Below are 114,411 nucleotides of genomic sequence, written 5' to 3'. Positions count from 1 at the left end.
CGTGTCGCTGCAAAAAGTGGGCTTGCTTGACCACCGCGCCAAGGTCTGCCTGTGCCTGGATATTTCCGGTTCCATGGGCCGGCTGTATATAGAGGGGCTGGTGCAGCGCTTTGCCGAACGCATCCTGGCCCTGGGCTGCAAGTTCGACGACGATGGCGAGATCGATGTTTTCCTGTTCGGCAAGAACGTCCATCATCCGGCACCCATGGACTTGAGCAACTGCAACACCTATGTGGGGCGGGCGATCATCCGCCACCCGCTGGAAGGCGACACGCGCTATGGCGCCGCCATGCAGGCGATCCGTGCGTTTTACTTCCCAGACGCGGCCGGCGGCGAGCGCACGCGCCCCGTCGCGGCGGAATTGCCCGTGTACGTCATGTTCGTCACCGATGGCGGCACCAGCGACCAGGCGACGACGGAGAAACAATTGCGCTGGGCCAGCAATGAACCGATCTTCTGGCAATTCATGGGCATCGGCAAAGGGCGCAAATCGAAAAGCAAGTTCCTCGCCGCCTTTGCCGATTCCGACTTTCCCTTTTTGGAAAAGCTCGACGAATTGCAGGGACGCCTGGTCGACAATGCCAATTACTTTTCCGTCAGCTCGCCCGACGAGCACAGCGATGAGGAACTGTATGACTTGCTGATGACGGAGTATCCGGGCTGGCTGAAACTGGCACGTAGCAATGGCCTGCTGACCTAGCTGCTCTCCAAGGTGTGAGGCTGTAATGCCACAAGCGCAAGAGATTTGTAAATTGAAGTAAATTGCAATTGTTTGGCTATGCGTTGGCCCCTAGAATCATGGCATTCGATTCCCGGTTGCCACGCGTTTGCGTTGCGCCTCACAGTTTCTGGGCTATTTATTTCATGCATAAAATTGTTCTCTGTTGCCTGGCTGGCGGCAGCCTGCTGTCTGCCAATGTTTCCGCTCAGGCACAGGCCGCGGCCACCGGCGACGCCGTCGTCAAGCCGGCGCCGGCCAAGGCGCCCGCCATTGATGCACCGCCTTCCGTCAGCGTGACGGCCGAGCGTCCCACGGGCCGCATCGACCGGCAAGTCTACGACGTCAAGTCCGACGTGGGCAGCAGCAACGGCACGGCGGCCGATGCCCTGAACAATGTGCCGTCGGTGGCCGTCGACCCCGATGGCAGCGTTTCCCTGCGCGGCAGCAGCAATGTGCAGATATTGATTGATGGCAAGCCGTCAGCCATGTTGCAGGGTGATTCGCGCGGCGCCACCCTGAACGCCATGGCGGCCGACGATATCGAGTCCGTGGAAGTGATCAACAATCCCGGCGCCCAGTTCGGCAACGAAGCCGGTGGCGGCCCGATCCTGAACCTGGTGATGCGGCGTAACCGCAAGCCGGGCGGCTTTGCCACCGTCAACGCAAATGCGGGCATCGCGGGGCGCTACAACAGTGCCGTGTCCGGCACCTACAACGAAGGGCCGTGGGGCTACCAGGGCGGCATCAATGTGCGCCACGACGGCCGCAATTCCGTGGGCGAGGTCAGCCGCGAGCGCCTGGAGCGCGACACGGGGGCATTCGCCCCCAGCAGCCAGCAGTCCAGCAACAATGGCTTGAATGATTCGCTGGGCTTGCACGGCACCGTGAATTACAACCTGAACGCCAACGACACCCTGGCCGCCAGCGTGTCGTATAACGGGCGCAGCAACGACCAGCGCTCGCTCGACCGCTACATCAATGGCGACAGCACGGGCAGCACCATCGGCGACTATGTGCGCAGCACCGTGCGCAACGGCGACAGCCGCAACTACAGCTGGGGCGCGCGCTACGACCACAAGGGAGAGTTGCCGGGAGAATCGCTGAAGATCGACTTGCGCGTTTCGTCGTCGACCAACGAGAGCGACAGCGATTACGCCAATACCTACGCGGTGACGCCCGTGAATGCCTTCGACAGCCGCGCGCGCCAGCACAGCGAGACGGGCAACCGCATCGTCGACTTCAGCGGCGACTACGAGCGGCCGCTGGCGGGCGGCACGGCCAAGCTGGGCTACAAGGTGGCCGACAACAAGAGCAGTTTCGATACCTTGTATACGGACATCAACCCGGGCAGCCTGCTGGAGACTGTCAACCCCATGCGCAGCAACCGTTTCGAGCTCGACGAGCGCACCATCGCGCTGTACGGCTCCTACCAGATGCGCCTGACCGAGCGCTGGGGCGCGCTGGCCGGCTTGCGCGCCGAATACACGGACTTGAACGTGCGCCAGATCACCAGCGGCATCGAGGCCAGCAACAACTACGTCAACTATATTCCCAGCCTGTTCGCTACCTATAAGGTCAGCGACGAGAGCAACCTGCGCTTCAGCTATGCGCACCGCATCCGCCGTCCGAATGCGGGCGACCTGAATCCTTACGTGGTCTACCGCGACGAGTTCAATGTGTCGGCCGGCAATCCCAAGCTGAAACCCACGCAGACGGACTCGTTCGAGATCGGTTATGAAACGAAGATCGCGGGCCTGGAAAGCAGCTTGCGCGCCTACCACCGGCGCGACACGGACGCCATCGTCGATTACCGTTACTTTATCAGCGACAATGTGCTCTTGACGACGCGCGAAAACGGCGAAGGCAGCCATTCGAGCGGCCTGGAATTCAGCGTCAGCGGCAAGCTGACGCCATCGCTGACCCTGAACACGAGCGGCAACCTGGCGCGCAGCCAGCAGACGAGTTCGGACGACCTGGGCAACCGCAGCACGCGCACGGCGAATGCCCTGAGCGGCCGCGCGCGCCTCAATTACCAGGTCAATCCCGCCAACCAGCTGCAGCTGGCCCTGCAAATGCAAGGCAAGATGCTGTCGGGGCAGGGCTACCGCTCGCCGAACAACACCTTGAATGTGAGCTGGCGCCATACGGTGACGCCGCAGCTGAGCCTGGTCATGAATGTGACCGATGTGTTTAGCAGCAACAAGATGGAAACCGTCATCAACAGCGCTTCCCTGCGCGAGACGAGCACGCGGCGCTTCGATGGACGCATGATTTATGTGGGGCTGTCGTACCGCCTGGGCGGCGCCACGTCGGCGGCGAAAGAGGGCGAGCGCGAACCGCGTTTCGGCCCGCCGGGCGGACGCGGCCCAGGCGGCCCCGGCCCGGGCCCGGGCCCGGGCGGTCCGGGAGGCGAAGCAGGCTAGGCCGCTGTCGCGATCTCGTTCAGGAAGTCGATGAAACTGTCCGCATGGCGCTCGAAGCGCCATGTGCCCAAGCCATGTTCGGCGCGATACACGGGGGCATCGCCATCGGCGACGGCGCCCAGGTCCAGGCAATACGGATCGGCGCCCGCATCGGCGATCACCAGGTACTGCTCCGGCCAGCCGGTGATGGCTTCACTGCTGACGGGATTCCAGGCGTAACCGTGCTGGGCCTTGATGAGCCCGGCCGCGCCATACAGGCTCAAACCCTGGAAATACTGCCGGCTGTCGATAAACACCCGCAGCGGCGAATGGCAAGCCAGGAAGCGCCGGTAGTGCTCCGGCAAGGCCCAGCGCTGCGCGATGCCGGCCATGTCGGCGGCACTGGCGATGGTCAGCCAGTTCGATGGCTGCGCCAGGTCCTGCTCCTTCTTGCGACTGGCGGCCAGCTTTTTCTCCAGCCTGGATGCGGCTTTTTCCAGCGGTGTGCGCGGCTCCTCGAGCGACGCGTGGGTGGCGGGCACGGCATGGCCTGCGCCATCCGGATAAGCGTCGCGCTGCCAGGCCAGCACGTCGGCCAGCCGTAGCTGTTCTGCCTTCCAGTGGCCGGGATCGTAAGCCAACCCCGCATCGAAAGGCTGGCGGCTGAACACGGCCAGGCTTTTGACGGCCTTGGCGCGCACGCTCAGCTTGGCATTTTCCGCAGTGGCCAGGGCCACGAGCGGAGCATACGCCGCCTTGCCCATGCTTTTGAGCATGCCATCCACGCCCCAGTAGGCGAGGCCGTCCATATCGAGGCTCCAGCTGAAAAAATCGCCGTATTCGCCCGGCTCGGCCAGGGCGACGATATCCGTCATCAGGAAGGCGCGCCAGTGCAGCAGCTGGCCGTCCCTGGCGTAGGCGATCAGGATGGCGAGCACGGCTTGCCGCTCGTCGGCAGCATGCTTTTTCAGCAGCCTGTCCTTCAGGCGGGCGAACTTGTTTCCGTCGGTTTCATCAAACAGCTTGCGGTGCAGAGCTGCCAGCGGTGCGACCGCCATCAGACGGCCATCGCGGCCTTGATGGGCGCGTGGTGTTCATAGCCTTCCAGCGAGAAATCCGATGGCTCGATTTTTTCCAGCCATTCCGGCTCGTATTTTCCCGTCCTGGCGTAGTCGGGCACGCGGTCGGAAATGACGAAACGCGGCGCCGGGAACGGTGTGCGCTTGAGCTGTTCTTCCACCATGTCGAGGTGGTTTTCATAGATGTGCGCGTCGCCGATGAAATACGTGAACCAGCGCGGCGTGTAACCCGTCAGGCGCGCCACCAGGTGCAGCAGGGCCGCGCCTTCGGCGATGTTGAACGGCGTGCCCAGGCCGATGTCGTTGCTGCGCACATATAAACACAGCGAGATTTCGCGCGTGCTGGCGTTCGGGATGAACTGGTACAGCAAATGGCAGGCGGGCAGGGCGACGGCGTCCAGCACGGCCGGGTTCCAGCCGTGGAACAGGATGCGGCGGCTGCCGGGGTTGTGCATGATGGTGTCCAGGCATTCGCGCAACTGGTCGACGGCCTTGTACAGCAGCACTTTCTGCACGCCGTTTTCGGCGATGGGGGCGATCAGGGTGAAACCGTTCGCTTGCGCATCGGCGATCTGTGCCGGCTGGTCAGCGTCCAGCAGTTTATACGCGGGCCATTGGCGCCATTGCACGCCGTACACGGGACCCAGGTCATCCTCGCCTTCGCGGTAGGGGTTGGCCAGCCATTGCGCATTTTCATTGGCGTTCTGGTCCCAGACTTTACAGCCCAGTGCGCGGAACTCGGCCGCGTTGCGCGAGGCGCGCAGGAAGGCGCACAATTCGCCGATCACGGATTTGAAAGCCAGTTTCTTGGTCGTCACGGCAGGGAAATTGCCGTTGGCCAAGTCGAAACGCATCATGGCGCCCGGCACGCTCAGGGTGCGGATGCCTGTGCGGTTGTCTTGCCAGCTGCCCGTTTCGAGCACGGTCTTGATCAAATCTTGATATTGCTGCATGTATTTCTCCAACGGTAAGGATGGTGATTGTAACGCAGGCGCGACAGGCGGGCTGCGGCCCGCACACATAATTACGCTGCTGTCTTACCTGCAAACATGACTCTGTGGTAATTTGTGTGTCCTTGAAGAAATACACAGAAACGGCAGATGCTGCACCATGTTCTTGCGACAATTTGTAAATAATAATAACGCCGCCGTGGTGGAGATGAGCAGGGCCGATTTTCTCAAGGCCAACCTGCGCCTGATCCTGGCCTGGCCCTTGCTGGGGCTGATCCTGTGCGCCGTGCTGTGGACGGCCACCTTGCTGCAGCTGGAGGCGGAAAAGAAGGTGGCGCAGCAGCAGGCGCTCGACAGCGTGTCTTCCTTGTCGAAAGCGTATGGCCAGTATCTGCTGCGCACCCTGGAACAGATGGACCAGCTGACCTTGCAGCTCAAATACGAGTGGGAAAATTCGCGCGGCCAGCTGCGTCTCGACCAATTGAAGACGCAGGGCATGTATGCCTTGCCGCAATTTGCCATCGTCGCCATCCTCGACCGCAAGGGCCACGCCGTGACGGCAACGGCGCCGTTGCAGCGCCTGCGGGTCAACGAGCGCAGCGATTTCCTGTTGCGCCACTGGCGCAGCAATTCCAGTGCGCTGCGCATCGCGCTCGGGAGGGCCAATGCGGCCAGCGAGGCGGCCGTGCCGGGCGCCGATGAAAGCCTCGTGCATTTCACGCGCCGGCTGGAAGACGAGGATGGCAATTTTGACGGCGTGCTGCTGATCTCCATCCATTCCAGCTATTTTTCCGAATTCTACAACAGCGTCAGTTTTGGCAAGTTCGGCATGTCGGCCATGGTGGGCGAGGAGGGTGAGCTGTTCAGCACGCGCCTTGGCTCGCGCGTGTTGCCGCCCCCGAGCGGCGAGGACACGCCGTTTCTCGACACCAGCTTCCTGGAAACGGAGAGCGGTGCCCTGCATTCGGGCGGCAGGATCGCTTTTTCCGACCAGCAAAGCCGCTACGTGGGCTGGCAGGCGCTGAAAGCCTATCCGTTTACGGCCGTGGTCGGACTGTCGGACGGCGAAATGCTGCATCCCTACGAGGAAACGCGCACGATATATATCGGCATCGCCTTTGCCGTCACCTTGCTGCTGCTGGCCTTTGCCGCCGTCGCCACCGTGCTGTCGCTGCGCCTGGCGTGGCGCCACCACCAGTCCGAAGGCGTGCGCAATGCCTACCGCATGGCCACCGAAGGCACGAGCGACGGCTTCTATATCATTGCCGCCCTGCGCGGCACGGATGGCAGCATCCTCGACTTCGAGATCGTCGACTGCAACGAGCCGGGCGCCGGCTACTTTGGCGTGCGCCGCGAACAGTTGCTGGGCATGCGCCTGCAATCGCGCGCCCACGAGCCGTATTTCCGCGACCTGATCCATAATTACCGGGCCGCCATGGTCTCCGGCTTTTCCGAGGAAGAGATCGAGCTGCCGGAAGGCAACCCCTTCAAGCTGCGCTGGATACGCCGGCGCCTGGTGCGCAGCGGCGACCGCCTGGCCGTCACGCTGCAAGACATCAGCACGGCCAAGGAGCACGAGCGCGACCTGCGCCGCCTGGCCAATGAAGATGGCTTGACGGGCTTGCCCAACCGCTACTGGCTGCAGCAATTCCTGCCCGGGGCCTTGGGCCGCGCCGCCATCGCGCGGCACATGCTGGCGCTGCTGTTCATCGACCTGGACGGCTTCAAGGATATCAACGACACGCAGGGCCACGCCGAGGGCGACAAGGTGCTGCGCGCCGCCTCGCTGCGCCTGAAGGCCGTGCTGCGGCCCGGCGATCACGTGGTGCGCCTGGGCGGCGACGAATTCGTCGTCGTGCTCGACCCGGTGGAGGACGACAGCCGCGCCGAGCAGGTGGCGCAGCGCATCGCCATCGCCTTCGATGAACCGTTTTACCTGGGCAGCGAGCGCCACAAGATGGGTGCGTCGATCGGCATCAGCCTGTATCCGCGCGATGGCGCCGAGACGGAAGTACTGCTGAAGAACGCCGATATCGCCATGTATGCCGTCAAGGTGGCGGGCAAGGGCCATCACCGTTTCTTCCAGCCGGAACTGTTTGAAACCATCCGCAACCGCCGCGAGCTGGAGCAAAGCCTGGTGGCGGCGCTGGAGCAGGATCAGTTCCTCGTCGTCTACCAGCCGCGGGTCGACGCCATGAGCGGGCAGCTGTGCAGCATGGAGGCGCTGGTCCGCTGGCACCATCCGCAGCATGGCATGGTGCCGCCGCTGGAATTCATCCCCGTGGCCGAGAGCAGCGGCCTGATTTCGCAGCTGGGCGAAGTCGTCATCGAAAAGGTGTGCCTGCAGATGGCACGCTGGCAAGCCAGCGGACTGGAACTGGTGCCCGTGTCCATCAACGTATCGGCGCGCCAGTTCGGCCGCGGCGACGTGCACCAGGTCCTGGCCTCGGCCCTGACGCGCCACCGCATCGATGCGCGGCTGATCGAGGTGGAAATCACGGAATCGGCCATGATGGATGAACAGAACCGCGCCGTGGAGCAGCTGTCCGCCATCCGCGCGCTGGGCGTGCGCCTGCTGGTCGACGATTTCGGCACGGGCTATTCCTCGCTGTCGCAGCTGCAGAAGTTCGCCATGGATGGCTTGAAGATCGACCGCGCCTTCACCATGGAGCTGGGCCGCTCGGAGCAGGGCGAAGTGTTCGTGCGCGCCATCCTGTCGATGGCGCATGCGCTGGGCATGAGCGTGGTGGCTGAAGGGGTGGAGACGCGCGAGCAGCTCGACATCCTGCGCACCCTGCAATGCAACGAGGTACAGGGCTATTTCATCTCGCGCCCCGTGCCGGCGGAACAGATGCTGTCGCTGATGCATCAGCGCTTTCTGATACCGCTTCCAGCCCCTGCGCTGGCACTGTAGAAGGTCGTATGCGCAGGAAAAACAACGCCGTTTCATAAAAAGAGCGAACGTTCGCTTTTTTCTAAAAAATATTATATGCTTCGCTCATGCCGTCAGTGAATTGGAGTTCACGGCGGCAAGAAAAGTGCAAGACGGGGCAGCTGGATATGCCCGCGATAGTGTGCCGAAGACAATTTCATATAATAAAGAGAGACTAACTTGAAACATAAATATCTGCCCCTCCTGATCGTTGCCGCATTCGCCGGCATTTCCTCCACCGCACAAGCATCGGGCTACCGTTTCGGTTCGCAAAGTGTTTCCGCCCAGGGCACGGCCGATGCCAGCGGCGCCGAAGCGGCCGATGCATCGACCATTTTCTACAACCCGGCCGGTTTGTCGCGCCTGGAAGGCACGCAGTTCATGGGCGGCGGCACCCTGGTGGTACCGCATTCGACCTATGAAGACACGGGTTCGAGGACGTTTACCGGCCGCACGCCGGGCGGCACGACCAAGGACTATGCGCCGGACGCCGTCTTTGCGCCAGCCCTGTATGCCAGCAAGAAGGTCAATGATCAATGGACTGTCGGCATGGGCCTGTTCGTGCCATACGGCGCCAAGCTCGATTACGGCAATGACTGGAGCGGCCGCTATGCGATCACCAACATCAAGCTCGAAGCCATCGCCCTGAATCCTTCCGTTTCCTTCAAGGTCAATGAACACCACTCCTTCGGTTTCGGCGTCACCGCTGAACACATGAAGGCGGAACTGGGCCAGGCAGTCGACGTGCCGGGTTCCGTGGCCTTCCTGGCCCAGCACGCGCCAGCCGCGTCGCAAGCCTTCCTGGCCAATATCGCCAAGACGCAGGGCCTGGCCGCCGCGCAGGCTGCCGGCGCCGCACTGAAGGGCGCCAAGGATGGCCATGCCTCGATGGATGGCGATGACTGGGGCTTCGGCTTCAACCTGGGCTACCTGTACCAGATGAATGAAGGCACGCGTTTCGGCATTTCCTACCGTTCGTCGATTTCGCACAAGCTGAAAGGCGACACGATCTGGGACTTCTCGCAAGTGTCGGACAACGCCGCCGTGAATGCCTTCATCGCCAAGGCATCGAACAAGGTCAATTCCAAGGCGCTGGTCGAAGTGCGCACGCCGGAAACCCTGTCGGTCAACGCCTTCCATCAGATGGATGATCGTTGGGCCCTGATGGGCGACGTTACCTGGACGCGCACTTCGCGCCTGCAGAACCTGGACATCCAGTTCCCGCCGACGGCCGAAGGCCCGGAGCGCATCCGCCAGCAGTGGAAGAACACCTACCGCGTGTCGCTGGGCACCAACTACAAGTACAGCGAAAACCTGTTGCTGCGCGCCGGTATCGCGCATGACCAGGCGCCAGTGCGCAGCGCCGAGCTGCGTCATCCAGCGCTGCCGGACAGCGACCGCATGCAGTACTCGATCGGCGCGAACTGGAAGCTGAACGCCAATTCCTCGCTCGACCTGGCTTACAGCTTCATCGACTTCAAGGATGCCACTGTCAACTACAAGAATGACTGCTCGCCGGTGACCCCTGGCTGCACCGGCAACGGTGAAACCACCAAGGGCCTGTTCAAGACCCGCATGCAGTTGATCGGTCTCGCTTACAACTACAAGTTCTAAGCAGGTAGTGGCGGCCAACCCGGCCGCCATGAAATGAAAAAAGCGCCTTCGGGCGCTTTTTTTTTGGGGTGTCGCGACTGTGGCGCTGCCGGCTTGCGCCGATTATGCCGTGCCGCGCATCGCCTGATCCAGCAAGGTCAATGCCAGCCGCACGGTGTCGTCCGGCAGTTCCAGCAACTGATCTCCCACATACCATTCTACCACGCTGTGCCCGGGAAGCGCTGCATGGCTGGCGCGGCCGAATAGCCAGATGCCGTGGTCTTCGGCCAGCTGATTGCGGATGGCGATGGCCCGTTCGCGCGAGACGGGCAGGTGCAGGTGCAGCATGTTGGCTTGCGGCTGGGCGGGATTGACGGCAATCGACGGGAAGTCGCGCAGCAGCGCGTACAGCCACTGTGTACGTGCAAAATACTGCGGCATGGCGGCCAGGCGCGCGTCGAACTGCATGGCGGCGGCTACCACGTACGGCGTGCGGTGCACGATATTGCCGCCCTGGCGGCGGAACCACTCGCGCGCCCGCTCGACGAACGGGCGGCTGCCGGCCAGCACGGCGCCACCGAGGCCGCCGATGCCCTTGTACAGCGACACGTACACGGAATCAAAGCCATCGCAGATGGCGGGCAGGGATCGGCCGAAACCGGCTTGTGCTTCCCACAGGCGCGCGCCATCCATGTGCAAATGGATGTTGTGCTCGCGGCAGTGCCGCTTGATGTCATTCAACTCATCCCACGATGGGCACTGGCCGCCGATTTCCCGCATCGGCAGCTCGACCTGCGCGGCGCCCAGCGCATCGGGCACGGCGCGCAAGTCGTCCACCGTCCACGGGCGGTGCGGGTCGCCGAGCATCAAGCCCTTGAAGTGCTCGAGCAATTCATGGTTGCCCCGCTCGTGGCGCAGGATGTGTGAGGTTGGGTGCAGCGCCACCAGGGGCGAACCCCGGTCCTGGCAGGCCAGGCGCAGGGCCGTCACTTGCGTCATGGTGCCCGTGATGCAGAACACGGCCGCCTCGAAACCGAGCAGGCTGGCGATCTTGTTCTCGAACTGTTCGATCAGCGCGCCTTCGCCATAGGTGTCGTGCGCAACATGGTTGGCGTCGCACCAGGCGGCCATGGCGGCGAAGGTGGCCGCTGGCGTGGGCTGGCGGTGGCCTGGCAGGACGGTATGGCAGCGCTGGCGCAGCGCAAGTTCGTTCACGGGAATTCCTTACAGTGTGGCCGTGGCGAGCTTCGCGCCAAAGCCGATGAACATGGCGCCCACGCCGCCACCCATGCCGGCCGAGAGGCGGCGACGGCGGCGGAAGGTCTCGGCCAGGCGCGCGCCGACAAAGATGATGGCCGTCAAGTAGGTAAAGCTGATCACCTGGCAGATCAGGCCCAGGCCGATGAAGGACAGTACCGGGTTCGGGAAGGCAGGATCGACGAACTGGATGAAGAACGAGATGAAGAACAGGATCGCCTTCGGGTTCATCAGGCTGATGATCAGCGCCTTGCGGAATGGATCGCTTTCCTTGACGGGGCTTGGCGCCGCTGCCGCTTCACCGTCGACGGAGCTTGGCGCGCGCAGCTTGCGCCAGCATTGGACCAGCATCTGCAGGCCGATCCAGCCCAGGTAAGCCGCGCCGATGTATTTCACCACGTAGAACAGGGCCGGGCTGGCTTTCAGCAGCGAGGCCACGCCGCAGGCCGACAGCACCATCAATATCAGATCGCCGGCGAAGATGCCGAAGGCGCCCTGGTAGGCCGGTCGCACGCCGCGCTGGGCGGCGACCGACAGCACATACATGGAATTGGGACCGGGCAGGATGACGATGAAGATCGTCCCCAATAAAAAGGTCCAGAAATCGGTGATGCCCAGGTTGGCGTGGAAAAGTGCGTTCATGATGGTTCTGTTTAATTGATTTGTGCGTGATGAAATTGCAGTGCCGCGAGATTCGCATAGATGCCTTTCATGGCCACCAGCGACGCGTGCGTGCCCGTCTCGACGATCTTGCCGTCTTCCATGACGATGATGCGGTCGGCCCGCTGCACGGTCGCCAGTCGGTGCGCGATGATGACCGTGGTGCGGCCTACCATGGCCGCTTCCAGCGCCTTTTGCACCAGGCGTTCCGATTCCGCGTCCAGCGCGCTGGTCGCTTCATCGAGCAGCAGCAGCGGCGGGTTTTTCAGCAGGGCGCGGGCGATGGCGATGCGCTGGCGCTGGCCGCCGGACAGGCGCACGCCCCGTTCGCCGAGGAAGGATTTGTAGCCGTTCGGCAGGCGCTCGATGAATTCGTGGGCAGCCGCCATCTTCGCGGCGGCGATGACTTCCTCGTCGCTGGCGCCGGCGCGGCCGTAGCGGATATTCTCCATGGCGTCAGCCGAGAAGATCACCGTATCTTGCGGCACGATGCCGATGGCGTCGCGCAAGGTATGCAGGTCCAGCTGTTTGATGTCCACGCCATCGAGGCGGATGCTGCCGCTTTGCGGGTCATAAAAACGTAAGAAAAGCTGGAACAGGGTGGTCTTGCCGGCGCCCGACGGACCCACGACGGCCACGGTTTCACCGGCGCGGATGTCGAGGCTGACGTGGTCCAGCGCGTGGGTGTCCGGACGCGACGGGTACGAGAACATGACATCGTCAAGCGACAGGGCGGCGCCAGTCGCGGCGCGCGCGGGCAGCGGCAGCGGCGTGGCCGGCGATGCGATTTCCGATTTCACGGCCATCAGTTCCAGCAGGCGCTCCGTGGCGCCGGCGGCGCGCTGCGCTTCGCCCATCACCTCGGACAGGGCGCCGATGGCGCCGGCCACGATGGACGCGTACAGGATGAACTGGCCCAGGTCGCCGCCCGTCATCGAGCCTTCCAGCACGGCGCGCGCGCCCAGCCACAAGACAAACACGATGGTGCCGAAGACCAGCAGGATGGCGATCATGGTCAGCAAGGCACGGGCGCGGATGCGGCGCATGGCTGTCATGAAGGCGCCTTCGACGGAGTCGCCGAAGCGTTTCGATTCGATCTTCTCGTGCGTAAATGCTTGTACGGTAGGCATGGCGTTGAGGATTTCGCCGGCCATGGCCGACGCGTCGGCGATGCGGTCCTGCGAATCACGCGACAGCTTGCGCACCTTGCGGCCAAACACGATGATGGGCACGACGACAAGGATCAGGAGGCCGATGATGATGCCCGCCAGCTTGGCGCTGGTGACGAACAGCATTACCAGGCCGCCCAGGAACAGCAGCACATTGCGCAGCGCCATGGAAATGCTGGTGCCGACCACGGCCTGGATCAGGGTCGTGTCGGTGGTGATGCGCGACAGGACTTCGCCCGTCTGCGTGGTTTCAAAGAATGCGGGGCTTTGCGTGACGACGTGGCGGTACACGGCGCTGCGGATGTCGGCCGTGACGCGCTCGCCCAGCCATGAGACCGTATAGAAGCGCGCCGCCGTGGCCAGCGCCAGGATGGACGCCACGCCAAACAGGGCGAGGAACACCAGGTCGACGTGCTGGATGCTCTTCGAGCCGGCCGCGCCGCCGAAGCCGAGGTCGATCATCTGCTTGAACGCGGCGGGAATGGCGAGGGTCGAGGCGGCGGCTACCACCAGCGCGATACCGGCCAGGAAGAACTGCTTGCGGTACGGCGTCAGAAAGGGCATCAAGCCCTTGAAGGCGGCCAGGCTGCCTTTTTTCAGTTCGCGGCTGGTGCCGGTGTCGGGAGTCGGTGCGGTGCTTGCGGCGGTTGCTGTACTCGTACTGCCTGTTTCTGTGCTGGTTGTCATTGTTTTTCGCTTAGTATTTACTGTATTTTGTACTGCTTATAACTTCATCGGCTGCACGTAGCCCGTCATTTCCAGGTAGGCGCGGCCCACCGGCTGGCCGCCGCGCTCCACCGTCACGGCGCCTTCCCAGTACACGGCCCCCGTCGAGCGGCGCGAATCGAGTTCCTGGTCTGCCTGCAGCGGCTTGATCTGCCAGCGCGTGGCACCCGTGCGGATCTCGGTGGCGACCGGGTATTCGGCTTGCGTGCGGGGCGACCGCCACAGCTGCGTGGGCGTGAAATCGACGTCGCCAGGCGCGAACTGCGTCATCTTACCGGACGCGTCGCGCCATGTCGCGTGTGCCCATAGTTTAGCACCTGTCTTGCTGCGGATCTGGAAGGCCATCAGGGCGCCGCCATCATCGAGGTTGGCGCCTATCCAGTTCCAGCCGCTGGCATCCGCATCGAGCACCTGGCTGGACCACTCGTGATCGAGCCAGGTGGTGCCCGTCACGGCTTCCGGCTTGCCGCCCGCGCGCGCAATCGTGCCACGGGTAGCCAGCTGCGGTTCGCTGTAGTAGTAGCTCGATTGCGCGGGCCGGGCGCCCTTGCGCGAGTAGCCGCCTTCTCCCTGCAGCAGCACGGGCTGGGTGGGGGCCAGGGTCAGCTGCAAGTTGAATTCGCGCGCCGCCAGGCTGACCCGGTAGCTGCCGTCCGCTTGCCGCTGCATGCGCCAGTCGTCGAGTTTGACGTCCGTGTCGCCCACCTTGGCGTAGGCCAGGCCGAAACCTTCGCGCGCACTTTTCTCGTCGTGCAGCAGCTTGCCTACTTTCGGGTCGGACAGGGCCGCGTGGCCGATGATCAGCTGTTTCGGCGCAAATGCGCTGGGGTTGTCCGCATCGGTGGCCGTGGCGCTGCGAAAGAAGGTCACCTGGTAGCCCAGTTGTTCGCCGCCGCTGGTTTTTACCCAGCCCGTGGCGTACCACCATTCCGTCTTGTACGCGGGATGGGCGCCGAAGTCGTGCGGCAGGCGCAGGGTCTGGCCGGCCGGCAGCGGCGTGACGGGGGCGAAGGCGGGCGGCGCGGCGGTGGCGGCGGCGCTGCAGAACGCGAGTAAAAGAGTCAAACGGCGCATTACCAGTCCTCCCTGACGGCGCGTATGGGTCCTGCGGACAGCGCCTGACGACCCGCGATCAGCGCCGTCGCAGCGGCTGCCGTCAACAGGGCGCCGGCCACGGTGGCGATCAAGGGCCACGGCAGGTGCAGCTGCATGGTCCAGTGGAACGATTGCGGATTGACGATGAAGACCAGCACAAAGCTGATCAACAGGCCGAGGATGAAACCGGTGGCGATGCCCAGTGCCGTCAGCGCGCCGCCTTCCAGCGCCAGGATGGACAAGATTTGCCCGCGCGTCACGCCCACGTGGCGCAGCATGCCGAATTCGCGCGCGCGCGCCAGGGTCTGGGCCGAGAACGTGGCGGCCACGCCAAACAGGCCGATGACGATGGCGATGGCTTCCAGCAGATAGGTGACGGCGAAGCTGCGGTCGAAGATCTGCAGGCTCAGGGCGCGGATGGCCGACGGATTCGACACTTCCAGGTTGGCGCCGAACGGCAGCGCTTTCAGGCGCTGTTGCAGCGCGTCGCCCGTGGCGTCCTTGGCCAGCCACAGGGCCGCATCGCTGACATCGAGGTCGCCCGTCAGCGCGCGGTAGTCGTCCAGCGGCATCTGGATGGCGCCGGAAGAGCGCGCATAGTCGCGCCAGATGCCGGCAACAAAGAAGGTGTGCAAGCCGCCCGCCAGCGGCAGGGCTATGGACTGGCCAGGTTTGACGTTATACAGGTCGGCCGCCGCTTCGGACAGCCACACGGGCCGGCTGCCTGCCGGCACGGGCAGTGTATCGCCCACCAGCACCATGCTCTTGCCCGGATCGGCCAGATTGACGGGACGCGCCAGCAGCGCTACATTCGGGCGGTCGGCTGCCAGCGACAGCGAGCGCACGCGCTGGAAGTCCACCCTGGCCACCTCGGGCAGGGCGGTGATGCTCGCTTGTTCGCGTGGATTCAGGCCCGCCGTGCCGCCGCTGGCGGCCGTGCGCGCATACACGTCGGCCGGCAAGATCTGCAGCAGCCAGTCGTCGACGGAAACGCGGAAACTCGACACCATGATGGCCATCGCCACCATCAGGCTAAAACTCGACAGTACGCCACCGAGGGCGATGCCAGCCTGGCCCGAGGCGTTCGCCAGTCGGGACAGGGTCAGGCTGCGCACGGGCGCATGCTTGCTCGTTTCCGTGCGCAGCCAGGCGCGCTGCAGGAAGCGGAAGACGACGGCCGCCAGCTGCGGCATCAGGGCGATGGCGCCGATCAGCAGCAGCGCGATGGACAGATAGCCGAACAGGGGCAGCTCGAACACGGGCGGCAAGAACGTCAAGGCGCCGGCCAGCAGCAGGCAAGCCAGCGCGGGCCAGGTTTTCGCCAGGCGCGTCGTCACGACTTCCTCGCTGCCCGATTTCAGGGCGATGGCGGGGGCGGCGCGCGCCGCTTCCAGCGCGGGCGCGGCGCAGCCCAGCAAGGCGACACCGAGACCCAGGGCGAAGTAGACGAAGGCGGCGACGGGCGTGAACTGCACCTGCGGCTGCACGCCCGCGAAATAGCCGGCGCCCAGGTCGCCGCCGAAAAAGCGCAGGGCGACGGCCGCCATGGCATAGCCGCCGGCGATGCCCAGCGCCGCGCCGACGATACCGAGGCTGGCGCCCTCCAGCAGCACCTGGCGCAGCAGCTGGCCCCGTTCCATGCCCAGCACGCGCAGCAGCGCGAACTGGCCGCGGCGGCGGATGACGGACAGGGCCTGCGTGGAAAACACGAGGAACGCGCCCGTAAACAGGGCGACGAGGGCGAGCACCGTCAGGTTGACCCGGTAGGCGCGGCTGAGGTTATTGTTGCGGCTATTCTGGTTTTCGTCATTCGGCTGGCCTACCTGGAAACGCCCCGGGTATTGCGCTTCCAGCGCGCGGGAGAGAGCCGCCTGGAAGGCGCTGCGGTTCACGCCCTGGCGCAGTTTCAAATCGATGCGCGACAGCTTGCCAGTTTTTTCGAAGCGCCACTGCGCCGCGCCGATATCCATCACGGCGATGCGCTGGCCGGTACGCGCCCGCTGCAGCGAACCGGCCACGCGCAGGGATACCGTGCCCGTGCCCGATTGCAGGGCGACCTGTCCGCCTTCGGTCACTTTGAGCCAGCGCAGGGCGGCTGGCGACAAAAAGAGGGCGTCGTCGGCCAGGGTGTCGAAAGGCTGGCCTTCGGCCGGCGCGCCGATCAGGTCGGGCGAGATGAAGCCGGCGCGGAAGACGTCGAGCGCCAGGATGTGCAGCGGGCCGCCTTCCTTCTTGCCGGCCACAGTAGCCTGCAGCTCCAGCACGGGCGAGGCCACTGCCACGCCGTCGCGCTGCGCCAGCCACGGGTAGATGGATTCGTCGAACAGCGCTTCGCGCCCCGCCACCTGCACATCGGCCTGGCCGGACAGGCTTTTGACGGCCGTGGAAAATTCATTGAAGGCGGCCGCGTTGATCAGGTGGATGGCAAAGCCCAGCGACACGCCGATGGCGATGGCGAGGATGGCGACGAGGGCGCGCACGGGATGCGCGCGCCATTCGCCCAGCAGCAGCCAGCGCGACAGCAGGCGCGTCGTCGCCGGGCTGGCCAGCGGCGCAATCAATTCAGGCATTCGACGGCCAGGCGTTCGCCGGCGCGCCGCGCTTTCAGTTGCGCCGCATCGCGGTTCTTGTCGCCGGCGCCGACGGCATCCTGCGCCGCCCATTTCTGCTCCAGCCGCAGCTGAGCGCAATGCTTCTCGTGCATATCCTTCTGTTTGGCGGCCCGTTCGCGGGCCTGGTCTTCGAGCTTCTCGCGCTGCTTGCGCGCCGCTTCCATCTGGCTGGCCACCCGTTCCTGGCGCGTGGCCGCGCCCTTGTCGATGGCGGGCGGCGGCGCGGGGATCTCCAGGATTTGCAACTGGCCGGCCGTGCACGGCGTGGCGCTGTAGCTGGTCTGGCCATCCTGCACGCATTTGTAGACGTCCTGCGCACTGGCGGAACCGGCCAGCAAGGCTATCAGCAGGATGCGCGACGGCTTCACAATATCTTCCCGGGGTTCATGATGTTCTGCGGGTCCAGCGCCTGTTTGACAGCGCGCATCAGCTGCAATTCCAGCGGCGACTTGTAACGGGCCAGGTCGTCCTTTTTCAGGGCGCCGATGCCGTGTTCGGCCGAAATCGAGCCGCCAAAGCCGTGGACCTGGTCGTGCACGATGCGGTTGATGGCATCCTGGTTGGACAGGAAATCCTGGTCCGTCATGCCGGCTGGCGGCGCCACGTTGTAATGCAGGTTGCCGTCTCCCAGGTGGCCGAAGCACACGAGCTGGCAGCCGGGGAAGGCCGATTCAAGGGCCGCATCCGTGACGGCGATGAAATCGGCGATGCGGGAAATGGGCAGCGAGATATCGTGCTTGATGTTCTTGCCCGCCTGCGCCTGCGCTAGCGGGATGTGTTCGCGCAGCTGCCACAGTCCCTCGGACTGCGCCACGGAACTGGCGACGACGGCGTCTTCGATCAACTCGTCTTCCAGGGCTGCGCCGATGCTCGCTTCCAGCAATTCCACGGCGTGCGCCTCGGACTGGCTGCTGGACAATTCGAGCAGCACATACTGGCCGTGCGCGTCGGCGAATGGGCGCGGCAGCTGCGGGAACTGCTCCGCCACCAGCTGCAAACAGTACTGCGACATCAATTCAAAACCCGTCAGGCTGGCGCCGCAATGGTCCTGCATCAGCGAGAGCAGGCGCAGCGCATGGGCGGGCGAGGGCATGGCGGCCAGCGCCGTGATGCAGGCTTTCGGCTGCGGATACAACTTCATGACCGCGCCGGTGATCACGCCCAAAGTACCCTCGGCGCCGATGTACAGGTCGCGCAAATCGTAGCCGGTATTGTCCTTGCGCAGGCCGCGCAAGCCGCTCCAGACTTCGCCCTGCGGCGTGACCACTTCCAGACCCAGGCACAGCTCGCGCGTATTGCCGTAACGCAGCACGGCCGTGCCGCCCGCATTCGTCGCCAGGTTGCCGCCGATGGTGCAGCTGCCCTCGGCCGCCAGCGACAGGGGGAACAGGCAGCCGGCGGCGCTGGCCGCTTCCTGGATGGTTTGCAGAATGCAGCCCGCGTCGACCGTGATGGTGCGGTTGACGGGATCGAGCGCGCGGATGCTGTTCAGGCGCGCCAGCGACAGCACGATGGCCGTGCCGGCCGCATCGGGTATGCTGCCCAGTACCAGGCCCGTGTTGCCGCCTTGCGGCACGACGGGAACCTGCCATTGCGCGCAGGCGCGCAGCACGCCGGCCACTTGCGCCACGGTGGCAGGGCGCAGCACGGCCAGGGCCTTGCCGGTAAACCTGTCGCGCCAGTCGGTGAGGAAGGGCGCCGTGTCGGCGTCCTGGGTGAGGACGTAGGTGCCGCCCAGCAGGTCGCGGCAGGCGGCGAGGAAGTCGGCTTGGTCAGTCATAGGCTTGTCGCTCATTTCTTGATGCTCACTTTATTCACTTTTTCCAGCAGTTCCCTGGCCATGCGCTTGGCCGCCTTTTTATACGGGCGCAGATACAGCACGGCGCAGACAAAATAGATGCAGACGATGGCCGCCTCGCCCCAGGCCATCAGGGCCGAGGTGGCGTTCGTGTCGCTGTAGCCGCGCACCACGCCTTCCGTGAAGTACAGCAGGATCACCATCGACGACCATTGCAGGGTGTAGACGTCGCGCTTGATGACGCCGTACAGGGGAATGAGCAGGGGCGCCGCCTTCAGGACGACCCAGGAACCGCCCGGCTGCAGCGGCGCGATCACGGTTTCCCACAGCACGCACCAGACGATCAGGGTGACGAGGCTGGCGATGGCACCCCAGTGGAGATACTTGTGCAGTACGCCGTGCATCATGCGCCTGCCAGTTTCGCGGCATTTTCCGCCAGGCGCCGGCCCAGGGCGATGGCCAGGCGTTTTTCATCTTCGCTCAAGGCCTTGTCGCCGTCTATGCCCGACCAGTGCGTGGCGCCGTAGGGCGAGCCGCCGGTGGACGTCGTCATCAGTTCAGGATGCGTGTAGGGCAAGCCCATGACCAGCATGCCGTGGTGGAAGAGGGGGATCATCATCGACAGCAGGGTCGATTCCTGGCCGCCGTGCAGGCTGCCCGTGGACGTGAACACGCAGGCGGGCTTGCCGGACAGGCTGCCGGCCAGCCAGTCGCTGGCCGTGCCATCCCAGAAATACTTCATGGCGGCGGCCATGTTGCCGAAGCGCGTGGGCGACCCCAGGGCCAGGCCCGCGCATTCCTGCAAGTCTTCCAGTTCCACGTAGGGCGCGCCGTCCAGCGGCACTTCCGGCGCCGTCGCTTCGGCCACCGTCGAGACGGCGGGCACGGTGCGCAGGCGCGCATCGCAGCCAGGCACGCTTTCCACTCCCTGGGCTATCAACTCGGCCAGCTGGCGCGTGGCGCCATGGCGTGAATAAAACAATACGAGAATAATCAGATTGGTTGGCTTCATCATTGGTATTATAGGGCGCTTTACAGCCTGATACGACTGCTGTCATGGCGCCGTTCTGATTTAGCACATGTTTTCAAAATATATATTCCCCATCTTCCAATACCTGTGGCGCACCTTGAGCATGGGGCTCGCCGTCGTGCGCGGCCTGACGTGGTCCGAAACGCGCGACCTGCTGCAGTTCGCGCGCCGCCGCGTGCGCGAAGAAAGCCTGCCGCAAGTGGCCGGCAGCCTGACGTTTGCCACCGTGTTCGCGCTGGTGCCGCTGCTCACCCTGGCCCTGGCGATCTTCACCACTTTCCCCCTGTTCAATACCTTCCGCCACGCGCTGGAAGATTATTTCGTGCAAAGCGTGATGCCCAAGGGCATATCGAACACCATCCTCGGCTACCTGACGACGTTCGCCTCGAAGGCCACGCGCCTGTCGGCCATCGGCGCCGGTGCCCTGATCGTCACCTCGGTGGGCATGATGGGCTTGATCGAGCGCGTCTTCAACCGCATCTGGCGCGTGCGCCAGGAGCGCCGCTGGACCAAGCGCCTGCTGGTCTACTGGGCCATCGTCACCCTGGGGCCTTTGCTGGTCGGCGTGTCGCTGACGGTGACCTCGCGCGTCTTCATCGCCACCAGCGGCGTGGTGGGCGCCGTGCCGTTCCTCGGCACCGTGTTCTATACCCTGGTGTCGATTGGCCTGACCATGCTGGCGTTTACCCTGCTCTACATCGCCGTGCCGAACCGCGACGTGGATTGGCGCGACGCAGCCTGGGGCGGCCTGCTGGCGGCGCTGGCGTTCGAGGTGGCCAAGCGGGGCTTCGGCGAATTCATCCAGGAATTCCCCACCTATTCGCGCATCTACGGCGCACTGGCCGCCTTGCCGCTGTTCCTCGTGTGGATTTACCTGAGCTGGATGATCACCTTGGTGGGTGCCTTGCTGGTGGCTGCCTTGCCCGTCGTGAAATATGAACGCTGGTGGTACGAAGCGGTGCCGGGCAGCGAATTCGTCGATGCTGTCGCCATTTTGAAAGTGCTGCACCAGGCTTGCCACTGCGCCGATTCGGCCCTGGTGGGCGCGGCCGAGATCCGCCGCAGCACGCGCCTGGGTTTCGAAGAGATGGAAACCCTGCTCGACAAGATGGTGCAGCAGGGCTGGGTAGGAAGAGTCAACGTGGAGGGCGCCGTGCGGGTACAGTGGGGCAAGCGCGTGGCCGACAGTTCCGACCACTGGGTCTTGCTGGGCAACGTCAACCGCATCAGCCTGGCCGATGTCTACCGGCTGTTCGTCTTTGGCGGCATGCGCGTGAACTCCGGCTATCCGGCCGGTTCCACCAATGAACGCGATATCAAGGCGGCGGAAGAGGCAGCCGCCCTGGCGGCGCAGGTGGAAAACGCTGTGGAGCAGGGGCTGGGCCTGACTTTGGCCCAGCATTTCGGCGAAGTGCGCTGCGCGTGATTTTGCTATGGTGCCAGGCTCAGCTTGTTCATGTTTGCATCGCTTTTTTCTTGCGCAGCACAAAGCCTGTGTACATCAATCCCGCCAGGAGCATGGCATAGGTGCTCGGTTCCGGAATAGCGGGAATGTTATCGGGAATAACGAATGAGTTGAAAGCGATACTGCGATCCAATGCGGGCGAAACTCCAAGTATTATGCCGCCAGTTGTGCGGCTTTGCTGAAGCAAGGTGCCGACTGATTGCATTGCTACCATGACGGCTATTGGGTCATAGCCAGGTTGAGCCTGGACTTGAAACATCACAGCGTCGCCGGAATTCACATGAATATCATACTTTTTTAAATCGATAGCGAATTTCCCGTTTTTTGCGGTCGCCATTACGTTTGCTGTCCAACCGCCCGTATACCAGGTCTGGGATTCACCCACTTGCAGTTTGAACGACATGGTGCCATTGAATGATGCTACGTCTGAATTGGCAAATAATTCCATTCCAGATAACAGTCCTGACGTTTGAGTATTGAAAGTTTGCTGATAAGAGCTGTAGCCAATAGGGAATGAACCTCTTCCTTGGGAATTGTCTATGTCAATAATTGGCGTGCCCTGCGCCAAGGTGAGGCCGCTCGACAGCAACAGGCCGATGGCGATACAGGATTTTATTGCTGAAATAATTTTCATATACTCTTCTTTATATTTCCAAAAAGAAAAGTGTATTGCCACATGGATTTTTTTTCAACGCACCTCGTCTTATTTATTTTTTTATTTGTATTAATTGATATGGGTGAAAAATTAAAATGATTCCATATAACATCATATATTTCCATATGGAAATATATGATGTTAGTTTGAATGTTTCAGCCCGCGTACAGCTGGCGTCATTTAGGAAGAATTGGCGGTTCGACCCTGGTGAGCGCGGCCACATCCACCGTAGCGCGCGTCTGGGCCTCGTCAAGGCGGCCGAAGAGGCAGCTGCGCTCGCCGCGAAGGTGGAAAATGCGGTGGAAGAGGGCCTGGGCATGAGTCTGGCGCAGCATTTCGGGAAAGTGGGCTGCGCCTGACGGGGCGATGCCGCGTTGGGGAGTATTTTATAAATATTGAATTTTTGAACGATTTTTACACGAATTAAATAAAATTCCATAAAGTTACAAAGTCATAACGCAGTCATTGAAGGCCGGTAATCTTTTCCTCTCCATTCATCTCGTAGGGGAAAAATATGCGTTGTCATTTGAGCGGCTTGACCTTTTTCCGTGGACTGGCCATCGCCGCCGTCAGCGGCGTGCTGGCTGCCTGTGGTGGCAGTTCCACGGCCGCCCCGGAGGCGGGGCCGAAAGAGGGAGAGGGCTTGCCGCACCAGCTCGCGGGTTGGGCCGCATTGCCGGATACGGCGCGCTGGCCAGGGCCGATTTCCGGGCAGTTTACGACCACGATGCTGGGCGTCACCCCGCCTTTTGTCACTGGCGTGCCGATTCCCGGTTTCTCTGCACTGCTCAAGAATGGCGACGGCAGCTGGACTGCCATGGCCGACAACGGCTATGGCGCCAAGGGTAATTCAGCCGATTTCTTGCTGGGCCTGTATAACGCCAGCATCGACTTTCGCACGGCCGCGGACGCCAGCAAGACGCCTGGCAGCATCAAGATCAACAGTTTCCTCGCCTTCAACGACGCCAAGGGCTTCTTAAACGACGGCAAGGGCGTCGATCTGAAGATCACGGCCGACTATGTCAATTACCCAAGCAACACCACCGGCGGGCTGGTCTTTGCCGACAGTGGCATTCCCGTGGACCCGCGCATTCGCGCCGGGCGTTGGCTGACCGGTTTCGACTTCGACATTGAATCACTTGCGCGCGCTGCCGATGGCACGTATTTCGTGGGCGAAGAATTCGGCCCCTACATCCTGCACTTCGACAGAAACGGCACGCTGATGGGCGATCCGGTTCCCCATCCCTTCCTGCGCAGCCCGGCCAATCCGGAAGTGCTGGGCAAGGGCGCCAGCATAACCTTGTCAGGCAGCCGCGGCTTCGAAAGCCTGGCCTACAACGCTGACCGCAGCCTGCTGTATGCGGTGCCGGAAGCGGCGCCGACGGACCCGTCGCTGCGGCCCGTCGCTGCCGATGAACGCTACCTGAACATCTTCGAGTTCGACCGCGGCGCCATGCGCTACACGGGCAAGAACCTCATGTACCGCAAGGATGGCACGCCCAAGGACAATGGCGTGGTGATCGGCGACATGACCAATGTAGGCGGCAGCAAGTTCGTGCTGATCGAGCGCGATGGCTTCTGGGGCGCCAAGGCCGTGATCAAGCGCCTGTACCTGGTGGACCTGAAGGAAAAGGATGCCGACGGTGCACTGAAGAAAACGCTGCTGGTCGATTTGCTCAATATCTCCGATCCCAAGGGCATCGGCGCGCAGCTGACCAATATGCCGGCTGGTAAGTTCAGCATGCCATTCGATTCGGTGGAAAGCGTGGAAGTGCTCGATGCCAATACGCTGGTGGTGGCCATCGACACGAACTACCCGGGCGAAGATGGCCGCAAGCTTGGCAAGCCGGACGATACGGAAGTCATTACCTTGCGTTTTGACAAGGCGCTATTCGACCGCTCTGCCAAGTAACTACAGTGGCAACACGCACCGCGCAGCAAGCGCGGGCGTCATGGCAAAAGCCGGCCCCAGTCTTCGTTCGTTCCGAAAGTGCCGGGAAAGCGGCCAAATCCGGTGCGGGGTCAGGGCGCACCCCCCCCAGGGCCGGCAAACTGTCACAGCAGCACGGGCCGCAAGGCCGCCTGCAGCGCCACCTTGCTGAACGCGGCCGCATCCTGCTCCCGCAACACGCCCAGGTAATACGTGTCTTCGCCGCCTTGCACGTTCACCAGGCGCAGCTGATGCGGCGCCAGGTGGGCGGCGATGGCGGCCAGGCCTTCGGCCATCGCGTCGTCATCTTCCCGCTCCGTCCAGCGGAAGTCCCGCAGCGCGGGCAGTTCGATATGCTGGCCGATGCGCGGCACTTCATCGACGGCTTTCCAGTCCAGGGTGGTGCCGTGGCCCAGCACATCGGCGGCCGTGGACCAGAGCAGGAAGAAACACGCCGCTTCGGGCGTCTCGCCTTCGTATTCTTCTTCCGGGTCGTCCTCCGCCAGCTCTTCCAAAGTGATGTCCACGCAGCGTGCGGCCAGTTCCGCATCGCCCAGCAAGAGCAGGGCAGCCATGGCGCGCAACTGTTCGCGGTCGGCCCGCGCCAGGATCTGCGGCGGCGTAAAGCTGCGGCGCCTGACGGGCTTTTTCTTGCTCAGGCCCAGGGCCGCGCTCAGCTGGGCCGTGACGGCCGCCTGGAAGTTTTCCACGGTGTCGAACTGTTCCAGCAGCTGGCCCGTGAAATCCATGCTCCAGGCCATGCCATCCTTGACCACATATAAAAAATCGCTTTGCACGGCCACGCCGCGCAGATGGTGGGCCGGTGGGTACAGGGGCGTGAAGACCTGTTTTCCATCCAGTGTCAGCATGCAGGCCAGCCCCTGCGCATCGATGGCGAAGATCAGGTTCTTGCGCAGCTTGGGCGGCGACGAGGTGGTGGCGCAGTCGATGGCTTCGTACTGGCAGGGCGCCAGCAGCTCGCCCTGGCTATTGACCAGGCCAAACAGGAAGCGCCCGGCGATGCGCTGGCTGACGACGGCGATTTTTTTCTTTGTGCCGAAATCCTGCACGGAGCTGTAGGCCGGCGGCACCACGACCTTGCCTGTCTTGTCGAGTACGCCGCAGACATTGTGCTTCTCGTCATCGTCTGTCTGGTCCGTCTGGCGCTCGATGTCGATCAAGCCGTCTTCGCGCAAGCATATGTTGTCCACCCTGTCGATGAGCAGCGCGCCATCTGGCAGGCGCAGCAGGCGGCTGGCGCCGTCCGCATCGATCTGCTGCAACAGATGGGGGGTAATCACATACAGGGCGCCGGGGGCGGGCGGCAGCATCACCGTACCGTTGAGGTCTAGCACGCCGTGCGCATCGGGGGCATCCGCCGTGGCAAAGGTGATCCAGCCATCGTCCGCGTAGTAAACGCCCAGGTCGACATAGCGCTGCGACAGCGGCACGATCCAGCGGCCATAGGGCGTGACCAGGCCGGTGACGTCCGGTTCGCCGGCGGCGCTCACTTCATGGCACAGCACGTCTTCCTCCCATCCCACCACTTCCAGGCCTTGCAGGAAAGGCAGTTCGTCCGCGGCGAGTTCCTCGACATCGGCCAGTTGCGCGACGGCCGTGGCCGACCAGTAGCCGGTGGCGGGCGATGCGGCGCCGGCGGCCAGCAGGGGCGCCAGCGCTTCCCGCTCGCCACGCTGCAGGGCAAGGTGCAGGGCTTGCGCCTCGGCGCGCAGGCCCTCGAGCCCGGCCGCATACTCCGGCGTGTCGATATCGTGCGGGATCAACTGCACGCAATCGAGGATCAGCCACGGCTGGCCGCCCGCCAGCAGGGTGCTGATGGCGCTGCGCGCGACGATGGCGGCCGCGTCGCGCGGCCTGTCCATCAGGGCGGACAAGGCTTGCCAGCTGGCTTGCGCCTGGACCATTGGCGCTGCCAGCACGCAGGGGCAGTCCTCGCCATCGCCGTAGATGGGCCAGGCGGTGGCTTGCGCGCCGGCGCCGACGAGCAGCTTGAACAGCATCGGTATGTCCAGCCGCCATTCGGCCAGGCCCGTGATCGTATCGGTGTCGAAACCGGCTTGGCCGGGCAAAAAGGCGGTGCTGAACAGGGCTGCGGTATTGATCATGTCTCTTCGTTCAAAATGTTGGATGGTCAGGGCGCCGGCGGCATGACCCAGTGCGCCAGCGCGCCGCGATCGAGTCCCAGCTGCTTTGCCGCGGCGGCGGCCTCGAAGGCCCACAGGCCGTAGTAGCCGCCCAGGCCCTGCGCACGCAAATGGCCGTTGAACCAGTCTTCGTGCACCAGCGCGCCATGCCAGGTAGCCAGGTAATGCCGCAGGTGTTCGCGCTGCTGCGCGGGATCGTCCGCGTCCAGGCACTCGTACAGGGCCGAATAGGGCTCGGCGAAATACCATTCGTCGACGGCGGGACGCTGCGGATCGATGGCGGACAACAGCGCTTCGTACACGCCATCTTCGCCATCGAAGGCCGTCTGCAGGGCGGTCAGGCGCGCGGCCAGGTCGTGGCGGCCGAACAGCAGCGTCGCGCCCAGCAGCTGCAGGGTGCGCGCATAGTCCGTCAATTGTTCGAAATCAAAGGCGGGCAAGGCGTCGTCATCGTAGGCCTCGGCCAGGGCCGCGCGCGCCGTTTCGCAGGCGGCAACGGCCGCTTCCAGCGCCGTTTCCACGTCAGGCAAGGGCAAGCCTGCCGTGTAGCGCAGCGAGAAGACCTGGTAAGCCGTGCTGGCGGCCGCGCACGCCCAGTAGGCCGCGTCGCCACCGTCGTTTTCCGCCTGCGCCTGCGCGCGGACATAGGCGGCCAGCAGGGCGTCGAGGTAAGCCAGGTTGCGGCTAAAGTCGAACGGGGAGGGAGGCAGCTGGCGCGGCGTGTGGGGCCAGGGCGTGGACGACACCGGGCAGGTGGCGGCGCAATCGCGCTGGATGGCCCAGTCGGCGAAGATTTGCTGCATATACTGCGCCGTTTCGTCGTCGTGGATGATGGCGCCGACACCCACCATGGTCGTGCCCAGCAGGGTGTAGCCAGGGAAGCGGCTGCTCTCGTAGGCGATGGTCGTCACGCTCTGGATGGTCCTGCCGTCGCTCAGGTCGCGCACGCGGAAGTACACATCGTCCCAGCCGGCCAGCGGTGGCGTTGGCGGTTCATCCGGCAGGGTGTTCCAGCTGCCGTCCGCCTGCTCTTCATAGGCGTCGAGCAGCTCGTCGAGGCCACCGGGGCGGTCGATGCGGTTGTTGGCGTCGTATTGCAGGCCCAGTTCGGCCGCGAAGGCTGCCGCGTGGCGGCCCTCGAAGACCAGGTACTGGGAGCTCGTGGTGCCGACCAGCAGATCCGTGTGCTGGCCCGCCACGACGAGCGCCTGCGGCAGCCGGCACCATTGGTAGTACGGAATGCCGGCCATGGGGCCGCCTTCGTCCGCCAGCGGGTTGGTGAAGCGCAGCTGTTCCAGCCATTTATAGCGTTCGTAGCGTTCATCTTCCGTGCCGCTGCCGCGGCCAGTCAATTCGTCAAACAGGGTATTCAGCAACATCGTCCATCTATCCTAAAAAACATGCGCTCACGCTGCCTGCGCAAACGCAAACAGCGCGTCGAGCACGGCGTCGGGCTGCTCGGCCATCAATTCGTGCCCGCTGTCGACCTGGACCACCGTGCCATGCGCGATTGCCGCTGTCAGCAGCCGGGTCGATTTGGGCGGCGTCATCATGTCGCGCGCGCCGAAAATGAATAAAGTCGGGCAGTGTACCGAAGCGGCGGCGATTTCGCCGTTCGCGTAGGCATTGCAGGCAAAAAAATCCGTGTGAAACACGTGATCGGGATTGAGGGCGGCGATGCGCTGTTTCAAGCGCCGCGCGCCGCCCATGGCATAGAAACCGGGGCCGGGGAAGGACGGCTTTTGCGCGATCGACGAATGCGACCAGATATTGACCATGTCGATGGCCGCCTGTTCATCCTTGAGCGACGTTTCCAGCAGAGCCAGCGACACCTTCATCGGGTAGGTGGAGCCCAGCATGGCCAGGTGGCTGACCCGCTCCGGCGCCAGGTGCGCCGCTTCCAGCGCGATCAATGAACCCATGCTGTGCCCGATCAGCATGGCCTTGGCCGCGCCGGCGGCGTCCAGCACGGCCAGTATCCAGCGCGCCAGGTCTGCGACATTATCCTTTGCCGTACCCAGGCTGCGCCCGTGGCCGGGCAAGTCGACGGCCAGCACGTTCCAGCCGTGGTGGGCAAAATAGCGCGTTTGCAGGGCCCACACGGAATGGTCGTTCTGCGCGCCGTGGATGAAGACGGCCGTCGGCTGGCCCGGGTTGTATGGTTTGCCGCCCGTGTAGCAGTAGGCGACGGTATTGTCGATGGTGAACAGCATCTCAGGCGCCTTTCTGCGACAGTTTCAGGCCACGGGCCAGGTCTTCGATCAAATCATCGGCGTCTTCCAGGCCTACCGATAAACGCATTGTGCCCTGCGTGATGCCGGCCTGTTCCAGCTGATCGTCGGGCACGCGGAAATGCGTGGTGGAGGCGGGGTGGATGACGAGCGACTTGGCGTCGCCCACATTGGCCAGGTGCGAGAAGATCTTCAGGCTGTCGACAAAGCGCTGGCCCGCCGCGCGGTCGCCGCGCAGGCGGAAGGTGAACACGCCGCCCGCGCCTTTCGGCAGCAGGGTTTTCGCCAGTTCGTAGTCGGGATGCGACGGCAGTTCGGGATAGGACACGGATTCCACGGCCGGATTGGCCAGCAGGAAGTCAATCACCTTGCGCGTGTTGGCCACGTGGCGGTCCATGCGCAAGCCCAGGGTTTCGATGCCCTGCAGGATGGCGAAGGCGTTGTGCGGGCTCATGACGGCGCCGAAATCGCGCAAGCCTTCGCGCCGCGCGCGCAGGGCAAACGGCGCCACCGTCGATTCCTCGGCAAAGACCATGCCGTGGAAGCCTTCATACGGTTCGCACAATTCGGCGAAACGGCCCGTCCTGTCGTACGCCGCCTGCCAGTCGAAGGTGCCGCCATCGACGAGCAGGCCGCCGATGGCCGTGCCGTGGCCGCATAAAAACTTGGTGGCCGAGTGGAACACCAGGTCGGCGCCATGCTCGAAGGGGCGTAGCAGATACGGCGTGGTAAACGTCGAATCGAGCATCAGCGGCAACTGGTGTTCGTGCGCCAGGGCGGCGATGCTCGGGATGTCCAGCACGTCGAGGCCGGGATTGCCCAGGGTTTCCGCAAACAGCACTTTTGTATCTGGGCGGATGGCGGCGCGCCAGGCGTCCACGTCGCGCGGATCGACAAAGGTGGTGGCTATGCCGAAGCGTTTCAGGGTGTAGGCCAGCAGGTTGTGCGATCCGCCGTACAGGGCGCGCGAAGCGACGATGTGCGATCCCGCGCCCGCGATGGTGGACAGCCCCAGATGCATGGCGGCCTGGCCGCTGGCCGTGGCGATGCCGGCCACGCCCCCTTCGAGCGCGGCGATGCGCTCTTCCAGTACGGCGTTGGTGGGATTCGATATGCGCGAATACACGTGGCCGGCCCGCTCCATATTGAACAGCGAGGCCGCATGCTCCGAGCTCTTGAAGGCAAACGAGGACGTGAAATGGATGGGCGTGGCGCGCGCGCCCGTGGCCGGGTCGGGCGCGGCGCCCGCGTGCAGGGATAAAGTATCGAAACCGGGGTATTTCGGGCCGCTCATGGTGTCTCCGCCAAGTTTTATAGTGGCAAGATCGTAACCTGATTTGCAGCCGAGCAAAAGGGCTCCTGTGCAGGGCGCATGGCGCCGTGCTGGCGGGTGGCGCGTGTAACCTGAAGTGTAAAAAAAGTGACCGGCGCGGCACGGCGGTGGTAGGATACCGGATCAGCGATATTCGGGCTGTTTTACCTGCGCGCGTGCGCCGCGCCGCAGGAGAGGCTGCTGCGTGCAAGCGAAATCCTGGGCTTCAGGCGAACTCCCATCGCATGTCCACCAGGAAAGATTTTATGCCCGCAATATCGTTCGACGGCTCCCTTGCCGTTCCCGGACCATCTATCGTCGACGGCCTGTGCCAGGCAGGCTGGCTCATGCAAGAGCATTTCATCTCCCCCGAACTGAGCCGCCAGCTGGCCGCCGAATGCGTGCAATCCATGCTCAGCGGCAAGATGAAGGGCGCCGGCGTGGGCAGCGGCCATGCGCCGCTGCTGCAGCCGGACATCCGCGGCGACCATATCGAATGGCTGGAAACGGGCCGCTCAGCCGCTTGCGACCGCTACCTGGAACAGATGGAAGCGCTGCGTTGCATGCTCAACCGTGAGCTGTTCCTGGGACTGGAAGAGTACGAAAGCCATTTTGCCCTGTACGCGCCGGGCGCCTTTTACCGGGCCCATCTGGACCGTTTCCGCGACGACGACAAGCGTACCGTGTCCGTCGTGCTGTACCTGAACGACGACTGGCTGCCCGAGCACGGCGGCGCACTGCGCCTGCACCCGCAGGGCGGGCCCGTGGTGGACGTCTTGCCGCAAGCGGGCCGCATGGCGATGTTCATGTCGGGCGAGATGCTGCACGAAGTGTTGCCGACGGCGCGCGAGCGCCTGTCCATCGCCGGCTGGTTCCGCCGCAGAGCGTGAGAAAAACTACTGCGCGTCGCGGGGCACGGCCGGCGATGCTCACGGTACTCGCGTACCGCTGCGCTTCTCGGCCGCGCCGCGCATCCGCTCGCTACGTTTTTCTTGCCCGACAATCCCCCTCGATTTGATTGCGCGCAAGGCTGGATTTTTCCGCAGGCATAGGCTACAGTCGCAGTAAGGGCTAGAATAACTAAAATACCAATCACGCGGACAGGACGGCCAATATGAAAGTATCTGAAATTCTCCAAGTCAAGGGCAATATCCTCTACACGGTCACGCCTGACCAGCCCCTGCTTGACGCGGCCAATACCATGGCTGAAAAAGACATCGGTTCGCTGGTGGTCATGGAATTTGGCGACCTGGTCGGCATGCTGACCTTCCGCGAAGTGTTGAACGCGCTGCATGAAAACGCGGGCCAGATCGGCGGCGGCACCGTGCGCAAGCACATGGATGACCACCCGATCACCGTGACCCCCGATACGGAAGTCAACGAAGTGCGCCGCATCATGCTGGAAAAACACGCGCGCTACCTGCCCGTCATGAATGCCAAGACCTTGCTGGGCGTCATTTCCTTCTACGACGTGGCGCGCGCCGTGCTGGAAGCGCAAAGCTTTGAGAACCAGATGCTCAAGGCGTATATCCGCGACTGGCCGGCTGAAACCACCGACTAAGCTTCACTCATGCAGTAAAAACAACGCCGGCAACCGCCGGCGTTTTGCATTGGCTAGCCAAGGTGGCGCCTATGCGGCGCCCTGTAGCGCTTCGTTGTTCAGCCAGCTACCCAGCGCCGTGGCCGTCATCGGGCGGGCGAACAAAAAGCCTTGCGCCATCGGGCAGCCCAGCGCCTGCAGGATTTGCGCCTGGCGCTCGTCTTCCACGCCTTCGGCGATGACTGCCAGGCCCAAGTTGCGGCCCAGCTGGATGACCATTTCGGCGATGCTGCTGCCGCGCGCCGATCCCGTGATTTCCGTCACAAACGCGCGGTCGATCTTCAGGCGGTCAACTTGCAGGCGTTGCAGGTAGGACAGGGATGAGAAGCCCGTGCCGAAGTCGTCGATGGCGATGCTCACGCCCGTCTGCTTGATCTGCCACAGCATCTTGATCAGCAGGTCCGGCTCTTCCATGGCCATCGATTCCGTGATTTCCAGCTCGATGAATTCGGGCGGCGCCTGCGTCTCTTCCAGCGCCGCGCGCAGCATTTCCAGGAACAGCGGGTGGCGGAACTGCACTTGCGACACGTTGACGGACATGACGAAATTGCGGTGGCCCTGCTCGCGCAGCAGCACCAGTTCGCGGCAAGCCGTGCGCAGCACCCATTCGCCGAGGTCGATGATGATGCCCGAATACTCGGCGATCGGTATGAAACGGTCGGGCGAGATGAACTTGCCGTCCGGCGTCTGCCAGCGCAGCAGAGCTTCGGCGCCCACGGGGCGGCGCGTGGTCAGGTCGATCTGCGGTTGATACACGACAAACAGCTGGTCCTGGCTGAAGGCCGTGCGTAGCGCATGCATCATGCGCACCCGTTCGCGGATTTCGATGCCCATGCTGCGCGAGAAATAGAAGTGCCCGGCGCGTTGCTGGCTTTTCGCCCGTTTCAAGGCGATATCGGCATCCTTCAGCGCGTCGGCGCCCGTGCCCGCATGCTCGCCCAGCCGCACCAGGCCCAGGGTGGCGGACAATTGCACGTCCTGGCCATCGATGCAGAACGGCGCCTGGAACAGGGCCAGGATCTTGCTTGGGTTGACTTGCGAAGAGTCGCCCAGCACGCAAAAGATGTCGCCGCCCAGGCGCGCCACCGTCAGGTGAGGGCCCAGCTGGGTTTGCAGGCGTCCGGCCACGGCCACCAGCAGCATGTCGCCGAACTGGTGTCCCAGCGCGTCGTTGGTCTCGGCAAAATGGTCGAGGTCGACCAGCGACAGAGTGGCGTCGTCGCGCGCGGGGCCGGCCAGGGTGGCGTCGAGGATCTCCACCAGGCGCGTGCGGTTGGGCAGCTTCGACAATTGATCGTAGAAGGCGGCATTGTGCAGGTGCGACACCAGCTCGACGTTGTCGAGGCCCACGGCGACGTTGCTGCAGAAGACTTCCAGCAGGCTCTCATCGATGGCCGAGAGGGGGCGCGGCAGCACCAGGTAGGCGGCCGCGTCGCGGCTGGCCTTGCCCGCGAAGTACAGGGTGGCGTAGTCATGCGCGTACACATTGCGCCGTTGCGCCAGCGTGTGTTCGATGGCGGCCATCACGCGGGGATTTTGCAGGCCGCACAGGGCGCTGTGCGGCAAGCTGGAAAAGCTGCCCGTGCAGGCCGAGACGAGCAGTTCGCGGGAGCCGTTGTCCTGCAAGTCCTGCACGCACAGCACGCCGTCGGCGCGGATGCCCAGCAGGTCGGCGATCTGCGCCAGCACGCCGGCCGAGAAATTCTGCACGCCATGCAGCGCCATCAGCTGCGTGCTGGCGTGGACGATACGGTCCAGGCCGCGCCGGCTGCTGCTGATCGAACGGATCTGCTCGTACGAGCGGATGGCGGCCGTCACCGTGGTAAACAGCTTGATGCGCGTCAATTCGGACTTGGTCTTGTAGTCGTTGATGTCGAAATCGCGGATGGCGTCGATTTCCGGCGCGTAGCCGGGCTGGCCCGTGCGCAGGATGATGCGCACGTCCGTCATCTTGAGGGTTTCGCGGATGTAGCGCACCAGGTGCAGGCCCGCGTCATCCTGTTCCATCACCACGTCGAGCAGGATGACGGCGATGTCGTCTTCATGCTTGAGCAGTTCGCGCGCCTGGCCGGCCGAATACGCATGCACGAATTCCAGCGGGCGGTGCTGCATTTCCAGGTTGCCCAGAGCGAAAGTGGTGGTGGAGTGGACGTCTTCATCGTCGTCGATGATCATCACCCGCCAGACGCTGCGCGGTGCGACGGCCAGCGGCGGCGCTGGTTGCTCATCGAGGAATACCAGGTCGTCGTGATCGTCCTTGTTGGCGTCAAGGGGGATGATCGGTGCGGGCATGTATAGCTTCTCCAGGATGACTCAGTACGGGATGTGAGCACATCAGAAATGTCCATTGCGTTGTTGCACCGCCTCGCCGTACTCGCGTACTGTCTTCGCGGCGCGCCTGGCCCTGGCCATTTCTGATGCACTCAGGGCACATCGAAAAAGCAGCACTCAAGTGTTGCCGAGACTCGCCCATTTTCTGATCGCCCATCATCCAAGTATATAGCTATTTAATAAGCAAAATGTTTTTTTAAGTCTATTCTGTGGGGCAATATTTCTTGTATTGCATGATTGCAACTCTTATTTGGTATTTTTTATATGAAAAAATACGCGGGATTTTAAAATGGCGAGATCGGTGGGGAATATCCGGCCTTGCTGCGGCATTAGCGGCATGGCATGTCCCGCAGGCTGGTAGAATTGAGTTTTCCAGTCCTTACACTTCCTACTATGTCCGGCAATTCTTTTGGCAAGCTGTTTACTGTTACCACTTTCGGCGAATCGCATGGCCCGGCCATCGGCTGCGTGATCGATGGCTGTCCTCCAGGATTGATCCTGTCGGAAGCCGATATCCAGCCTGAACTGGACCGCCGCAAGCCGGGCACCTCGCGCCACGTGACGCAGCGCCAGGAATCCGATACGGTGGAAATCCTCTCCGGCGTGTACCAGGGCGTGACGACGGGCACGCCCATCGCGCTGCTGATCCGCAATGAAGACCAGCGCAGCAAGGATTACGGCAATATCGCGGAAAGCTTCCGCCCCGGCCACGCCGACTACACCTACTGGCATAAATACGGCGTGCGCGATCCGCGCGGCGGCGGGCGCTCCTCGGCGCGCCTGACGGCACCCGTGGTGGGTGCGGCGGCGATCGCCAAGAAATGGCTGCTGCAGCAATACGGCACCACCTTCAAGGGCTGCATGAGTCAGTTGGGCGACATTCCCGTGCCGTTCCAGTCCTGGGAGCACGTGCATGCGAATCCATTCTTTGCCGCCAGCGGCGACGCGGACCTGATCGCGCGCATGGAAGCGGCGATGGACCAGTTGCGCCGCGATGGCGATTCCATCGGCGCGCGCATCGACGTGATCGCGCAAAACGTGCCTGTCGGCCTGGGTCAGCCCATCTATGACAAGCTCGATGCCGACATCGCCTACGCCATGATGGGCATCAATGCCGTCAAGGGCGTGGAAATCGGCGCCGGTTTCGATTCGGTGGCGCAAAAGGGTTCCGAGCACGGCGACGAACTGACGCCGGAAGGCTTTATCGGTAATAACGCCGGCGGCGTACTGGGCGGCATTTCGACGGGGCAGGATATCAGCGTCTCGATCGCCATCAAGCCGACCTCGTCGATCCGCACGCCGCGTCGCTCGATCGATAAAGAAGGCAATCCCGTGATGGTGGAAACGTTCGGCCGCCACGACCCGTGCGTGGGCATCCGCGCCACGCCGATCGCCGAAGCCATGCTGGCGCTGGTCCTGATCGACCATGCCCTGATGCACCGCGCGCAATGCGGCGATGTGTCGGTATCGACGCCGAAGTTGAAATAAGCTGAATGTTGTCGGATTACGGGCCTGCGGCCCTAATCCGAGCTACGCCCCATGCCATGTAGGTCGGATTAGCGCTTGCGCGTAATCCGACACCATAGTCGGCGCTTCCTGTCACGCCACCTTATTTGCCACCAGCTCCAGCTGGTGCCGCATCTCCACCGACTGCACCAATAACGCCCGGATATCGTTGATCAGGTTGAACTCCGTCTGGTTCAACTGGATCGGCGGGAAGCTGTCGTCCCAGTCGCCGTACAGGAATCCCGTGGGGTGGCCGTTGGCCGACAGGGGCAGCACGACGAAGCTGCGTGCTTCCGACAGCGTGGCTTTCCACCATTGCGGCAGCTTGGCGGCAAATTTCGGGTCGCGCGCATTGTCGATGAAGATCACGCGGTCGCTGTTGAGGGCCGCGTGGAAGACGTTCGGTTCATACGCGTCGCCAAACACCATCAGGTCCTGCAGGTCGGCCATGCCTTCGCCCATGCTGATGCGCGCCGAATACAGATGATCCCTGTGGTTGCGCACGAACGCCACCGAGCGTGAAAAATCAAAGCCCTGGTGCAGCGTTTCGAGCGCCATCGAGACCATCTGTCCCGGACTGGCGCTGCCGATGGCGCCGCGCAGGTCGGCCAGGCCGCCTATTAATACGCGGTTGCCTTCGGCGCGCATGCGCGTCGATGCCAGCTGGCGCGCGCGCCGCTCGGCCGGTTTCGACAGGGGCGCAATCGACAGGTCGGCCGCCGCCATCGCCTTGGCCTTGTCCACGGCGATCACCAGATCGGTCGATGTGATGCCCAGGGTACCCGCATAATCGTCGATCAGTGCGTGCACCTGCGCCGCGCCGGCCGCATCGTCATGCCACAGCGAGTCGGCGCAGCGCGCCGCCATCGTCGACAGTCCTGCCATCCAGTCGGCGCCGCTGACGGGGGAGTTGTCCGGCGACGGATCCATCGGACGCATCCCGTTGATCAGGTGCTGCGGCAAGCCCCAGTGGGCGGCCGTGGCATAGCCCACTTCCGGCAACGACAGGCCGAGGATTTCGCGCGCGGCGGCCGCCTCGTTGCCGGGACCCGCATGCGCCTGCATGCGCGCCCAGAAGTCCGTCATGTAGAACGTCACCATCATGCGGCCCAGGGTGTGCAGCATCGAGCAGACGACAGCCTGTTCCGCCTGCAGGCTGCCGGCACTGGTGGCCACCTGCTGCGCCACCATCCCGGCCAGCACGGCCTTTTCCATTTCCACGTGGGCGCTGACGGAATCGGGCGACGCCTGCGACAGCTCCTCGATCAGTTTCAGGCCCAGCGCCAGGTGGCCGATGGCGTCGATGCCCAGCACCAGCACGGCCTTCGAGACCGTATTGACGCGCTGGCCGAAGGCCGAATACATGCCGCTGTTGGCCAGACGCAGCACCTTGTGCGTAAGGACAGGGTCGGACAGCACCGTTTGCGTGATGTCGAATTCGTGGTCATCCTCGCCGCGCATGGCGCCCAGGATGGCGCTGATGGCTTTCGCGAAGCCGGGCATGTCGCCCTGCTGGCGCGTGCGCGCCCACAGCAGGTCCAGGGTGTTTTTGCCGAGCTGTGTCGGCGCCGTGAAATGACCTGGATTCATTGCACCCCTCCGCGCGGTTCATTGGCAGACGGCGCAGGCACCAGCGCCGCATAGGTTTTGTCGCTCAAGGCCGATAGCGCCGCGTGGGCCGGCATCGGTTTGCCCGTCAGGTAGCCTTGCACATACTGGCAGCCGCGCGACTCCATGAAATGCATCTGTTCCTCGGTTTCCACGCCCTCGGCCACCACGGACAGGTTCAAATGCTTGGCCAGGTCGAGAATGGTGTTGCAGATGGCCGCATCCTTGCTCGATTCGGGCAAGTCCTTGATGAAGGTGCGGTCGATCTTCAGCACGGAAATGGGGAAGCGCTTCAGATACGCGAGCGAGGAATAGCCGGTGCCGAAATCGTCGATGGCGATGCGCGCGCGGCGCTCCGTCATCTTGACGAGGATGGTTTCCGCATGCACGGGGTCGATCATCAGGGTGCCTTCCGTAATTTCCAGCACCAGGTGTTCGCCCGAGAGCCCAGAAAACGCGATGGCGTCATCGAGCACGTCGAGGAATTTGTCGTTGCGGAACTGGCGCGGGCTGATGTTGACGGAGATGTACAGCGGCCGCCTGGCCACTTCCTGGAACTGCTTGAGCTGCACGCAGGCCGCTTTCAGCGCCCAGGCGCCCAGCAGGTTGATCAGGCCATTGGCTTCGGCAATCGGGATGAAGCGCACGGGCGGCACCAGGCCCAGGGTCGGGTGCTTCCAGCGCATCAGGGTTTCGAAACCCTGGATTTGCCGCGTGTGCGCGTCGACGATGGGTTGGTAAAAGAGCAGGAATTCGCCTTCGCGCACGGCGTGGAACATCGCCGCTTCCAGCGAAATATCGTGTTCCGACGGGCCATTCAGGCGCGGGCTGTAGACCAGGCAGCGGGCCTTGCCCGTTTCCTTGGCGCGCGACATGGCCGCATCGGCCAGCGCCACCAGGCGCACTTCATCTTCCGCGTGCAGCGGATAGATCGAGACGCCGACGGAGGCGCCCACGTAGATCGTGTGGCCGTCCACTTCGAACGGCGCCTGCAGGGTGGCCAGCAGACGGCCCGTCACCAGCTTGATCTGCGCGTCCGTGGCGCTGCCGGGCAGCACGGCGACGAATTCATCGCCGCCCACGCGCGCCAGGGTGTCGCTGTCGCGCAGGGTCTTGCGCAATCGCGCGGCGGCCAGGCGCAGCACGGCGTCGCCGACGGGGTGGCCCAGGCCATCGTTGACCTTTTTAAAGCCATCGAGGCCGATGGTGGCGACGGAAAAGCCCTGGCCCGAACGGGCGGCCTGGGCGATCACCATGCGGATGCGGTCCGACAGCAGCAAACGGTTCGGCAAGCCCGTGAGCGCGTCGTGCGTGGCCATGTGGCGCAGCCGTTCTTCCGTATTGTGCTGGGCCGACGTGTCGCGCCCGACCACCAGCAATTCGGCCACGCCGGCCGCATTCATATAAGAAGACAAGCGCAGCTCGAACCAGATTTCCTGGTCCGGCGTTTGCAGGCGCACTTCCAGGCGGCCCGGTTCGGCCAGGGCGTCTTCCAGCGCCGCTTGCAGCGCAGCGCGGGACGCTTCGGCGGCCAGCGGCAGCAGCAAGTGGCCGGACAGGCCCGATGGCGCGCCAAACAGGGTGGCCGCACGCTTGCTGGCAAACAGGATCAGGCCGTCCGTATCGAGCCGGAACACGACGTCGCCTGCCTCTTCCATGAGGTTGTCCAACTCGTGGCGAGCCTCGCGGTGGGCGGCGGATGGGGTGCTGGAAAACATCGTGCTGGCTTTTACCTTTTTATTATCAGTGCCGGCGCTCGCTGCAGGGCAGGGCGCCAACGGAAAGAGTGCATCGTGCGTGAGGCGTGCCATAGGGGCCGAAAGGGCGGCTATCGGAACGCGATCCACACGAAATGTATCATTGAAAAGCACCCGATTACATGAAATAGAGCAACATTGCTTCAGGTTTTGTAAATATTCCTGCCTTCCATGAAAAAAATCATGCCGCGCGACATCCACAGGCATTTTCATTCCACATAGAAACATTTATCTGCGCCTGCCTTCACTGGCGCGCTTGCCCCGCCATGCGCTTTGCGCTAGTCTGGCTGGCAGACGGTGTTGACGGTGCGCCAGCGACGGCAAGGGCGCCATGATAACAAATCGCGGGAGACTCCCATGAATGCCTTTGACACGCATGAAGTTTTCAACCAGGCCACGCCTTTTGAAAATGTCAATCTGTTCGCCTGCGATCCGGCGCTGATCGAAGCGCTGCTGCGCGAGGGCGGCGGCGCGGCGTTGCAGGAGATCGATGCGCTGGGCGAAAAGCTGGGCCGCGCCGAGACCTATGCGCTGGCGCGCCTGGCGAATATCCACACGCCCGAGTTGCAGCAGTTCGACCGCGCCGGGCGCCGCGTCGACGAGGTGCTGTTCCATCCGGCCTGGCATGAGCTGATGGCCATCCTCGTGGGCGCGGGCGCGCACGCTTCGCCGTGGGCCTCGCCCGGTCCCGGCGCCCAGGTGGCGCGCGCGGCGGCCTATCTATTAGTGGGGCAGGTGGAAAACGGCACGCAGTGTCCCGTGACGATGACGTATGCCTCGGTGCCGGCCTTGCGCCAGGCGCTGGACCTGCCGCACATCGCGCAGCGCTGGCTGCCGAAAATCCTCTCGCGCGAATACGATCCCCGCTCCCTGCCCGTGGAGCAGAAACGCGGCGCCCTGGTGGGCATGGGCATGACGGAAAAGCAGGGCGGCTCCGATGTGCGCAGCAACACCACGCGCGCCGTGCCCGTGCCGCCGGCCGAGGCGCAAGCCCTGTTCGGCAGCGAGGCCGGCGGCGCCTGGCGCATCGTCGGCCACAAGTGGTTTTTCTCGGCGCCGCAATGCGACGCGCATCTGATCCTGGCGCAGGCGGAAGAGGGCGGATTGTCCTGTTTCTTTTTGCCCCGCTACCTGCCCGACGGCAGCCGCAACGCCATCCGCGTGCAGCGCCTGAAGGATAAGCTGGGCAACCGCTCGAACGCCTCTTCCGAAGTGGAATTTACCAATGCCTACGGCTGGCTGGTGGGGCAGCCGGGGCGGGGCATACCCACCATCCTGGAAATGGCCAGCCACACGCGCCTCGATTGCGTGCTGGGCAGCACCGGCATCATGCGCGCCGCCTTGAGCCAGGCGCTGCACCATGCGCGCCAGCGGGCCGTGTTCGGCAAGCCGCTGGCCGAGCAGCCGCTGATGCAGAACGTGCTGGCCGACCTGGCGCTGGAATCGGAAGCCGCCACGGCGTTTGCGCTGCGCCTGGCCCGCTGTTTCGATGAAAAGGATGATCCGCAGCAAGCGATGCTGGCGCGTGTGCTCACGCCGGCCGGTAAGTACTGGATCTGCAAGCGCGGTCCCGGTTTCGGCTTTGAGGCGATGGAGGTGCTGGGCGGCACCGGCTATGTGGAAGATGCGCCGCTGGCGCGCCTGTACCGCGAACTGCCCGTCAATTCGATCTGGGAAGGTTCGGGCAACGTCATGTGCCTCGACGTTTTGCGCGCCTTCGGCAAGTCGCCGGCCGCGCGCGACGCCCTGGCGGCCGAGCTGGCGCTGGCCGGCGATGACGATGCCATTTTGCTTGACTACCGCGCGCGCCTGCTGGCCGACCTGGACGGGCCGCAGACGGACGAATTTGGCGCGAGGCAATTATCCGAGCGCATCGTGCTGGCCGTGCAGGGGGCCTTGCTGCTGCGCCATGCGCCACCGTTCGTGGCGCAAGCGTTCCTGCAATCGCGGCTGGCGCAGGCGCCGGGCGGGGCGTATGGACGCTTGCCGGCCGGCACCGATTGCGCGGCCATCCTGGCGCGCGCGCTGCGCGAGTACTGAGTTTGCCTCGGCCCGGGTACGCAATTATTTCGAAAATTCCGGCCACAGGCGGGCTGGGGGCTGGGATAATGCTGCAATCCATCATTTTATCGATACACAGCGCGCCTGCGGCCCAGGCTTGCCGCCGCGCCAGATAGCAGAGAAAGAAAAATAACATGAAACAAGATCCACGCTTCCCGAATTTGTTCATTACCGATCACCCTTTGATCCAGCACAAGCTGAGCCACATGCGCGAGCACGATACGTCGACGCGCACCTTCCGCGAATTGCTCAAGGAAATCACCTTGCTGATGGGCTATGAAATCACGCGCGACCTGCCGCTGACCACGCGCGAAATCAAGACCCCGCTGGTCACCATCGACGCGCCCGTCATCGCTGGCAAGAAACTGGCCATCGTGCCGATCCTGCGCGCCGGCATCGGCATGAGCGATGGCTTGCTGAACCTGGTGCCATCGGCGCGCGTCGGCCACATCGGCGTGTACCGCGATCCTGCTACCCACATGCCGGTGGAATACCTGGTGCGCCTGCCTGACCTGAACGAGCGCACCTTTATCTTGTGCGACCCGATGGTCGCGACCGGCAATTCGGCCGTGTATGCCGTCGACGTGCTGAAGAAGCGCGGCGTCACGGACGAACAGATCATTTTCCTGGCCCTGGTGGCCGCACCGGAAGGCGTGACCGTGTTCCAGAACGCGCATCCGAACGTCAAGATGTTCTGCGCCTCGCTCGATTCGCACCTGGATGACCACGCCTATATCGTGCCGGGCCTGGGCGATGCCGGCGACCGTATCTTCGGCACCAAGTAAGCCAACTCAGGCGAGTATTGCGATGGCAACCTTGATCGATCCGGATTTTCGCGCGCGTTTGCGTGCCCTGAATGAAAAATATGCGGCTGGCGTGCCGGCCCTGTTGCAGGCGATCACGCAGGCAAGCGGCCGCTGCGACAGCGAAGGCCCCCGCCTGGAACCCTTGACGGAGCTGCACCGCGCGCTACACGCGGTGGCCGGTTCTGCCGCTACCTTTGGCTTTGCCGCGCTGGGCCAGGAATGCCGGCGCATCGAGCAGCTGGTGCGTGCCATGCTCAATGCCCCCGCGCAAGCGGTGGCGGAATGGCCCGCCGTGCGGGCGCAAGTGGTGGCGCTATTGGACTGGGCAGGGCGCGATGCGGCCGCCACTCACTTCACCGCGTGAGTGACCGCGTCATAGTAATGTGGTTGCAATGATTCATTTGATGCAACGCAAAGCACCCGCGTCGCAGATTAGGATATAGTGTGTCCATGCCGCTGGTACAGGGCGCCGCAAGACGGGGATTTGGCTATTAAAGTAGTGTTCGCAAGTTTATTTTGCGAAAGAATGGTTTTTCTCAGTTTTGTTGGTATAATTGGGCATCGTTGGATTCGAGGTAGTAGTGCAGTTTGTCTGTCATTTCTTTCTTGCTTCAAACGATATAACGGGCGCAAGCCCAACTTAACTGAAATAGGAAATTGTAATGGCAACTGGCATCGTAAAATGGTTCAATGATTCGAAGGGTTTCGGCTTTATTACCCCTGACGAAGGCGGCGAAGATCTGTTCGCTCACTTCTCGGCTATCCAGTCGAACGGCTTCAAGTCCCTGCAAGAGAACCAACGCGTTTCTTTTGAAGTGACCGCTGGCCCTAAAGGCAAGCAAGCTTCGAACATTCAGCCAATCTAATACGCTGGATCAAACGAAATAAAGAAATCCTCGGTCTCCGAGGATTTTTTTTCGCCTGAATTTCCGTGAGGCACCGGTTTTGCGTGGGCTGCGCGTTCTTTTTGGCATGTTTGCATCGCCGTGTAGGTCGGCTTGGCGCTTGCGCGTAAGCCGACAATGGGGATGTGTCGGCTTACGCTACGCTACGCCGACCTACGCCAACTAATGCTGATCCGGCTGCCAAGGTTGTTTCCTCATACGTCACGACGCCGGACAAAACCGTCGCGAGCGGAAGGCAAAGGTGGCCGAGAAGTGCGACCGTACTAAAGTACGGGGGTGCCGAGCCAGTGAGCATCACTGGCCGCCTATGCCGACGCGCAGCAGGTTTGGTCCCGCGTCCTCAGATAGCCCGTTCGCGCCAGTAATCTGGCTGGGCATATGAATGCCTTAAAAAATCCACGAATGCCCGTATGCGCAGCGGCAAGTGGCGGCGCTGGGCGAACACGGCGTAGATGTCATTGCCCGGCGCGGCGAACTGATCGAGCACCGTTACCAGTTGTCCCGAGGCGATTTCCGCACCCACTTCCCACATCGAGCGCCAGGCCAGACCCTTGCCGGCCAGTGCCCAGTCGTGCAGCACTTCGCCATCGTTGCAGACCATATTGCCCGCCACCTTCAGAATCACGTTCTTGCCGTTTTCTCGGAAGGTCCAGCCCCGCTGGCTGCCTTCGCTGCTGATCGCCAGGCAATTGTGTTTCGCCAGATCGGCCGGGATGCGCGGCGTGCCCGCCCGTTTCAGATAGGCGGGAGAGCCGACGAGCACGCGCTGGTTGTCGGCCAGCTTGGTGCTCACTAGAGACGAATCGGACAGGCTGGCGATGCGGATGGCCACATCGATACCTTCACCGATCAGGTCGACGAGGCGGTCGTTCAGGTTCAGCGACACCGTCACGTCGCGGTGCTCGGCGACAAACGAGGGGATCAGGGGCGCCACGTGTTGGCGGCCGAAGCCGGCCGGCGCGGAAATGAGCAAATGGCCGCTGGCCTTCACGCTGCGCTCGGCCACGGCCGCTTCCGCCTCTTCCAGTTCGCCCAGGATGCGCTGGCAATCCTCCAGGAAGGCGGCGCCTTCATTCGTCAAGGCGAGCTTGCGTGTCGTACGCTGCAGTAGTTTGACGCCCAGGCGCTGCTCCAGCGCGTCGAGGCGCCGGCCTATCATGGCCGGGGCGATCCCTTCCGCACGGGCGGCAGCCGACAAGCTGCCTTTGGCGACCACCTCCACGAAGGTTGATATTTGTCTGAACTGGCCCATGTTGTGCTCCTGCAATGCCATCACTTGTGATAAAAACGCATAGATGAAGTGATTTTTAATCTAGTTTCCATGCCTTATAGTGCAATACTATAGAACAAACGCGCCGCCCGGCAGAGTGTTTTTGCGGCTCTGTCCAGCTTGTCCGCGCAGTCGTTCAGCATATACTTGGATCACCAGATTACCTTTGCCTATATTTATTAAAAAACGGAGAACTTCATGACCCAAAATACGATCGCACTTCCAGAAGGCATGCAAATCACAGGGGAAATCGCCCCCGGCTATGAACAGATTTTGACGCCGGCCGCGCTGGCGCTGGTGGCCAAGCTGACGCGCGAATTCGAACCGCGCCGCCAGGAATTGCTGGCCGTGCGCGTGGAGCGGGCCAAGCGCCTCGATGCGGGCGAGCGTCCTGATTTCTTGCCAGAAACCGCGCACATCCGCGACGGCGACTGGAAGATCGCGCCGATCCCGAAGGCGCTCGAATGCCGCCGCGTGGAAATCACGGGCCCCGTCGAACGCAAGATGGTCATCAACGCCTTCAATTCCGGCGCCGACAGCTACATGACGGACTTCGAGGATTCGAACACGCCGAACTGGGATAACCAGCTGACGGGCCAGATCAATATGTTCGACGCCGTGCGCAAGACGATTTCGCTGGAGCAAAATGGCAAGTCCTACAAGCTGAACGACAAGATTGCGACCCTCGTCGTGCGTCCGCGCGGCTGGCACCTCGATGAAAAGCATGTGCTGGTCGATGGCAAGCGCATTTCCGGCGGCATTTTCGATTTCGCCCTGTTCATGTTCCATAACGCCAAGGAACAACTGGCGCGCGGCGCCGGTCCGTATTTCTACTTGCCGAAGATGGAATCGCACCTGGAAGCGCGCCTGTGGAACGATATCTTCGTCATGACGCAAAACGAATTGGGCTTGCCACAAGGTACGATCAAGGCGACTGTGCTGATCGAAACCATTTTGGCGGCGTTCGAGATGGATGAAATCCTGTACGAGCTGAAAGAACACAGCTCGGGCCTGAACGCGGGCCGCTGGGATTACATCTTCTCCTGCATCAAGAAATTCAAGCTGGACAAGGATTTCTGCCTGGCTGACCGCGCCAAGGTCACCATGACGGCGCCGTTCATGCGCGCCTACGCCTTGCTGCTGCTGAAAACCTGCCACAAACGGGGCGCGCCAGCGATTGGCGGCATGGCAGCCCTGATCCCGATCAAGAACGATCCGGAAAAGAACGATATCGCCATGGGTGGCGTGCGCAACGACAAGGCGCGCGATGCCACCGACGGCTACGACGGCGGCTGGGTTGCCCATCCGGGCCTGGTGGAACTGGCCATGGGCGAGTTCACCAAAGTGCTGGGCGACAAGCCGAACCAGATCGAGAAACAGCGTCCCGACATCGATGTGAAAGCGTCTGATCTGCTGAACTTCCAGCCGGAAGCGCCGATCACGGAAGCGGGCTTGCGCTACAACATCAACGTGGGCATCCATTACCTGGGTAGCTGGCTGGCCGGCAATGGTTGCGTGCCTATCCACAACCTGATGGAAGACGCGGCCACGGCCGAGATCAGCCGCTCGCAAGTGTGGCAGTGGATCCGTTCCAGCAAAGGCGTGCTGGAAGATGGCCGCAAGGTCACGGCCGAGATGGTGCGCGCCATGATTCCGGAAGAACTGGCCAAGGTGCAGCGCGATGCGCCGGGCGGCAACGGCCCGACCTATGTGCGCGCCAGCCAGATTTTCGAGGAAATGTCGACGTCGGAATCGTTCGCCGAATTCCTGACCTTGCCGCTGTACGAAGAAATCTGATCCTGATCAACTAGATCGATAAAAAAATCCCGGCGATGCCATAAAGCATCTGCCGGGATTTTTTATTGCAGAGGGATCCGCTTAAAAATTATTCTTCCACATCCGCAAGGCCGCGAATGCTTCCACGGGCGAAGCGTCGGTGGCCAGCTTGCCTTCCACCTTCAGGCTGGTCAAGATCGCCGGTTCACGGTAGCGCAGGAAGGGATTCGTGGCCTTCTCGAGGGCGATGGTCGATGGCACGGTCGATAAACCTTGCTGGCGCTTTTCCGTGTCGATGGCGATGCGTTCCTGCAAGGCCAGATTGCCCGGCTCGACGGCGTTGGCGAAGCGCAGATTGGACAAGGTGTACTCATGCGCGCAAAATACCTCGGTATCGTCGGGCAGGGCGGCCAGCTTGCCCAGCGAATCGGCCATCTGGCCCGGCGTGCCTTCGAACAGGCGGCCGCAGCCGCCGGCAAACAGGGTGTCGCCGGAAAACAGCCACGGCGCGCCACTGCGCTCGTCGCGCTGGCGCACGTAGGCGATATGCCCTTTGGTGTGGCCGGGCACGTCGATGACGGTCATCTGCAAACCCAGCTCGGGCACATAGGCGACATCGCCTTCGGCAAGCGGTTCCGTGATGGCTGTGATAGCCTCATTGCGCGGGCCGAAGACGGGGACGGCGAAATGCTGCAACAATTCAGGCACGCCACCCGTGTGGTCGGCGTGGTGATGCGTGAGTAAAATGGCGGTCAAGGTCAACTGATGGGCTTGCAGCGCATCGAGAATGGCCATCGCGTCGCCAGGGTCGACGACGGCGGCGTGGCGGCCGTCATGGATCAGCCACAGGTAATTGTCGGCAAAGGCGGGCACGGCAAGTACCGATAAAGCGTGTTCAGGGGAATTGGTCATGAGCAAAAGAGAAAACTGAATGGACAGTGTGGCATCCGAAAAATCCATTATAGCGCTTGACGGCTGGCTGCAGACGCCGGCCGGTCTGTACGTGCGCGCCTGGGAGCAGCAATGTCTCGACAGCCTGACTGTCGATATCTTCGGTTTTAATGCCGTGCAGATCGGCTTGCCCCAGCTCGACGCGCTGGCGGCCAACCGCATGCCCAACAAATGGCTGCTCGATGCGCGCCTGCCTTCGCTTCCGCCGCAGGAGCGCCGCCTGACGCTGGTGTCGGCATTCGATGAGCTGCCGTTCGATTCGCAAAGCCTGGACCTGGTGGTCTTGCCGCACGTACTCGAATTTGCTGCCGAGCCGCACCAGGTCTTGCGCGAAGTCGAACGCGTGCTGATACCGGAGGGGAGGGTGATCGTCTGCGGCTTCAACCCGGCCAGCCTGTGGGGCGCGCGCCAGGGGCTGGGGCGGGTCACGGGACGCCACTACCTGCCGCAGGCGGGCGAGCTGATCTCTATGCCGCGCATGAAAGACTGGTTAAAATTGCTGAACATGGGCGTCAGCCAAAGCCACTTCGGCTGCTACGCACCTGCTTGCAGGACAGAAAAATGGCTGCGCCGCAACGCCTTCATGGACAAGGCCGGTGCGCGCTGGTGGCCATATCTGGGCGCAGTGTATATAGTGCAGGCGATCAAGCGCGTCAAAGGGATGCGTTTGATCGGTCCGGCGTGGACCAAGAAACCGGCGACGGCGCCCGCAGGCGCACCGGTCACGAATAAAAGGCGGGAACAGCAAGATGGATAAGGTTGAGATTTATGCCGATGGCGCATGCAAGGGCAATCCGGGCACGGGCGGCTGGGGCGCGCTGATGGTTGCCGATGGCGCCAAGAAAGAAATTTACGGCGGGGAATTGAATACGACGAATAACCGCATGGAATTGAAGGCTGTGATCGAAGCCTTGACGGCACTCAAACGTCCGTGCCAAGTAGTGCTGTATACCGATAGCCAGTACGTGCAGAAGGGCATCAGCGAATGGATCCACGGCTGGAAGGCGCGCGGCTGGAAAACGGCGGCCAAGGCGCCCGTGAAGAACGTCGACCTGTGGCAGGCGCTCGATACGGCCCAGGCCGTGCATGAAGTGGAATGGCGCTGGGTGCGCGGCCATAATGGCCATCCCGGTAACGAGCGGGCCGATCAGCTGGCCAACCTTGGCGTGGAAACGGTACGTGCCTGATAACTAAATTTCTGCCCTGAAGCAACGGGCAGGCCGTAACCGGAGGGCACAGGTTTGCTATACTGTGCCCTTCGCTTTTTGCTTTTACGACTGAATCTGCCATGCGTCAAATTGTTCTCGATACTGAAACCACCGGCCTGAACCCGCGCACGGGCGACCGCATCCTGGAGATCGGCGGGGTCGAACTGAACAACCGTATGTTGACGGGGAATAATTTCCATCAATACATCAATCCCGAGCGCGATTCGGAAGAGGGGGCGCTGGCCGTCCACGGATTGACGACGGAGTTCCTCAGCGACAAGCCAAAATTCGCGGAAATCGCGGAAGAGTTCCGCGCGTTTATCGCCGGCGCCGAACTGATCATCCACAACGCCCCGTTCGATATCGGCTTCCTGAATGCGGAATTCAAGCGCCTGAACCTGCCGCCAGTCCACGAGCAAGTGCATGGCGTGATCGACACCCTGGTGCAGGCGAAGGAAATGCATCCAGGCAAGCGCAACTCGCTCGATGCCCTGTGCGACCGCTACGGCGTCTCGAACGCCCACCGCAAGCTGCACGGCGCGCTGCTCGACTCCGAATTGCTGGCCGATGTCTACCTGGCCATGACGCGCGGCCAGAACAGTCTCAGCATGGAAGAAGAGGTGGAAGTGGCCGCCGACGGCGCCGCCCTGGAAATCGTGCCGCTGGCCGAAGTCATCTTCCAGAGCGCCACGGCCGACGAGCTCGCCGCCCACGAAGCCACCATCGCCGGCCTCGACAAGGCCGCCAAAGGCCAGTGCATCTGGACCGCCGTCACGGCGCCGCCAGCGGCCGCCTGAGAAAGAAGCGGGGCACGATAAATTTCCTCTCGCCAGCCCTTGCAGATGCCGCAACACCTATGCGATAATTCGCCTCGCTTCGGGAGGTTAGCTCAGGGGTAGAGCACTGCATTCACACTGCAGGGGTCGCAAGTTCGAAACTTGCACTTCCCACCAAAATTTTCGTTTGTATTCAATGACTTAGGATTTTTCATCCTGCCAAAATACGAACTTGGGGCAAACTTGGGGCAATGGGATTTTTTTCCCCACCGCCTAGCCTCAGCAATACGGCCGCTTTCTGCGGCCGTTTTCACATCACGCTGGCGTAGGCCGCGCCTGACATTTTTCTCATTTACTTTCTCAGCAACGACCTCGTACACTGCGCTATTCTGATCTTCAGTTTTTCAGCGTCAACTATGACGGCGACCGCTGCGTTCGCAACGACGTGGTGCAAGGATCGGAATGGGTAATGGAAGGGCATGGCGTAGCTACGCGCAAATGGGACGGGATGGCCGTCCTGGTAGAATCGGGTAAGGTATTTAAACGTTACGATGCCAAAGCTGGGCGCACACCACCTCCTGAATTTGTTCCAGCTCAGCCCGAATCCGACCCTGTCAGCGGACATTGGCCGGGGTGGGTACCAGCTATCGGCCCTGATTCTGCCAGAATCATGGAGGGAATTGCATGGGGTAGCAAGAACCTGTTTCACAACCTGCTGGTTCCCGATGGAACCTATGAGGTATGCGGCCCCAAGATTGGCACACGGCATGGCCCTAACCCTGAAAACTTAACCGAACACATTCTTGCGCCTCATGGGCGCGACATACTCGAAGATTGCCCGCGTACCTTCGAGGGAATCCGCGATTATCTGGCGACAAGGCGCATTGAGGGTGTTGTTTGGCACCATCCTGACGGGCGAATGGCAAAGATCAAAACCGCCGACTTCGGCATTAAAGGATAACGTTACAGCGAGTAACTTGGGTTTGCCAAGCTATCCGATATCCAACTCAAGGAACGGATGGCGCGCTCCAACTCAAGCCATCGCAGCGCTGAGCCGCAGCAATCAAACCTCGCGACAGAGCCTGAAACCGTCGAAGCTTAACCAGCTTTTGTTCGTGCCGGGCAGAATTCTCTGCAGGGGAGGGGGGGGCGACTGGCCAGACCTAATCTCGTCGTTGAATCAGGCAATTACCCCTGCGGTCTTGTGTGCCGGCAAACCACACGGCAGGTGGCCTAGTTTAACCGGTCGTCAGGCCGTTGCTTGATTGCTGAACACCATTTGTGTCAGCAGTCATTGGCATTCGGCGCGGGAAGGTTGTCCAGTGCGTCGCCAGAAGCGTCCGTACTATGCGTGAGGACGACAATCGTCTTTACTTTAGCCCTCCGAAGGCGGTTGGGACAGGGGCGTTGAGTTCCTCGGGCGCGGCGATGTGAGCCGCCAAACCAGTCTGAGTTGGTGCGATGTAGTCGGCCAACACGTGCTGGTCTGGATAGTCGCCACTGCTCTGTTGACGGAAAGCAATCGGTACGTCCTCGAACAGTCGCTTCACTCGGATGCGCCAGGCCATAGTTGCTTCAGCAATGCCGTTGCCATCGATTCGAGCAGTCTCATATACCGCGAATGTGGGTAGCACCTGCATACCGGGAAAGAACAAAGTGCCGTGTGTGATGGGAAAGAGCAGCTGCTCCAACGGCCCATTGATGCCACGGGAAGAATAGTCGTCCGCCGGCCCACCAACTGACACCGCCAGCAGTGCGCGCTTTCCGGCAAAGCCACCCTCACCGTAACGATAGGCATTGCCAGCCCCTTTGTAGCCGTAGGCCAAACCAAAGGCCCACACGCGATCTATCCACCCCTTCATGATTGCGGGCATGCTGAACCACCATAGTGGGAACAGCAGGATCACGGCATCCGCCGCCAGGATCTTTCGCTGCTCTTCTTCGACGTCGGGCGTCTGGCAACCGTTGGAAAAGGCATATCCAGATTCCTCAATGAAAGACAGGCGCTTCTGGTTAACTCGCTTGGGAAAGTCCTGGCCGTCAAACACCGCCTTCCATCCCATGGCGTATAGGTCCGATTGCATTACCTCGTGGCCTTGAGCCTTCAGTACCTCGGCAGCTATCTCGGCAAGTTGACACGTTACGGATGTCTGTTCGGGATGAGCATGGACGATAAGAATTTTTCTATTGGTTGACTGCATGGCGTGGCTTTCACAGAGTATTGAGAGTGGAGACAGTTTGCATTGCCTCAAGGTATCTGTGAAATCAAAAAAATTTTCTGCTACTATTCATTTCATGGATAGCAAAAAGCGTTTGGACCTCAATCTCCTGGTCACACTGGAAACCCTTTTGGTGGAACAAAACGTGACCCGCGCGGCTGAGCGCCTGTACCTTAGCCAGCCAGCAGTTAGCGCACAATTGAGCCGCCTGCGCGAACTGTTCGATGACCCTTTACTGATACCAGTGCAACGTGGCATGCTGCCAACTGCCAAGGCTCTCGAACTGCTTGATCCGCTTCGCCACGCGTTAGATCAGGTGCGCGCCACTTTGACTGGACACCGCCACTTCGATCCGATAAAGGCTCGACTTACCGTTACCATCGCCTGTACAGACTACCTGCAGAAGACGGTGATCCAGCCATTGGTAGTTGCGCTACGAAAGCGTGGTCCCGGTGTGCGATTTGCTTTGCGCCATCTTGATCCGCTACAGTTGGAAGCGCAGATGGCTAGCGGCGAAGTGGACCTGGCGCTGATGACACCCGAGCATGCTCCGGTCAGTTTACGCAGCAGGCATCTGTTTGACGAGCACTATGTGCTTATCGGCAGACATAGGCATCCCGGACTGCGACGAGGACTTTCTGTTGAACAGTTCGCACGACTGGACCACGTTATCGTCTCGCTGCGTGGAGGCGACTTCACGACGCCTGTGGACGAAGGACTCGCAGCGCTAGGCTATAAGCGTAATGTTGTGCTTTCAGCGGCGTCGTTCCTGCTCGTACCTGAAATTGTCGCGCACTCTGACTTTGTCGCCCTGGTGCCGGAACGGCTGGTGCGTAATTGCGGCGAAGTGCTCAAGGTGGTCGGATGTCCTTTCCCTGTGCAGGGCTTCGCCGTGAGCATGCTGTGGCATGAGCGCAACCATGACCACAGCGGACAACGCTGGGTACGCGAAGCTGTCATTGATCTGGTAGGCAAACTGTAACCTAAAAAGGGTTATAGTTCCTTCAGATGATTTTTCGCCCTCGCGTGGATCGCAGTTCACACGATATTTGAATCACTACGAGTTTGCCAGACGCTCTTCAGACGCTCAAAATACTGCTTTTCGCAATTGGGCGGGCTGGGAGGCTCACGATGACCAGTCCACCATCAGAGCGTGACCGAGCGCACGAAGCAGATGACGGGCTAGTTTATCTTAGCCAACTGTGCCGCTATCGCGCGCGAAAGCAGGCGCTCTGCTGTTGCACCCGTCAGCTATGCGATCCTTCGCCGGCAGTTATGGCTAGGCACGGCCGGCTTTTGCTAGCGCGCGGGAGGAGTCTGTGCAGGGTAGGGGCGATAGACAGGCCAGCCCCGATCTCGTCGTTTGAGCAGCCAGCTACTAGATCGCACACCAGGTGCTTCAGAGGACACCCAGGCTCCTAACACAATCCATCGGTTCTTCATCTTCAAGAACTATGGATTAGAAGAGTCTAAGCGACTGGTGGCAATTCAGTGGCGATTCAAAAGCACTGCACTACCGATCCAAACAAATAGTAAAATTTCCATAATTTCCTTTCGGCAAAACATCATGATGCTACATCAGGCGCGATGCGAAGAAAATAACTCACCTAGTGACCAGTGCAGACGTCTGCACTGGCCGTTTGCTGCAAAGTAGATTATTAGAATAAGCCTGCAGGACATGCTGCATATGTATGCGGACAAAAAGCAGGCAACATGGGGGCGATGGGTGAACAGTTGGCGACCATCCTAAGCTTACCTAGTCAGATCTGAGCAGGTTAGATATCACTGCGGGCCGATAATATTATAAAATATATACTCACTTTGATAGCAAAGAATAACCTATGACCAAGCTTCGCATCACCCTAACAATTGCAGCCTTATTAATTTTTTCAAGTGCTCAGGCCGAAATTTTTCAAGGTATAAACCATGGTTACTCTCTTGCAAAAATCAAAGATCTTTTCCCATTGGCTGAAATAAAACCAGTTGCTGCAGCTTGGGTGACAAAGGACGATGGCTTTTATAAGCTGTCTGGGAACGGATTTCCGGGAGTTCTCTATATGGCGTTCAGCGACTCTCGTCCCACATTTAAAAAGCTCCAAACAGAGGCAGAGGCCGAAGAGGCTACCAACGCATCGCCCGCCAACGACAATCCCAGGTCGAAAACTTGGAAGTTCCTTGCTGAGCAAGACACGGACAATGCTCTCGCTATCAGTTGGATACGCTGGGTACCAGATTCCCCAATTCCACTGCAGCGCTACATAAGTAAATATGGCAAACCTGAGAAGACTGGATTTGGAGACAGTGATATGCGGCCATATGCCTCTTGGCCCAAGAAAAATATTCATGCAAACTTATCTGATGACGAAAAATTTGTCAATAACGTTGAATTTGGATTTACAAAACAGGAAAAAATTGCTGCCTGTCATGAGCGAACGGCCAAGAAATTTTGGCCAACTAGTTGCAATTATAGCGACTGAATGAACGATAAAAATTTCGATTCATATGTCTAAGAACGCTTAACAAAACCGCTGAATGTATCTCCAGCAGATGAGTATGCAGGCAAGCGAGAGAAGCGCCTGGTGGATATTGGCACGGCGTTCGTAGCGGATGCGTAATCGGCGGAAGCGGTGCAGCCAGCCCAGCGTGCGCTTAACCATCCATCACCATTTTTCCAGGCGTTCGCGCGACTCGACGTGATTGCACAACAACGCTTTACCCGCACCCCGCCTCACACTCGTACGCGATAGCAAACGATTCGTATGGCTGCAGGCTGAGGTGGTCGGTCCAGCTGTCACGCTGGGCATAGTTGCTGATCAAGCCTTGCCCGACTATGCCGTGCAGCATTGCCGGCAGATCCAGTTCGACGTGTTCGCCGGAGAAGTTGTTGACGACAACCAACTGCTGGCTACCCAGACTGCGCCGGTAGGCGAATACCTGCGGGTGCTGCTCCAGCAAAGGCAGGTATTTTCCGTAAACCATGACGTCCCAGTGCTTGCGCAGTTCGATCAGCTTCTGGTAGTGGAAGAAGACCGAATCGGGTTGTTCCAGTGTGGCCGCGACGTTGATCTCAGGGTAGTTTGGATTCAGCTTTAGCCATGGCGTGCCTGTACTGAAGCCGGCGTTGTGTGTGCTGTTCCACTGCATTGGGGTGCGTGCATTGTCCCGCCCGTTGGCGTGGATGCCGGCCATCATCGTCTCCGGCGACACGCCGGCGGCCGTGCGTTCGTGGTAGAGGTTGAGCGATTCGATGTCGCGATAGTCGTCGATGGAATCGAAACGTACATTGGTCATGCCTATTTCCTCGCCTTGATAGACATAGGGCGTACCCTTGAGAAAATGTAGCGCGGTGGCCAGCATCTTGGCCGACTCGACCCGGTAACGGCCTGGGTCGCCATATTTGGATACGGCGCGCGGCAGGTCGTGGTTATTCCAGAACAGCGAGTTCCAGCCGGCATCGGCCAGCTCAGTCTGCCACTTGCTGATGATCTGCTTGAATTCGATCAGATCGAACGGCCGCGGCTTCCATTTCCCTTCCTTGGTATCGTGGGTCATTGTGATGTGCTCAAACTGGAAGACCATCGACAGCTCCTGACTCGCCGGGTCGGAATACAGCTTGGCGGTCTCCGGGGTGGCGCTCCACGTCTCGCCCACCGACAATACATCGCGTGCGGCCAAGGTCGCTTGGTGCATTTGCTGCAGCAGCGGGTGCAGTTGTGCGCCGTTGGCGATAATCTGCTGGTCGACCTGTTTGCCGATGAGATCGATCACATCCATGCGGAAGCCGCCGATGCCCTTGTCCAACCACCAGTTCATCATGCGATGCACCTCTGCCTGCACCTGGGGATTTTCCCAGTTCAGGTCCGGCTGTCGTTTCGAGAACAGATGGAAGTAATATTCATCGCTGGCGGCGTCGTATTCCCATGCACTCCCGCCAAAATACGAACGTTGCTGGTCGGGCGGGGAGCCGTCGGCGCCTGCATTGCGCCAGATGTAGTAGTCACGGTAGGGGTTATCCTTGGATTTCTTCGCCTCGACGAACCAAGCATGCTCGTCAGAGGTGTGGTTGACCACAAGATCCATCAAAATACGGATGTCGCGCTTGGCCGCCTCTGCGATCAACAGCTCCATCTCGGCCAATGTGCCGAATTCAGCGGCGATATCCTGATAGTCGGAGATGTCATAGCCGTTATCGTCCATCGGCGACCGGTACACTGGCGACAGCCAGATCAGGTTGATTCCCAGATGTTGCAGGTAGTCCAGTCTGCTGATGATGCCGGCCAGATCACCGACCCCATCGTGATTGCTGTCTTGAAAACTACGTGGGTAGATCTGATACACGACGGCGTTATGCCACCATTTCTTATCCAACATGATTATCTTTCTCGCTTATTGATTGGCGGGGTAATTCCCCATTTTTAGAGCGCTCTAAAAGTAGGGGGAAGCGGCCATGGCAAGCTTCTGTTCTGGCGCGATACCGCCAGGTGCCATGTCGCGTCAGCCGTGATGGCAACTCCAACGCCAGCATGCAAAATCGTCGATCCCATTTCGCGCCTCAAGTAGATGAGGGGTAGGCTGTCGAAGCCAATTGTGTCGTTATACCGCTCAGTAGCAGGCATTCTGCCGCGGTTGCTCGATCGAAAATAATACGATTTACCTTCCGTTATGCCGGGGAAGGTTCAAGTCTACCTTTACATCGGCATCAATGTCACAATTCGCATTTAGAACAAAGAAAAGTTCATTGCGCTTCGATCCAACCGCATTATTATTCATTTTGAATCGTACTAACCTGATGTATCTGGAAAATATGCTATAAATGCAACTTATTGCGTTGCAGCACCCATTCAGGAGCATCATTTGAGCAGACCTTTCATTGTCATGGGCGACAAGACCAGTCATGGCGGCACGGTCATCAGCGCCGATTTTACCTGTGACATCAATGGCAAGAATATAGCGCGCGTCGGCGACATGACGGTATGCCCCAAATGCAAGGGCACGTTCCCCATCACATCTGGACCGGCCGACGTCGTGGACGGCACTGGCAATGGTTATGCGCGTCACTTGGATTCGACCGCTTGCGGTGCAAAACTGATTTCCGGCCAAATCACGACGATCTGGTTGGACCAGTCTAGCGTGGGCGACCCGGCTGATGTCGACGACAATGACGTGATGGAAACCGCCGGCAACATCGCCGCAAATACCGACTCCGGCATTTGCCTCGAATGCTTGCTTTCTGCTGCCGCCGCTGGCGCGACCGCCGTTATCAGGGAGTGACAATATTGATTGACGTCCTGGAACGCCTGAAGCAACTTCAGCAACATCACTCGGCGCTGTGCTTATACGCACTGGTCGACGGTGTTCAATATGAGACACACCGCCAAACGCGCATGACGGAGGATGGGACGCGCTACCCGCTATTTACCGGCACACCCGACGCTGCGCTCGCGCATGCAGGCCCCTGGTTGGTCGACGTGGCGGGAGCAGCGCCTTCGTTTCTTGAAGACGTGGCCGCACTGGAGCAAGAAACACCTTCCGTTACCTGGCTGTTCGCCGTGCACGACCTTGGTGGCCTGGCGCAGTTGCTGCAACTACACTTGGAAACACGGCTACCGGATGGCCGCGCAGCGCTGCTGCGCTTTTGGGATCCACGCGTGTTGGTGAAGCTGGCACAAATACTTGAGCCGGCACAGCGGGAGGCGATGTTTGGCCACATTCATGAATGGCACTTGCTGCTCGACGGCAAGCGGGCAATCATAGGGAGGCACGATGCTGACGTTCAGTGAGGAGCAATGGCGTGCAGTGCAAACCGGCGACATGAGCGATTTCGTCATCGCAGTGGCGGACCAATTTTTGGCCAAGCGTGCCGACATGGCAATCCAGCCAGGCCGGGCGGCCGTGATCGAGCGCATGCTGGCGGCGTACACCTACGCCATTCGAATCAGTTTCAGGTCCACGCCGCATATCGTACATCTGATGTATCTGGCGGCCGACGCGCCTGGGATTCATGACGACCCGCTGGTTGATGCCTACCTGCGCAAGCCTGGCGCCACGCCGGAACAGAGGTTCGACGAACTGATCGCGGTGATGGATAAAAAACTGGAAGGAGAGCACTAATGGGTGCGCTACCGATATTGGTAATACCAGCAGTCGTGGAAAAAATTTTGTTAGCCTTGGGTATCGCTGCGGGAGCAGTGCTCACGGACGAAGCCTTGCGCAAACGAAAAAAAGAGGCAGAAGACGCAAAAGACGCCCGCGTCACCCCCCTCGCGCGTGCCGAGACGCGAAGCGATACCAAAGAAAGATGCCGGTGCCCGCCAGACAAGGGTACGCTTATGGCTGTTCCACACAGCATGTCGCCAGCAGCACGCGATTACCAAGCCCGGATTACTGGCTTCCTGATTGGGATGGAATGGGTGTTTGAAGGAAAGGACTTTGACGGCTTCCAATCCCGCTTGTGCTTGTTGCAGGAAGCAAAAGCGGATTATGATCAATTTTTTAAGGCAAACGGCGAATTCAGGTACGATTTTCAAGAAAATATTTTCGTGAGGATGGAGTTAAAGCAGGCCACGGACCAGTCAAAGATTGTCATGCGTAACCCGCCGGCCTCGCTGAAATGGTACTTCCAAACCCCACTTGCTTACGAATATATGGAGCCCAAATTAGCTGCGTTGGGGATTACCACCTACTACGTTCCATAAAAATATGACAATAATCAATGCTTCTTATAAGCGCGATGGAACGCGCACCTCCCTCGCTTTCCGACCCAACGTCCAGGAGATCGCGACCACTATCCAGTTTTTGAATAAAACTGCGGCATTTGGGAAAAACTGGTTTCTATCGCAAGATACCAAAGAGAAGTCGTTTCTGTATCCGGTCTTCGATGCATCGGGGGAACTCACCACTGCGGCCGAAGCCGTACTTGAGGCCGAGTTCAAGGGTGAGACATCCCGATTTCTAAGCGCCTGGAATGGCGAGCTCGGAGACGGTGAGGGCGCGACTATGGCGCTTGGGTTCAGCGACAGTGACTGGCCCGCCCGGACTTTCAGGATCAGCGATAAAGGTCAAGGTGTGAAACGGCTTGGTATTGATGGAGTGAAAGAGCTACTGTCCCTTATCGCGGGGGGCCTTCGGCCAGTCTTTATCACGGTTGCACGTAATCAGTATTTTAAAAAACAAGTCTTCAAAGATCGTCCAGGTGTTGGATGGATGTTGTACCTGCCGCGTGTACTGACGCCCCAGCAAGTGCCAGAAGCCCGTGCCTTGGTACCCGTCATGGCGACGGGCGAGCAAGGTAAAGACAAGCAGATCGGCACCATCATCGTAAGTGTCAACGACGAGCCTTTCAATGATGAGAATCCTGAGCACGTCAAAATCGCCAATGCCATTGAAATCCGTCTGGTCGATCAGGACTTGCTGCCTCGCTATGTCGATATTTGACGAAGGATAACTCACTTCGATGGTACGAAAATATCCTGCCATTCAGGGGATAATCACTGTTCGACAACAAGGTCAAGTCAAGTGGCCTTTGGTACATCGTCCTAATCTGCAGTAACTGCACGCTGACCGGATTTGATACGGCCTTAGTAAGAGACGGGCACGCCGCCTACTTCGACGCTTCGACCGTCCCCTCTCTGGAACTATGGGAGTGACCAGCTTTACGCTGGTCACTCCCCGCCGACCGATCACATCGTCACGCATTAACACGGGTACGCCGAGGCGCCCTGGCTCGTAAAGACGGCGTCAGCTGAACACCTGGTTGGCATTGAAACCGTGTGCGCGGGCGGTGCGAGCTACCGAGGCGCACGGTAGCAGCGGCAGCGCCACCAATGCGCGTTTGAACTCCAAGGGATGCTGGCGATAGTGGGCGATGCCACCGGTTCAACTCCGCTGGTACTTCATGCAATCTAAAAGTTATCGGTTTTTCTCAAAAGCACTCATGACCATGCGGCTTCCAATCGAAACGGTATTCAATCCATGAAACGTCCCTACGAATTCACCACCATATTCCGTCATGCCAGCGCGCTTGAGATCAAGACGATGCTGGATGAACTGCATGGGCTCGTGCCTGAGCTTCTTGCTTGTTCACCGATATTGGATGGATGGCTTCTCAAAGGCAACACAAAAGCAGAAGCGCTCCTTTACAAAGTTTTTGGGCCTGCTGGCCCGACCACAGCAGCAATTGCAGTGCTGACTGAGTCCTTGAAGCACGATGTGGACCCGCGTATCGTCAGCATGTGGAATGGCCGCGACGGCAGCGAAGGTGCGTCTGTTCAGTACGTTGGCCGACCGATACCGGAAACAAGTATGGTGGTACTGCGTGCAAAGCCTGGCGCCTTCGCAAAAGATTGGCGACTCGTCACAAGCCTAATTCACAAGTCCATAGTACTCTGGCATCCCACCCTCGTGACGATTGAATCGGCCGGCTACTTTGACAAAAAGGTTTTCAAAGACCGCCCAGGAATCGGCTGGATGTTGTACCTGCCTCGGGTACTCACTGTTCAGCAAGTACCCGAGGCTCGCGCGCTAGTGCCGGTTCTGGGAGCCGACAAGAAGCAGATTGGCACGATCATCGTCAGTGTCACCGACGCGCCATTCTCTGACGAGAATCCCGAGCACGTCAAGATCGCCAACTCCATCGAAATCCGATTAGTCGATCAAGACTTGCTGCCCCGATACGCGGACTTTTGAACGACATCAACCTTCGTGCGGTATCGCGGAAGGTTCTAATGGAATGGACGCCCTCTTTCAAACAGGCATCTAGGTGCCAAAATAGGGGGGCTATCTCCCTAACCGAAAGGAGCGTCCACCATGAAGATGACTACTGCAGGCATTGACCTGGCAAAGAACGTTTTTCAGATTCATGGCGTAGATGCTCAGGGTAAAGCCGTGCTGCGCAAAATTTGGATCGATAGGAGATGACGGAATACTTTGTCGATCTACCGCCAACGCATCAAGTCAAAGTCGGCGCCCCGCAAAACCTCAGCTATAACGTTGCAAGGTGTTTAGCCATGGAAGAGATCCTACCGGAGCCCGCCAAAGCCGGATTGGTTTTTGCCAGCGCGCGGTAGGAGTCTCTGCGGGGCAGGGGAGATAGACCCAACCCCGATCACATCGGTGGATCAGGTAGCCACGCGATTGCACACCAGGAATCTGGCAGAACACCCAGGACCTAACACGATCCATCGGTTTCTCATCTTTCAAGGACTATGGGGCAGGAGAGTCTAATCTACTGGTGGCAATTCAAGCGCGACGGCGTGATGCAGTCGGGCAACGCGATGCGCAACGGGCCGTGGAAGCCGTTTGCCGCCGCTTTCACGCGTGCCTGCTGCAAGGCGGCGAAGACGCGCGGTACATGATCGAGGAGCAGTTTGCCCGCGCGAGTCAGCCGTGTGCTGCGCGTGGTGCGGGCGAGCAGCACAACACGCAGTTCTTCTCCCAGCTCCTTTATGGGGCGCGACAGCGGCGATTGCCCGATGTGCAGCCGCTCGGCGGCGCGGGCGAAGTGTCGTTCTTCAGCGACGGCCAGGAAGTAACGTAAATGTCTTAATTCCTTGCGATCAGTCATGCCGTCTTACCCTGCCCAACAGCAGGAGCACCAGGATCGCCGTCGCTGCCGCAGCGCCCGCAAGGACAAGAAGCTGAAAACGGAATGCGTCTTCGTATACCTGCAACAGCAGCGGCCGTCCGGCCGTCGGCAAATGCACCAGGGCATTCGGTAGATCGCTCATCGCCAACCGGCTCGATGCTTCGACCAGGTCGGCATTCGCCACTTGCCCTGATGTGCCATTCGGCACTGAAGCCACCAGTCCAGAGAAAATGTTGGCGGACATCAGGGCCCCTACGGCGGCGATGGCCATCCCGTCGCCGGCCAGGCGTACCGCATTGAAGATTCCGGCCGCCATGCCCGCCCGTTCCTTGGGAACAACGCTCACGGCCAAATCATCCATCAACCCCCAAGGCAGGCCGATGCCGATGCCAATCACCAGCATCGCCAGCAAACGCGCGCTTTGCGCATCGCCGGATAGCGTCAAGCCCAAGCAGGCAAGTCCGGCTGCCGCAATGGCGAGGCCAATGCCAGAGAGCACGCCAACGTTGATCCAGCGCGCCAGCAGACCGGCAATGAAGGGCACCACTAGCAGCGGCGCGGACAATGCAATCATCATCTGCCCGGCTGCCAGTGCGCTGTATCCTTCGACCCCGATGAATCGGGCTGGCAGCATGACCAGCAGCACGATGTACGCATAGGCCGGCGCAATCGCCAGCACCTGCACTCCGACGAACCGGGCATTGACGAACAGAGACAGGTCGAGCATGGGCTTGGTCTGCCTGCGTTCGATGACGACAAAGGCGGCCAGCAACATGAGGGCGCTCGCCAGGCAAGCCAGGACCCAGGCATGGCTCCAACCTCGCCCGGGGGCAAGAATGATGCCGTAGGTCAGCAGGGCCAGACCGGAGGTAAAGCTGATGGCGCCGGGCCAGTCCAGTCCCGTGGCGTCGGGGGCGCGCGTCTCGCGGGCAAATGGTGCAATGAGTGCGGATGCCAGCATGGCGATGAGCGCCGGCAGAAAGAACACCCATTGCCATCCAAGGGTGTCGATCAGCAGGCCAGCCATCAATGGGCCGAATGCCGCTCCAGCACCGAAAGTCGTACCGATCAGGCTGAATACGCGAGTGCGGGCGTGTCCATCGAACTCTTGTGTCAGCGCAGCCATCGCGCCCGCAAAGGCTGCTGCCGCGCCCAGGCCTTGGATGAGGCGCAGGATGTCGATCCAGAGCACGGACGGCATGAAGGGAATCGCCGCCGTAATCAAGGCGAACAACAGCATCCCAGACAGCCAGACCCGCTTGCGCCCATAGGTGTCGGCCAGGCTGCCTGCGGCCAGTGTCGCACTGCCGTAGGTCAGGATGTAGGCGTTGATGATCCAGTTTAGCTCGACCGCGCTGCCGCCAAGCGCCTGGCTGATCGAGGGAACGACCACAGCGGGGCTGGCAATGCTCAATGGAATGACCGCAGCGGTCAGGCAGCCGGTCACGATCAGCGGGGTCTTATGAACCCTCGCGTCCGGCGCAGATGCGATGGTGGTGGTACTCATCAGGTATCCCTTAAAGATGGCGAGTCACTCCTGGCTTCCTCCGAGAGTGACTCACGCTCTCGGATTCATGGCTGTGGCGGCAATGCCGCGACAGCCCTACTGTATAACTGAGGATACAATGGAACTATTCATGGAAAAATAGTGCAGATATCATGATTAACATGACTGATTGGTCATCAATTGGAAGGTGGAATGGATAGCCACAGCGGCATGACGATCTTTGTGCAGGTCGCCGAATTGCGCAGCTTCGCGGCAGCGGGACAGCGGTTGGGTATCTCCGCGTCGGCGGTCAGCAAGGGAGTAGCACGGCTGGAGCAGAAGTTTGGCGTGCGCCTGTTCCAGCGCAGTACTCGCAGCGTGAGCCTCACAGCGGAAGGCGCGCTGTTCCTCGACCGTTGCCGGCGTATCCTTTCCGAGATCGCGGCGGCCGAGAATGAACTGGCCAGCACGACGACAAACCCGCAAGGCCGACTACGGGTGAGCCTGCCGCTGGTCAGCGGATTGATGTGGCCAGTGTTGTCGGCCTTTGCCAGCCACTATCCGCAGATCGAACTCGACCTGGATTTCAGCGACCGGCTGGTGGACGTCGTGGACGAAGGTTTCGATGCGGTAGTGCGCACTGGAGACTTGAGCGATTCCCGCCTGATGAGCAAGCGCCTGGGGATCAGCTGCTTTGTCTGCGTGGGCGCGCCACGCTATTTTGAGCGGTACGGTACGCCCGAACGGCCCGAGGACATCGCCCGGCACGCTTGCCTGCTGCATCGCATCCCAAGCACCGGCCTGCTGGAAAAATGGCGCCTGCGGCGCGGCGACGAGGACGTCGACATGCGCCCCGCCGCAAGCATGACGAGCAATCACCTCGAGACCCTGCGGCATATGGCCATCCAGGGCCACGGCATTGCCTACCTGCCGGATTTCGCGGTCAGGCCGGCCCTGGATCGCGGAGAACTGGTGACGGTGCTGGACGAATGGTCCGGTTCGTCCAGTACCTTTTGGCTATTGTGGCCGTCTAATCGGCAAGTGTTGCCCAGAGTCCGGGCGTTCGTTGATTTCATGGCTGAACATCTGTTTCCGGTGGGATCTTCAGATGATTGAAAGACCGCGTTGCCGCCCGGTCTCCCACGACACGCCACCGCCGCGCACCGTTGCGGTGATCTTGCGCTTCTTTAAGGCTGTTGCATGAAGAAGATCCTTCATGCAACAGTAGAGCGCCTTGCATGCGCTACTGGTGGCGATTCAAAGGCCGGCTTTTGCTAAAACGCGGCAAGAGTCTCATCAGGGCAGGGGAGATATTCAGAGACGGTACAGACTGCCGGAGCCAACGCTGTCCACCGGCGTGCCATCCGTGCAGCCGGCCATTGGCAAACCCTGCGCCCATCCTGCTGCCAAGGCATGCACGTCACGCAAGGGATCGGACGCCTTGGCGCGCTCATTGCGAATGCGGCAGGTTTCAGGATCAGTGGCAAACAGACCGCGCGCGAAAACGCGACCCTGCTCGGCCAGCTTCGCGGTCTTCGGCCCGCGGATCTCCGCGAAGCGCAGCAAGGCTGCATCGAGGCAGCCGTCCGCCCCAACCAGACACCGCGCCAGATGCCAGGCGTCTTCCAGCGCCTGACAGGCGCCCTGGCCAGATGTCGGCAACGGCGCGTGCGCCGCATCCCCCACGAGCAGCACATTGGCCCGGCTCCACGTGTGCAGCGGCTCCAAGTCGTGCACGGCAATCAGTCGGATGGCATGCGCCGGTGTCGCCTGGATGATGCGGGTGACAGGCTCCGGCCATCCCGCGAACAGATCCTCAATCTCCTTACGCATATCCGCTGCGGGCGCAGCCCCCGGCAATGGCCGTGCCTGCGCCGCCGCCCAGTAGACCAAATCCGGCCGGACCGCCACGCAACCGAAGCGATCACCCGAACCCCAATAATCCTGAATCGCGATATCGTCCACCAAGGCACTCTCTCCCTGCGCCACACCCACCCAGTTCACGAAGCCCTGATAAACTGGCGTGTTGTCCCCCGCGACGAACCGGCGTGCCACCGAGTCCATGCGGCCATCTGCGCCGATCAGCAGATCCGGACGAATGCTTACCCCGTTTTCGAACCGCGCTACGGCTTTGCCGCTAGCATCGAGGTCGATCGCCACCGCCCGATGCCCGAATTCTACCGGGATCCCGGCCTGTGCCGCATGATCCAGCAGTACCGCCTGCAAGTCCCGGCGCAAAATCGTATGGGTCGGATGTCCTATAATCTGGTCTAGCAGCGCAATATCGATGCCCCCCAAAGAATTGCCCGCGGCATCCTGGCGGTGCATGGCCACTGGCCGGCCTCCCACTGCAGCGATGTCTTGCAGCAGCCCCAGTTCCTCTAGCACAAAGCCGGCGTTGGGCCAGAGCGTAACGCCAGCCCCCATCGTCGCAGGCCCCGCCCGGCGCTCATATACGCGAGGACTGTACCCCAGCTTGCTCAAGGCAAGCGCCACGCTCAACCCTGCAATGCCGCCGCCAAGTATTCCGATTTCCATGCTGAAGCTCTCCTATTCAACCCGTCCCGACGCGCCGCCGACGGCGATACATCGGACGAGACGGCATCTTAAATTCCGCCACTGTGGAGTACTAGTATGTGAAAATGGGCGGCTTTCATACCTTAATCGGGATAATCATGCGCAATGCCCTCGACCTGAATACCGTCCGTGTCTACGTGGCGGTCGTCGATGAACAAAGCTTTGCCGGCGCGGCACGCCTGCTGACCCTGCCATCTTCTAACGTCAGCCGCCACGTCGCCTCGCTGGAACGCATGCTGGGCGTCCGCCTGCTGGAACGCAGCACCCGCCATCTGCGCATGACGGAAGCTGGCAGGCTACTCTACGAACGCGCAAAACCCTTGCTTGACGCCTTACTCTCCACCGAGGAAGAGCTTGGCGCAGTGCAGCGTGAACTGCGCGGCACCCTAAGGATGTGCATGCCAGGCGAAGCGCCAAGGCTGCTAGCTCCTATCCTGGCCGAATTCTGCAGCCTCCATCCCGGCGTCGAGCTGGAATGCGATACGCGCCTGACCGGTCTCGAAGCTCTCCGGGAAGACATGGACCTGTCCATCGTCTTCCATCGTGGGCGCCAGGACGACAGTACCTTCATCACCCGCGAACTCGCTACGCTGCCCAGCATCGTGGTTGCGTCGCCCGCCCTGCTAGCCAAAACTGGGATACCGCGCCAAGTGCGCGAACTTAGGTCATTGCCTTGCATTACCACCTTGAGTGCGTTAAAGGGCCAGCCCTGGCAGTTTCTCGACGCCACAGGCGAAATCGTGAGGGTATCCGTGCGTAGCCGCTATCGCGTTAACAGCGGAGAACTGGCATTGGCGGGCGCGCGGCAAGGCATCGGCTTTGCGATAGTGGCGGCCTATCCATGCCAGGAAGATCTTGCCGCGGGCCGATTGCAGGAAGTGCCGCTGGACCTATGCCCTGCGCCGCTGCAATTGCTTGGCGTGTACAGCCATCGTCATTCCGTGACTGCGCGGGTTCGGGCTTTACTGGAATTGATACAGGTGCGGTTGGAAGGAATCGGGAGCGGCTCAAGATGAAAATCGCATTGAAGAACGCGCCCGCATAGCCGAATGTCTGCTCTGCAACCCGAAGCGGTCATAGAATTACCGAAGTAGGCGGATCAATGAAGTGAATTCACAGCGTCTTGGATATCGTTGATCAACAAGGCGAGATCGGGATTGTCGCCGTACATGTCGAGTTCGCGAGTGGCAATCAATCCCATGGACAGCGGCCCTGGCGCTGGGTCGGAAGGACCTCCAGACACAAATCCCTCACTCCAACCTAGTTGTCGTAGGATAGATTGCCCAGGTGGCCAGCCTTTCGCTGCCAGAGGCTGAATCTGCTGAATAGCTGATTGAATCTTCCGCAAGAGCATGATTTTATCTTCCATTTTTTCTTGCTCGCACGAGTGACCGCTTATGGCCTATTGTGTTGAAAAACGCGGGTACGTTGACGTTACGATAGAAATCCTGCCAACCCAGACTGGCCAGAACTGCCGCTGTTGAACGATCAGCGACTGCCTGAAGGTCTGAGACCTTCAGAAATTGTTGCCGTTTGACTTCTTCAACACAATAGCTCCAAAGCAGACCTTTTTGCCATTGATTACCACGTAGGAAACAGCATGTACGTCATACCTTCACGTCATGGTACGCAGCCCCTGGCCAGCTGGCCATCGCTGAAGGTGTTCAGGATATCTGACGGCACAAAGCGCATTTTATTGAGGCGCTCGCGCAAGAGAGCAAGCTGATGCCGGCCCACTGTCAGGCCGACATGCCGGTGGTCCGCCACGATGTCATCGGCTTCCGTGGGCGGCGCCAGCTCCAGCACGGGTTCGGCAATGGTCGTCGCGCGCATCAAATCCCGCTCCGGCACGCTCGCCGCGGCATCCTACATGGCCATGCGCCGGTTGCCCGTCAGCGTCACCAGGGCATTGACCGACGCCAGGGCCTTCATATCCCCGCATCGCGCGTGTTTTTGAAGGGGCTGCAGCGCGGGCTTCCTCGATGCGCCAGGCCGCCTCTTTCACCATCCCGTTGATATTATTCAAACCAAGGCGTACCGCCAGTCTGCCGTCCGCCATCGGCTCCAGGCATGCTTCCCATCCTCTCGTACAGACATCGACGGACCTTACCTCGACGTCATGCCGGCGCGCCATCTTACACCAGAGAGTAGCGGCTATGAAAAACCATGGGCTGGCTGTTGAGCAGGGCGGCCAGGAACTCGGCGGGATGATGGCGTATGGGAAAAGATGACTGTTCAGGGGGCGGCCTGCATCGTCAGGATGCGCCTCCCGGCATCAATTTACACTGCGGCAATTTCTTGCGTATGCTAAGTAGGGCGTAATAAATTATTGTCATTTCTGACTTCCATAACCGGCGCTCTGCGGTGTTGCCCGCTGCTAGCAGTGCTTGCACTGCGTCGCAGCGGGCGCCTTGCAGAGCATCCGGTTCTGTTCGTCATAACTTCACAATAATTTCCCACGACCTACTTAGTTCCCCACCGCCCGATCCGGGATGATCCATTGGAAATCCGTGAGGGTGAACGGTGCCAGGCAGGAGCTCCTGGGGTTGAGCGAGGCGCGCAGGTTCGGGCATTGTGGATTTTGATAGCTGGCCACGCCCGGTGTCATGGCTTTAAAGCTGCTGGGCCAGCCCGCGTTGGCGTGGCAGGTGTAGCAGCTGGTGCCGACGGGGTGCGTCACCAGTTCGATGTACGGGTTGGTGGCGACGGGAAGCAGTGCCGGATTGCCTTTTTCCGGGATGCCGTAGGCTTCCGTCAGCAGATAGTGTTTCCATGGCCCCGTGGCCTGGATGTCGGCCGGGCGGTTGGCGGCGTATGGCATGCTGTCGGGGCGGTCCGACCACCACACGCTTTGCAGGCCCCAGCTGGGAATTTCCTTGGTATTGATGTGCATGGCGACGGTGACCAGGTAGTCGCCTGCGCCGAATGACTGGCCGTTCAGCCAGTAGCTGGCGGCGTTGATGATGGCCTTGTCGGCATCGTCGAAACTGGCCCAGTCCGCGTCGCTTACCTTGTGGTGGTAGAAGTCCTGCAAGCCGTACACCTTGGCCAGTTTGGTGATGCTTGGCCATGGCGTCGTGCCGCCGTGCTTGTACACGCCATGCAGGTAGCTGACCTTCGCCATCTGGCCGACCTGCTTGCCGTCCGGGTCGATGGCAACGGCGGTATGCCACTGTTCGTAGCCCGCATAACCGGTATATTTGGCGCTGAAGTCGTCGTGCCACACGGGCAAGGCGGTCAGACCCTTGGCTTTCACTGGCCAATACATGTGTTTGGTCACGACATAGCTGGCTGGCGCATTCAGGTTATGCACGCGCTTGGCAGGGTCGTCCTTGCTGTACAGTGCGTCCAGGGTGCTTTTCTTGTAGACGGGCTGTTTGGGATCGCGGATGAAATCGAGCGCCTCTTTGCTCAGCGATTCCGTCGCGATCATGATATCGCCGTTGAACGCGAAGTGGATGCCATCGAGGATGCCGCTGACTTTGCCATCCTTTGCGTACGTGATGGCGCGCGGATAGGCCTTGATGACCTGTTCCGGAATCGGGTAGCTTGGCGTGTTTTTCAGGTTGACGGGAGTCAAGGTGCTTGCGCCCAGGCGGCCCATGTGGCGCTTGGATGGCTTCGCGCCCGCCGTGTCGGTTGCCGCCGTGGCGGTCAATGCCGCGGTGTCCGCAAACGCGTCAGTGCCGTTGGGCCAGGTGTACCAGACTGGCCAGTCCAGGCCAGCGGCCGGTTGCATGATGCCCGCCCACAAACGCCAGCCGTGCGCGCGCACGACGGCGTTGTCGCCAGTCTTTACGGCCGTCTGCAGCGCGCGGGTTTCCGCCGGTTCCAGATAGCCATAGCCCTTGGGGAAGGGCTGGTAGGCTGGCGTGCCGGCGGCTGCGGTGGCGCAGAACAACACGGCGAGGCTGGCGGACACTAACTTGGGAACGGACATGAATGCACCTGTTTAAGTTTAGTTATTGAAAGACATAGTATCCGCAAATAATTGATGGAATCTCAACAATTGTCACTGCGGATTGCCCTGGCGAACGACACCGGGCGTTTGATTGCATCACCTGAATGACATGAACATGAAAAATACCAACAAGGCCACCCTGACCGGGCTGGGCGCCATCCTGCTGTGGAGCTCGATTATCGGGCTGATCCGCAGCGTCACCGACCTGCTGGGACCCACGGGCGGGGCGGCGATGATGTACAGCGTGGCCTCGGTGTTTCTGCTGCTGTCCGTGGGCTATACGCGGCCGGGCGAATTTCCACGCCGCTATCTGGTCTGGGGCAGCCTGCTGTTCGTCACCTATGAACTGTGCCTGGCGCTGTCGATAGGTTATGCGGGCACGGCGCGCCAGGCCATCGAGGTTGGCATGGTGAACTATTTGTGGCCAACCTTCACCATCGTCGCGGCCATCGTGTTCAATGGACAGAAGAGCAATTTCCTCATCGTGCCGGGTTTCCTGCTGTCCGTCGCCGGCATCTGCTGGGTACTGGGCGGCGAACAGGGCTTTGACCTGGCCGGCACCGTGGCCAACGTGCGCGGCAACCCGCTCAGCTATGGCCTGGCCTTTGCCGGCGCGCTGATCTGGGCCGCATATTGCACGGTGACGGCGCGCATCGCGCAGGGCAAGAATGGCGTGACCCTGTTCTTTATCCTCGTTTCCATCAGTTTGTGGATCAAATACCTGCTGCAAGGTGGCGGCCCCATGGCGTTTACTTCCGAGGCCGTCATCTACCTGCTGCTGGCCGCTGGCGCCATGGGCTTTGGCTACGGCGCCTGGAACGTGGGCATTTTGCACGGCAACGTCACGATCCTGGCCGGCGCCTCGTATTTCATCCCCGTGCTGTCCGCCGCGCTGTCGTCGCTGCTGCTGCGTACGCCGCTGTCACTGGCCTTCTGGCAAGGCTCGGCGATGGTATGCGGCGGCGCCATCCTGTGCTGGCTGGCGACGCGGGCACGACGCATCAGTCCAGTCAGCAACTAGAACGGCGCAATACACGCAGCCAGTTTGCCCGCCAGGCAGCGCAGGCTCAGGCATCGTCGTCAGAAAGTCCTGCAGCCGGGACCGGGAGCGAGTCCCCACGACTTGCCGAAGCTGCCCCGCCTGCACGCTTCAATCGTGAAATTGGGCCTGGATTTGCCGCTGCATTGCCGCGCGGACCAGCAAGGGGCGTGGCCTACCTGGTCCGCGGCGGCATCCTTCTCTGCCTTGGCGGTGGCTGGGCCGGCCGCCGCATTTTCCTTGGGTGTTTCCTTGTCCTGCTTGGCGGCACCCGCCATCGATACGGCCGAAATCAAGGCGACAAGGCAAAACAGACGTTGCAGTTTCATATGAACCTCCTGGTTGGATGAGAAATATCAAACACACTGTTGTACTGCTGGGAAAGAAAGGCGATTCAATTTTTCATGGCTTCCGGCGGGCTTGCCTTGTCCGGTGGGGGAATGTTGGTCCGGTCCTGATTCCGGTAGGCGATCGGCCTGATCTGTGTCCCATCCGAGCGCGTCACCACCAGGTCGGTCAGCAATTGCCATTGCCATACACGCGCTGTTTCCTTGAAGATCAGCTGTTCCGAGTATTCGACGCTGGTCTCTTCCGTGCGGCCGCTCAGCTGCGTCAATGAAAACGTGTTGGTCATGGAGAGGGATGCCGAGGCGCTGGGACCTTCGAACACAGCACCGACCTCGACATTCGTGGTGATCGACGTCGACCGCTCGAAGGTCGTGGATTCTTCTTTCGTTACGCCCACGCGGTAGGTTGTCGTCGTGGTGCCGCCCCCGGTCGGCGATAAAACGTTGTAGCAAAAATAGTAAGGCTGGGCGGCGATGAAGTAGAAGGGCGACGTGTAAGGCTGGTCGGGTACGTTGCTGGCGTCACCGGGGATGGCGGTAAACGGGACGATCACGACAGGGCTCAAGCCGGCCTTCAGCTTGTGGTTGACCACAATTGCGGGGTCCAGCTCCGGCTTTTGCGGGGCGGGAAAATCAAATGGCTCCACGTCGAGGCAGGCCATGGGCAGGCGCAGGTAAAATGCCGGCAAGCCGCCATAGGTATACGCCAGCGGCGACAACAGGACGTATCCATCCTGAACATCCTTCCATTTGTCCGGCCGTGCCTTCGGCGCTTCCACGCTGCCGCTGCCTTGCCATCCGTGTTCCTGCCACACCCGGATCTTGTCGACGGAAATACACAGGTCTTTTCTTACGCACCAATACTTGCTTATGTCCGGCTCCCTGGGGTTAAAGCAGATGCCAAGCGCGTAATAGCCATCCGGCGCAATGGGTTGCCAGTAGCAGATGTCCCTGGGGTTTTTGGAGCCTCTGTCATTGACCAGAAAACGGAACCCCGTCGGATGCGCCAATGCAGGACCCAGGGCGGAAGGCGTTGCTTCCGGGCACGGTGACAGGTAAAACATGGGAGACGCCCGGGGTGGCTGATACGGCGGAGCCAGTCTGGTGGACACCGCGATATCGCCGACAGGGAGGCAATTCGCATCGCGCTGCCCGCTGCCCGTGAACTGGTAAAGGCCGATCCACGGCATGTTATTCAGGTCGGGGGGGAACTTGCTCAGGTCCAGTTGGCTCCAGACTTCGGTAAACTCCTCCGGCTTGCCTAAAGTCAAGCAAATTTCACCGTAGCGCACCGCCGTCCTTGTCCAGTCACTGGCGCGTACCGCCTTGACGATGGCGGCGTTCGCCTTTTCATTGTATGGCGCCAGAGCGAGGGTGGCGTCGCTGGCATCGTTGTTGTCGTTAAGCATGGGCGCTGAACTCCGTCGAGAGTAGGAACCGGCCCCGCAGCTGTCGCGGGCGTGTAGGGAGCTTGATTCTCCCTCCCTGGTTCACGCCGACTTGACACCCTGTTTCACTTTTTCAAAATATTATTTTGAGGAAATATCATTCCGAACTGTTCACGGTAGTCGCGCGGCGACATGCCATACGCGCGGCTGAATGCGCGTGAGAAATCGGAGGCGCTGTTGAATCCCAGTCCCAGTCCGATCTGCGTCACGGCAAGATGGCGCATGCTGGTCAGTTCATGTGCCGCGTCGCGCAGGCGGCAATGGCGGATGTAGGCGGCCAGGCCCCCCTGGGATTCAAACAGGCGGTAGATGGTCGAGCGGGCGACGGGGAATGCCCGCATCACGCCGTCCGGCGTCAGGTGTTCCTCGTGCAGGTTCGCCTGGATATAGTGTTCGATCTGTCCCTGCAGCGCGGCGCGGGCGGCAGCGCGCCCATGCTCTTCCAGGCGCTGCTGCTTGGCAAATGCGGCAATGATCAGGCGGGCGCAGGTGCGTATCGTCTGCTCTTGCTGGTCTGCCGGCAGCGCTGGCAGGCGCTGGCACAGGATCTTCAGGTAACCCGGCAGCATGCGCGTCAGCGGCGTGGTATAGCCGACGATGCGGCCGTGGATGGCTTCGGCATCGGGCAGGTGCGCGCTGACCGCGGCGCGGGGCAGGAAGAAGGCCAGTACATGCGCCCGCGTCGGCCGCGCCATGCTCATGGGCTGGTTCATGTCCAGGGCCAGTATGCCTGGCGTGTATTGCTGCGCCTTAGCGCTGGGGCGTGCCGTGCTGGTCTCGATAATGCCCTGCACGGCGATGTGAAAGACGAAATCGCGCATGCTGTCGGTGGAGATGCGCTGATTGCTGCGTAGCTGGGTCACCGCATCCGTGCGGCTATCCAGATACGCCATGTCCGGCAGCAGGTAAGTGTCGAGTTCTGCGTGAAATCCATTGTCCAACTGCTGGCGCCGTACCTGCAAGTCAAGAAACCGGCCCAGATAATCGCGCCAGGCCAGCAGCTGCAGTTCCTTGTGCTCGCTGGCGACGCTGAAATGCTGCCGCGTCAGCCCGCTGACGGGGGGCGTGCGGGCATGCCTGATGTCACGCGCGGCAAGCAGGTCGCGCATCGCCGTGGAATATTCCTGGCCCAATGGTGGTCGCTCCAGTCCTAGAGGATAGCTGTTGCCGGCAGCTTGTCCGCCAGCGGCATGATCTTGCCGGGATTGGGCGTGGCCGTCAAGACAGGTTGCCGTCCGCTCAGGAACGAAACGATGACGCAGCAGCATCCCGCGATGGAAACAAGGCGTTCCGCATCGGGGCTGGGCTGAAGGGCGGTTGGCAATGCCAGCCGCCCTTCAGCCGCTAATGCGACAATACCGAATCGCGCGACCTGTGCCCGAGGTAAGGCAGCAAGCTGATGAGGCCAAGCACGGCCAGTGCGACACCGACCCACAGCGGGGAGCGCAAGCCGTAGCCGGCGGCGATGCCGAGGCCGCCGAGCCAGGAACCGGCGCCCAGGCCGATGTTGATGACGGACGTGTGCACCGTGTTGACCAGCGGCCCCGGATGGGCCGTTTTCATCACGCGGGCGATGATGGCGGGATTCATCGACATGCCGACCAGGCCCGTGACGACCAGCAAGGCGACGCTGATGGTTTTGTCGTGCGCAAAGACGGCGAACAGCGCCAGGCTGATGCTCAGTATGACCATGCCCCACACCATGATGACGGTGGTGTAGCGGTCCGCATAACGGCCGACCACGCCATTGCCCACCACGTTGGCGACGCCGTAGATGCCCAGCAGCCAGGGGATTGAAGATGCTGGAAAACCGGTAATTTCCGTCAGGATGGTCGCGAAATAGCTGAACGCCGCGAAAATCGCGCCGATGATGAGGCCGCTGCTGGCGTACGCTGCCCACAGGTGGCGGTTGCGGAACTCCCCCAGTTCATTGCCGAGGCTGACGACTTCGGATGGCTTGGCGCGCGGCACCAGCACGGTGATGAGCGCCAGGCACAATAGCGCCAGCAGCACCACCAGCCAGAAGCTGGCGCGCCACCCCAGGTGCTGGTCGATGAGCGTGGCGACCGGCACGCCCACCACCGAAGCGAGCATGAGGCCGCCGATCACGACGGCGGCGGCGCGTCCGCGCGCGTTGGGAGCGACGATGTCGGCACAGATCGCCAGGGACAGGCCAAAGCAGGTGGCGGCGGCCACGCCCGTGACCACCCGCGCGATGGCCAGGATGTCATAGCTGGTGGCGGATGCGGCAACGGATTGGGCAAGGACATAAAAGCCCAGCAGCCACAGCAGTCCTTTCTTGTTCGGTACGCGCAGCTTGAGCAGGACAATGGTGCTCAGCGGTCCGCCGATGACCATGCCCATGGCGTAGAGCGAGATCAGATAGCCGATCCGTGTCACCGGTTCGTCCATGGCCAGGGCCAGCGACGGCATCATGCCCGCCACCATGAATTCGGATGTCGTTAACGAAAAGATCGTCAACCCCAAAATGTAAACAACCAGCGGCATATCAATATCCTTCGAGAGTAATAACAAAAACACTTGCCAGGCGTGGCGCGCTCCGGCCGCATGCGGCCCTTGCGCGCGCCACGGCCCGGTCAGGTGTTGCAAGACGTAAAGACGCTGTCCGGAATGTCGCCGACAAACAGGTTGGGAAAGTCGCGTACCGACAGGTGCTGCGGGTCATTGCCGGTGACCATGCGCAGCAGGCGGTTGCCACCGGCCTCCAGGTAAAAGACCGATGGCGGCTTGCCCGCCCGCTCGACTACCCAGGCGTCCGCCTCCCGGCCCAGCACGGTGTGGCGGCCATCGTGACGGGCACCGCCGTCCAGCAGCACCGCCTGCGGCAGGAACAGCTCATGGAACGGGGTCACCTCATCGGCCAGCGCCGTGCCCTGCAGCTGCTCGCCAGCCGCCTCCGCTTGCCTTGCGTAGGCCACTTTCTGCTTGCGGCTTTGTTCGCGCCTGGCGTCGCCGATTTCCGACATCCACAGCAGGTGTCCATGTTCCTTTTCCGACCAGGGGTTGAACAGGCCGTCGATGCGGCAGATATTGCGCGCATAGTCGAACCAGCAATAGCCGGACGTGACCTGGTCATCCGCCTGCATCGGCGTCCAGTAGGAGACATAGGCGCTGCTCCATTGCATCGGCAGCAGCGGCGGGGAGACGTGTGTCGGCATGGTATCTCCCTTAGCGGCCCAGCGCGTAGCCAAGGCTGGCCATCAGCGCTTCTTGTAGCGACGGCAAGTCCTTGCGGCGGGCGTCGAAGCTGGCGGTCAGCTCTGCATTACTCAGTTCGATACGTTCGCCCACGCTTTCAAACCACAGGCGGCTGCTGTTGGCGTGTTCCTTGAACAATTGCACCAGGGGCACGGCACGGGCATTGAAACTGTCCAGTGCGGCGGCCTTGCCGTCTTCGGTATTGAGGATTTTGACCAGCAGCAAGGCGACCACCACCGCCATGGTGGTGCCATGGCCGATGGAAAAATGCCCCGATTGCAGCGCATCGCCGAGCAGGACGAACTTGCCGTCGCAGGCCTGGTCGTGGCTGAGGGTCATGAAGTTGCGCCAGCCCTGGCCCGGTTGGCTCTGCAGTCCATGCTCGCCGAGTTCGGCCTTGAACGTTTTGGCGATGTACGCGGCGGCATCGCGCTCGGACAGCGCCTCCAGCCCGGCCTTGGCGTACGTCTCTTCGCTGCATTCGACGATAAAGGTGCTCATCGTGTCCGAATATTTGTAGGCATGGCCGATGAATATGCCGTGCTCATTGCTGCGGAACACCAGGTTCATCTGGTCGAACAGCTGGGTGGTGCCGTACCAGATGTATTTGTTGCGGCCAAAATCGATGTGCGGCGCCAGTGCTGGCGGCAATTCCAGCGATTTGTAATTGACGCCATTCGATACCACCACCAGGTCGTACTCGGCTTCCAGCTGCGCCTTGTCCGCCGGCGGCGTTTCGTAACGGATGGCGATGCCGGCCGCCACGCACTTGGCGCGCAGGGCTTGCACCAGGGCCTGGCGTCCGACGCCGCACAGGGTAACGCCGGTGCTCATCAGGTTGGGCTGGTCGTGATGCACGAGCTTGAATTCTTCCAGGAACTGCGGATTGAGCCGTTCCGGCTGCTCCAGGTAGGAGAGCGGATTGGCGGGGTGGCGCGGCGGCCGCCCCGGCAGCACCACACCCCAGCCCAGCACTTCTTCCGGGGTGTTTTTTTCCGTAATGCTGATATCCCAGCCGGGCTGGGCCTGTTTCATTTGACTGGCAAAGAGCAGTCCTGCGGGGCCTGCGCCGATGACGAGAATTTTCATTAATTTACCCTTCCAAGTTTGTACCAAACGTTTTGTTTCTTCTGGATTTGCTGCAATTCATCGTAAGGAACCGATGTGAAGTACAGTTTCTCCGCCATGTCTGGCGGATAAACACGGGGGAATTTCTTGTGCATGTAGCGCGTGTAGCGCGTCTGCAGGAAGAAAATCAGGTTCGGATTGCTCAGCGCTTCATAGTTGGCGATCGCCATGTCCTGCATGGCGTCCGCCTGCACCTTGCGCTGCTGCGTGAATTCGGACAGGGCAGGGCCCAGGGCATTGCCGTGCTTTTCCAGCAGGGAAACGAAGACGTGGACGTCTTCCAGCGCCATGTTCATGCCTTGTCCGAGGAACGGGGCGGTGGCATGCGCCGCATCGCCGATCAGCAGGATATTGGCCTTGTAGTGGAAGGTGCTGGAGCGGACATTGATGAGGTCGTTGCTGGGCAGCGCCATGAACTGGTCCAGCATTTCCTTGCGACGGTCCGGCGGCAGGGTGCCGAAGTAGCGGCTGAAGAAATCGGCCATGGCTTCGCGGTTGAGCGTGCCCAGGCTGGGCGTGCCGGTGTAGGGCAGGCACAGGGCAAAGCTGATGCTGCCGTCCGGGATGGTGGCTGCGCGGCCGGCAAACAGGCCCTTGGAATCCATGCCGAAGAAGTACAGCAAATCCTTCCTGAAACCCAGATCCGCCGCGTTCGGCAACACCAGCGTCTTGTAGCCGTGGCGGAAGTAACTCTGCCTGAACTCGAAACGGCGCATGCCGCTTTGCATGGCGCGCCGCACGGCAGAGTGGGCGCCGTCGGCGCCAATGATCAGGTCGCCATGCAGCTTCTGCAAGGCGCCGTCCGGGCCCTGGATCAGCACGATCTTTCTTTCCAGGTCGACATCCAGGCATTTATGCTCAAAGTAATACTTCACCTCGTGCAGGGCGGCATGCCGGTTCAGCAGGCGCTGGAAGGCGGTGCGGTCCAGCGACAGGGGGAACAGGCCTTCGAGCGGGGTCAGCTCGCGTATCCGGTGCCGGCCGCCCACGCTGAATGCCATGCCGACGATGGGTTCGCCGCACTGGTCGAGCTCTTGCTTGCTGATGCCGGCGGCCAGGACGGCCTTGATGCCGCGTACCGTCATGCTCACGCCGATGGCGCGCGAGTTGACGGGGTCGGCGTTGGCGGCATTCTCCAGCAGCGGATCGCCGCGCTTTTCGACAACGTGGACATCGTGCCCCCGTTGCGCCAGATAAATGGCGCTGAGGCTGCCTGCCAGGCCTCCGCCGACGATAATGATTTTATGCATTTCAAGCCTCTCTTGACATCTTTCCCCGAGATAAATCGGTAAGTTGCTGATTAAAAAACTCCAACATTTCTATCGGCGCCATGCCGACGGCATCGCTCTCCAGGCTGCGCGCGTACTGCGCCAGCGCCAGGCATTTCTGCGCCAGCATGTCGCAGCCCAGGCTGTAGTCGCTGCTGACCCGGCTGCTGACCGGTTCGGGCACGGGCGCTCCCGCATGGCGGCCAGGCAGGCCGGACGGCATGTTCATCAGGGCCGCCGACAGGGGGCGCAACAGGCCGGTCATGATGTCGATGGAGGCGTTCATCAGGCGCGAGCGGCGCAGGCTGCCCAGCGGCTGCTGCGCAAAATGGTGCGCCATCATCAGGAAGGTCAGTTCATAGCAGCCCTGATATAGCTGCATCAGCGCGCGCGCCTTCTGATCGGTCACCACGCTGCAGTCCGCGCGCGCTTCCAGCACGGGATTCTTCAGCGCCGGCAGCGCCGGCTCGAACGGCTTGTCGCAGGCCGAAAACTTGCCGGCGATGGCGCGCAGCCGCTGGAAGTGCGAGGAGGCGAAATGCGGCGAATCGACGGCCACGCCTTCGCCCTGTTCCGTGACGAAATCGATGGCGAACAGCGCGCTGTCGCGGTCGGATACTTCCAGCTGGTAGCCGGGATAGGCGCGGTTGGTCAGTTCTTTCAGGAACAGGTGGTGCTCGCCGCCGCGCTTGCCGCCGCCGCTTTCGAACAGGCCGGGCAGCTCGGCCAGGGCCTGGCGGATCGCGATATAGAAGGTGGCGATGGATTTGCCCGGCGTGGGAATGTAGTCAGGCCATTCGAAACGCACGAAGCGGGCCAGCACGTGTTCGGAAAATGGTTCGAACGCAAATTCCGTGTCCAGGCCGAAACGCTGGCGCGCCTGCTGGCCCAGCAGCGGGGTACCGCTGTAAAACGGTTCGCCAAGCGCCATCAATACATTGTTCACCAATAGGTAGTGAATCATTTCTTCATGGGCGATTTCCAGCAGCGCGCCGCGCGTGCCGCTGTTGCGGCGCCGGTCTTCGGCGCCGCAGGCCAGTTCCAGTTCGGCCGGCAGCCAGCGGCCGGACTGCACCAGGGCCGCCCCCTGCGCATAATTGGGAATCGAATACGCGGCATACAGGTATTGCAGCATCAGCGACAGTTCCAGATCGATGGCTTTTTTCAGCTCGTCGATCAGTTCCGTCTTGCAGCCGATGGCATGCGGCGCGGCCGGTTCCGGTGCCGCCGCCTTGGCCGCCGCTGCCGCCTCGACCTGCGTCAGGTATTTCAGGAACAGGCGCGATTTTGGCAGCGACAGTTCGCGGGTGCTGGGCATGTAGTAGCTCTTGTCGCGGTTCTGCGGATCGCACATCTGCCACATCAGGCGCGAATACGTTTCGCACTTGCACTGGTCCGCCAGGCTGAAGACCTTGTCCGACATGAAGGGATACACGAGCTCGTAGTAGCTCATCACATGCCGGTAGAGGAAGGCGTAGTCGACCTGTTCGGCCGGCACGTCGTCGAGGTCCCAGTCGTCGGGCAGCACGCGCACGCCGAGGTATTGCTTGGCCTTGCCTGTGCCCAGCATGATGCGGGTCGCGCCCGGCTTGCGCCCCGTCAGCGTCAGCGCCGTGTAGCCGTGCCCGAGCGGCGACGGTTGCTGCTCCACTGCCAGCAGCGCGCCGTCTTCCGCCTCCGCCAAGGACGGAGGCGCCGCCAGCTCGCCGCGGAAGCGGCTTTGTACGGTGATGGTCTGCGGAAATTGCTCGTGCTTGTTCCGGTTCGGCGCTTCCAGGTACAGCTGGTTGCTGTCCGATTGCAGCACCCAGTCGGCTTCGTCCCACTGCGCCTGCGCGCTGCCCAGGCTGAGCGAGCCTGGCGCCGCGCCAGCGTGCTGCAGCGGCACGTCGAAGACGCCGTGATTGCGCCAGTAGTCGCGGTACAGCTGCTCGGGAATCCGCGCCAGAACGGTGCCGGCGCCGTCATGCAGCAGCAGGTCGCCCAGCGCTTGCTTGCCGCCCAGGGCATGCGTGGGATGCTGTTCCGAGACGGCGCCTATGTCGCGCGTAGTGAAGGGAATGGCGGTCGGCATGTTTAACGAGATGCGGTCCGCATGCACTTTCACCAGCACCGGCCCCAGGCTGCCCTGGCGCGGCTGCAGCAGACGGCCGGCCGGATAGGTGGCCAGCTCGTCGCGCCGCCACAGGCCGATGCTGCCGGCCAGGTCGTAGAACACGGGCGAATCGGGTTTTTGCGGCGTTGACATATTGAACAGGCAGTACTGCACCGTCAGGCCCAGCACCTCGTCGTCGGCCAGGGCTTGCTGCAAGGCATGCATACTGGCCGGCAGCGGCAGGTCTGCATTGAACAGGAAATGCGGGTCCTGCTTGGCCACGGAAAACTGGAACAGCCTGGCGCGGCCGAATTCCTCGTCCAGGAAATGCCCGCTGCGTTCCGTGATATGGCCGCTGCCGAGCCAGCGCACCGAGTGCGCCTGCGCGATGTCGGCCGTGAACAGCGTGGGCGTATTGGGCGTGGCCAGCTTGTCGCTCAAGGTGAACTGGCCCGCGTAGATCAGCGTGGTGTCGGGCTGCGCCGGGTTATTGTCGATCCACCTGGCGCGGTTGAACGTCGTGCGCAGGTACTCGTTGTAGTGGCCCCATAGGCCCAGCTTGGCGCCCACCAGCGCGTCCTGGGTATCGACTTCGCCATCGCACAGCTGGACGCCCGTGATCCGCGCGTTTTCCCACGAGAAATGGTTGTTTCCACAAAAATTATAGCCTGCCGCCTGGCTGAAGATGCCGTCCGGATCGGGCTTGCCCTGTGCGTTGAAGCGGGGGGCGAGCTGTTTCAGGTACGCATGGAATTCGGCTGGCGGCCGGCTCAGGTCGACAGCCTCGCCCGCCATCGATACCGCATTCGTGGCGATATCGATGTTGCCGTGCGTATTGCGATTCCCCGTCGGCACATTGGCGCGGGCAAAACCCCGAAAATGCAGACGGGGGAAGTCAAGTAGGCTCATGCGCGCTCGGTCGAGGAAGTGATGAAGGTATCGTTGGCAGCTTCTTCTTCCGTCCGTTGATCGAGCCGCTGCAGCAACAGGCCGCTGGCGTGCTGGGCGCTGATCAGGCTGCCTTCCATCCAGCCGCAATGCGCGGTATAGGCATCCGAGCAGGAGATGATGCCGTCCCGGTGCAGCAGGATGGCCGGGTGGTCGGCTTCCGGCTCCACGCAAAACTCGACGCCATGCGGCCAGAACTTGTGAAAGTGCGCCTTGATCTGCGGCAGCGGCTGGCCATCGAGCGGCAGGACTTCTTCCAGGTGGCTGCGGACACGCTCCAGGTACACGTCTTCACCAAGCTCCAGGCTGTCCCGCCAGTAGGTGGCGCTTTTGCTGTCGGTGTAGAACAGCACGTATTTGTCGCTCTTGAAGTAGATCTTGCGCAGGGGATTTGCCGCCATCAGCACCTTGTCGGTCAGCCCCAGCGCATCCCACCAGGCTGTGTCGAACGTGAAGAATCCCTTGAACAGGGGCAGCGAGTCGTACTGGAACGGACTCCAGGCGTTCGGGAAATCCAGGTTCAGGCGCGGCATGGCGGACGGCGGGATGGCCATCACCAGATGGCGCGTGCGGTGCATCTGCGTGTCGCCATGGTGGCTGAAGGCGAGCACATGGTCGGCGCCCGATTTTTCAACGGACAGCAAGCGGTGTTCGAGCCTGAATTCCACCCCGGCGACCTGGGCCTGGTGCTGCAACTGGCACAGCAATTCGTGGTAGCCGTCGGTGGCATAATGCCACTGGTTGGCGGCGTTTTCCGTAAAGTGCTGCGTTTCCGGGTGCTTCTTGATGATGTCGTAGGCCATGGCCGCCGACACCATCGGCAGCAGCAGGGCGTCATAGCCGGTCGCCTTGATGATGTGGCTGGCCTTGGCGGCGCCCAGGTAATGGCTGACGAACTCGAGGAAGGAGTCGTTCGGATGCATTTTCAGCATCGGGCTCAGCTCATCCAGCGTTGCCTTCAGCTCTTCCAGCACGCTATCGTGGGAGATGACCTCGGTGAACGGGTAGACCGCATGCGGCAAGCCGCTGCCTTGCATGAGTTGCTGGAAATGCGGATGCAGCTGCGGCGAGTAGCGGGCGGCGCCGAGTTCGGCGATTTCCTCGCCATCTATTTTCCGCGACTGGATGCGGCCGCCTACGGTGGCATTCAGGTCGAATACGCGGATGCGCAGGTTCCTGCCGGCGGCGGCGTCGATCAGGTTGTTGGCGCAAGTTAAGCCTCCGATGCCGGCGCCAACGATGCAAATGTCAGAATACGTGCTCATACGAAATTCCTTTTTAACGTTCATTAATCAAAAAGCCGCAAAATCGCTAGCAAAAGTTTCCCCAGCACGTGTAGGCAAGGGAGGGGGAACGCAGGGTGTTACCGCACTTGGCGAGCGTTATCGGCTGGGGAGTGAAAAGCCTGGCGAGAACTGGCGTTGTGTCTGGTACGGTCGATTCTTGGCAGCAGAGTTTCTGTTTCAAATCAAAGATGGCACCGACAGTAGCCCAGGCATCGGGCACTCAATTTGATAAATATCAATGTAGTTGTCGTTCGGTGTTGCGATTGTGTTCACGCAGCGCCGCATGCGCGATGGCGGCGGCCGTGTGCCGGGAGGTGGCAGGGAGGACTGGAATGCGGGGCGGTGCGGCGTATCGAGCCGTTGCGGGAGTGTCGCCGTTTGCCGATGATGCCAGGATCAGTAGTGGGTCCTGGCACCTTCGGCGGTGGCTTGGTCTGCTTCTTGCTGTTTTTATTGTTTCTGACTTTGCGGCTGGCGCGCAGTGCACGCGCCAGCCGGGCGATGCCGGATGCCGGCGCTCGTCAAAAATCCACGGCAGCCGACAGTTGCACGGTGCGGGGCGCCGATTGCGAAACGGTGCCATACGAGGCCACGCCGGCCCAGTAGTGGCGGTCGAACGCGTTCATCAGGCCGGCGCGCAAGGTGGTCGCCTTGCCGGCGATGGCCGTGCGGTAGCGCAGGCCCAGGTCGACCTTGGTCCATGAAGGCACGGATTGCAGATTCGCCTGGTCCACAAACTGCTTGCTGGTGTAGCTGGCGGCGCCCGTGGCCGTCAAGCCGGGCCAGTACGGCAAGTCCCATTCGCCGCCCAGGTTGGCCATGGACGTGGGGACGCCCACGGGGCGCTTGCCCATGGTGGCGGCGTTGTTGGTTTTCACCAGGCGCCCGTCGAGCAGGGTGATGCCGGCGAGCAGGCGCACGGTCTTGCTGGCGGCGCCGGACAGGTTCAGTTCCAGGCCCCGGTTGCGCTGCTCGCTGTCCATGCTGTAGACCTTGCCATACAGCTGGCCGCTGGGTTTAGTCACCTGGAACAAGGCCAGGGTCGCCAGCACCACGCCGAAATCGGCCTTCGTGCCCACTTCATACTGCTTGCTCTTGTAGGGAGCGAAGACCTGGCCCGCGTTGCTGGCGATGTTCGGCGCGATATCGCCCTTGCTCAAGCCCTCGATATAGTTCGCATACAGCGACACGTGGCGCCATGGCTTGACGACGATGCCGGCCAGCGGCGTCAGGGCGCCCTGCTTGTAGTGCGTGGTCAGCGCGCCCGTCGTCGCATGGTAGTTTTTTGCTTCGACCAGCTGGCGGCGCACGCCCAGGGTCAGTTGCACGCGCTGGTCCAGCATGTCCAGGGTGTCGGCCACGGCCAGGCTGGAGAGGGTGGAGGCGGACAGCTTCGGCGCGCGTGCCGGCGCGGGAATGCCGGGGTCGGGTACGGCCACGGGATGGTAGATGTTCGAAGTGATGAGCTTGCCGGAATTGCTCACGCTGCCAAATTCGTCCTGGTAGACATTGCCCATCACGACCAGCGCATGCTCGACGCCGCCCGTGCGAAAGCGCGCGCGCACGCCCGTGTCGCCGCTGGCGCGCCGCACGCGGAATTTCCAGTTCATGGGCGTGACCGTCATGTCACCGGCCGCGCTGGTGATGGTCGGCGTCTGGTCCGAATAGCGCGATACATCGGAGCGCGTGCCGCCCACATCGGCAAAGACGGTGACCTTGTCGTTCAGGTCGTATTCGAGCTTGCCCAGGGTGGCCAGGTCGTTGGACTTCCACCAGCCCCAGGATTGGGCGATATTGCGGCGGCCATCGGGCGCTGCCGGCACGGGCAGGCGCGCGGCCACGAGGAAGGGGCGCGTGGGCGCGTCGATCCATTGGTATTGCTCGATCAGGTCAAGCGAGGCGCGCAGCCGTTGTCCCTGGTAATCGAGGGCGACAGCGGCCACTTCCGCGCGCGACGTCTGGTGGTCGAGCGGCGTCTTGCCCTGGCGGTGCAAGCCATTGAAGCGGATGCCGAAACGCCGCTCCTCGCCGAAGCGGCGGCTGACGTCGATGGCCGCGCCAGCCTGCGAACCCGAGCCGTAGTCGACGGTCAGGCGCGTCAGGTCGCGCGGCAGCGAGCGTTTCGGCACGGCATTGACGACGCCGCCCACGCCGCCGTTTGGCGACATGCCGTACAGCAGGGCGGCCGGTCCCTTGAGCACTTCCACGCTCTGCAGGTATTCCGTAAACAGGTGGTAATTCGGCGACACGCCATACACGCCGTCAAACGCCACTTCGCTCAGATTACCTTCGTTGAGGGGAAAGCCGCGGATGAAGAAGGAATCCGTGACGCCGCCGATCTGGCCCGTGAAGCGGGTGGACGGGTCGCCGCCCAGCACCTCGGCCAGGGTCAGCGCCTGCTGGTCCAGCATGCGCTGGCTGGTGTAGCTGTTGACGCTGAACGGCGTATCGAGCAAGTCTTTTTCACCGAGCAGGCCGGCGCGCGCGCTTTTGGCGATCTGTCCGCCGGCATCCGCTTCGGCCTGGCCATTCACCAGCACAGTGGCGAGCGGGGAGGATGCATCGGCCGCCGCCTGGGCGATCGCCTGCGGCGTCACGCTGGCAACGAGCAGGCCGGCGAGGATCAGCCGGGTGGTGAGGTGGGGATAGGTGGGTGGGGACTGTGGAATGGGCATCGAGGGCGAGTGTATGAAGTTAGTAGGGAAGAATTGCATGCACGACATTATAAATGAGAATCATTACGATTTATAATGATTAGCATAGTCATTGCTGCCACGCTCATGTCCATGCCGCGCGCGTGCCTGGAGGGCATTTCCGCACGGAAAATGGCCATCCTGGGCCTTCAGATCCGGATATTTGCTGTCTTATATAAGATTCGTCGCCATCGGATACACAAACAGCGGCAGGACAGTCTAAAATACGTGGTGGGCAAGCACGGCGTCACCGCCGGCACACTAGCCGTCCAAAGCAAGGCTAACCGTCCTGTGTTTGGAATGAAGAAAGTTAACCACCAGGCATCACCGCATACAAGGGAATGAACATGGCAACACAAAAATCCAAAATCATCTACACGCTGACTGACGAGGCGCCGCTGCTCGCGACGTATTCCCTGCTGCCAATTATCAAAAAATTCACCGCGCCGGCTGGCGTGGACGTCGTTTCCAGCGATATTTCGGTGGCGGCACGTGTACTGGCTGAATTTCCAGAATTCCTGACGGACGCGCAAAAAGTCCCGAACACCCTGGCTGAACTGGGCAAATTGACCCAGAATCCGGACACCAATATCATCAAACTGCCGAACATCAGTGCCTCGCAAGGCCAGCTGATCGCCTGCGTGCGCGAATTGCAAGGCCGCGGCTACAAGCTGCCGGACTATCCGGAAGATGCGAAGACGGACGAAGACAAGGCCCTGAAAGCCCGCTACGGCAAGTGCATCGGCAGCTCGGTCAACCCGGTCCTGCGCGAGGGCAATTCCGACCGCCGCGCACCGAAGGCCGTCAAAGAGTATGCGCGCAAGCACCCGCACTCGATGGGCGAGTGGAGCCAATCGTCGCAAACGCACGTCTCGCACATGCACCATGGCGACTTCTACCATGGCGAAAAATCGCTGACCCTGGAAAAGGCCCGCGACGTCAAGATGGAACTGGTCACGGCCTCGGGCAAGACCATCGTGCTGAAACCGAAGGTTTCCCTGCAAGCAGGTGAAATCATCGACAGCATGTTCATGAGCAAGAAAGCGCTGCTGGAGTTCTACGAGAAAGAAATCGACGACGCCTTCAAGACGGGCGTGATGTTCTCGCTGCACGTCAAGGCCACGATGATGAAGGTTTCGCACCCGATCGTTTTCGGCCACTGCGTGCGCATCTTCTACAAGGACGCGTTCGCCAAGCACGCGGCCCTGTTCGACAAGCTGGGCGTGAATGTCAACAATGGCATGAGCAACCTGTACGACAAGATCGAAACCCTGCCAGCGTCGCAAAAAGATGAAGTGCTGAAAGATTTGCACGCCTGCCACGCCAACCGTCCGGAACTGGCCATGGTCGATTCGGCCAAGGGCATCACCAACTTCCATTCGCCGAACGACATCATCGTCGATGCGTCGATGCCAGCCATGATCCGTATCGGCGGCAAGATGTGGGGCGCCGATGGCCGTCCGAAAGACGTCAAGGCAGTCATGCCGGAATCGACTTTCGCGCGCATCTACCAAGAAATGATCGGCTTCTGCAAATGGCATGGCAACTTCGATCCGAAGACCATGGGCACCGTGCCGAACGTGGGCCTGATGGCGCAGCAAGCGGAAGAATACGGTTCGCACGACAAGACGTTTGAAGTGCCGGAAGGCGGCATCGCCAACATCACCGACCTGGAAACGGGCGAAGTGCTGCTGACGCAAACGGTGGAAGAGGGCGATATCTGGCGCATGTGCCAGGTCAAGGACGCGCCGATCCGCGACTGGGTCAAGCTGGCCGTCACGCGCGCGCGCAACTCGGGCATGCCTGCCGTGTTCTGGCTCGATTCCTACCGTCCGCACGAGAATGAAGTCATCAAGAAGGTACAGGTTTACCTGAAGGATCACGACACCAAGGGCCTGGACATCCAGATCATGTCGCAGACGCGCGCCATGCGCTACACGCTGGAACGCGCCTTCCGCGGCCTGGACACCATCTCGGTGACCGGCAACATCCTGCGCGACTACCTGACCGACCTGTTCCCGATCCTGGAACTGGGCACCTCCGCCAAGATGCTGTCGATCGTGCCGCTGATGGCCGGTGGCGGCATGTACGAAACGGGCGCCGGCGGTTCGGCACCGAAACACGTCAAGCAACTGGTGGAAGAAAACCATCTGCGCTGGGATTCGCTGGGCGAGTTCCTGGCCCTGGCCGTGTCGCTGGAAGACATGGGCATCAAGACGGGCAATGCGAAGGCCAAAATCCTCGCGAAAACCCTGGACGAAGCCACTGGCAAGCTGCTGGACAACAACAAGTCTCCATCGCCACGTACCGGCGAGCTGGACAACCGCGGCAGCCATTTCTACCTGGCCATGTACTGGGCGCAAGCCCTGGCAGCGCAGAAGGACGATGCGGAACTGGCAGCGCATTTTGCGCCAGTAGCCAAAGCCCTGGCGGACAACGAAGAAAAGATCGTTGCCGAGCTGAAAGCGGTACAAGGCAAGGAAACGGATATCGGCGGCTACTACCTGCCAGATCCGGCGAAGACGGAAGCGGTCATGCGTCCTAGCGCCAGCCTGAATGCCGTGCTGGACAGCATCTGATGCAGTCATGAAGGCAGTCAGTCCTTGACTGCTGCCTGATAAAAAAACGCCGCCGGAAGCGATTCCGGCGGCGTTTTTCATTTCCCATCAGGGTTATTGGTAGTGCTTGTAGACCTCGGTGCTGCCATTGCTCTTGACCAGCAGGACGTCATACGCATCCTTGCGCGGTCCTTCCATGCCTGGCGAGCCCATCGGCATTGCCGGCACGGCCAGGCCTTTCGCCTTGGGTTTCTCGCGCAGCAACTGCTTGATCTCGCTGGCCGGCACATGGCCTTCGATGGCGTAGCCGTTGACGAGGCCCGTGTGGCAGGAACCGAGCGCGTCGGGAATGCCGGCCAGCTTGCGGTATTGCGCCGGCATCTCGACATTCTTCGCGCGTACCGTAAAACCGTTCGCTTCCAGGTGCTTGATCCATGCGGAACAGCAGCCGCAGGAGGCGCTCTTGTAGACTTCAATGACGGGCAGGGCTGCCATGGCGAACGTGGGCAGGCCCAGCATGGCGGCGAAGGCGCCGCGCACCAAGAAATGTTTGATCATGTGTCGCTTTCAGACGCAGTAAGGTTATCGTGGCCACCTTGGTGGCCTGCTTGGGACGAGCTTGGAATTTAAGCGGAAAGCGGTCGCGGCGGCCTGCGCGGGCCGTCGGGAATGAATCCCGCCAGCAAGGTGGCCGTGGCGATGGTGACTTGTTGCGCACCGCTGCAGGCGGCGGCAGGCAGGGCGAGGGAGGGCGGCATCAGCGCGCCCAGGCAAAAGCCGGCGCAGGCGCCGCACGCGGGGTGCTGGGCTGGGGTCTCGTTGTCTTCTGGCGTGCCGGCGCTGTCCGGCATGGCGGATGACCGCGCAGCATGCTGCTGGCAGGCCGCTGTCATCGCGGTGGCAGGCTCGTCAGCGAGCGGCGCGCATAGCAGCATGGCGCCCGCGGCGGCCGCTTGCAGCGGCACCGTCGTGATCAGTAGCAGGATCAGCCATGTTTTGAAGAGTCTTAGCATCGCCGAAAAGTATAGCATAGGGGCACTATCGCCAGGAGCTGGCGGCCGCTAGCGCGAGGCGGCCGCCAGCACCTTCGAGGCATACATGGCCCGGTCCGCGTGGCGCAGCAGCAGTTGCATGGTGTCGCCGTCTTCCGGATAGTGGGCCACGCCGATGCTGACGGCGATCTGCAATTGCTGTCCGTTGCCCAGGTGCAGCGGCGTGGCCAGGGCCGCATGGATCTTTTGCTCGATCAGGCTGACGTCCACCGGCGCGGTATTGCTTTCCAGAAGCACGACGAATTCATCGCCGCCCATCCTGGCCAGGGTGTCGGTTTCGCGCATGCAATCGCGCAGGCGGCTCGCCACCGTTTGCAGCAGCAGGTCGCCACAGGCATGGCCGTGGTCGTCATTGACGCGCTTGAAGTTGTCGAGGTCCAGGAACAGCAGCGACAGCCGGACTTCCTGCCGGTGCGCGCGCGCGAACGCCGTGTGCAGGCGGTCGTGGAACAGGCGGCGGTTCGGCAGGCGGGTCAGCTCATCGTGCATGGCCATGAACTGCATCTGCGTCTGCAACTGCCGGCGCTCGATGGCGGTGGCAAGTTGCTTGGCGACAAATTGCAGCAAATCCTGGTCTTGCTCCGTGCCGATGACGGCATCCTGGCCGCCCTGCAAGGCCAGCGCCCCGATGCTGCCCATGGAGGAATATAGCGGCACGGCAAGCCAGCACGAGGACAGGGCGCAGGCCGCCGTTTGCAGCGCCGCCGGCAGGCCAGCCAGTTGTCCCGCCTGCAGACGCAGGGGACGGCCGCTGCGCAGGACTTCGTCACACAGCAGGCTGGCCAGGGACGACGTTGGCTGGGGCGCGCTGTCCTCGGCATGGGATGTCATGGGAGGCTGTATGCCGTGTTCGTCATGCAGCAGCAAGGTCAGGCTGCGCGCGGGCAAGTGTTCACCGATGATGAGCTGGATGCGGTGCAGCAGGGCGGGCAAGTCTTGCGTCGCGTGCATGGCTTCGGAGATGGCGTACAGTGCTGCCTGCTTTGCCTGGGCCTGTTTCAGCAAGGTGATGTCGCGCGCCACCGCCACGCGCAGCTGGTCGGCGGCGGACCAGCGGGCGGACCACATGATGTGCGCCAGGCTGCCATCCTTGCGCAGGTAGCGGTTTTCAAAGTGCGTCTGCGCATGGCCATCCATGATGGCTTGCGCGGCGGCGAGGGTGCGGGCGCGGTCGGCGGGAGCGACCATGTCGAGCATGCGCTTGCCGATCATTTCCTGCTGTGTGTAGCCGAAGATGCGTTCGCAGGCGGTGCTGACGAAGACAAAGCGCCCCTCCACGTCGACCATGCACACGGCATCGAGCAACAAGTCGGTAAAGCTGGCCAGCGGCGCGCGCAGAATCTTGTGTTCCATAGTGGCATTTTAATGGACATTCCCTGCTGTGATTGAACTTGTTGGGAGCAGACGAGGCCAGCGGCATGAAAATGTTTCATTTCCCCGACGCTCATGCTTTTCCGTTTCTTGCCGTTAAAACAGTATTGCCATGCAATTGCTCGCCAACACGTTCAATCCGTGGCGGTGCTGGATTGCGGGCGCATGTAGGGTTGCCAGAAAATTAAAATGGGCAATATTTTATCCATGTATCTGTTTTTGTTTTACAAGGCTACATCACCATGACTTCCGTCTCCCCGATCCCGAGCTGGAATGCGTCCCCGTCCCGTGTGTCTGGCGTCACGGCCAGCCGGGCGGACGCGCCGGCCGTGCCGGCGTCCACGCCATCGACCATCGTTGCCTTTGGGGCGGAAGGAGGGGAGATGCCGGCCATCTCCTACCTGCTGCCATCGCCCAAGGTGTGGGAAAGCCCGTCGCGCGACGACGTCAGCGACCAGATGACGAAAAATTTTGCCCCGTACGCATCGTTTGGCGGGCGTTTCAGCGGCTTGGGCGCGGCCTTGCTGGACCAGCTCAAGGGCGGCGTGCGCAATGTGTCGCAAGCGCTGCTGCAGCCGCCGGCGCGCACGCAGCCTGCCGCTTACGCCGAGGTGGAGGGCATTGCGCCGGCCAGCCTGCATGGCAATGGCCAGGACAAGGTCAGCCTCAGCATCACCACCAAAAGCGGCGTCGAGGTCAAGCTGTCGCTCGACAGCCAGGATGACGGCCTGGCCGTGCGCATGACGACCAGCGGCGAACTCGGCGACGCAGAGGTCAAGGCCTTGGGTGACTTGTCGGAAGCGTTTCAGCAAGCCATCGGCGGCATGGCGCAGGGCACGCCGAAGGTCAGGCTGGCCGGCTTGATGCAATTCGACCAGGAAGTGCTGGGATCGGTGAACCTGCACGCGGAAGTGCTGGTGCGCGGCGAGCCGCAAAGCACGCAAACCCTGGATTTTCAGGCCGACAGCACGCAGCGCAAGGTCAGCTTCACGGGCGTGGCGGGCTCGCTGGACGTGAAAGTCGACGCCAGCCAGCTGAACGCCCTGGGCAGCAAGGAGCGCCAGGCGAAGGCCATGAACAGCTACATCAAGCAGATCGATCAGGCTTCCTGGCGCGGCCACGGCGACGCCGCGCTGATGTCCATGTTCAAGGATGCGTTTACGGCCGTGCACAGCAATGTCCCCGTGTCGCCAGCCAGCACGGGCCTGCCGGAACAGGGAAAATGGCAGCTGGCCGCCGCAGACCGCGCCATGGTCACGGGCTTGCCGGACTTTAGCGCATCGGTCACGCAAACGGCGGCATTCAGCAATCCCATGCGTTCGTCGGAAAAAGATGGATTCCAGTACGAACTGTCGCAAAAGACCAGTATTACCGGCGCCAGCCAGAATGACCGCTCGATCCGCCAGCAGCAGCAATCTAAGCTGAGCGCCAGTTTCCACGAAACGCTGGTCCCGGGCGTGGCCCTGCGCCTGACCGACAGGGTGGAGTCGCAAAACTACACGTATCACCAGATCGAGGATACGGCCAGCAGCGATGCGCAAATAGGCTACAAGGATGGCAAGCTGGTCAAGGCCAGCCTGCAACAGGCGGCCAGCCAGTCGACCCACATCACGAAATTTATGCTGGGCAAGGTGGAGTCGGATGTCACCACGCCGACCGACCATTCGCTGATGCGCGACCTGGTCTCCGTGCTGGGGCCATACAAGACGGGCGAGCAGGGCATGACGCCCGAGAAAAAGGCGGAGCAGCGCGAGAAATTATTGCAGACCTTGGGCGATGACGTGCTGCTGCAGTCGTATGCGGGCCATGCCATCAGCCTGTGGCAAGCCGATGTGCTGCCCGCGGAGGACGACAAGACTGCGGGCGCGGTCTAGGGAGCAAACCGGCATCATTGCTCGGGGAAACTTGCGCGGGCACGCGCATATGGCTACAATTAATAATGATTCTCATTTATTATTGATGCTCTCCTGAAAGTGCCCGCATGATTGCCGCGCCTGTTTCTGCCGACCCCCATGGCTCGACCATCACGGTGCTGTATAGCGAACACCATGGCTGGCTCAGGACATGGCTGCAGCGCAAGCTCGGCTGTTCCTTCGATGCGGCCGACCTGGCGCACGATACATTTGTGCGCATCGTCACGGGCTACCGTACCGGCAAGCAGGGCGCGGCAGTGCCCATGCGCGAACCGCGTGCTTACTTGCGCACGGTCGCCAATGGACTGATGATCGACCTGTTCCGCCGCCGCTCGCTGGAGCAAGCCTGGCTGGCTGCGCTGGCCGGCCAGCCCGATGCCGTCGCCATTTCCCCCGAAGAGCGCCTGCTGGTGCTGGAAGCCTTGCAACGGCTCGATGCCATGCTCGATGCCATGCCGGCCAAGGTGCGCAGCGTGTTCTTGCTGTCGCAGCTGGAAGGCTTGACCTATCCGCAGATCGTCGAGCGGTTGGGTATTCCCTTGCGCACGGTGAAGCGGTATATGCAGCAAGGCTTCGCACAGTGCCTGAGCCTGATGCTGTGAGTACGGTGCCCGTCGATCGTCGCATCGTGCACGATGCCGCCGCCTGGCTGGTCAAGCTGCATGGCGACGAGATGACGGCGCGCGAGCATGTCCGGCTGGCGCAATGGTGCGCGCAGAGTCCGGAGCACGAGCGCGCGTGGCAAGCGGCCAATGAACTGGCGCGCACCTTCGGCGCCGTGCCGACCGATATCGGGCAAGCCACTCTGGGGCGGCAGCGCGAGCGGCGCGCGGCCTTGAAGGTATTGGCCGCCGTGGCACTGGTTTCGCCGCTGGCATGGCACTACAGCCAGCGTGCCGCTTATCGCACCGCAACGGGCGAGCAAGCCAGTTTTATCCTGGACGATGGCAGCGTGCTGACGCTCAATACGGCGTCGGCAGCCGATGTCGTGTTTGACGGGCAGCAGCGGCTGGTGATCTTGCGTGAAGGCGAGATGCTGATCGAGACGGCGAGCGATGCCCGCGCGCGGCCGTTCCGGGTGCGCACGGCGCAAGGCAGCCTGCGTGCGTTGGGAACGCGCTTTGCCGTGCGCCAGTACGCGGGGCGCACGGAACTCGCCGTGCTGGCCCATGCGGTGGAAGTACGCGCCAGTGCCGTGGCGCGGCCCGTGGTCGTGCCGGCCGGTTTTCATGCCAGTTTCAGCGCACAGGCCATCGGAGCGGCACAACGCTCGGGGGCGGCGCAAACGGCCTGGCAGCGTGGCCTGCTGCTGGCAGACAAAATGCGCCTCGATGATTTTTTGCTGGAACTGGCCCGCTATCGCCGAGGCATCCTGCGCTGCGATCCAGCCGTGGCCGGCTTGCGCATTTCGGGCATCTTTCGCACCGATAATATCGACCAGGCACTCGATGTACTGCAGCAAACCTTGCCCGTCGCTATCCTGTCGCGCACGCCGTACTGGCTCACCGTGGTGGCGGCGCCATCCAGCTGATGCCATTGTTGTAGCAGGAAATCAAAAAAAACTGGCCCCTTTTTACATCCCGTCCGGCAAGTCAGAGAGAGCAGCTTTTCGACTGACTTTATCCAAGGGATTGTTATGCAGCAAACAGTAATCGAGCTTCACCCTCCACGCACCCCCAGCCAGCCAGCGCACCGCTTCCGGCTCCATCTGCTGGCAGCCGCCCTGCGCGGTGCGCTGTTGTCGGCAGGTCTTGCCGGCGTGGGCATGGCTGGCGCACAGGCGGCCGAAGCGGCCAAGGCGGCCGACGCCAAGCGCAGCTACGCCATTGCCGCCGGGCCCCTGAGCCAGGCGCTGTACCAGTTCGCCAGCGAGGCAGGCATCACCCTGTCGTTCGCGCCGGCCCTGGCGGAAGGCCTATTATCGCCTGGCTTGCAGGGCAGGTATGCGCTCCAGGATGGCCTGGCCGCCTTGCTGGCCGGGTCGGACCTGCACGCCATTCCCGGCGCCACCGGTGGCTATCTGCTGAGGAAAGCGGGTGCCGAGGCTGGCGCGGCACCGCAGGTCTTGCCTGCCGTCAAGGTCATGGAGCGGCGCGCACACGATGGCACCACGGAAGGTAGCGGCTCCTATACCAGCCGCGTGACGAGCATCGCCTCGAAGAGCGACCAGTCGTTCCGCGAAATTCCCCAGTCCGTTTCGGTGGTAACGCGCCAGCAAATGGATGACCAGCGCCTGGTGGACATCAGCGATACCCTGAAGCTCACGCCGGGCATCGTTGCCAACCGCGCCAGCTTCAATGCCTACAATTTCTATTCGCGCGGCTTCCAGATCACCAGCATGCAGATCGATGGCGGTTCGCCGCTGGCGCTGGGCGCGTTTTCCTACGATGCGCAGCAAGACATGGCCTTCTATGACCGCATGGAAGTGATGCGCGGCGCATCGGGATTGTTGGGCGGCATAGGCGATCCGGGCGGCATCATCAATCTGGCGCGCAAGAAGCCCCTGGCCGAGCGCCAGATCATTACCGAAGCATCGCTGGGCCGCTGGAATAACCGCCGCGCCACCGTGGACATGACGGGCCCGCTGGCCGACGAGGGGCGACTGCGGGGCCGCGCCGTGGCCGTGTATGAGCAGCGCGACTATCACCTCGATGACCGCAGCGTGGAAAAGCCGCAGCTCTACGGCGTACTGGAAGCGGATCTGGGGCGCAGCAGCCTGCTGACCGTGGGCGCCAGCTATGGACGGCAACATGACAATGGCTACGGCAGCGGCTTGCCGCGCTATAGCGACGGCCGCAATATCGGCTTGCCGCGCAGTGCCAGCTTGACCCAGCCGTGGGCTTTCAATGACCGCACGGCCAGCGAGGTGTTCGGACAGTTCGAACACCAGTTCGCCAACCGCTGGAAACTCAAGGTCAATTTGACCCACAGCAATATGGATATTATCTCGGATACGGCGTTTGCCAACGGCGCCGTCGATCCGAAGACTGGTCAGGGCCCCTTGTGGGGAGGCGGGCGCTACGAGGTGAAGAACCGGCAGGACGTGGCCGATATCAGCCTCAGTGGCACATTTGCCGTGCTGGGCCGCACCCATGAATTCCTGGCTGGTGTCGACTGGCAGCGGGTGAAGGCGCGCTGGGGCACGGGCAAGCCCGTGGATAACTGGGCCGTGCCAGCCGATGTGTTCCACCGCAATGCCTGGAATCCTGACCTGGACGTACCGCTCAGCTATGTGTTCGAGCCATGGACGCAGGAACAGAAGGCCGCGTACGGCATGCTGCGCTTGCATCCCACTGACCGCTTGCACCTGATCGCCGGCGCGCGGGCCAGCCGCTACAGCTTTGGCCAGGTGACGTATCTGGCCGATGAACAAGGGGTATTGCAACTCGATACGGACACGCCCTTCAGCGAACCGACCAAGCTCACGCCGTATGGCGGCGTGATTGTCGATGTGAGCGACAAGTGGTCTGCCTACCTCAGCTATTCCTCCATCTTCAAACCGCAAGCCTTGCTGAAAGCGGCGCCTCTGCCTGGCACTTCCCTGCCGCCGATCCGCGGCAAGAGCATCGAGGCTGGCCTCAAGGGCGAATTGATGGATGGCCTGCTGAACGCGACCTTAAGTGTCTTTGACGTGCAGCGCACGGGCACCGGGGTGCAGGACATGCGCTACCCGTACACCGAGTATCCGTTCGCGGGCAACTGCTGCTACCTGGCGCAAGGCAAAGTCACCAGCCGGGGCGTCGACATGGAGCTGGGCGGCGAGCTCGGCACGGGCTGGCAAGGCACGGCCGGCTACACCTACAACCAGACGAAGGACGAGAGCACGCACACCGATTACAGCAGCATCACGCCCAGGCATATGTTGAAGGTCACTAGCGCCTACGCCTTGCCGGGCGCGCTGTCGCAATGGAAGGTGGGCGGCAATGCCATCATCCAGAGCAGTACCTACGTGGCGGGCAAGGTCGACGGCAATGCCTACGATTTCACGCAGGGCGGCTATGCCGTCGTTGGCCTCATGGCGCAATACCGGATCGATCCGCGCTGGACCTTGAGCCTGAATGTCAACAATCTGTTCGACCGCGTGTATTACGAGCGCGTCGGCTCAGTGACGAATGCCAACTACTGTGGCACGCCGCGCAATTGGCAACTGACCCTGCGCGGCCAGTTTTAAAACCAAGCTGAAGAAAAAAGCCCGTCTTCCTGCGAAGACGGGCTTTTTTTCTTCAGCTTGATACGGCGCAAGCAGCCTATGCCTTGGCCTTGCTTTGCTTGATCCAGTAACCGACGCCCAGCGCCGCGAGCCACACGGGTATCAGGTAGACGGAGATGCGCAGGCCCGGCGTCAGATACATGATCACCAGGATGCCGGCCAGGAAGACCAGGCACAGGTAGTTGGTGAACGGGTAGCCCAGGCTCTGGAACAAGGTCGTCTTGCCTTCGATTTTTTTCTGCGCGCGGAAGCGCAAATGGATCCAGCTGATCATGGCCCAGTTGATGATCAGCGCCGACACCACGAGTCCCATCAGCACTTCAAACGCTTCGCCCGGCATGAAGTAATTCACCACCACGCAGGCGCCCGTCGCCAGGGCCGATACGCCCAGCGCGACGAGCGGCACGCCGCGGCGGTTCAGGTGCAGCAGCGCGCGCGGCGCATTGCCTTGCTTGGCCAGGCCGAACAGCATGCGCGTGTTGCAGTACACGCCGCTGTTATACACGGACAGGGCGGCCGTCAGCACCACCACGTTCAGGGCCGTGGCCACCAGGTTGCTGTCGAGCGCATGGAAGATCAGCACGAACGGGCTGCCGCCGGTGACGACGTTTTGCCACGGGTACAGCGACAGCAAAATCCCCAGCGCGCCGATGTAGAAAATCAGGATGCGGTAGATGGCCTGGTTGGTGGCGCGTGGAATCGTCGTGCTCGGATCGTCCGCCTCGGCCGCCGTGATGCCCACCAGTTCCAGGCCGCCGAACGAAAACATGATGACGGCCATGGCCATCACCAGGCCTTGCCAGCCATTCGGGAAGAATCCGCCGTGCTGCCACAGGTTGGCCACCGACGCCTGCGGGCCCGCATCGCCGGAGGCTAGCAGGTACGCGCCGAAGACGATCATGCCGATGATGGCGACCACCTTGACGAGGGCGAACCAGAATTCCATCTCGCCAAACGCCTTGACGTTCAACAGACTGATGGCGTTGATGACGCAAAAGAAGATGAGCGCCGAGACCCAGGTGGGCACGCCCGGCCACCAGTACTGCACGTAGATGCCGACGGCCGTCAGTTCGGCCATGCTGACGAGCACATACAGCACCCAGTAATTCCAGCCCGACAAAAAGCCGGGCAGGTGGCCGCAGTATTTGTCGGCAAAATAGCTGAAGGAGCCGGCGACGGGTTCGTCGACCACCATCTCGCCCAGCTGGCGCATGATCAGGAAGGCGATGACGCCGGCGATGCCATAACCCAGCAGCACTGAAGGGCCGGCCATCTTGATGGTTTGCGCGATGCCCAGAAACAGGCCGGTGCCGATGGCGCCGCCCAGGGCGATGAGCTGGATGTGGCGGCTTTTCAGGCCGCGCTTGAGCTCTTGTGGTTCGGTAATCCCGACTGCCGTCATATGTTTTATCCTGTTTTTACGGGGCTGAGGTCGCTGATTCTAAAGCATGAACGGGCAAATCAGGAGCGAAATGCATGTTGCACTGCGGAGGCGCAAGAAAAGCCCCGCATCTTCGCTGAACGGCGCGCAAAACGGCGCTCCAGGCGTCCGCGTTCATGCGCCGGCCGCGACGATGGCCGGTTCGTACGTGGCCAGGAACTCGGGCGGCAGGCGGCGCGCGCGGCCGCTGCTCAATTCGATGCAGATCAATTCCCAGCGTCCGCGCACGACGGTGGCGCCGTCGCTGTCGCGGATCAGCTGGAAGCGCCGTTCCATGCTGGAGCGGCCATCGCTGGCGCACAGCCAGGTAGCCAGTGTCAGCGCTTCGCCGGCCCGCGTCGGCAGCAGGTAATCGTATTCGCCGCGGCGTATCGCCATGGCCCGGTCCAGGCGCCGGTAATCGTCCAGGTCCAGCCCCAGGGTGGCCGAATGGTGCCAGGCGATATGCTCGCACCAGCGCACGTAGACGGCGTTATTCGTGTGCTGCAAACCGTCGATGTCACCCGGTTCGGGCGTGACGGGCAGGGTATGGGCGTGCGGATAATCCCAGTTCAAGTGCATTCCTTTCGATACGGTGGCGGCTGATTGTACGGTCTGGCGGCGCTTCCTGTCTCTGGCACACGCATGGAAAAACACTGTTTTTCACATTGATGTATGATGCATCATAATTTTTCGAGGATCAAAAAAACGCATGAACCATCCATTGGACAGTCTGGTGCACGTCAACCTGGGCAAGTCCGTGTACGCCATGCTGCGTGAAGCGCTGGCGGCCGGACGCTTCCAGCCGAATGACCGGCTGCGCATCCGCGAGCTGGCGCTGCAGCTGGGCACCAGCGTCACGCCCGTGCGCGACGCCATGCTGCAGCTGGTGCAGGAAGAGGCGCTGGTGCTGCGCTCGCCGCGCGACTTCCGCGTGCCCGTGCTGAGCGTGGCGCGCTACCTGGAAATCCGCGCGCTGCGCCTGGAACTGGAAGGCTTGGGCGCTGCCGAGGCGGCGCAGCGTATCGACGTCGCCACCCTGGCCGACCTGGAACGCCTGCTGCAGGCGAATGAAGAGGCCATCGCGCGGCACGACCTGGCGGCGGCCCTGCAATGCAACCAGGCGTTTCACCTGGGCCTGGCGCAGGCGGCCGGCATGCCGACCTTAAAACGCTTCGTCGACCACCTGTGGATGCAGACGGCGCCCCTGATCGCCGCCGGATACGCCAGTTTTTCGCCCGACATGCGGGTGGGCCACCACCACGCCATCATCAGCGCGCTGCGCCAGCGCGACAGCGCGGCCGCGCGGCGCGCCATCGAACAGGACATTCTCGACGGCGGGACGCAGATGCTGGCCTATGTCATGCGCCAGGAACGCATCCACGCCGGCGCAACCGGACAAGAACAGGACGAGGAAGAACATGACGAACATCCAGCACAAGATTGAACAGAAAACCGCCATCGTTACGGGCGCCAGCCGCGGCATCGGCCACGCCGTCGCGGAGCGCTTCCGCAGCCTGGGGTGGAGGGTCATCACCGTCTCGCGCAGCCCGATTCCCGGCGGCTGCCCGCGCAGCCAGGAGCACAACACGCATGTATGCATGGATTTGTCGGACCTGAGCCAGATCGGGCAGATGGTCGAGACGCTGCGCCCCATGCTGGGCGACTCGAAACTGCACGCCCTGGTCAACAATGCGGGCGTGTCGCCGAAGGGACCGGGTGGCTCGCGCGTCAATTCGCTGACCACCGACATGCAGACGTGGCAGGAAATGTACAACACGAATTTCTTTGCGCCGCTGGCCCTGACGCGCGGCTTCGCGCAGGAATTGTCGAATGCGCATGGCGCCGTCGTGAACCTGTGCTCGATCGCCGGCTACCGCGTGCACCCGTTTGCCGGCTCGGCCTATGCCAGTTCGAAGGCGGCGCTGGCGTCGCTGACGCGCGAAATGGCCAACGACATGGCGCCGCTGAACGTGCGCGTCAATGCCATCGCGCCCGGCGAGATCGATACGGCCATCCTGTCGCCCGGCACCTCGCACATCGTCGACACGCAAATCCCCCTGCGCCGCCTGGGCACGACGGCTGAAGTGGCCGACCTGGTGGAGTTCCTGTGCAGCGAGCGCGCCTCGTATATCACGGGCGCGGAAATCCCCATCGATGGCGGCCAGCGTATTTAATTGAAAAGGAAGATCGCATGACACGGCATATCGGCATCGTCGGCTGCTCGGCCGAAGGCGCAGCCCTGTGCTACCGCACGATTTGCGAAGAGGGCGCGCATGCGCTGGGGGCATATGAACACCCGGAAGTATCGATGCACACGCCGTCGCTGGCGCGTTACGTGGATTGCCTGCACAGGGGTGACCTGGCAGGCGTGGCCGAACTGATGCTGGCGTCGGCGCGCAAGCTGGCCGCCGCCGGCGCCGATTTCCTGATCTGCCCCGACAACACCATCCACCAGGCATTCGAGCTGATGGCGCCCCGTTCGCCGCTGCCATGGCTGCATATCGCGGACGTCGTGGCCAGCGAAGCGGCGGCGCGCGGTGTCCGGCGGGTGGGCCTGACGGGAACGCGCTGGCTGGTCGACAGCGCCGTGTATCCGGACAGGCTGGCCGCGCGCGGCATCGCCTGCGTGCGGCCCGGCGAGGACGAGCGCAGCGAGATCAACCGCATCATCATGGAAGAACTGGTGCCGGGCGTGGTCAAGGGGGACAGCGTGGCGCGCTTCCAGGCCGTCATTGCCGGCTTGCGGGAGCAGGGCTGCGACGCCGTCATCCTCGGCTGCACGGAAATCCCGCTGATCATCAGCGACGCCAATTCGCCGCTGCCGACGCTCGATTCCACGCGCTTGCTGGCGCGCGCCGCCTTGCGCCGGGCGCTGGAAACCTAGCGTTCCAGCTGCGCCTGCAGCGCGGCCACCACCAGTGCGTGGTCGTCGGCTTGCGCCAGGCCGGAAACGGTCACCGTGCCCACCAGTCCCACGCCGCGTATCAGCAGGGGGAAGGCGCCGCCGTGGCCCGCGTACTCGATGTCATCGAGGTATTTCACGTCTTCGAAGGTGCTGCCGCGGCTTTTATACGAGATGCCCATGTAATAGGAGCTGCGGCAAAAGCGCTGCACCGTATTGTTCTTGCGGCGTATCCAGTCCGCCTGGTCCGCCGTGGCGCCCGTCATGGCGTGGTGGAACAGGATTTGACCGTTGCGCGTGATGTTGACGGTGACGGCCTTGCCCCGCTTGCGCACTTCCTCGACGATCCACAGGCCCACGGCCAGCGCGGCATCGTTGTCGAAGCGTTCGAATTGCAGGGAATCTTCCTGTTGCGCCAGGGTTTGCAGCAAATCGGCGTAATGATCCATCGTGGAGGCGGGTAGTAGTGGCTGGAAGCGCTACTGTAGCGCACCATGGGGCAGCCGCGCGCGCTTTTTCCGTGGCGCGGCTAAAATAGGCCGCATGAACCTGTCCCTGTTTGCCGATGAAGACCAGGCCCCGGCCGGGCCGGCGCCGCTGGTGCCTGGCTCTTCCGCCTCGGTGCTGCTGCGCGGTTTTGCGCTGCCGTATCTGGACGAGGTGCTGCCGGCGCTGGACGCCATCGTGCTGGCGGCGCCCCCGCGTCACATGGCCACGCCGGGCGGCTTGCGCATGTCCGTTGCCATGAGCAATTGCGGCCCCCTCGGCTGGGTCACGGATGGACGCGGCTACCGGTATGCGCGGCTCGATCCGGCCAGCGGCCTGCCTTGGCCGCCGATGCCGCCCGTGTTCCTGCGCCTGGCGCGGCAGGCGGCGCTGGCGGCCGGCTATCCGGGCTTTGCTCCCGACGCCTGCCTGGTCAACCGTTATGCGCCCGGTGCGCGCATGGCCCTGCACCAGGACCGCGATGAATGCGATTTCACCGCGCCCATCGTCTCCGTCTCGCTGGGCTTGCCCGCCACCTTCCTGTTCGGCGGAGCGGAGCGGGCCGACAAGGCTGCGCGCATCGGCTTGCTGCATGGCGATGTGGTGGTGTGGGGCGGCACCGACCGCCTGCGCTTCCACGGCGTGGCGCCCCTGAAGGACGGCGAACACGCGGTACTGGGTCCGCAGCGCATCAATTTGACGTTTCGCAAGGCTAGCTGATCTGCCCATTTGCCCTATTAATGCAAGTTGCTTGCAAATGTGATTGTTTTTCTCCATGATATGCAACTTGTTTGCATATGGAGCCACCAACATGAAGCGCGATCCGATTTCCTCGCCCCTGCCCGACGTGGCGGCCGGCCCCCATCTGGGCAGTCCCTTGCCGCTCGAGTGGGTCGGCATGCAGGGCATCGCCTTGCCGCTGTGGCTGGAGGAGGGCGGGCAGGCGCAGCAAGTGCATGCCTGGGCCGACGTGCACGTGGATTTACCCGACCCGCGCGTGAAGGGCATCCACATGTCGCGCCTGTACCTGCTGCTCGATGCGTTTGCCGCAGCGCAGCCGCTCGATGCCGGGGGCCTGGCCGCCGTGCTGCGGCGCATGGTGGATAGTCACGCCGATTGCGGCAGCACGCAGGCGCGCATGGCACTGGCCTTTCCCCTGCTGCGGCGCCAGCCGGCATTGTTGACGGCGGGGCTGTCGGGCTGGAAATCGTATCCCGTGCGCCTGCAAGCCAGTTGCTCGCCGCAAGGCTTTGCCCTGTCCCTGACGGTGGAGATCGGCTATTCGTCGACCTGCCCGTGTTCAGCGGCGCTGGCGCGGCAATTGCTGGCCGATGCCTTTGCGGCGCGGTTCGGCGCGGGCGGCATCGATGGCGCGGCCGCGCGCGTCTGGCTGCAGGAACACGCGAGCCTGGCCACGCCGCACAGCCAGCGCAGCACGGCGACGGTCACCGTGCCCTTGACGGAGCATGCGGAGCTGGACCTGTTCCCCCTGATCGACCTGGTGGAAGCGGCGCTGGCGACGCCGCTGCAGACAGCCGTGAAACGGGCGGACGAACAGGCGTTCGCGCGCCTGAATGGTGCTAATCTGATGTATGTGGAAGACGCGGCCCGCCGCGTGCAGGCGGCGCTGGTGTCACATTATGTGCAGGCGCGTGTTACCGTACGGCATATGGAAAGCCTGCATCCGCACGATGCCGTGGCGCAGGCGGGCAAGCTTGCTTGAGCTTTTCACCCAATCACCGTCGAGGAGGACAGCATGCCGGAGAAAATCGAGCGGGAGCCTGACGAGGGCAGCCTGGAAGAGGAACTGGAGCGGGAGCGGCGCGAACATGCGCTGATCGACGAGGAAAAGCTGGGCATGGACGAGTTGGAGGAGGAACATCTGAAGCGGGAGCGCCCGCCGGGCGGGCTGGCAGGGCGCTAGAATCAAGGCGACGTCATCATCGCTGGCATCGCGCCGCGCTGCCCGGTACAATTTCGCTTTGTCCTTCTCCCCCAACCCCGGAGGCTCATGAAATATCGCGCATTGTTCCCGTTCATCCTCGGCCTGGCAGGCGCCGTCCTGGCCGCCTCGCAAGCCCAGGCCGCCACCATCTGCACCGCCATGGCGGACGCCAAGACGGGCGCCGTCCTGCTGCAAGAGGGCAATTGCCTCGACCGCGTCACCCCCGCATCCACGTTCAAGATCGCGCTCAGCCTGATGGGCTATGACGCCGGCTTCCTCAAGGACGAGCACAAGCCCAGCTTGCCGTACCGCCAGGGCTACGTGGACTGGGGCGGCGAAGCCTGGCGCCAGGATACGGATCCGTCGCGCTGGATGCAGTATTCCGTCGTCTGGTATTCGCAGCAGATCACGCAGGCGCTGGGCGCCGAGCGCTTCCAGAAATACGCCAAGGCTTTGCGCTATGGCAATGCAGACGTCTCGGGCGACCCGGGCAAGGACAACAGCCTGGAACGTTCGTGGATCAGCTCTTCGCTGAAGATCTCTCCGCTGGAACAGCTGGGTTTCTTGCGCAAGCTGGTCAATTACCAGCTGCCCGTGACGAAGCAGGCGATGGAAGCAACCCAGCGCCTGACCCGCCTGGCAGACGTGGACGGCTGGCAAGTGCATGGCAAGACGGGCGCGGCATTCCCGCGCAAGGCCGACGGCAGCTTCGACGAGGCGCATGGCTACGGCTGGTTCGTGGGCTGGGCCAGCAAGGGCGAGCGCAGCATCGTCTTTGCGCGCCTGGTGCAGGACGAGCAGAAAGGCCAGCAGTCCGCGGGCTTGCGCACGCGCGAAGCCATGCTGAAAGAATTGCCGGCCCTGCTGGAGCAGGCGCAGAAGTGACGGCCAGCATCGTCGCCGCCACCTTCATCGCGACCGAGGGCGAGTACCTGGAAGCCGTCATCGAGGTGGGCGGCCAGCGCCTGCACGTGATGGACGAGTTCGGTGGCGGGCAGATGGCCGCCGGCGCGCACGTCCAGCTCGAACTGTGGCCCATGCCCGGCGAGATGGATGACTGGGACACCATCTTCCGCGCCAACCCGGGTGAAGAAAAACGCCTGCAGCGCCTCGATGGCTGGCGCTACTTGGCGTTGGGCGTCGTGACCCAGGTCGATCCCGTCATCTGCGACTGCGGCCTGTTGCAGCTGGAAAACCCGTTTACAACGCATGACGCGCGCTGCATTGGCGCCTATGTCGGCATCACCCTGGCCCGCCTGGATGCTTGCCTGCCGTAAATTCCGGCCCGCTTTGTTGCCCGCCCTATATACTTGCTGAAACGGATTTTCCGGCATCAGACAAGGTACAGGCATGGCATCAGGCATGGAGCAGTTTCAGGAAAAAGCACGGCAGGCATTCATATGGGCGCGCGCGCAGGCATGGCGCGTGGCGCGTGCGGGGTGGGCAAGGGCGGTGGCGCTGTACCGGCGCGGCCGCGCGCATTTGATGACCTTGCCGCCCGTGCGGCGCGCGCTGGTGCTGGCCTTATGGTCTTTCCTGGCCGTGCTGGCGCTGCTGACTGCATACATGCTGCTGCTGATTCCCCTGACACCGAGCATCCACGACTTGCGCCAGGCGCGCGCGGCCGCGCCGAGCACCATGGTCAGCGCGGATGGGCAGGAACTGGCCCGCTTCGACCAGGGCTTGCAGGAACGCGTCACCTTGAAACAGATTTCGCCGAACGTGATCAGCGCGCTGATCTCGACGGAAGATCACCGTTTCTACGACCACCACGGCATCGACTTCACGCGCACGGCGGGCGCCATCCTGCATACAGCGGGAGGCAATCCCCAGGGCGGTTCCACCATCACGCAGCAGCTGGCGCGCAATATGTTCCCCGAGGAAATCGGCCGCTCGCGCAACCTGAACCGCAAGCTGAAGGAACTGATCACGGCCCTCAAGATCGAGGCCACCTACAGCAAGACGGAAATCCTGGAAGCGTACCTGAACACCGTACCCTTCCTGTACAACACCTACGGCATCGAGATGGCGGCCCGCACCTACTTCGACAAGCCCGCCTCGCGCCTCGATATCCTGGAAAGCGCCACCCTGGTCGGCATGCTCAAGGGGACGAATTACTACAATCCGGTCGGCAATCCCGAACGCTCGCTGCAACGCCGTAACGTGGTGCTGGGGCAGATGCGCAAGCATGACGTCATCGACGAGGCGCGCTACAAACAGTTGATCAAACGCCCGCTGCGCCTGCATTTCGAGCGCCAGAGCGAACGGGCGCAATCGGACAGCCATTTCACGGCCTATGTGCGCAAGTGGCTGATCCAGTGGGCCGACGAGAACGACTACAACCTGGAACTCGACGCCCTCGTGGTGCACACCACGCTCGATTACGACTTGCAGCAGGCGGCCGAGCGCGCCGTCGAACGCCAGGCGAATGCCTTGCAGGCGATTGCCGACGTGGAATGGAGCCGCGCGGGCGTGCCGTCGTCCACCTCGACAGGCATGTACGCGGGCATGCAGGGCGGCAGCGTGCCGTTCGATTATTTCTGGAAATCTCATCCGGCCCTGCTGGACGCCTTCGTGCGCGAGTCGGGCGACTACCGCAAGCTGACGGCCGCCGGCGCCACGCCGGACGACGCGCTGGTGCAACTGAAAGGCGACCGCGCCTTCATGGCGGCTCTGCGCAAGTCGAAGACGCGCCTGGAAGCGGGCTTTACGGCCATGGATCCGGCCACGGGCGCCGTGCGTGCCTGGGTGGGCAGCCGCGACTTTGCGCGCGAACAGTTCGACCATGTGTCGCAGGCGGCGCGCCAGCCCGGCTCCACCTTCAAGCCCATCGTGTATGGCGCCGCGCTGGAAAAGGGCTTGAGTCCCGAGCACGTCTACCGCGACGCCGTGATGGATATCAAGGCGGCCGACGGCACGATATGGCGCCCGACGGACATGAGCGGCACCACGGGGCGCGACATGACCATGCGCGACGGCCTTGTCTACTCGAAAAACACCATCACGGCGCAGGTGATGCAGGACGTCGGCTTGCCGCCAATCATCAAATTGGCGCGCGCGCTCGGTATCCGCGACAGCAAGCTGGAAAAAGTGCCGTCGCTGGCGCTGGGTACCAGTCCAGTCACCTTGCTGGAAATGGTCAACGCCTACGCCAGCATCGCGGCCCAGGGCGAAGCCCGCCTGCCGTTTGTCGTCACGCACATCACCGACCGCGAAGGCAAGGTCATCGCCCGCTTCGGCGAAGACAAGCCCAAGCGCGCCATGCAGGCAGCATCGGCGTCTACCCTGACGGACATGATGCGCGGCGTCATCGACCGTGGCACGGGCACGGCGATTCGCAGCCGCTTCGGTATCCGCTCCGACGTGGCCGGCAAGAGCGGCACCACGCAAAACAATGCGGATGGCTGGTTTATCTTGATGCACCCGGAACTGGTGGGCGGCGCCTGGGTCGGTTTCAATGACGCGCGGATCACCATGCGCAGCAATTACTGGGGCCAGGGCGGCCACAACGCCGTGCTGGTGGTGGGCGACTTCTTCAAGACGGCGCTCGACACGGGCAAGCTGTCGCGCGACGCCATCTTCCCCGGCGGCAAGCCGCCACCGCCGCTGCGCCATGTGGAACCGGTCGAGGAGCCGCAGGACGAACCGGTGGAAGAACCGGGCAATCTGCTGCAGGAAGGCGCACCGCCGGCGCCGCTGGCCATGCCGGCCGAAGGCGAGGGCGGACAGGAGTCGCATGGCAAGGCGGTGCAGGAGCCGGCGCCAGCCCCGGCACCGCAGCCCGTTCCAGTGCCGGCGCCGCAAGGCTGAGCACCGGGGTGTTGTGGCGTTTTATTGATAGCGACTGATAGCGGGAGCCATGCGGATGATTGCATTCAAACACGGCAGTGCCATCACTGAGATTGGCTTCGAGAATGCGTTTTACTCCCTGTTTTCCACGGTGGCTGTCCACCTGGAAGACGGCCGCTGGGGTTCACGGTTTCCGCATATCATGGAAAAACTCTACCAGGGCAGGCTGGATGCCGCCGATGCGCCGGCTGCCTGCCTGCAAATGCAGGCCATCAAGAGAGGCCTTGCCGCGCTGGCGCCGACGGAAGTCGTCTGGGATATGCATGACCGTGCGAAGGAACCGCCCTGGGGGAGCGCCATCGGCCCCAACGTGACGTCCATGGCAAATTACCATGCGACGACGGCCGGCCGGAATCTGTTCGACGAGATGGCCGGCTGCGTAGCGGCGCTGGCCGTACTTGGCGGGATGCTGGAGATTATCCCGTTTGACGGCATTCCTCCATTTTACTATCCCGACTAGCCAGCCTCAGGCCGGGAGATGCTGACTCCCGGACGGCCGCCGCGGCATGACCATGCGTAAGTGTCATGGCGGGAATGGCCGGTCTACAGCGTATTGCGCCTCAACCCCGCTTCCCGCACGAACACTTGCAGCGCAGGCATGGTCTGCTGGTGCAGCGCTTCCAGTTCCGCTTCCAGCGCGGGCCGGATGACGAGGCTGCCGTCGGCCTGGCGGTGCACGGGCAGGCCCAGTGCTTGCACCATTTCCACCGGGTAATTCGTGAAGTTTCCGTACGGGCGCTTGCCGTCGACGGACGGGGTGGGCCAGTAGCCTTCGGCCAGGTAGTCTTCCGCCGCCATGCCCAGCATTTCCAGCGGCAACCACGACTGCTGGCGCAGCAGTTGCAGGTGCCGGGTGGTAAACGTGAACGGCGCCTTGCCGTTGGCATAGCTGCCCGGCTTCAGCCTGGCCATCTGCACGAAGTGGGGCAGCAGCAGTGCCGCTTCCATCAGGCGCTGCGCGGCCAGCGCCGCATCCTTGCTGGCGATCGCTTGCATGGCCAGTTCCAGGGCGTCTCCTTTTCCCAGCGGGTAGGCCGGGTTGAGCATGGGCGCGCCGCTTTCCACGGGCGACCAGCCGATGTTGAAACGCCGTATCAACGCCAGGTGGTGCACATTGAGCACCTTGGGCAGCGGAGCGTCGAGGGTGGCCAGGATGCGCTGGCGCACGGCGCGGGGCAGACCGCCGCCCTCGGCTGCGCGCGCCAGCATGGGCGAACATAGCAGGGCGCCGGCGAGGCGCAGCAGCTGGCGCCGCAGGGGCTGGATCAGGTGCGGCATCACGGCGCCGTCAAGTCCTGGCGCTGGAATTCGATGCGGTTTTCCTGGTAGTCCCACTTGGTGTAGGGGCCGAACACGCGCCGGTTTTCCTTGCTGTCGGCATTCGACAGCTCGCGTTTCATGCGTCGTACCAAAGCGGCGTCCGTGAGGGGCGCCGTGGTGGCGGCGAAGACGTCATGCCGCACGCTTTGCTTGGCATCGGCGCCGCGCGAAATGATGGTGAGCTTGCGCGAGGCGGGATCGAAGTACAGGCGCATGGCGAAGGTATTCATGTCTTGCAGGTACAGGCCGTCGTCGCGCTGCTGGGCATAAAAATAGTCGCCGCAGACGGCCTTCGGCTCGCGTTTCCATTCGCAGGACAGGGCGATCAGCAGATGCCGGTCATCGAGTTGTTTGACCGAAATGCGTCCTTTGGAATAGCCCCAGGTACTGGCCGGCACGGTCGCCGACGAGGCAAGATTGTATTCGCCCACCAGCTTGGTCAGGGGGAGGGGAGCTTGCGCCGACGCGCTGATGCAGAGCGTCAAGGCGGCTGCCGCTGCGGCGCCGCGTATCTTGGTAAATGGTGTCATGATGGCCATAAAGAAAAGTTGCCATATTATAGATGGCAACTTTTCAATCTGGCCACGCGCTAGCGCAGCGCGCCGGCCTTACTTCAGCTTGCTCAATTCCGCCACGTCGATCTTCACGGCCTTGCCCTCGGTGGCGGCCACCAGGGTCAGGAAGTGGGGTGTCGCATAGTGCGCCGTCAGGGCCGCCTTGTCGGCCCACTCTTCCAGCATGATGAAGCGCGTGGGAATCTTGTTGTCGAGGTGCAGTTCGTAGCGCAGGCAGCTGCTTTCCGCGCGGCTGGGCGGCACGACGGCTTCCAGGGCGGCGCGCACGGCGTCGATATGGTCGGCTTGGGCATCGATGGTGGCGACGACGATCAGGGTCATGGTGTTCCTTGTGGTTGGGGTTCCAGCAGCTTAGCGCATCTGGCGCTTCCTTGCCGGCCGGCCACCATGGGGCTGCGCCGCAACGGCTTGCGGCGCAGCTGGCACTCCTTAGGCCGCTTGCAGTGCGCCGATCTGCTCGAAGGCGCCCGTCAACGCCTGCGCCCGGGCTGCGTCGCTGACCTTGACGCCTTCGGCGCGCACGATCTCGATCTGCGTGACGCCGAGGAAGCCGAGGAAGGCGCGCAGATGGCTTTCCTGGTGTTCCAGGGCCGCCATCGGCGTGTCGGCGCCGTAATAGCCGCCGCGCGTCGAGGCGATGATCACGCGCTTGCTGCCCAACAAACCTTCGGGGCCGCTGGCGCCATATTGGAACGTCTTGCCTGGCACGGCCAGCGCATCGAGCCACGACTTGAGCTGGCTGGGGATGGCAAAGTTGTACATGGGCGCGCCGATGACGATGACGTCGGCGGCCAGCACTTGCTCCAGCGCGCCGGCCAGCACTGCGCCGTCGGCGGCGCTGGGGGCTGCCGTAAATTGCGGCAACGGTTGCGCGGCCAGGTCGCGGTACTGGGCGGTGGTGCCAGGCGCGGCCGCTTGCAGGCGGGCGACGATGGCGGCGGACAATTGGCGGCTGATGGAATGCTCGCCGAGGATGCTTGAATCGATATGCAGGATGTTCATGTGGGCCTTCTTGGGTGGTATGATCGGGTGGTATGTTTTTGTAACCGAGTTAAATATAGTGACTATCAAATGAACGCACAAGAAGGCACTTTTTCCACACTGGGGCACACGGATGTGACTATTGGCGACGCCGCCGCGCAAGGGGCGGAGCTGGAACGGCGCATGCGCGACGAAGGCGGCCATGCGGGCGTGGCCGCTTCCTGCCGCCCGATCACGGACATCCTCACGCGCGTGGGCGACAAATGGAGCGTGATGGTGGTGATATTGCTCGGCAATGGCACCAAGCGCTTCAACGAGATGCGCCGCCTGATCGGCGGCATCTCCCAGCGCATGCTGACGCTGACCCTGCGCGGGCTCGAGCGCGACGGCCTGGTGACGCGCACCGTGTTCCCCACCGTGCCGCCGCGCGTCGACTACGCCTTGACGGACCTGGGCCGCTCGCTGCTGATCCCCATCAGCGCACTGGGCGCCTGGGCCCATGGCCACCGCGACGCCATCGATGCGGCACGGCTGGCGTTTGATGCCAGGGCAGCGAAGCAGTTGCCAGCCGACGATTAAGCCAGCTCGATGATTTACCTGGCTGCCATCGCTTCTGTTGCGGCCTGCGGTGCCTGCCAGCCGCCGCCCAGCGCCCGGTAAGTGGCGACAGCAGCGCGCGCCGATGCCGTTTGCGCCTGCGCGCGCGCGTCCGCTGCGCGCAGCAGCCTCGTGTCGGCTTGCAACACATCGAGCCGGCTGACCACGCCTTTTTCGTAGGCTGCCAGCGCGGCGGCGCGGGCGCGCTCAAACGCTTGCACGCTTTGCGCCAGCAGTGCGGCCTGTTCTTCGTGGCGCAGCAGGGCCGAGCAGGCGTTTTCCACGTCTTCGGCGGCATGCAGCGCAGCGAGCCGGTAGTCCGCCAGCAGCTCGGCTTCCCGGCCACGGGAAGCCTCGATCTGCGCATCGATGCGGCCGAAATCGAACAGGCGCCAGCGCAGGCCCAGCATGGCTGCGGCCTGGCCGGAGCCGCTGCCGAACAGGGCGCCGCCGGACGTGGCGCTGCCAAACAGGGCACCCAGGCTCAGTTTCGGGTAATACTCGGCAACGGCCGCGCCGGTGCGTGCGCTGGCCGCGGCCAGTCGCCGTTCGGCGGCGATCAGGTCGGGCCGGCGCCGCAGCAGTTCGCCCGGCGCACCATCGGCCGTGATGCGCGGCGCGCGCGCCATTACCCCTGCCGCGGCCATTTCATCGCCGTAGGTGCCGGGTGCGGCACCCAGCATCACATCGAGCGCATGCAGCGCCACCTCGCGCGCCGTGTCCAGGCCGGGCACGACGGCGCGCGCTTGCGCCAGCGACGCTTCGGCCTGCCGCAGCGCCGGCTCGTTCAGCAATCCCTTGTCATATAGCAGCGTGGCGAGCTCCAGCAGCGCCGCCTCCGTGTCGACCTGCCGGCGCGCCAGGTCGAGCCGCGCCTGCAATCCCTGGATGGACAGGTACAGGTCGGCCGTTTGCGCCGCCACGGCCAGCCGCGTGGCAGCCCATCCCGCCTCGCTGGCTTCGTAATCGGCGCGCGCCGCTTCGCGTTCGCGGCGCAGGCCGCCGAACAGGTCGAGCTCCCACGACGCCTGCAGGTTCAATTCGCGCGCGCTGCCGGCGCGATCATGGCCTGGCGTCGCGTCCAGGACCTGGCCCAGCGGCGTCTGCACCGATTGGTAGGCGCGCGCCGCCTGGCCGCCAAGGCTGGCCGACGGCAGCAGCGCTGCGTCGGCCGCGCCGGTGGCGGCGCGCGCTTGCCTGACCCTGGCCTGCGCTTGCGCCAGGTCGAGGTTTTGCGCCAGCGCCACCGTCACCAGATGGGTCAGGCGCGGATCGCCGAAGGCCGTCCACCACTGCCGCAATTCGGCAGCGTCGGCAGTGTTGGCACCCTCGCGCGCGCCGAGCGCCGCCCGGTGCGGATACTGCGCCGCTTGAGCTAGCTCGGGCCGGCGGTAATCGGCACCGGCGGTGCAGCCAGCGGCCAGGCCGGCGGCGAACAGCAGAAAGGGGAGGCGCAGGCGCGGCAGTGACATAGGGTCTTCCAGTTCAAAAGAGAATAATGTGTGACTATAATACACATCGGTCACTTATTGTGCATTCCGGCGCGGCGCGTTAAGCTGTCGCCATGAATTCCACTACACCCGATACACCAAGCCCTGCGCGCGGCCCCGCCGGTCACGACGTGCGCGACCAGATCGTTGCCGCCGCCACTGACTACTTCAGCCGCTACGGCTATGAAAAGACGACTGTCTCCGACCTTGCCAGGGCGATCGGCTTTTCCAAGGCCTATATCTATAAGTTTTTCGAATCCAAGCAGGCCATCGGCGAGCATATCTGCGCCAGCTGCCTGCGCCAGATCGAAACCGAGGTAAGAAGCGCGGTCGCGGCGGCCGAGCGGCCGCCAGAGCAGCTGCGGCGCATGTTCAGGGCCAGCGTCGAGGCCAGCTTGCGGCTGTTTTTCCAGGACCGCAAGCTGTACGATATCGCCGCCTCGGCCGCCACCGAGCGCTGGCCAGCCGTGCAGGCCTACGAGCTGGCGATGGGCGCCCTGCTGCAGGATATCTTGCAGCAAGGGCGCAAGACCGGCGACTTCGAACGCAAGACGCCGCTCGACGAGACGGCCAGCGCGATCTATCTGGTGATGCGCCCCTACGTCAATCCCTTGCTGTTGCAACACAGCGTCGACAGCAGCGAAACGGCGGTGGTGCAACTGTCCAGCCTTGTGTTGCGCAGCCTGTCGCCATAACCTCCCAGTCAGATTGTGACCATTGACTTATTTGGTCACTGGTACCAGAATGAGAACCCTGATCACTCGTTCATGGGATTCTTATGCGCTGGCGCCGCCTCGCTTCATCTGTAGTCATCTCCACCTTGCCCCTGGCTTTGAGCGCCTGTGCCGACAAGGCGCAGGCCGATCCGCGCACCGCCACGCCGCTGGTGCGCGCCGTCGCGGTGCAGGGCGCCGAACCGGGCGCGCGCAGCTTTACGGGCGTGGTCGCGCCGCGCGTGCAGAGCGATCTCGGTTTTCGCGTTTCCGGCAAGGTGCGCGAACGGCTGGTCGACGCCGGCCAGTCCGTGCGCCGCGGCCAGCCGTTGATGCGCCTCGACGCCGACGACTTGCAGCTGCTGGCGCAGGCGCGGCAGGAGTCCGTCACGGCCGACCGCGCCCGCGCGCGCCAGGCGGCGGACGAAGAAGCGCGCTACCGCGACTTGCGCGGTACCGGCGCCATTTCGGCATCAAACTACGACCAGGTGAGGGCGGCGGCTGACGCGGCCGGCGCCCAGCTCAAGGCGTCCGAAGCCCAGGCCGGGGTGGCGCGCAATGCGCTGCATTACGCGGTGCTGCTGGCCGACGCAGACGGCGTCGTGATGGATACCCTGGCCGAACCGGGCCAGGTGGTGGCGGCCGGGCAGGTGGTGGTGCGCCTGGCCCATGACGGCCGGCGCGAAGCGGCGATCCAGCTGCCGGAAACCGTGCGCCCCGCGCTCGGCTCCACCGGCCAGGCTACCTTGTTCGGCCGGCCGGGCGCCAGCGTGCCGGCCACCTTGCGCCAGCTGTCGCAGACGGCGGACAGGCAAACGCGGACCTTCGAGGCGCGCTATGTGCTCGACGCGGCGCTGTCAAGCGCGCCGCTGGGCGCCACCGTCACCTTGCGCCTGCCCGGTGCGCAAACGGCCGGCGGCACCGTACAAGTGCCGCTGGCGGCCCTGTACGATGGGGGCAAGGGGCAGGGCGTGTGGGTCATCGGCGGTGTGCCGGCCCAAGTCAGCTGGCGGCCCGTGAAGGTGCAGGGGCTGCACGATGACGGCGCTGACGTCAGTGGCCTGAAGGCGGGCGAGCGCATCGTCGCGCTGGGCGCCCATCTGCTGCATCAGGGCGAACGGGTCAGGGTCGAGCAGACGCCAATGGCCGCTGGCGCCGGAGCGCGTCCATGAGCGCGGCCGGCTTCAATCTGTCGTCGCTGGCCGTGCGCGAGCGTTCCGTCACCCTGTTCCTGATTTGCCTCATTTCGCTGGCCGGCCTGCTGTCGTTCTTCAAGCTGGGGCGCGCGGAAGACCCGGCCTTCACGGTCAAGGTGATGACCATCGTCACCGCCTGGCCAGGCGCCAGCGCGCGCGAAATGCAGGACCAGGTGGCCGACAAGATCGAAAAGCGCCTGCAGGAGCTGCGCTGGTATGACCGGGCCGAGACCTACACCACGCCAGGCCTGGCCTTCACGACACTGACCCTGCTCGACGGCACGCCGCCCGAGCAGGTGCAGGCCGAGTTTTACCAGGCGCGCAAGAAGGCCGGCGACGAGGCGGCCAATTTGCCGGCCGGCGTGATCGGTCCCATGATCAATGACGAATACGCCGACGTCACCTTTGCCCTGTATGCACTGAAAGCCAAAGGCGAGCCGCAGCGCCTGCTGGTGCGCGAGGCGGAAACCTTGCGCCAGCGGCTGCTGCATGTGCCTGGCGTCAAAAAGGTCAATATCATCGGCGAACAGGCCGAACGCATCTACGTGGAGTTTTCCCAGGAGCGCCTGGCCACCCTGGGCGTGCGGGCGCAGGACGTGTTCGCCGCGCTGAACGGCCAGAATGCCTTGAGCCCGGCCGGCTCGGTGGAAACGCGCGGGCCGCAGGTATTCATCCGCCTCGAGGGCGCGCTCGATGCGCTGCAAAAGATCCGCGATACGCCCGTGGTGGCGCAGGGGCGCACCTTGACCCTGTCCGATATCGCCACCGTGCGCCGTGGCCAGGAAGATCCGGCCAGCTTCATGGTGCGCAATGGCGGCGAGCCGGCGCTGCTGCTGGGCGTGGTCATGCGCGACGGCTGGAACGGGCTGGACCTGGGCAAGGCGCTGGAAGGGGAAGTGACGGCCATCGGCGCCGCCATGCCGCTGGGCATGAGCCTGGCCAAGGTCACCGACCAGGCCGTCAATATCGGCGCGGCGGTCGACGAATTCATGCTCAAGTTCCTCGCCGCGCTGCTGGTGGTGATGCTGGTGTGCTTTATCAGCATGGGCTGGCGGGTCGGCATCGTGGTGGCCGCCGCCGTGCCGCTGACCCTGGCGGTGGTATTCATCGTGATGGCGGCGACCGGCAAGAACTTTGACCGCATCACCCTCGGTTCCCTGATCCTGGGCCTCGGCCTGCTGGTGGACGACGCCATCATCGCCATCGAAATGATGGTCGTGAAAATGGAGGAGGGCTACAGCCGCATCGCCGCCTCCGCCTACGCCTGGAGCCACACGGCTGCGCCCATGCTGGCGGGCACCCTGGTCACGGCCGTAGGCTTCATGCCCAATGGCTTTGCCCGCTCCAGCGCCGGTGAATACACCAGCAATATGTTCTGGATCGTCGGCATCGCCCTGATCGCCTCGTGGGTGGTGGCGGTGGTGTTCACTCCCTACCTGGGCGTGAAGCTGCTGCCCGAGCTCAAACAGGTCGCCGGCGGCCACGAAGGCCTGTATGACACGCCGCGCTACCACCGCTTTCGCCGGCTGCTGGGGCGCGTGATCGCCCGGAAATGGCTGGTGTTCGGCACAGTGATCGGGCTGTTCGTGCTGGCCGTGCTGGGCATGGCCATCGTCAAGAAGCAGTTTTTTCCGATCTCGGACCGTCCTGAAGTACTGATCGAAGTACAACTGCCGTACGGCAGCGCGATCGGGCAGACCAGCGGCGCGGCGGCCAGGGTCGAAGCGTGGCTGGCGGGCCAGCCCGAGGCGAAGATCGTCACGGCCTATGTCGGCCAGGGCGCGCCGCGCTTTTACCTGGCGATGGGCCCGGAATTGCCCGACCCGTCGTTTGCCAAGATCGTCGTGCGGACCGACAGCCAGCAGGCGCGCGACGCCCTGAAGCAGCGCCTGCGCGTGGCCGTGGCCGCCGGGCTGGCGCCCGAGGCCAGGGTACGCGTCACGCAACTGGTGTTCGGCCCGTATTCGCCGTTCCCCGTCGCCTACCGGGTCAGCGGCCCTGATCCCGCGGTGTTGCGCGGCATTGCCGGCGAGGTGCAGCGCGTGATGCAGGCCAGTCCCATGATGCGCACCGTCAATACCGACTGGGGCATGCGCACGCCGACCCTGTATTTCAGCCTGCAGCAGGAGCGCTTGCAGGCGATGGGCCTGACGTCCGGCGCCGTGGCGCAGCAACTGCAGTTCTTGCTCAGCGGCA

General features: G+C 62.3%; 99 protein-coding genes, 1 tRNA gene and 2 pseudogenes (2 of these 102 only partly in view). 50 read left to right on the top strand and 52 right to left on the bottom strand.

Features of this window, described 5'->3' with window-relative positions; genetic code table 11:
- On the top strand, positions 1–700 hold the 3' portion of the coding sequence (locus CSQ91_RS08795) for a VWA domain-containing protein (RefSeq protein ID WP_099388007.1). Its footprint begins 644 nt before the window's first position; 700 of the gene's 1,344 nt are visible here — the last part of the coding sequence; the start codon falls outside the window, past its left edge; its stop codon occupies positions 698–700.
- 164 nt (positions 701–864) lie between these two features.
- Entirely contained in the window at positions 865–3,144 is a 2,280-nt protein-coding gene (locus CSQ91_RS08790) for an outer membrane beta-barrel family protein (RefSeq protein ID WP_099388006.1), read from the top strand.
- Here the strand turns inward: CSQ91_RS08790 and CSQ91_RS08785 are convergent.
- Together CSQ91_RS08785 and CSQ91_RS08780 are read right to left on the bottom strand one after the other, a co-directional pair.
- Complete coding sequence (locus tag CSQ91_RS08785) at positions 3,141–4,181, bottom strand: SMI1/KNR4 family protein (protein ID WP_099388005.1); 1,041 nt, start codon at positions 4,179–4,181, stop codon at positions 3,141–3,143. The genes CSQ91_RS08790 and CSQ91_RS08785 overlap by 4 nt on opposite strands.
- Positions 4,181–5,155 (bottom strand): thymidylate synthase, encoded by a 975-nt coding sequence (locus CSQ91_RS08780; protein ID WP_099388004.1) that lies wholly within the window; start codon positions 5,153–5,155, stop codon positions 4,181–4,183. The genes CSQ91_RS08785 and CSQ91_RS08780 overlap by 1 nt, the downstream gene beginning before the upstream one ends.
- 157 nt (positions 5,156–5,312) lie before the next feature.
- On the opposite strand from CSQ91_RS08780, the gene CSQ91_RS08775 reads away from it, so the two are divergent.
- Both CSQ91_RS08775 and CSQ91_RS08770 read left to right on the top strand, forming a co-directional pair.
- Entirely contained in the window at positions 5,313–8,066 is a 2,754-nt protein-coding gene (locus tag CSQ91_RS08775; RefSeq protein WP_099388003.1) for a bifunctional diguanylate cyclase/phosphodiesterase, read from the top strand.
- A gap of 198 nt (positions 8,067–8,264) precedes the next feature.
- Complete coding sequence (locus CSQ91_RS08770) at positions 8,265–9,698, top strand: OmpP1/FadL family transporter (protein WP_034784427.1); 1,434 nt, start codon at positions 8,265–8,267, stop codon at positions 9,696–9,698.
- Positions 9,699–9,800: 102 nt separating this feature from the next.
- On the opposite strand, the gene CSQ91_RS08765 is transcribed toward CSQ91_RS08770, so the two are convergent.
- The 9 genes from CSQ91_RS08765 to wrbA are packed head-to-tail and all read right to left on the bottom strand — an operon-like array spanning position 9,801 to position 20,006.
- Positions 9,801–10,892: a threonine aldolase family protein gene (locus tag CSQ91_RS08765; protein WP_099388002.1), complete on the bottom strand. Its 1,092-nt coding sequence runs from the start codon at positions 10,890–10,892 to the stop codon at positions 9,801–9,803.
- Between the two features lie 9 nt (positions 10,893–10,901).
- A complete protein-coding gene (leuE, locus tag CSQ91_RS08760) occupies positions 10,902–11,576 on the bottom strand; it encodes a leucine efflux protein LeuE (protein ID WP_099388001.1) in 675 nt (224 codons plus the stop codon).
- Between the two features lie 11 nt (positions 11,577–11,587).
- Positions 11,588–13,450 (bottom strand): ABC transporter transmembrane domain-containing protein, encoded by a 1,863-nt coding sequence (locus CSQ91_RS08755; RefSeq protein ID WP_099388000.1) that lies wholly within the window; start codon positions 13,448–13,450, stop codon positions 11,588–11,590.
- Between the two features lie 36 nt (positions 13,451–13,486).
- Positions 13,487–14,563, bottom strand: a complete 1,077-nt coding sequence (locus CSQ91_RS08750) for a lipocalin-like domain-containing protein (RefSeq protein ID WP_099387999.1) — start codon at positions 14,561–14,563, stop codon at positions 13,487–13,489.
- Positions 14,563–17,154 (bottom strand): FtsX-like permease family protein, encoded by a 2,592-nt coding sequence (locus CSQ91_RS08745; protein ID WP_099387998.1) that lies wholly within the window; start codon positions 17,152–17,154, stop codon positions 14,563–14,565. Before CSQ91_RS08745 ends, CSQ91_RS08750 begins: the two co-directional genes overlap by 1 nt.
- On the bottom strand, positions 17,142–17,564 hold the full coding sequence (locus CSQ91_RS28880) for a DUF4124 domain-containing protein (protein ID WP_180278376.1): 423 nt from the start codon (positions 17,562–17,564) through the stop codon (positions 17,142–17,144). The genes CSQ91_RS08745 and CSQ91_RS28880 overlap by 13 nt, the downstream gene beginning before the upstream one ends.
- Positions 17,561–18,976, bottom strand: a complete 1,416-nt coding sequence (locus tag CSQ91_RS08735) for an FAD-binding oxidoreductase (RefSeq protein ID WP_257217266.1) — start codon at positions 18,974–18,976, stop codon at positions 17,561–17,563. The genes CSQ91_RS28880 and CSQ91_RS08735 overlap by 4 nt, the downstream gene beginning before the upstream one ends.
- 11 nt (positions 18,977–18,987) lie before the next feature.
- Complete coding sequence (locus CSQ91_RS08730; protein ID WP_373630473.1) at positions 18,988–19,398, bottom strand: DUF2069 domain-containing protein; 411 nt, start codon at positions 19,396–19,398, stop codon at positions 18,988–18,990.
- The gene (gene wrbA / locus CSQ91_RS08725; protein ID WP_070280806.1) at positions 19,398–20,006 is read right to left on the bottom strand and encodes an NAD(P)H:quinone oxidoreductase; all 609 of its coding nucleotides are present in this window, start codon (positions 20,004–20,006) and stop codon (positions 19,398–19,400) included. The genes CSQ91_RS08730 and wrbA overlap by 1 nt, the downstream gene beginning before the upstream one ends.
- Before the next feature lie 67 nt (positions 20,007–20,073).
- Here wrbA and CSQ91_RS08720 point away from each other — a divergent pair, with 67 nt between their 5' ends.
- Positions 20,074–21,450 (top strand): YihY family inner membrane protein, encoded by a 1,377-nt coding sequence (locus tag CSQ91_RS08720; RefSeq protein ID WP_257217265.1) that lies wholly within the window; start codon positions 20,074–20,076, stop codon positions 21,448–21,450.
- Between the two features lie 28 nt (positions 21,451–21,478).
- Here CSQ91_RS08720 and CSQ91_RS08715 read toward each other — a convergent pair whose 3' ends face one another.
- Positions 21,479–22,123, bottom strand: coding sequence for a PEP-CTERM sorting domain-containing protein (locus tag CSQ91_RS08715; protein ID WP_099387995.1), 645 nt, complete (start codon positions 22,121–22,123; stop codon positions 21,479–21,481).
- Between the two features lie 116 nt (positions 22,124–22,239).
- On the opposite strand from CSQ91_RS08715, the gene CSQ91_RS08710 reads away from it, so the two are divergent.
- Together CSQ91_RS08710 and CSQ91_RS08705 are read left to right on the top strand one after the other, a co-directional pair.
- Positions 22,240–22,503 (top strand): hypothetical protein, encoded by a 264-nt coding sequence (locus CSQ91_RS08710; RefSeq protein ID WP_099387994.1) that lies wholly within the window; start codon positions 22,240–22,242, stop codon positions 22,501–22,503.
- Positions 22,504–22,658: 155 nt separating this feature from the next.
- Positions 22,659–24,056, top strand: coding sequence for an esterase-like activity of phytase family protein (locus CSQ91_RS08705; RefSeq protein WP_099387993.1), 1,398 nt, complete (start codon positions 22,659–22,661; stop codon positions 24,054–24,056).
- A gap of 143 nt (positions 24,057–24,199) precedes the next feature.
- On the opposite strand, the gene CSQ91_RS08700 is transcribed toward CSQ91_RS08705, so the two are convergent.
- From CSQ91_RS08700 to CSQ91_RS08685, 4 genes are read right to left on the bottom strand one after another with little or no spacing between them, the layout of a single operon-like run.
- The gene (locus CSQ91_RS08700) at positions 24,200–26,200 is read right to left on the bottom strand and encodes a DUF6630 family protein (protein WP_099387992.1); all 2,001 of its coding nucleotides are present in this window, start codon (positions 26,198–26,200) and stop codon (positions 24,200–24,202) included.
- Positions 26,201–26,226: 26 nt separating this feature from the next.
- Entirely contained in the window at positions 26,227–27,618 is a 1,392-nt protein-coding gene (locus CSQ91_RS08695) for a PoNe immunity protein domain-containing protein (protein ID WP_099387991.1), read from the bottom strand.
- A gap of 27 nt (positions 27,619–27,645) precedes the next feature.
- The gene (locus CSQ91_RS08690; protein WP_099387990.1) at positions 27,646–28,452 is read right to left on the bottom strand and encodes an alpha/beta fold hydrolase; all 807 of its coding nucleotides are present in this window, start codon (positions 28,450–28,452) and stop codon (positions 27,646–27,648) included.
- A gap of 1 nt (position 28,453) precedes the next feature.
- Complete coding sequence (locus tag CSQ91_RS08685) at positions 28,454–29,764, bottom strand: O-acetylhomoserine aminocarboxypropyltransferase (RefSeq protein WP_099387989.1); 1,311 nt, start codon at positions 29,762–29,764, stop codon at positions 28,454–28,456.
- Between the two features lie 284 nt (positions 29,765–30,048).
- On the opposite strand from CSQ91_RS08685, the gene CSQ91_RS08680 reads away from it, so the two are divergent.
- Positions 30,049–30,672: a 2OG-Fe(II) oxygenase gene (locus CSQ91_RS08680; protein ID WP_099387988.1), complete on the top strand. Its 624-nt coding sequence runs from the start codon at positions 30,049–30,051 to the stop codon at positions 30,670–30,672.
- Between the two features lie 224 nt (positions 30,673–30,896).
- A complete protein-coding gene (locus CSQ91_RS08675) occupies positions 30,897–31,343 on the top strand; it encodes a CBS domain-containing protein (protein WP_010398828.1) in 447 nt (148 codons plus the stop codon).
- Between the two features lie 69 nt (positions 31,344–31,412).
- Here CSQ91_RS08675 and CSQ91_RS08670 read toward each other — a convergent pair whose 3' ends face one another.
- Positions 31,413–33,674, bottom strand: coding sequence for a putative bifunctional diguanylate cyclase/phosphodiesterase (locus CSQ91_RS08670; RefSeq protein ID WP_099387987.1), 2,262 nt, complete (start codon positions 33,672–33,674; stop codon positions 31,413–31,415).
- 432 nt (positions 33,675–34,106) lie between these two features.
- On the opposite strand from CSQ91_RS08670, the gene aroC reads away from it, so the two are divergent.
- Positions 34,107–35,201: a chorismate synthase gene (aroC, locus tag CSQ91_RS08665; protein ID WP_070280697.1), complete on the top strand. Its 1,095-nt coding sequence runs from the start codon at positions 34,107–34,109 to the stop codon at positions 35,199–35,201.
- A gap of 111 nt (positions 35,202–35,312) precedes the next feature.
- Here the strand turns inward: aroC and CSQ91_RS08660 are convergent, their stop codons facing one another.
- Both CSQ91_RS08660 and CSQ91_RS08655 read right to left on the bottom strand, forming a co-directional pair.
- Entirely contained in the window at positions 35,313–36,809 is a 1,497-nt protein-coding gene (locus CSQ91_RS08660; protein WP_070280694.1) for an HDOD domain-containing protein, read from the bottom strand.
- Positions 36,806–38,545: a putative bifunctional diguanylate cyclase/phosphodiesterase gene (locus tag CSQ91_RS08655; protein WP_034784441.1), complete on the bottom strand. Its 1,740-nt coding sequence runs from the start codon at positions 38,543–38,545 to the stop codon at positions 36,806–36,808. Before CSQ91_RS08655 ends, CSQ91_RS08660 begins: the two co-directional genes overlap by 4 nt.
- Positions 38,546–38,941: 396 nt before the next feature.
- Between CSQ91_RS08655 and CSQ91_RS08650 the strand changes: the two genes are divergently transcribed.
- The 4 genes from CSQ91_RS08650 to CSQ91_RS08635 all read left to right on the top strand — a co-directional run bounded on the left by CSQ91_RS08650 (position 38,942) and on the right by CSQ91_RS08635 (position 42,317).
- Positions 38,942–40,624 (top strand): isovaleryl-CoA dehydrogenase, encoded by a 1,683-nt coding sequence (locus CSQ91_RS08650; RefSeq protein WP_099387986.1) that lies wholly within the window; start codon positions 38,942–38,944, stop codon positions 40,622–40,624.
- Between the two features lie 155 nt (positions 40,625–40,779).
- Complete coding sequence (upp, locus tag CSQ91_RS08645; RefSeq protein ID WP_010398816.1) at positions 40,780–41,430, top strand: uracil phosphoribosyltransferase; 651 nt, start codon at positions 40,780–40,782, stop codon at positions 41,428–41,430.
- Positions 41,431–41,452: 22 nt separating this feature from the next.
- Positions 41,453–41,815: an Hpt domain-containing protein gene (locus CSQ91_RS08640; RefSeq protein WP_070280690.1), complete on the top strand. Its 363-nt coding sequence runs from the start codon at positions 41,453–41,455 to the stop codon at positions 41,813–41,815.
- 298 nt (positions 41,816–42,113) lie between these two features.
- Positions 42,114–42,317, top strand: coding sequence for a cold-shock protein (locus CSQ91_RS08635; RefSeq protein ID WP_010398811.1), 204 nt, complete (start codon positions 42,114–42,116; stop codon positions 42,315–42,317).
- Positions 42,318–42,696: 379 nt separating this feature from the next.
- On the opposite strand, the gene CSQ91_RS08630 is transcribed toward CSQ91_RS08635, so the two are convergent.
- A complete protein-coding gene (locus CSQ91_RS08630; RefSeq protein WP_034784477.1) occupies positions 42,697–43,608 on the bottom strand; it encodes a LysR family transcriptional regulator in 912 nt (303 codons plus the stop codon).
- 216 nt (positions 43,609–43,824) lie between these two features.
- Here CSQ91_RS08630 and aceB point away from each other — a divergent pair, with 216 nt between their 5' ends.
- Positions 43,825–45,423, top strand: a complete 1,599-nt coding sequence (aceB, locus tag CSQ91_RS08625) for a malate synthase A (protein ID WP_099387985.1) — start codon at positions 43,825–43,827, stop codon at positions 45,421–45,423.
- A gap of 81 nt (positions 45,424–45,504) precedes the next feature.
- On the opposite strand, the gene gloB is transcribed toward aceB, so the two are convergent.
- Positions 45,505–46,314 carry a hydroxyacylglutathione hydrolase gene (gene gloB / locus CSQ91_RS08620; RefSeq protein ID WP_099387984.1) on the bottom strand — a complete coding sequence of 270 codons (810 nt, stop codon included), beginning with the start codon at positions 46,312–46,314 and terminating at the stop codon, positions 45,505–45,507.
- Positions 46,315–46,333: 19 nt separating this feature from the next.
- On the opposite strand from gloB, the gene CSQ91_RS08615 reads away from it, so the two are divergent.
- The 5 genes from CSQ91_RS08615 (at position 46,334) to CSQ91_RS08595 (ending at position 49,298) form a co-directional block, all read left to right on the top strand.
- A complete protein-coding gene (locus CSQ91_RS08615) occupies positions 46,334–47,110 on the top strand; it encodes a class I SAM-dependent methyltransferase (protein ID WP_034784446.1) in 777 nt (258 codons plus the stop codon).
- Positions 47,103–47,540: a ribonuclease HI gene (rnhA, locus tag CSQ91_RS08610; protein WP_034784447.1), complete on the top strand. Its 438-nt coding sequence runs from the start codon at positions 47,103–47,105 to the stop codon at positions 47,538–47,540. Before CSQ91_RS08615 ends, rnhA begins: the two co-directional genes overlap by 8 nt.
- 101 nt (positions 47,541–47,641) lie before the next feature.
- Positions 47,642–48,358, top strand: a complete 717-nt coding sequence (dnaQ, locus tag CSQ91_RS08605; protein WP_034784448.1) for a DNA polymerase III subunit epsilon — start codon at positions 47,642–47,644, stop codon at positions 48,356–48,358.
- 81 nt (positions 48,359–48,439) lie between these two features.
- Positions 48,440–48,514, top strand: a tRNA-Val gene (locus tag CSQ91_RS08600).
- A gap of 292 nt (positions 48,515–48,806) precedes the next feature.
- The gene (locus CSQ91_RS08595; RefSeq protein ID WP_218963726.1) at positions 48,807–49,298 is read left to right on the top strand and encodes a hypothetical protein; all 492 of its coding nucleotides are present in this window, start codon (positions 48,807–48,809) and stop codon (positions 49,296–49,298) included.
- A 409-nt stretch (positions 49,299–49,707) separates the two neighbouring features.
- On the opposite strand, the gene CSQ91_RS08590 is transcribed toward CSQ91_RS08595, so the two are convergent.
- Entirely contained in the window at positions 49,708–50,538 is an 831-nt protein-coding gene (locus tag CSQ91_RS08590; protein WP_099387982.1) for an NAD(P)H-dependent oxidoreductase, read from the bottom strand.
- A gap of 58 nt (positions 50,539–50,596) precedes the next feature.
- Between CSQ91_RS08590 and CSQ91_RS08585 the strand changes: the two genes are divergently transcribed.
- Positions 50,597–51,538, top strand: a complete 942-nt coding sequence (locus CSQ91_RS08585) for a LysR family transcriptional regulator (RefSeq protein ID WP_257217264.1) — start codon at positions 50,597–50,599, stop codon at positions 51,536–51,538.
- Between the two features lie 859 nt (positions 51,539–52,397).
- Positions 52,398–53,033 carry a hypothetical protein gene (locus CSQ91_RS28590; protein WP_143450984.1) on the top strand — a complete coding sequence of 212 codons (636 nt, stop codon included), beginning with the start codon at positions 52,398–52,400 and terminating at the stop codon, positions 53,031–53,033.
- Between the two features lie 39 nt (positions 53,034–53,072).
- Here the strand turns inward: CSQ91_RS28590 and CSQ91_RS29160 are convergent.
- Both CSQ91_RS29160 and CSQ91_RS08580 read right to left on the bottom strand, forming a co-directional pair.
- A pseudogene (locus tag CSQ91_RS29160) lies at positions 53,073–53,216 on the bottom strand (IS5/IS1182 family transposase); the annotation flags it as partial.
- A gap of 52 nt (positions 53,217–53,268) precedes the next feature.
- Positions 53,269–54,927 carry a glycoside hydrolase family 13 protein gene (locus CSQ91_RS08580; protein ID WP_180278375.1) on the bottom strand — a complete coding sequence of 553 codons (1,659 nt, stop codon included), beginning with the start codon at positions 54,925–54,927 and terminating at the stop codon, positions 53,269–53,271.
- 483 nt (positions 54,928–55,410) lie between these two features.
- Between CSQ91_RS08580 and CSQ91_RS08575 the strand changes: the two genes are divergently transcribed.
- The 6 genes from CSQ91_RS08575 to CSQ91_RS08550 all read left to right on the top strand — a co-directional run bounded on the left by CSQ91_RS08575 (position 55,411) and on the right by CSQ91_RS08550 (position 59,241).
- Positions 55,411–55,827, top strand: coding sequence for a PAAR domain-containing protein (locus CSQ91_RS08575; RefSeq protein ID WP_099387980.1), 417 nt, complete (start codon positions 55,411–55,413; stop codon positions 55,825–55,827).
- Positions 55,824–56,336, top strand: coding sequence for a DUF4123 domain-containing protein (locus tag CSQ91_RS08570; RefSeq protein WP_257217263.1), 513 nt, complete (start codon positions 55,824–55,826; stop codon positions 56,334–56,336). Before CSQ91_RS08575 ends, CSQ91_RS08570 begins: the two co-directional genes overlap by 4 nt.
- Positions 56,320–56,667 carry a hypothetical protein gene (locus CSQ91_RS08565; protein ID WP_099387978.1) on the top strand — a complete coding sequence of 116 codons (348 nt, stop codon included), beginning with the start codon at positions 56,320–56,322 and terminating at the stop codon, positions 56,665–56,667. Before CSQ91_RS08570 ends, CSQ91_RS08565 begins: the two co-directional genes overlap by 17 nt.
- Positions 56,667–57,251: a Tox-REase-5 domain-containing protein gene (locus CSQ91_RS08560; protein ID WP_099387977.1), complete on the top strand. Its 585-nt coding sequence runs from the start codon at positions 56,667–56,669 to the stop codon at positions 57,249–57,251. Before CSQ91_RS08565 ends, CSQ91_RS08560 begins: the two co-directional genes overlap by 1 nt.
- Before the next feature lie 4 nt (positions 57,252–57,255).
- A complete protein-coding gene (locus CSQ91_RS08555; protein WP_099387976.1) occupies positions 57,256–57,990 on the top strand; it encodes an immunity 52 family protein in 735 nt (244 codons plus the stop codon).
- 537 nt (positions 57,991–58,527) lie between these two features.
- Positions 58,528–59,241 carry an immunity 52 family protein gene (locus CSQ91_RS08550; RefSeq protein WP_225317340.1) on the top strand — a complete coding sequence of 238 codons (714 nt, stop codon included), beginning with the start codon at positions 58,528–58,530 and terminating at the stop codon, positions 59,239–59,241.
- Positions 59,242–59,794: 553 nt separating this feature from the next.
- Here CSQ91_RS08550 and CSQ91_RS08540 read toward each other — a convergent pair.
- Positions 59,795–60,118: pseudogene (locus CSQ91_RS08540) on the bottom strand (LysR family transcriptional regulator); the annotation flags it as partial.
- Positions 60,111–61,646: an MFS transporter gene (locus CSQ91_RS08535; RefSeq protein ID WP_218963725.1), complete on the bottom strand. Its 1,536-nt coding sequence runs from the start codon at positions 61,644–61,646 to the stop codon at positions 60,111–60,113. The pseudogene CSQ91_RS08540 and the gene CSQ91_RS08535, both read right to left, overlap by 8 nt.
- A 192-nt stretch (positions 61,647–61,838) precedes the next feature.
- Here CSQ91_RS08535 and CSQ91_RS08530 point away from each other — a divergent pair, with 192 nt between their 5' ends.
- Positions 61,839–62,741: a LysR family transcriptional regulator gene (locus tag CSQ91_RS08530; RefSeq protein ID WP_099387975.1), complete on the top strand. Its 903-nt coding sequence runs from the start codon at positions 61,839–61,841 to the stop codon at positions 62,739–62,741.
- Between the two features lie 198 nt (positions 62,742–62,939).
- On the opposite strand, the gene CSQ91_RS08525 is transcribed toward CSQ91_RS08530, so the two are convergent.
- Positions 62,940–64,163, bottom strand: a complete 1,224-nt coding sequence (locus CSQ91_RS08525; RefSeq protein ID WP_099387974.1) for an FAD-dependent monooxygenase — start codon at positions 64,161–64,163, stop codon at positions 62,940–62,942.
- 137 nt (positions 64,164–64,300) lie between these two features.
- On the opposite strand from CSQ91_RS08525, the gene CSQ91_RS08520 reads away from it, so the two are divergent.
- A complete protein-coding gene (locus CSQ91_RS08520) occupies positions 64,301–65,218 on the top strand; it encodes a LysR family transcriptional regulator (protein ID WP_099388620.1) in 918 nt (305 codons plus the stop codon).
- A gap of 83 nt (positions 65,219–65,301) precedes the next feature.
- Here CSQ91_RS08520 and CSQ91_RS28585 read toward each other — a convergent pair whose 3' ends face one another.
- The 3 genes from CSQ91_RS28585 to CSQ91_RS08505 form a co-directional block, all read right to left on the bottom strand.
- Positions 65,302–65,571: a hypothetical protein gene (locus tag CSQ91_RS28585; RefSeq protein ID WP_034784458.1), complete on the bottom strand. Its 270-nt coding sequence runs from the start codon at positions 65,569–65,571 to the stop codon at positions 65,302–65,304.
- Between the two features lie 251 nt (positions 65,572–65,822).
- A complete protein-coding gene (locus CSQ91_RS08515) occupies positions 65,823–66,035 on the bottom strand; it encodes a hypothetical protein (RefSeq protein ID WP_143450983.1) in 213 nt (70 codons plus the stop codon).
- Between the two features lie 634 nt (positions 66,036–66,669).
- Positions 66,670–68,142, bottom strand: coding sequence for a hypothetical protein (locus CSQ91_RS08505; RefSeq protein ID WP_099387972.1), 1,473 nt, complete (start codon positions 68,140–68,142; stop codon positions 66,670–66,672).
- Between the two features lie 136 nt (positions 68,143–68,278).
- Between CSQ91_RS08505 and yddG the strand changes: the two genes are divergently transcribed.
- Positions 68,279–69,184 carry an aromatic amino acid DMT transporter YddG gene (gene yddG / locus CSQ91_RS08500; protein ID WP_099388619.1) on the top strand — a complete coding sequence of 302 codons (906 nt, stop codon included), beginning with the start codon at positions 68,279–68,281 and terminating at the stop codon, positions 69,182–69,184.
- A 59-nt stretch (positions 69,185–69,243) separates the two neighbouring features.
- On the opposite strand, the gene CSQ91_RS08495 is transcribed toward yddG, so the two are convergent.
- The 11 genes from CSQ91_RS08495 to CSQ91_RS08450 form a co-directional block, all read right to left on the bottom strand.
- The gene (locus tag CSQ91_RS08495; RefSeq protein WP_034784460.1) at positions 69,244–69,531 is read right to left on the bottom strand and encodes a hypothetical protein; all 288 of its coding nucleotides are present in this window, start codon (positions 69,529–69,531) and stop codon (positions 69,244–69,246) included.
- A 65-nt stretch (positions 69,532–69,596) separates the two neighbouring features.
- Positions 69,597–70,958, bottom strand: coding sequence for a Vps62-related protein (locus CSQ91_RS08490; protein WP_099387971.1), 1,362 nt, complete (start codon positions 70,956–70,958; stop codon positions 69,597–69,599).
- A 104-nt stretch (positions 70,959–71,062) separates the two neighbouring features.
- Positions 71,063–72,106 (bottom strand): helix-turn-helix domain-containing protein, encoded by a 1,044-nt coding sequence (locus CSQ91_RS08485; RefSeq protein ID WP_083299785.1) that lies wholly within the window; start codon positions 72,104–72,106, stop codon positions 71,063–71,065.
- A 41-nt stretch (positions 72,107–72,147) separates the two neighbouring features.
- Positions 72,148–72,321 (bottom strand): hypothetical protein, encoded by a 174-nt coding sequence (locus CSQ91_RS28875; protein WP_180278374.1) that lies wholly within the window; start codon positions 72,319–72,321, stop codon positions 72,148–72,150.
- Positions 72,322–72,341: 20 nt separating this feature from the next.
- Positions 72,342–73,505 (bottom strand): MFS transporter, encoded by a 1,164-nt coding sequence (locus tag CSQ91_RS08480; RefSeq protein ID WP_099387970.1) that lies wholly within the window; start codon positions 73,503–73,505, stop codon positions 72,342–72,344.
- A gap of 89 nt (positions 73,506–73,594) precedes the next feature.
- Positions 73,595–74,176 carry a violacein biosynthesis enzyme VioE gene (gene vioE, locus CSQ91_RS08475; protein WP_034786446.1) on the bottom strand — a complete coding sequence of 194 codons (582 nt, stop codon included), beginning with the start codon at positions 74,174–74,176 and terminating at the stop codon, positions 73,595–73,597.
- Between the two features lie 10 nt (positions 74,177–74,186).
- Entirely contained in the window at positions 74,187–75,305 is a 1,119-nt protein-coding gene (locus CSQ91_RS08470) for a tryptophan hydroxylase (RefSeq protein WP_099387969.1), read from the bottom strand.
- Positions 75,305–76,594: an FAD-dependent oxidoreductase gene (locus CSQ91_RS08465; protein WP_099387968.1), complete on the bottom strand. Its 1,290-nt coding sequence runs from the start codon at positions 76,592–76,594 to the stop codon at positions 75,305–75,307. The genes CSQ91_RS08470 and CSQ91_RS08465 overlap by 1 nt, the downstream gene beginning before the upstream one ends.
- A 1-nt stretch (position 76,595) precedes the next feature.
- On the bottom strand, positions 76,596–79,616 hold the full coding sequence (gene vioB, locus CSQ91_RS08460) for an iminophenyl-pyruvate dimer synthase VioB (RefSeq protein WP_099387967.1): 3,021 nt from the start codon (positions 79,614–79,616) through the stop codon (positions 76,596–76,598).
- The gene (locus tag CSQ91_RS08455; protein WP_052140498.1) at positions 79,613–80,920 is read right to left on the bottom strand and encodes an FAD-dependent oxidoreductase; all 1,308 of its coding nucleotides are present in this window, start codon (positions 80,918–80,920) and stop codon (positions 79,613–79,615) included. Before CSQ91_RS08455 ends, vioB begins: the two co-directional genes overlap by 4 nt.
- Before the next feature lie 542 nt (positions 80,921–81,462).
- Positions 81,463–83,616 carry a TonB-dependent receptor gene (locus CSQ91_RS08450; protein WP_257217261.1) on the bottom strand — a complete coding sequence of 718 codons (2,154 nt, stop codon included), beginning with the start codon at positions 83,614–83,616 and terminating at the stop codon, positions 81,463–81,465.
- A gap of 365 nt (positions 83,617–83,981) precedes the next feature.
- Here CSQ91_RS08450 and CSQ91_RS08440 point away from each other — a divergent pair, with 365 nt between their 5' ends.
- Positions 83,982–86,213, top strand: a complete 2,232-nt coding sequence (locus CSQ91_RS08440; RefSeq protein WP_034786464.1) for an NADP-dependent isocitrate dehydrogenase — start codon at positions 83,982–83,984, stop codon at positions 86,211–86,213.
- A 93-nt stretch (positions 86,214–86,306) separates the two neighbouring features.
- Here the strand turns inward: CSQ91_RS08440 and CSQ91_RS08435 are convergent, their stop codons facing one another.
- The 3 genes from CSQ91_RS08435 to CSQ91_RS08425 form a co-directional block, all read right to left on the bottom strand.
- Positions 86,307–86,750 (bottom strand): DUF411 domain-containing protein, encoded by a 444-nt coding sequence (locus CSQ91_RS08435; RefSeq protein ID WP_034786439.1) that lies wholly within the window; start codon positions 86,748–86,750, stop codon positions 86,307–86,309.
- A 68-nt stretch (positions 86,751–86,818) separates the two neighbouring features.
- Positions 86,819–87,205 (bottom strand): hypothetical protein, encoded by a 387-nt coding sequence (locus tag CSQ91_RS08430; RefSeq protein WP_143450981.1) that lies wholly within the window; start codon positions 87,203–87,205, stop codon positions 86,819–86,821.
- A 48-nt stretch (positions 87,206–87,253) separates the two neighbouring features.
- A complete protein-coding gene (locus CSQ91_RS08425) occupies positions 87,254–88,597 on the bottom strand; it encodes a sensor domain-containing protein (RefSeq protein WP_099387963.1) in 1,344 nt (447 codons plus the stop codon).
- A gap of 260 nt (positions 88,598–88,857) precedes the next feature.
- Here CSQ91_RS08425 and CSQ91_RS08420 point away from each other — a divergent pair, with 260 nt between their 5' ends.
- The 4 genes from CSQ91_RS08420 to CSQ91_RS08405 all read left to right on the top strand — a co-directional run bounded on the left by CSQ91_RS08420 (position 88,858) and on the right by CSQ91_RS08405 (position 94,699).
- Positions 88,858–90,489 (top strand): hypothetical protein, encoded by a 1,632-nt coding sequence (locus tag CSQ91_RS08420; protein ID WP_143450980.1) that lies wholly within the window; start codon positions 88,858–88,860, stop codon positions 90,487–90,489.
- Between the two features lie 107 nt (positions 90,490–90,596).
- Positions 90,597–91,130 carry a sigma-70 family RNA polymerase sigma factor gene (locus CSQ91_RS08415; RefSeq protein WP_070280647.1) on the top strand — a complete coding sequence of 178 codons (534 nt, stop codon included), beginning with the start codon at positions 90,597–90,599 and terminating at the stop codon, positions 91,128–91,130.
- 5 nt (positions 91,131–91,135) lie between these two features.
- Positions 91,136–92,059, top strand: a complete 924-nt coding sequence (locus tag CSQ91_RS08410; protein WP_218963724.1) for a FecR domain-containing protein — start codon at positions 91,136–91,138, stop codon at positions 92,057–92,059.
- 105 nt (positions 92,060–92,164) lie between these two features.
- On the top strand, positions 92,165–94,699 hold the full coding sequence (locus tag CSQ91_RS08405; protein ID WP_218963723.1) for a TonB-dependent siderophore receptor: 2,535 nt from the start codon (positions 92,165–92,167) through the stop codon (positions 94,697–94,699).
- A gap of 76 nt (positions 94,700–94,775) precedes the next feature.
- Here the strand turns inward: CSQ91_RS08405 and CSQ91_RS08400 are convergent, their stop codons facing one another.
- Together CSQ91_RS08400 and CSQ91_RS08395 are read right to left on the bottom strand one after the other, a co-directional pair.
- Complete coding sequence (locus tag CSQ91_RS08400; RefSeq protein WP_070256931.1) at positions 94,776–96,140, bottom strand: amino acid permease; 1,365 nt, start codon at positions 96,138–96,140, stop codon at positions 94,776–94,778.
- Positions 96,141–96,293: 153 nt separating this feature from the next.
- Entirely contained in the window at positions 96,294–96,734 is a 441-nt protein-coding gene (locus CSQ91_RS08395) for an acyl-CoA thioesterase (RefSeq protein WP_205412592.1), read from the bottom strand.
- Positions 96,735–96,870: 136 nt separating this feature from the next.
- Here CSQ91_RS08395 and CSQ91_RS08390 point away from each other — a divergent pair, with 136 nt between their 5' ends.
- The 3 genes from CSQ91_RS08390 to CSQ91_RS08380 are packed head-to-tail and all read left to right on the top strand — an operon-like array spanning position 96,871 to position 99,045.
- Positions 96,871–97,605 carry a GntR family transcriptional regulator gene (locus CSQ91_RS08390; RefSeq protein ID WP_083299772.1) on the top strand — a complete coding sequence of 245 codons (735 nt, stop codon included), beginning with the start codon at positions 96,871–96,873 and terminating at the stop codon, positions 97,603–97,605.
- Positions 97,580–98,335: an SDR family NAD(P)-dependent oxidoreductase gene (locus CSQ91_RS08385; RefSeq protein WP_070256933.1), complete on the top strand. Its 756-nt coding sequence runs from the start codon at positions 97,580–97,582 to the stop codon at positions 98,333–98,335. The genes CSQ91_RS08390 and CSQ91_RS08385 overlap by 26 nt, the downstream gene beginning before the upstream one ends.
- Positions 98,336–98,352: 17 nt before the next feature.
- Positions 98,353–99,045, top strand: coding sequence for an aspartate/glutamate racemase family protein (locus CSQ91_RS08380; RefSeq protein WP_070280641.1), 693 nt, complete (start codon positions 98,353–98,355; stop codon positions 99,043–99,045).
- Here the strand turns inward: CSQ91_RS08380 and CSQ91_RS08375 are convergent.
- A complete protein-coding gene (locus CSQ91_RS08375; RefSeq protein ID WP_070280640.1) occupies positions 99,042–99,512 on the bottom strand; it encodes a heme-degrading domain-containing protein in 471 nt (156 codons plus the stop codon). The genes CSQ91_RS08380 and CSQ91_RS08375 overlap by 4 nt on opposite strands.
- 94 nt (positions 99,513–99,606) lie before the next feature.
- Between CSQ91_RS08375 and alkB the strand changes: the two genes are divergently transcribed.
- From alkB to CSQ91_RS08345, 7 genes are all read left to right on the top strand, one after another.
- The gene (gene alkB / locus CSQ91_RS08370; protein WP_099387960.1) at positions 99,607–100,269 is read left to right on the top strand and encodes a DNA oxidative demethylase AlkB; all 663 of its coding nucleotides are present in this window, start codon (positions 99,607–99,609) and stop codon (positions 100,267–100,269) included.
- A gap of 91 nt (positions 100,270–100,360) precedes the next feature.
- The gene (folE2, locus tag CSQ91_RS08365) at positions 100,361–101,272 is read left to right on the top strand and encodes a GTP cyclohydrolase FolE2 (protein ID WP_099388617.1); all 912 of its coding nucleotides are present in this window, start codon (positions 100,361–100,363) and stop codon (positions 101,270–101,272) included.
- A 33-nt stretch (positions 101,273–101,305) separates the two neighbouring features.
- Positions 101,306–101,473, top strand: a complete 168-nt coding sequence (locus CSQ91_RS28870) for a hypothetical protein (protein ID WP_180276970.1) — start codon at positions 101,306–101,308, stop codon at positions 101,471–101,473.
- Positions 101,474–101,560: 87 nt separating this feature from the next.
- The gene (gene blaOXA, locus CSQ91_RS08360) at positions 101,561–102,379 is read left to right on the top strand and encodes a class D beta-lactamase (protein WP_099387959.1); all 819 of its coding nucleotides are present in this window, start codon (positions 101,561–101,563) and stop codon (positions 102,377–102,379) included.
- On the top strand, positions 102,376–102,771 hold the full coding sequence (locus CSQ91_RS08355; protein ID WP_099387958.1) for a hypothetical protein: 396 nt from the start codon (positions 102,376–102,378) through the stop codon (positions 102,769–102,771). The genes blaOXA and CSQ91_RS08355 overlap by 4 nt, the downstream gene beginning before the upstream one ends.
- A 73-nt stretch (positions 102,772–102,844) precedes the next feature.
- On the top strand, positions 102,845–105,304 hold the full coding sequence (locus tag CSQ91_RS08350; RefSeq protein WP_099387957.1) for a penicillin-binding protein 1A: 2,460 nt from the start codon (positions 102,845–102,847) through the stop codon (positions 105,302–105,304).
- Positions 105,305–105,359: 55 nt separating this feature from the next.
- Positions 105,360–105,803, top strand: coding sequence for an Imm70 family immunity protein (locus CSQ91_RS08345; protein WP_180278373.1), 444 nt, complete (start codon positions 105,360–105,362; stop codon positions 105,801–105,803).
- Positions 105,804–105,886: 83 nt separating this feature from the next.
- Here CSQ91_RS08345 and CSQ91_RS08340 read toward each other — a convergent pair whose 3' ends face one another.
- The 4 genes from CSQ91_RS08340 to CSQ91_RS08325 all read right to left on the bottom strand — a co-directional run bounded on the left by CSQ91_RS08340 (position 105,887) and on the right by CSQ91_RS08325 (position 108,240).
- Positions 105,887–106,621, bottom strand: coding sequence for a hypothetical protein (locus CSQ91_RS08340; protein WP_099387955.1), 735 nt, complete (start codon positions 106,619–106,621; stop codon positions 105,887–105,889).
- Entirely contained in the window at positions 106,621–107,193 is a 573-nt protein-coding gene (locus tag CSQ91_RS08335) for a hypothetical protein (protein ID WP_099388616.1), read from the bottom strand. The genes CSQ91_RS08340 and CSQ91_RS08335 overlap by 1 nt, the downstream gene beginning before the upstream one ends.
- A gap of 78 nt (positions 107,194–107,271) precedes the next feature.
- Positions 107,272–107,559, bottom strand: coding sequence for a putative quinol monooxygenase (locus tag CSQ91_RS08330; protein WP_099387954.1), 288 nt, complete (start codon positions 107,557–107,559; stop codon positions 107,272–107,274).
- A 108-nt stretch (positions 107,560–107,667) separates the two neighbouring features.
- Positions 107,668–108,240: an FMN-dependent NADH-azoreductase gene (locus CSQ91_RS08325; RefSeq protein WP_099387953.1), complete on the bottom strand. Its 573-nt coding sequence runs from the start codon at positions 108,238–108,240 to the stop codon at positions 107,668–107,670.
- Between the two features lie 162 nt (positions 108,241–108,402).
- On the opposite strand from CSQ91_RS08325, the gene CSQ91_RS08320 reads away from it, so the two are divergent.
- Complete coding sequence (locus CSQ91_RS08320; RefSeq protein ID WP_092606813.1) at positions 108,403–108,798, top strand: winged helix-turn-helix transcriptional regulator; 396 nt, start codon at positions 108,403–108,405, stop codon at positions 108,796–108,798.
- Positions 108,799–108,812: 14 nt separating this feature from the next.
- Here CSQ91_RS08320 and CSQ91_RS08315 read toward each other — a convergent pair whose 3' ends face one another.
- Entirely contained in the window at positions 108,813–110,288 is a 1,476-nt protein-coding gene (locus CSQ91_RS08315; protein ID WP_099387952.1) for an efflux transporter outer membrane subunit, read from the bottom strand.
- 92 nt (positions 110,289–110,380) lie between these two features.
- On the opposite strand from CSQ91_RS08315, the gene CSQ91_RS08310 reads away from it, so the two are divergent.
- From CSQ91_RS08310 to CSQ91_RS08300, 3 genes are all read left to right on the top strand, one after another.
- Positions 110,381–111,001 carry a TetR/AcrR family transcriptional regulator gene (locus CSQ91_RS08310; RefSeq protein ID WP_099387951.1) on the top strand — a complete coding sequence of 207 codons (621 nt, stop codon included), beginning with the start codon at positions 110,381–110,383 and terminating at the stop codon, positions 110,999–111,001.
- Between the two features lie 83 nt (positions 111,002–111,084).
- On the top strand, positions 111,085–112,191 hold the full coding sequence (locus CSQ91_RS08305) for an efflux RND transporter periplasmic adaptor subunit (protein WP_099387950.1): 1,107 nt from the start codon (positions 111,085–111,087) through the stop codon (positions 112,189–112,191).
- Positions 112,188–114,411: the 5' portion of an efflux RND transporter permease subunit gene (locus CSQ91_RS08300; RefSeq protein ID WP_099387949.1), read on the top strand. 854 nt of this gene lie beyond the right edge of the window; 2,224 of the gene's 3,078 nt are visible here — the first part of the coding sequence; it begins with the start codon at positions 112,188–112,190; the stop codon falls past the right edge of the window. Before CSQ91_RS08305 ends, CSQ91_RS08300 begins: the two co-directional genes overlap by 4 nt.

This window comes from Janthinobacterium sp. BJB301 (assembly GCF_002735685.1).
Classification (GTDB): domain Bacteria; phylum Pseudomonadota; class Gammaproteobacteria; order Burkholderiales; family Burkholderiaceae_D; genus Janthinobacterium; species Janthinobacterium lividum.
The sequence above is the reverse complement of the archived record's forward strand: the minus strand, read 5'-3'. Positions and strand labels throughout refer to the sequence as shown.

Excerpts from the sequence above, each read along its gene's own strand:
- CSQ91_RS08790 (WP_099388006.1), top strand. The coding sequence starts at position 865 with ATGCATAAAATTGTTCTCTGTTGCCTGGCTGGCGGCAGCCTGCTGTCT.
- CSQ91_RS08785 (WP_099388005.1), bottom strand. The coding sequence starts at position 4,181 with ATGGCGGTCGCACCGCTGGCAGCTCTGCACCGCAAGCTGTTTGATGAA.
- CSQ91_RS08780 (WP_099388004.1), bottom strand. The coding sequence starts at position 5,155 with ATGCAGCAATATCAAGATTTGATCAAGACCGTGCTCGAAACGGGCAGC.
- CSQ91_RS08775 (WP_099388003.1), top strand. The coding sequence starts at position 5,313 with ATGTTCTTGCGACAATTTGTAAATAATAATAACGCCGCCGTGGTGGAG.
- leuE (WP_099388001.1), bottom strand. The coding sequence starts at position 11,576 with ATGAACGCACTTTTCCACGCCAACCTGGGCATCACCGATTTCTGGACC.
- CSQ91_RS08755 (WP_099388000.1), bottom strand. The coding sequence starts at position 13,450 with ATGACAACCAGCACAGAAACAGGCAGTACGAGTACAGCAACCGCCGCA.
- CSQ91_RS08750 (WP_099387999.1), bottom strand. The coding sequence starts at position 14,563 with ATGCGCCGTTTGACTCTTTTACTCGCGTTCTGCAGCGCCGCCGCCACC.
- CSQ91_RS08745 (WP_099387998.1), bottom strand. The coding sequence starts at position 17,154 with ATGCCTGAATTGATTGCGCCGCTGGCCAGCCCGGCGACGACGCGCCTG.
- CSQ91_RS08735 (WP_257217266.1), bottom strand. The coding sequence starts at position 18,976 with ATGACTGACCAAGCCGACTTCCTCGCCGCCTGCCGCGACCTGCTGGGC.
- CSQ91_RS08730 (WP_373630473.1), bottom strand. The coding sequence starts at position 19,398 with ATGCACGGCGTACTGCACAAGTATCTCCACTGGGGTGCCATCGCCAGC.
- wrbA (WP_070280806.1), bottom strand. The coding sequence starts at position 20,006 with ATGAAGCCAACCAATCTGATTATTCTCGTATTGTTTTATTCACGCCAT.
- CSQ91_RS08720 (WP_257217265.1), top strand. The coding sequence starts at position 20,074 with ATGTTTTCAAAATATATATTCCCCATCTTCCAATACCTGTGGCGCACC.
- CSQ91_RS08715 (WP_099387995.1), bottom strand. The coding sequence starts at position 22,123 with ATGAAAATTATTTCAGCAATAAAATCCTGTATCGCCATCGGCCTGTTG.
- CSQ91_RS08710 (WP_099387994.1), top strand. The coding sequence starts at position 22,240 with ATGATTCCATATAACATCATATATTTCCATATGGAAATATATGATGTT.
- CSQ91_RS08705 (WP_099387993.1), top strand. The coding sequence starts at position 22,659 with ATGCGTTGTCATTTGAGCGGCTTGACCTTTTTCCGTGGACTGGCCATC.
- CSQ91_RS08700 (WP_099387992.1), bottom strand. The coding sequence starts at position 26,200 with ATGATCAATACCGCAGCCCTGTTCAGCACCGCCTTTTTGCCCGGCCAA.
- CSQ91_RS08695 (WP_099387991.1), bottom strand. The coding sequence starts at position 27,618 with ATGTTGCTGAATACCCTGTTTGACGAATTGACTGGCCGCGGCAGCGGC.
- CSQ91_RS08690 (WP_099387990.1), bottom strand. The coding sequence starts at position 28,452 with ATGCTGTTCACCATCGACAATACCGTCGCCTACTGCTACACGGGCGGC.
- CSQ91_RS08685 (WP_099387989.1), bottom strand. The coding sequence starts at position 29,764 with ATGAGCGGCCCGAAATACCCCGGTTTCGATACTTTATCCCTGCACGCG.
- CSQ91_RS08680 (WP_099387988.1), top strand. The coding sequence starts at position 30,049 with ATGCCCGCAATATCGTTCGACGGCTCCCTTGCCGTTCCCGGACCATCT.
- CSQ91_RS08675 (WP_010398828.1), top strand. The coding sequence starts at position 30,897 with ATGAAAGTATCTGAAATTCTCCAAGTCAAGGGCAATATCCTCTACACG.
- CSQ91_RS08670 (WP_099387987.1), bottom strand. The coding sequence starts at position 33,674 with ATGCCCGCACCGATCATCCCCCTTGACGCCAACAAGGACGATCACGAC.
- aroC (WP_070280697.1), top strand. The coding sequence starts at position 34,107 with ATGTCCGGCAATTCTTTTGGCAAGCTGTTTACTGTTACCACTTTCGGC.
- CSQ91_RS08660 (WP_070280694.1), bottom strand. The coding sequence starts at position 36,809 with ATGAATCCAGGTCATTTCACGGCGCCGACACAGCTCGGCAAAAACACC.
- CSQ91_RS08655 (WP_034784441.1), bottom strand. The coding sequence starts at position 38,545 with ATGTTTTCCAGCACCCCATCCGCCGCCCACCGCGAGGCTCGCCACGAG.
- CSQ91_RS08650 (WP_099387986.1), top strand. The coding sequence starts at position 38,942 with ATGAATGCCTTTGACACGCATGAAGTTTTCAACCAGGCCACGCCTTTT.
- upp (WP_010398816.1), top strand. The coding sequence starts at position 40,780 with ATGAAACAAGATCCACGCTTCCCGAATTTGTTCATTACCGATCACCCT.
- CSQ91_RS08640 (WP_070280690.1), top strand. The coding sequence starts at position 41,453 with ATGGCAACCTTGATCGATCCGGATTTTCGCGCGCGTTTGCGTGCCCTG.
- CSQ91_RS08635 (WP_010398811.1), top strand. The coding sequence starts at position 42,114 with ATGGCAACTGGCATCGTAAAATGGTTCAATGATTCGAAGGGTTTCGGC.
- CSQ91_RS08630 (WP_034784477.1), bottom strand. The coding sequence starts at position 43,608 with ATGGGCCAGTTCAGACAAATATCAACCTTCGTGGAGGTGGTCGCCAAA.
- aceB (WP_099387985.1), top strand. The coding sequence starts at position 43,825 with ATGACCCAAAATACGATCGCACTTCCAGAAGGCATGCAAATCACAGGG.
- gloB (WP_099387984.1), bottom strand. The coding sequence starts at position 46,314 with ATGACCAATTCCCCTGAACACGCTTTATCGGTACTTGCCGTGCCCGCC.
- CSQ91_RS08615 (WP_034784446.1), top strand. The coding sequence starts at position 46,334 with ATGGACAGTGTGGCATCCGAAAAATCCATTATAGCGCTTGACGGCTGG.
- rnhA (WP_034784447.1), top strand. The coding sequence starts at position 47,103 with ATGGATAAGGTTGAGATTTATGCCGATGGCGCATGCAAGGGCAATCCG.
- dnaQ (WP_034784448.1), top strand. The coding sequence starts at position 47,642 with ATGCGTCAAATTGTTCTCGATACTGAAACCACCGGCCTGAACCCGCGC.
- CSQ91_RS08595 (WP_218963726.1), top strand. The coding sequence starts at position 48,807 with ATGGAAGGGCATGGCGTAGCTACGCGCAAATGGGACGGGATGGCCGTC.
- CSQ91_RS08590 (WP_099387982.1), bottom strand. The coding sequence starts at position 50,538 with ATGCAGTCAACCAATAGAAAAATTCTTATCGTCCATGCTCATCCCGAA.
- CSQ91_RS28590 (WP_143450984.1), top strand. The coding sequence starts at position 52,398 with ATGACCAAGCTTCGCATCACCCTAACAATTGCAGCCTTATTAATTTTT.
- CSQ91_RS08580 (WP_180278375.1), bottom strand. The coding sequence starts at position 54,927 with ATGTTGGATAAGAAATGGTGGCATAACGCCGTCGTGTATCAGATCTAC.
- CSQ91_RS08565 (WP_099387978.1), top strand. The coding sequence starts at position 56,320 with ATGCTGACGTTCAGTGAGGAGCAATGGCGTGCAGTGCAAACCGGCGAC.
- CSQ91_RS08560 (WP_099387977.1), top strand. The coding sequence starts at position 56,667 with ATGGGTGCGCTACCGATATTGGTAATACCAGCAGTCGTGGAAAAAATT.
- CSQ91_RS08555 (WP_099387976.1), top strand. The coding sequence starts at position 57,256 with ATGACAATAATCAATGCTTCTTATAAGCGCGATGGAACGCGCACCTCC.
- CSQ91_RS08550 (WP_225317340.1), top strand. The coding sequence starts at position 58,528 with ATGAAACGTCCCTACGAATTCACCACCATATTCCGTCATGCCAGCGCG.
- CSQ91_RS08535 (WP_218963725.1), bottom strand. The coding sequence starts at position 61,646 with ATGAGTACCACCACCATCGCATCTGCGCCGGACGCGAGGGTTCATAAG.
- CSQ91_RS08530 (WP_099387975.1), top strand. The coding sequence starts at position 61,839 with ATGGATAGCCACAGCGGCATGACGATCTTTGTGCAGGTCGCCGAATTG.
- CSQ91_RS08525 (WP_099387974.1), bottom strand. The coding sequence starts at position 64,163 with ATGGAAATCGGAATACTTGGCGGCGGCATTGCAGGGTTGAGCGTGGCG.
- CSQ91_RS08520 (WP_099388620.1), top strand. The coding sequence starts at position 64,301 with ATGCGCAATGCCCTCGACCTGAATACCGTCCGTGTCTACGTGGCGGTC.
- CSQ91_RS28585 (WP_034784458.1), bottom strand. The coding sequence starts at position 65,571 with ATGGAAGATAAAATCATGCTCTTGCGGAAGATTCAATCAGCTATTCAG.
- CSQ91_RS08515 (WP_143450983.1), bottom strand. The coding sequence starts at position 66,035 with ATGCGCGCGACGACCATTGCCGAACCCGTGCTGGAGCTGGCGCCGCCC.
- CSQ91_RS08505 (WP_099387972.1), bottom strand. The coding sequence starts at position 68,142 with ATGTCCGTTCCCAAGTTAGTGTCCGCCAGCCTCGCCGTGTTGTTCTGC.
- yddG (WP_099388619.1), top strand. The coding sequence starts at position 68,279 with ATGAAAAATACCAACAAGGCCACCCTGACCGGGCTGGGCGCCATCCTG.
- CSQ91_RS08495 (WP_034784460.1), bottom strand. The coding sequence starts at position 69,531 with ATGAAACTGCAACGTCTGTTTTGCCTTGTCGCCTTGATTTCGGCCGTA.
- CSQ91_RS08490 (WP_099387971.1), bottom strand. The coding sequence starts at position 70,958 with ATGCTTAACGACAACAACGATGCCAGCGACGCCACCCTCGCTCTGGCG.
- CSQ91_RS08485 (WP_083299785.1), bottom strand. The coding sequence starts at position 72,106 with ATGCGCGACCTGCTTGCCGCGCGTGACATCAGGCATGCCCGCACGCCC.
- CSQ91_RS08480 (WP_099387970.1), bottom strand. The coding sequence starts at position 73,505 with ATGCCGCTGGTTGTTTACATTTTGGGGTTGACGATCTTTTCGTTAACG.
- vioE (WP_034786446.1), bottom strand. The coding sequence starts at position 74,176 with ATGCCGACACACGTCTCCCCGCCGCTGCTGCCGATGCAATGGAGCAGC.
- CSQ91_RS08470 (WP_099387969.1), bottom strand. The coding sequence starts at position 75,305 with ATGAAAATTCTCGTCATCGGCGCAGGCCCCGCAGGACTGCTCTTTGCC.
- CSQ91_RS08465 (WP_099387968.1), bottom strand. The coding sequence starts at position 76,594 with ATGCATAAAATCATTATCGTCGGCGGAGGCCTGGCAGGCAGCCTCAGC.
- vioB (WP_099387967.1), bottom strand. The coding sequence starts at position 79,616 with ATGAGCCTACTTGACTTCCCCCGTCTGCATTTTCGGGGTTTTGCCCGC.
- CSQ91_RS08455 (WP_052140498.1), bottom strand. The coding sequence starts at position 80,920 with ATGAGCACGTATTCTGACATTTGCATCGTTGGCGCCGGCATCGGAGGC.
- CSQ91_RS08450 (WP_257217261.1), bottom strand. The coding sequence starts at position 83,616 with ATGCCCATTCCACAGTCCCCACCCACCTATCCCCACCTCACCACCCGG.
- CSQ91_RS08440 (WP_034786464.1), top strand. The coding sequence starts at position 83,982 with ATGGCAACACAAAAATCCAAAATCATCTACACGCTGACTGACGAGGCG.
- CSQ91_RS08435 (WP_034786439.1), bottom strand. The coding sequence starts at position 86,750 with ATGATCAAACATTTCTTGGTGCGCGGCGCCTTCGCCGCCATGCTGGGC.
- CSQ91_RS08430 (WP_143450981.1), bottom strand. The coding sequence starts at position 87,205 with ATGCTAAGACTCTTCAAAACATGGCTGATCCTGCTACTGATCACGACG.
- CSQ91_RS08425 (WP_099387963.1), bottom strand. The coding sequence starts at position 88,597 with ATGGAACACAAGATTCTGCGCGCGCCGCTGGCCAGCTTTACCGACTTG.
- CSQ91_RS08420 (WP_143450980.1), top strand. The coding sequence starts at position 88,858 with ATGACTTCCGTCTCCCCGATCCCGAGCTGGAATGCGTCCCCGTCCCGT.
- CSQ91_RS08415 (WP_070280647.1), top strand. The coding sequence starts at position 90,597 with ATGATTGCCGCGCCTGTTTCTGCCGACCCCCATGGCTCGACCATCACG.
- CSQ91_RS08405 (WP_218963723.1), top strand. The coding sequence starts at position 92,165 with ATGCAGCAAACAGTAATCGAGCTTCACCCTCCACGCACCCCCAGCCAG.
- CSQ91_RS08400 (WP_070256931.1), bottom strand. The coding sequence starts at position 96,140 with ATGACGGCAGTCGGGATTACCGAACCACAAGAGCTCAAGCGCGGCCTG.
- CSQ91_RS08390 (WP_083299772.1), top strand. The coding sequence starts at position 96,871 with ATGAACCATCCATTGGACAGTCTGGTGCACGTCAACCTGGGCAAGTCC.
- CSQ91_RS08385 (WP_070256933.1), top strand. The coding sequence starts at position 97,580 with ATGACGAACATCCAGCACAAGATTGAACAGAAAACCGCCATCGTTACG.
- CSQ91_RS08380 (WP_070280641.1), top strand. The coding sequence starts at position 98,353 with ATGACACGGCATATCGGCATCGTCGGCTGCTCGGCCGAAGGCGCAGCC.
- CSQ91_RS08375 (WP_070280640.1), bottom strand. The coding sequence starts at position 99,512 with ATGGATCATTACGCCGATTTGCTGCAAACCCTGGCGCAACAGGAAGAT.
- alkB (WP_099387960.1), top strand. The coding sequence starts at position 99,607 with ATGAACCTGTCCCTGTTTGCCGATGAAGACCAGGCCCCGGCCGGGCCG.
- folE2 (WP_099388617.1), top strand. The coding sequence starts at position 100,361 with ATGAAGCGCGATCCGATTTCCTCGCCCCTGCCCGACGTGGCGGCCGGC.
- CSQ91_RS28870 (WP_180276970.1), top strand. The coding sequence starts at position 101,306 with ATGCCGGAGAAAATCGAGCGGGAGCCTGACGAGGGCAGCCTGGAAGAG.
- blaOXA (WP_099387959.1), top strand. The coding sequence starts at position 101,561 with ATGAAATATCGCGCATTGTTCCCGTTCATCCTCGGCCTGGCAGGCGCC.
- CSQ91_RS08350 (WP_099387957.1), top strand. The coding sequence starts at position 102,845 with ATGGCATCAGGCATGGAGCAGTTTCAGGAAAAAGCACGGCAGGCATTC.
- CSQ91_RS08345 (WP_180278373.1), top strand. The coding sequence starts at position 105,360 with ATGATTGCATTCAAACACGGCAGTGCCATCACTGAGATTGGCTTCGAG.
- CSQ91_RS08340 (WP_099387955.1), bottom strand. The coding sequence starts at position 106,621 with ATGCCGCACCTGATCCAGCCCCTGCGGCGCCAGCTGCTGCGCCTCGCC.
- CSQ91_RS08335 (WP_099388616.1), bottom strand. The coding sequence starts at position 107,193 with ATGACACCATTTACCAAGATACGCGGCGCCGCAGCGGCAGCCGCCTTG.
- CSQ91_RS08330 (WP_099387954.1), bottom strand. The coding sequence starts at position 107,559 with ATGACCCTGATCGTCGTCGCCACCATCGATGCCCAAGCCGACCATATC.
- CSQ91_RS08325 (WP_099387953.1), bottom strand. The coding sequence starts at position 108,240 with ATGAACATCCTGCATATCGATTCAAGCATCCTCGGCGAGCATTCCATC.
- CSQ91_RS08320 (WP_092606813.1), top strand. The coding sequence starts at position 108,403 with ATGCGCGACGAAGGCGGCCATGCGGGCGTGGCCGCTTCCTGCCGCCCG.
- CSQ91_RS08315 (WP_099387952.1), bottom strand. The coding sequence starts at position 110,288 with ATGTCACTGCCGCGCCTGCGCCTCCCCTTTCTGCTGTTCGCCGCCGGC.
- CSQ91_RS08310 (WP_099387951.1), top strand. The coding sequence starts at position 110,381 with ATGAATTCCACTACACCCGATACACCAAGCCCTGCGCGCGGCCCCGCC.
- CSQ91_RS08305 (WP_099387950.1), top strand. The coding sequence starts at position 111,085 with ATGCGCTGGCGCCGCCTCGCTTCATCTGTAGTCATCTCCACCTTGCCC.